At 65.6% G+C, this 115343-nt stretch carries 109 protein-coding genes, 1 tRNA gene, 1 other RNA gene and 1 riboswitch (2 of these 112 cut by a window edge); of the genes, 74 read left to right on the top strand and 37 right to left on the bottom strand.

The annotated features are described in order from the left end of the window. The 4 genes from J7I89_RS11870 to J7I89_RS11885 all read left to right on the top strand — a co-directional run. Positions 1–1184, top strand: partial view of a glycosyltransferase gene (locus J7I89_RS11870; RefSeq protein ID WP_214970361.1) — the 3' portion only. It extends 850 nt beyond the left edge of the window; only the last 1184 of its 2034 coding nucleotides appear in the window; its start codon lies beyond the left edge, outside the window; its stop codon occupies positions 1182–1184. Further along, complete coding sequence (locus J7I89_RS11875; protein WP_214970364.1) at positions 1181–2086, top strand: ABC transporter permease; 906 nt, start codon at positions 1181–1183, stop codon at positions 2084–2086. The genes J7I89_RS11870 and J7I89_RS11875 overlap by 4 nt, the downstream gene beginning before the upstream one ends. Then, positions 2086–2814, top strand: a complete 729-nt coding sequence (locus J7I89_RS11880; RefSeq protein ID WP_214970367.1) for an ABC transporter ATP-binding protein — start codon at positions 2086–2088, stop codon at positions 2812–2814. Before J7I89_RS11875 ends, J7I89_RS11880 begins: the two co-directional genes overlap by 1 nt. Before the next feature lie 81 nt (positions 2815–2895). Beyond that, positions 2896–4887: a DUF6541 family protein gene (locus tag J7I89_RS11885; protein WP_214970370.1), complete on the top strand. Its 1992-nt coding sequence runs from the start codon at positions 2896–2898 to the stop codon at positions 4885–4887. Positions 4888–5002: 115 nt separating this feature from the next. Here J7I89_RS11885 and wecB read toward each other — a convergent pair whose 3' ends face one another. Together wecB and J7I89_RS11895 are read right to left on the bottom strand one after the other, a co-directional pair. Then, positions 5003–6067, bottom strand: coding sequence for a non-hydrolyzing UDP-N-acetylglucosamine 2-epimerase (gene wecB / locus J7I89_RS11890; protein ID WP_214970373.1), 1065 nt, complete (start codon positions 6065–6067; stop codon positions 5003–5005). 111 nt (positions 6068–6178) lie between these two features. Next, the gene (locus J7I89_RS11895) at positions 6179–7309 is read right to left on the bottom strand and encodes a glycosyltransferase family A protein (RefSeq protein WP_214970376.1); all 1131 of its coding nucleotides are present in this window, start codon (positions 7307–7309) and stop codon (positions 6179–6181) included. Positions 7310–7363: 54 nt separating this feature from the next. Between J7I89_RS11895 and J7I89_RS11900 the strand changes: the two genes are divergently transcribed. The 3 genes from J7I89_RS11900 (at position 7364) to J7I89_RS11910 (ending at position 10745) form a co-directional block, all read left to right on the top strand. Further along, entirely contained in the window at positions 7364–8470 is a 1107-nt protein-coding gene (locus J7I89_RS11900; RefSeq protein WP_214970379.1) for a glycosyltransferase family 2 protein, read from the top strand. Positions 8471–8540: 70 nt separating this feature from the next. Then, positions 8541–9662, top strand: a complete 1122-nt coding sequence (locus tag J7I89_RS11905; RefSeq protein WP_214970381.1) for a glycosyltransferase — start codon at positions 8541–8543, stop codon at positions 9660–9662. A gap of 78 nt (positions 9663–9740) precedes the next feature. Continuing rightward, a complete protein-coding gene (locus J7I89_RS11910; protein WP_214970383.1) occupies positions 9741–10745 on the top strand; it encodes a glycosyltransferase in 1005 nt (334 codons plus the stop codon). On the opposite strand, the gene J7I89_RS11915 is transcribed toward J7I89_RS11910, so the two are convergent. Continuing rightward, positions 10742–12610, bottom strand: coding sequence for an ABC transporter ATP-binding protein (locus J7I89_RS11915; protein ID WP_214970385.1), 1869 nt, complete (start codon positions 12608–12610; stop codon positions 10742–10744). The two genes, J7I89_RS11910 and J7I89_RS11915, sit on opposite strands and share 4 nt — an antisense overlap. A 179-nt stretch (positions 12611–12789) precedes the next feature. On the opposite strand from J7I89_RS11915, the gene J7I89_RS11920 reads away from it, so the two are divergent. The 3 genes from J7I89_RS11920 (at position 12790) to J7I89_RS11930 (ending at position 15592) form a co-directional block, all read left to right on the top strand. After that, positions 12790–13758, top strand: coding sequence for a hypothetical protein (locus tag J7I89_RS11920; RefSeq protein WP_214970387.1), 969 nt, complete (start codon positions 12790–12792; stop codon positions 13756–13758). Between the two features lie 74 nt (positions 13759–13832). Next, complete coding sequence (locus J7I89_RS11925) at positions 13833–15101, top strand: glycosyltransferase (protein WP_214970389.1); 1269 nt, start codon at positions 13833–13835, stop codon at positions 15099–15101. Next, positions 15098–15592 carry a hypothetical protein gene (locus J7I89_RS11930; RefSeq protein ID WP_214970391.1) on the top strand — a complete coding sequence of 165 codons (495 nt, stop codon included), beginning with the start codon at positions 15098–15100 and terminating at the stop codon, positions 15590–15592. The genes J7I89_RS11925 and J7I89_RS11930 overlap by 4 nt, the downstream gene beginning before the upstream one ends. Positions 15593–15620: 28 nt before the next feature. Here J7I89_RS11930 and J7I89_RS11935 read toward each other — a convergent pair whose 3' ends face one another. Continuing rightward, a complete protein-coding gene (locus J7I89_RS11935) occupies positions 15621–17747 on the bottom strand; it encodes an acyltransferase family protein (RefSeq protein WP_308159885.1) in 2127 nt (708 codons plus the stop codon). A gap of 197 nt (positions 17748–17944) precedes the next feature. On the opposite strand from J7I89_RS11935, the gene J7I89_RS11940 reads away from it, so the two are divergent. The 4 genes from J7I89_RS11940 to J7I89_RS11955 all read left to right on the top strand — a co-directional run bounded on the left by J7I89_RS11940 (position 17945) and on the right by J7I89_RS11955 (position 21326). Then, positions 17945–18583, top strand: coding sequence for a glycosyltransferase family 2 protein (locus J7I89_RS11940; RefSeq protein ID WP_214970393.1), 639 nt, complete (start codon positions 17945–17947; stop codon positions 18581–18583). Beyond that, positions 18561–18998 carry a DUF2304 domain-containing protein gene (locus tag J7I89_RS11945; protein ID WP_251045219.1) on the top strand — a complete coding sequence of 146 codons (438 nt, stop codon included), beginning with the start codon at positions 18561–18563 and terminating at the stop codon, positions 18996–18998. The genes J7I89_RS11940 and J7I89_RS11945 overlap by 23 nt, the downstream gene beginning before the upstream one ends. Continuing rightward, a complete protein-coding gene (locus J7I89_RS11950) occupies positions 18995–20092 on the top strand; it encodes an acyltransferase (RefSeq protein ID WP_214970396.1) in 1098 nt (365 codons plus the stop codon). The genes J7I89_RS11945 and J7I89_RS11950 overlap by 4 nt, the downstream gene beginning before the upstream one ends. 91 nt (positions 20093–20183) lie before the next feature. After that, positions 20184–21326 (top strand): glycosyltransferase, encoded by a 1143-nt coding sequence (locus J7I89_RS11955; protein WP_214970398.1) that lies wholly within the window; start codon positions 20184–20186, stop codon positions 21324–21326. A 72-nt stretch (positions 21327–21398) separates the two neighbouring features. Here J7I89_RS11955 and J7I89_RS11960 read toward each other — a convergent pair whose 3' ends face one another. Then, positions 21399–24473, bottom strand: coding sequence for a GH25 family lysozyme (locus J7I89_RS11960; protein ID WP_251045220.1), 3075 nt, complete (start codon positions 24471–24473; stop codon positions 21399–21401). Positions 24474–25039: 566 nt separating this feature from the next. Between J7I89_RS11960 and galE the strand changes: the two genes are divergently transcribed. The 16 genes from galE (at position 25040) to J7I89_RS12035 (ending at position 38041) form a co-directional block, all read left to right on the top strand. Beyond that, complete coding sequence (gene galE / locus J7I89_RS11965; RefSeq protein ID WP_214970401.1) at positions 25040–26059, top strand: UDP-glucose 4-epimerase GalE; 1020 nt, start codon at positions 25040–25042, stop codon at positions 26057–26059. A 152-nt stretch (positions 26060–26211) separates the two neighbouring features. Next, the gene (locus tag J7I89_RS11970; protein ID WP_214970403.1) at positions 26212–27435 is read left to right on the top strand and encodes a CpaF family protein; all 1224 of its coding nucleotides are present in this window, start codon (positions 26212–26214) and stop codon (positions 27433–27435) included. After that, positions 27435–28289, top strand: a complete 855-nt coding sequence (locus J7I89_RS11975; protein ID WP_214970406.1) for a type II secretion system F family protein — start codon at positions 27435–27437, stop codon at positions 28287–28289. Before J7I89_RS11970 ends, J7I89_RS11975 begins: the two co-directional genes overlap by 1 nt. Then, positions 28286–29227, top strand: a complete 942-nt coding sequence (locus J7I89_RS11980; RefSeq protein WP_214970409.1) for a type II secretion system F family protein — start codon at positions 28286–28288, stop codon at positions 29225–29227. Before J7I89_RS11975 ends, J7I89_RS11980 begins: the two co-directional genes overlap by 4 nt. Before the next feature lie 129 nt (positions 29228–29356). After that, positions 29357–29560 carry a hypothetical protein gene (locus tag J7I89_RS25170; RefSeq protein ID WP_251045239.1) on the top strand — a complete coding sequence of 68 codons (204 nt, stop codon included), beginning with the start codon at positions 29357–29359 and terminating at the stop codon, positions 29558–29560. Positions 29561–29572: 12 nt separating this feature from the next. Then, positions 29573–29971 carry a TadE family protein gene (locus J7I89_RS11985; RefSeq protein ID WP_214970413.1) on the top strand — a complete coding sequence of 133 codons (399 nt, stop codon included), beginning with the start codon at positions 29573–29575 and terminating at the stop codon, positions 29969–29971. Positions 29972–30056: 85 nt separating this feature from the next. Then, complete coding sequence (locus tag J7I89_RS11990; RefSeq protein ID WP_251045221.1) at positions 30057–30560, top strand: hypothetical protein; 504 nt, start codon at positions 30057–30059, stop codon at positions 30558–30560. Between the two features lie 62 nt (positions 30561–30622). Continuing rightward, a complete protein-coding gene (locus J7I89_RS11995) occupies positions 30623–31036 on the top strand; it encodes a hypothetical protein (RefSeq protein WP_214970416.1) in 414 nt (137 codons plus the stop codon). A 106-nt stretch (positions 31037–31142) separates the two neighbouring features. Then, positions 31143–32258, top strand: coding sequence for a peptide chain release factor 2 (prfB, locus tag J7I89_RS12000; protein WP_214970419.1), 1116 nt, complete (start codon positions 31143–31145; stop codon positions 32256–32258). Positions 32259–32445: 187 nt separating this feature from the next. Continuing rightward, positions 32446–33246 carry a cell division ATP-binding protein FtsE gene (gene ftsE, locus J7I89_RS12005; protein ID WP_214970421.1) on the top strand — a complete coding sequence of 267 codons (801 nt, stop codon included), beginning with the start codon at positions 32446–32448 and terminating at the stop codon, positions 33244–33246. Next, positions 33243–34157, top strand: a complete 915-nt coding sequence (ftsX, locus tag J7I89_RS12010; protein ID WP_214970423.1) for a permease-like cell division protein FtsX — start codon at positions 33243–33245, stop codon at positions 34155–34157. The genes ftsE and ftsX overlap by 4 nt, the downstream gene beginning before the upstream one ends. Positions 34158–34161: 4 nt before the next feature. Next, the gene (locus J7I89_RS12015; protein ID WP_214970425.1) at positions 34162–34419 is read left to right on the top strand and encodes a hypothetical protein; all 258 of its coding nucleotides are present in this window, start codon (positions 34162–34164) and stop codon (positions 34417–34419) included. Continuing rightward, on the top strand, positions 34413–35801 hold the full coding sequence (locus tag J7I89_RS12020) for a M23 family metallopeptidase (protein WP_214970427.1): 1389 nt from the start codon (positions 34413–34415) through the stop codon (positions 35799–35801). The genes J7I89_RS12015 and J7I89_RS12020 overlap by 7 nt, the downstream gene beginning before the upstream one ends. Before the next feature lie 141 nt (positions 35802–35942). Further along, positions 35943–36413, top strand: a complete 471-nt coding sequence (gene smpB / locus J7I89_RS12025) for an SsrA-binding protein SmpB (protein WP_214970429.1) — start codon at positions 35943–35945, stop codon at positions 36411–36413. 92 nt (positions 36414–36505) lie between these two features. Beyond that, positions 36506–36874: a transfer-messenger RNA gene (ssrA, locus tag J7I89_RS12030) on the top strand. 183 nt (positions 36875–37057) lie between these two features. Further along, positions 37058–38041 (top strand): S1C family serine protease, encoded by a 984-nt coding sequence (locus J7I89_RS12035; RefSeq protein WP_214970431.1) that lies wholly within the window; start codon positions 37058–37060, stop codon positions 38039–38041. A gap of 63 nt (positions 38042–38104) precedes the next feature. Here the strand turns inward: J7I89_RS12035 and J7I89_RS25600 are convergent, their stop codons facing one another. The 11 genes from J7I89_RS25600 to J7I89_RS12085 form a co-directional block, all read right to left on the bottom strand. After that, complete coding sequence (locus tag J7I89_RS25600; RefSeq protein ID WP_258064271.1) at positions 38105–38239, bottom strand: hypothetical protein; 135 nt, start codon at positions 38237–38239, stop codon at positions 38105–38107. 100 nt (positions 38240–38339) lie between these two features. Beyond that, complete coding sequence (locus J7I89_RS12040) at positions 38340–38702, bottom strand: hypothetical protein (RefSeq protein WP_214970433.1); 363 nt, start codon at positions 38700–38702, stop codon at positions 38340–38342. A 128-nt stretch (positions 38703–38830) separates the two neighbouring features. Continuing rightward, positions 38831–39196 carry a CrcB family protein gene (locus J7I89_RS12045; protein WP_214970436.1) on the bottom strand — a complete coding sequence of 122 codons (366 nt, stop codon included), beginning with the start codon at positions 39194–39196 and terminating at the stop codon, positions 38831–38833. Next, entirely contained in the window at positions 39193–39663 is a 471-nt protein-coding gene (locus tag J7I89_RS12050; protein ID WP_214970440.1) for a CrcB family protein, read from the bottom strand. The genes J7I89_RS12045 and J7I89_RS12050 overlap by 4 nt, the downstream gene beginning before the upstream one ends. Positions 39664–39710: 47 nt before the next feature. Next, complete coding sequence (locus tag J7I89_RS12055) at positions 39711–40424, bottom strand: metal-dependent transcriptional regulator (RefSeq protein WP_214970442.1); 714 nt, start codon at positions 40422–40424, stop codon at positions 39711–39713. Positions 40425–40455: 31 nt separating this feature from the next. Further along, complete coding sequence (locus J7I89_RS12060; protein WP_214970445.1) at positions 40456–41214, bottom strand: class I SAM-dependent methyltransferase; 759 nt, start codon at positions 41212–41214, stop codon at positions 40456–40458. 76 nt (positions 41215–41290) lie between these two features. Next, positions 41291–42700: an aminotransferase class V-fold PLP-dependent enzyme gene (locus J7I89_RS12065; protein WP_214970448.1), complete on the bottom strand. Its 1410-nt coding sequence runs from the start codon at positions 42698–42700 to the stop codon at positions 41291–41293. Positions 42701–42734: 34 nt separating this feature from the next. Beyond that, positions 42735–42848: riboswitch (SAM riboswitch) on the bottom strand. Between the two features lie 171 nt (positions 42849–43019). Continuing rightward, entirely contained in the window at positions 43020–43832 is an 813-nt protein-coding gene (gene hisN / locus J7I89_RS12070) for a histidinol-phosphatase (protein ID WP_214970451.1), read from the bottom strand. A gap of 66 nt (positions 43833–43898) precedes the next feature. Continuing rightward, on the bottom strand, positions 43899–45014 hold the full coding sequence (locus J7I89_RS12075) for a ribosome small subunit-dependent GTPase A (RefSeq protein WP_214970454.1): 1116 nt from the start codon (positions 45012–45014) through the stop codon (positions 43899–43901). After that, positions 44998–46392, bottom strand: a complete 1395-nt coding sequence (gene aroA / locus J7I89_RS12080) for a 3-phosphoshikimate 1-carboxyvinyltransferase (protein ID WP_214970456.1) — start codon at positions 46390–46392, stop codon at positions 44998–45000. The genes J7I89_RS12075 and aroA overlap by 17 nt, the downstream gene beginning before the upstream one ends. Before the next feature lie 6 nt (positions 46393–46398). Next, entirely contained in the window at positions 46399–46947 is a 549-nt protein-coding gene (locus J7I89_RS12085; protein WP_214970458.1) for a DoxX family protein, read from the bottom strand. Positions 46948–47433: 486 nt separating this feature from the next. Between J7I89_RS12085 and J7I89_RS12090 the strand changes: the two genes are divergently transcribed. Next, positions 47434–48165 (top strand): sigma-70 family RNA polymerase sigma factor, encoded by a 732-nt coding sequence (locus J7I89_RS12090; protein ID WP_251045222.1) that lies wholly within the window; start codon positions 47434–47436, stop codon positions 48163–48165. After that, positions 48162–48422, top strand: a complete 261-nt coding sequence (gene rsrA / locus J7I89_RS12095; protein WP_214970460.1) for a mycothiol system anti-sigma-R factor — start codon at positions 48162–48164, stop codon at positions 48420–48422. Before J7I89_RS12090 ends, rsrA begins: the two co-directional genes overlap by 4 nt. 84 nt (positions 48423–48506) lie before the next feature. Here the strand turns inward: rsrA and J7I89_RS25930 are convergent, their stop codons facing one another. The 5 genes from J7I89_RS25930 to J7I89_RS12115 form a co-directional block, all read right to left on the bottom strand. Next, on the bottom strand, positions 48507–48581 hold the full coding sequence (locus J7I89_RS25930; RefSeq protein ID WP_369299106.1) for a 50S ribosomal protein bL37: 75 nt from the start codon (positions 48579–48581) through the stop codon (positions 48507–48509). Between the two features lie 192 nt (positions 48582–48773). Then, entirely contained in the window at positions 48774–49394 is a 621-nt protein-coding gene (locus tag J7I89_RS12100) for a PadR family transcriptional regulator (RefSeq protein WP_214970462.1), read from the bottom strand. Next, positions 49394–50221 (bottom strand): DUF4097 family beta strand repeat-containing protein, encoded by an 828-nt coding sequence (locus tag J7I89_RS12105; protein WP_214970464.1) that lies wholly within the window; start codon positions 50219–50221, stop codon positions 49394–49396. The genes J7I89_RS12100 and J7I89_RS12105 overlap by 1 nt, the downstream gene beginning before the upstream one ends. 89 nt (positions 50222–50310) lie before the next feature. Continuing rightward, positions 50311–50910: a GDSL-type esterase/lipase family protein gene (locus J7I89_RS12110; RefSeq protein ID WP_214970467.1), complete on the bottom strand. Its 600-nt coding sequence runs from the start codon at positions 50908–50910 to the stop codon at positions 50311–50313. A gap of 172 nt (positions 50911–51082) precedes the next feature. Next, positions 51083–54904: a multifunctional oxoglutarate decarboxylase/oxoglutarate dehydrogenase thiamine pyrophosphate-binding subunit/dihydrolipoyllysine-residue succinyltransferase subunit gene (locus J7I89_RS12115; protein WP_214970469.1), complete on the bottom strand. Its 3822-nt coding sequence runs from the start codon at positions 54902–54904 to the stop codon at positions 51083–51085. Between the two features lie 621 nt (positions 54905–55525). On the opposite strand from J7I89_RS12115, the gene J7I89_RS12120 reads away from it, so the two are divergent. The 5 genes from J7I89_RS12120 (at position 55526) to J7I89_RS12140 (ending at position 60889) form a co-directional block, all read left to right on the top strand. Next, the gene (locus J7I89_RS12120; RefSeq protein ID WP_251045223.1) at positions 55526–57025 is read left to right on the top strand and encodes a hemolysin family protein; all 1500 of its coding nucleotides are present in this window, start codon (positions 55526–55528) and stop codon (positions 57023–57025) included. After that, on the top strand, positions 57022–58092 hold the full coding sequence (locus J7I89_RS12125; protein ID WP_214970472.1) for a hemolysin family protein: 1071 nt from the start codon (positions 57022–57024) through the stop codon (positions 58090–58092). Before J7I89_RS12120 ends, J7I89_RS12125 begins: the two co-directional genes overlap by 4 nt. A gap of 141 nt (positions 58093–58233) precedes the next feature. Then, a complete protein-coding gene (locus J7I89_RS12130) occupies positions 58234–59202 on the top strand; it encodes a metal ABC transporter solute-binding protein, Zn/Mn family (protein WP_214970475.1) in 969 nt (322 codons plus the stop codon). Continuing rightward, a complete protein-coding gene (locus J7I89_RS12135; RefSeq protein WP_214970478.1) occupies positions 59199–60014 on the top strand; it encodes a metal ABC transporter ATP-binding protein in 816 nt (271 codons plus the stop codon). Before J7I89_RS12130 ends, J7I89_RS12135 begins: the two co-directional genes overlap by 4 nt. Then, complete coding sequence (locus J7I89_RS12140) at positions 60014–60889, top strand: metal ABC transporter permease (RefSeq protein WP_214970481.1); 876 nt, start codon at positions 60014–60016, stop codon at positions 60887–60889. Before J7I89_RS12135 ends, J7I89_RS12140 begins: the two co-directional genes overlap by 1 nt. Here the strand turns inward: J7I89_RS12140 and J7I89_RS12145 are convergent. Next, positions 60873–61385: a Fur family transcriptional regulator gene (locus tag J7I89_RS12145; RefSeq protein WP_214970484.1), complete on the bottom strand. Its 513-nt coding sequence runs from the start codon at positions 61383–61385 to the stop codon at positions 60873–60875. The two genes, J7I89_RS12140 and J7I89_RS12145, sit on opposite strands and share 17 nt — an antisense overlap. Positions 61386–61480: 95 nt before the next feature. Between J7I89_RS12145 and J7I89_RS12150 the strand changes: the two genes are divergently transcribed. Beyond that, entirely contained in the window at positions 61481–62137 is a 657-nt protein-coding gene (locus J7I89_RS12150; RefSeq protein WP_214970487.1) for an MBL fold metallo-hydrolase, read from the top strand. Here J7I89_RS12150 and J7I89_RS12155 read toward each other — a convergent pair. Next, positions 62134–63216 carry a PLP-dependent cysteine synthase family protein gene (locus J7I89_RS12155; RefSeq protein WP_214970489.1) on the bottom strand — a complete coding sequence of 361 codons (1083 nt, stop codon included), beginning with the start codon at positions 63214–63216 and terminating at the stop codon, positions 62134–62136. The genes J7I89_RS12150 and J7I89_RS12155 overlap by 4 nt on opposite strands. A gap of 162 nt (positions 63217–63378) precedes the next feature. Between J7I89_RS12155 and J7I89_RS12160 the strand changes: the two genes are divergently transcribed. From J7I89_RS12160 to J7I89_RS12170, 3 genes are all read left to right on the top strand, one after another. Further along, positions 63379–64218 carry a sulfurtransferase gene (locus J7I89_RS12160; RefSeq protein ID WP_214970491.1) on the top strand — a complete coding sequence of 280 codons (840 nt, stop codon included), beginning with the start codon at positions 63379–63381 and terminating at the stop codon, positions 64216–64218. An 85-nt stretch (positions 64219–64303) separates the two neighbouring features. Continuing rightward, a complete protein-coding gene (locus J7I89_RS12165) occupies positions 64304–65482 on the top strand; it encodes an NAD(P)-dependent alcohol dehydrogenase (protein ID WP_214970492.1) in 1179 nt (392 codons plus the stop codon). After that, on the top strand, positions 65479–65907 hold the full coding sequence (locus tag J7I89_RS12170) for an HIT family protein (protein WP_214970494.1): 429 nt from the start codon (positions 65479–65481) through the stop codon (positions 65905–65907). The genes J7I89_RS12165 and J7I89_RS12170 overlap by 4 nt, the downstream gene beginning before the upstream one ends. A 19-nt stretch (positions 65908–65926) precedes the next feature. Here the strand turns inward: J7I89_RS12170 and hrpA are convergent, their stop codons facing one another. Further along, positions 65927–69898 carry an ATP-dependent RNA helicase HrpA gene (hrpA, locus tag J7I89_RS12175; protein WP_214970496.1) on the bottom strand — a complete coding sequence of 1324 codons (3972 nt, stop codon included), beginning with the start codon at positions 69896–69898 and terminating at the stop codon, positions 65927–65929. Between the two features lie 159 nt (positions 69899–70057). After that, positions 70058–70225, bottom strand: a complete 168-nt coding sequence (locus J7I89_RS12180) for a hypothetical protein (protein ID WP_181038383.1) — start codon at positions 70223–70225, stop codon at positions 70058–70060. Positions 70226–70306: 81 nt separating this feature from the next. On the opposite strand from J7I89_RS12180, the gene J7I89_RS12185 reads away from it, so the two are divergent. Then, positions 70307–71275: a GlxA family transcriptional regulator gene (locus J7I89_RS12185; RefSeq protein ID WP_214970497.1), complete on the top strand. Its 969-nt coding sequence runs from the start codon at positions 70307–70309 to the stop codon at positions 71273–71275. Positions 71276–71305: 30 nt separating this feature from the next. Here J7I89_RS12185 and J7I89_RS12190 read toward each other — a convergent pair whose 3' ends face one another. From J7I89_RS12190 to J7I89_RS12215, 6 genes are all read right to left on the bottom strand, one after another. After that, positions 71306–71620, bottom strand: a complete 315-nt coding sequence (locus J7I89_RS12190; protein WP_214970499.1) for a protealysin inhibitor emfourin — start codon at positions 71618–71620, stop codon at positions 71306–71308. Positions 71621–71683: 63 nt separating this feature from the next. Then, the gene (locus J7I89_RS12195; protein WP_214970502.1) at positions 71684–72727 is read right to left on the bottom strand and encodes a M4 family metallopeptidase; all 1044 of its coding nucleotides are present in this window, start codon (positions 72725–72727) and stop codon (positions 71684–71686) included. Positions 72728–72872: 145 nt separating this feature from the next. Next, positions 72873–72945, bottom strand: a tRNA-Arg gene (locus J7I89_RS12200). 105 nt (positions 72946–73050) lie between these two features. After that, positions 73051–74610 carry a ferredoxin--NADP reductase gene (locus J7I89_RS12205; RefSeq protein ID WP_214970505.1) on the bottom strand — a complete coding sequence of 520 codons (1560 nt, stop codon included), beginning with the start codon at positions 74608–74610 and terminating at the stop codon, positions 73051–73053. Continuing rightward, positions 74607–75479: an FAD:protein FMN transferase gene (locus J7I89_RS12210; RefSeq protein ID WP_214970507.1), complete on the bottom strand. Its 873-nt coding sequence runs from the start codon at positions 75477–75479 to the stop codon at positions 74607–74609. The genes J7I89_RS12205 and J7I89_RS12210 overlap by 4 nt, the downstream gene beginning before the upstream one ends. 54 nt (positions 75480–75533) lie before the next feature. Continuing rightward, entirely contained in the window at positions 75534–76007 is a 474-nt protein-coding gene (locus tag J7I89_RS12215) for an FMN-binding protein (RefSeq protein ID WP_214970509.1), read from the bottom strand. Positions 76008–76179: 172 nt separating this feature from the next. On the opposite strand from J7I89_RS12215, the gene argS reads away from it, so the two are divergent. The 10 genes from argS (at position 76180) to J7I89_RS12265 (ending at position 89096) form a co-directional block, all read left to right on the top strand. After that, positions 76180–77829 carry an arginine--tRNA ligase gene (gene argS / locus J7I89_RS12220; protein WP_214970511.1) on the top strand — a complete coding sequence of 550 codons (1650 nt, stop codon included), beginning with the start codon at positions 76180–76182 and terminating at the stop codon, positions 77827–77829. A 5-nt stretch (positions 77830–77834) separates the two neighbouring features. Further along, positions 77835–79310 (top strand): diaminopimelate decarboxylase, encoded by a 1476-nt coding sequence (lysA, locus tag J7I89_RS12225; RefSeq protein ID WP_214970513.1) that lies wholly within the window; start codon positions 77835–77837, stop codon positions 79308–79310. After that, positions 79311–80627: a homoserine dehydrogenase gene (locus tag J7I89_RS12230; protein ID WP_214970515.1), complete on the top strand. Its 1317-nt coding sequence runs from the start codon at positions 79311–79313 to the stop codon at positions 80625–80627. Further along, positions 80628–81734, top strand: a complete 1107-nt coding sequence (gene thrC, locus J7I89_RS12235; RefSeq protein ID WP_104136235.1) for a threonine synthase — start codon at positions 80628–80630, stop codon at positions 81732–81734. An 11-nt stretch (positions 81735–81745) separates the two neighbouring features. Next, complete coding sequence (gene thrB / locus J7I89_RS12240; RefSeq protein WP_214970517.1) at positions 81746–82723, top strand: homoserine kinase; 978 nt, start codon at positions 81746–81748, stop codon at positions 82721–82723. A 401-nt stretch (positions 82724–83124) separates the two neighbouring features. Next, positions 83125–85242 (top strand): transcription termination factor Rho, encoded by a 2118-nt coding sequence (gene rho, locus J7I89_RS12245; protein ID WP_214970520.1) that lies wholly within the window; start codon positions 83125–83127, stop codon positions 85240–85242. A gap of 279 nt (positions 85243–85521) precedes the next feature. Beyond that, on the top strand, positions 85522–86595 hold the full coding sequence (gene prfA, locus J7I89_RS12250; RefSeq protein ID WP_214970522.1) for a peptide chain release factor 1: 1074 nt from the start codon (positions 85522–85524) through the stop codon (positions 86593–86595). Between the two features lie 36 nt (positions 86596–86631). Then, positions 86632–87516 (top strand): peptide chain release factor N(5)-glutamine methyltransferase, encoded by an 885-nt coding sequence (gene prmC, locus J7I89_RS12255; RefSeq protein WP_214970661.1) that lies wholly within the window; start codon positions 86632–86634, stop codon positions 87514–87516. Positions 87517–87531: 15 nt separating this feature from the next. After that, on the top strand, positions 87532–88341 hold the full coding sequence (locus J7I89_RS12260; protein ID WP_214970525.1) for an L-threonylcarbamoyladenylate synthase: 810 nt from the start codon (positions 87532–87534) through the stop codon (positions 88339–88341). Next, positions 88338–89096 carry a WecB/TagA/CpsF family glycosyltransferase gene (locus J7I89_RS12265; protein ID WP_214970527.1) on the top strand — a complete coding sequence of 253 codons (759 nt, stop codon included), beginning with the start codon at positions 88338–88340 and terminating at the stop codon, positions 89094–89096. The genes J7I89_RS12260 and J7I89_RS12265 overlap by 4 nt, the downstream gene beginning before the upstream one ends. A gap of 31 nt (positions 89097–89127) precedes the next feature. Here the strand turns inward: J7I89_RS12265 and J7I89_RS12270 are convergent, their stop codons facing one another. Beyond that, a complete protein-coding gene (locus tag J7I89_RS12270; RefSeq protein ID WP_214970529.1) occupies positions 89128–90024 on the bottom strand; it encodes a glycosyltransferase in 897 nt (298 codons plus the stop codon). 402 nt (positions 90025–90426) lie between these two features. Between J7I89_RS12270 and J7I89_RS12275 the strand changes: the two genes are divergently transcribed. From J7I89_RS12275 to J7I89_RS12325, 12 genes are all read left to right on the top strand, one after another. Further along, positions 90427–91539 carry an MraY family glycosyltransferase gene (locus J7I89_RS12275; RefSeq protein WP_214970531.1) on the top strand — a complete coding sequence of 371 codons (1113 nt, stop codon included), beginning with the start codon at positions 90427–90429 and terminating at the stop codon, positions 91537–91539. A gap of 94 nt (positions 91540–91633) precedes the next feature. Further along, positions 91634–92119 (top strand): hypothetical protein, encoded by a 486-nt coding sequence (locus J7I89_RS12280; protein WP_214970533.1) that lies wholly within the window; start codon positions 91634–91636, stop codon positions 92117–92119. Next, on the top strand, positions 92112–92450 hold the full coding sequence (locus J7I89_RS25175) for a hypothetical protein (protein ID WP_251045224.1): 339 nt from the start codon (positions 92112–92114) through the stop codon (positions 92448–92450). The genes J7I89_RS12280 and J7I89_RS25175 overlap by 8 nt, the downstream gene beginning before the upstream one ends. A gap of 81 nt (positions 92451–92531) precedes the next feature. Then, complete coding sequence (gene atpB / locus J7I89_RS12285; protein WP_214970535.1) at positions 92532–93332, top strand: F0F1 ATP synthase subunit A; 801 nt, start codon at positions 92532–92534, stop codon at positions 93330–93332. 78 nt (positions 93333–93410) lie between these two features. After that, on the top strand, positions 93411–93614 hold the full coding sequence (gene atpE, locus J7I89_RS12290; RefSeq protein ID WP_009356484.1) for an ATP synthase F0 subunit C: 204 nt from the start codon (positions 93411–93413) through the stop codon (positions 93612–93614). A 53-nt stretch (positions 93615–93667) separates the two neighbouring features. Then, on the top strand, positions 93668–94225 hold the full coding sequence (locus tag J7I89_RS12295; RefSeq protein WP_214970537.1) for a F0F1 ATP synthase subunit B: 558 nt from the start codon (positions 93668–93670) through the stop codon (positions 94223–94225). Beyond that, complete coding sequence (locus tag J7I89_RS12300) at positions 94225–95052, top strand: F0F1 ATP synthase subunit delta (RefSeq protein WP_214970539.1); 828 nt, start codon at positions 94225–94227, stop codon at positions 95050–95052. The genes J7I89_RS12295 and J7I89_RS12300 overlap by 1 nt, the downstream gene beginning before the upstream one ends. Before the next feature lie 83 nt (positions 95053–95135). Beyond that, the gene (gene atpA, locus J7I89_RS12305; RefSeq protein WP_214970663.1) at positions 95136–96773 is read left to right on the top strand and encodes a F0F1 ATP synthase subunit alpha; all 1638 of its coding nucleotides are present in this window, start codon (positions 95136–95138) and stop codon (positions 96771–96773) included. A gap of 76 nt (positions 96774–96849) precedes the next feature. Further along, the gene (locus J7I89_RS12310) at positions 96850–97740 is read left to right on the top strand and encodes a F0F1 ATP synthase subunit gamma (RefSeq protein WP_214970542.1); all 891 of its coding nucleotides are present in this window, start codon (positions 96850–96852) and stop codon (positions 97738–97740) included. Between the two features lie 83 nt (positions 97741–97823). Continuing rightward, positions 97824–99278 carry a F0F1 ATP synthase subunit beta gene (gene atpD / locus J7I89_RS12315; RefSeq protein WP_214970545.1) on the top strand — a complete coding sequence of 485 codons (1455 nt, stop codon included), beginning with the start codon at positions 97824–97826 and terminating at the stop codon, positions 99276–99278. A gap of 1 nt (position 99279) precedes the next feature. Then, a complete protein-coding gene (locus J7I89_RS12320; RefSeq protein WP_056633489.1) occupies positions 99280–99564 on the top strand; it encodes a F0F1 ATP synthase subunit epsilon in 285 nt (94 codons plus the stop codon). Between the two features lie 10 nt (positions 99565–99574). Next, positions 99575–100006, top strand: a complete 432-nt coding sequence (locus J7I89_RS12325) for a DUF2550 domain-containing protein (RefSeq protein ID WP_104136209.1) — start codon at positions 99575–99577, stop codon at positions 100004–100006. A gap of 118 nt (positions 100007–100124) precedes the next feature. On the opposite strand, the gene J7I89_RS12330 is transcribed toward J7I89_RS12325, so the two are convergent. Next, on the bottom strand, positions 100125–100328 hold the full coding sequence (locus tag J7I89_RS12330; protein WP_011692441.1) for a cold-shock protein: 204 nt from the start codon (positions 100326–100328) through the stop codon (positions 100125–100127). 280 nt (positions 100329–100608) lie between these two features. Continuing rightward, positions 100609–101304, bottom strand: a complete 696-nt coding sequence (nucS, locus tag J7I89_RS12335; RefSeq protein ID WP_214970547.1) for an endonuclease NucS — start codon at positions 101302–101304, stop codon at positions 100609–100611. 116 nt (positions 101305–101420) lie between these two features. On the opposite strand from nucS, the gene J7I89_RS12340 reads away from it, so the two are divergent. Beyond that, a complete protein-coding gene (locus J7I89_RS12340) occupies positions 101421–101777 on the top strand; it encodes an ATP/GTP-binding protein (RefSeq protein WP_214970549.1) in 357 nt (118 codons plus the stop codon). Positions 101778–101849: 72 nt separating this feature from the next. Then, positions 101850–102650, top strand: a complete 801-nt coding sequence (locus J7I89_RS12345) for an alpha/beta hydrolase (protein WP_214970551.1) — start codon at positions 101850–101852, stop codon at positions 102648–102650. 73 nt (positions 102651–102723) lie between these two features. On the opposite strand, the gene J7I89_RS12350 is transcribed toward J7I89_RS12345, so the two are convergent. Next, a complete protein-coding gene (locus J7I89_RS12350) occupies positions 102724–104028 on the bottom strand; it encodes an AI-2E family transporter (RefSeq protein ID WP_214970552.1) in 1305 nt (434 codons plus the stop codon). A 190-nt stretch (positions 104029–104218) separates the two neighbouring features. Here J7I89_RS12350 and J7I89_RS12355 point away from each other — a divergent pair, with 190 nt between their 5' ends. From J7I89_RS12355 to J7I89_RS12390, 8 genes are all read left to right on the top strand, one after another. Further along, positions 104219–105967: a hypothetical protein gene (locus J7I89_RS12355; RefSeq protein ID WP_214970554.1), complete on the top strand. Its 1749-nt coding sequence runs from the start codon at positions 104219–104221 to the stop codon at positions 105965–105967. Positions 105968–106108: 141 nt separating this feature from the next. Continuing rightward, positions 106109–107107 (top strand): tetratricopeptide repeat protein, encoded by a 999-nt coding sequence (locus J7I89_RS12360; protein WP_214970555.1) that lies wholly within the window; start codon positions 106109–106111, stop codon positions 107105–107107. Then, entirely contained in the window at positions 107107–108207 is a 1101-nt protein-coding gene (locus J7I89_RS12365; protein ID WP_214970556.1) for an NADH:flavin oxidoreductase/NADH oxidase, read from the top strand. Before J7I89_RS12360 ends, J7I89_RS12365 begins: the two co-directional genes overlap by 1 nt. A 90-nt stretch (positions 108208–108297) precedes the next feature. Then, positions 108298–109062: an ABC transporter ATP-binding protein gene (locus J7I89_RS12370; RefSeq protein ID WP_214970557.1), complete on the top strand. Its 765-nt coding sequence runs from the start codon at positions 108298–108300 to the stop codon at positions 109060–109062. After that, positions 109044–110615: a transporter gene (locus J7I89_RS12375; RefSeq protein ID WP_214970560.1), complete on the top strand. Its 1572-nt coding sequence runs from the start codon at positions 109044–109046 to the stop codon at positions 110613–110615. The genes J7I89_RS12370 and J7I89_RS12375 overlap by 19 nt, the downstream gene beginning before the upstream one ends. Positions 110616–110693: 78 nt before the next feature. Then, positions 110694–111476, top strand: a complete 783-nt coding sequence (gene nagB, locus J7I89_RS12380; protein WP_214970561.1) for a glucosamine-6-phosphate deaminase — start codon at positions 110694–110696, stop codon at positions 111474–111476. Positions 111477–111550: 74 nt separating this feature from the next. Beyond that, positions 111551–111892: a DUF3039 domain-containing protein gene (locus J7I89_RS12385; RefSeq protein WP_214970562.1), complete on the top strand. Its 342-nt coding sequence runs from the start codon at positions 111551–111553 to the stop codon at positions 111890–111892. Beyond that, entirely contained in the window at positions 111892–113670 is a 1779-nt protein-coding gene (locus tag J7I89_RS12390) for a DEAD/DEAH box helicase (RefSeq protein WP_214970563.1), read from the top strand. The genes J7I89_RS12385 and J7I89_RS12390 overlap by 1 nt, the downstream gene beginning before the upstream one ends. A 90-nt stretch (positions 113671–113760) precedes the next feature. Here J7I89_RS12390 and J7I89_RS12395 read toward each other — a convergent pair whose 3' ends face one another. Both J7I89_RS12395 and J7I89_RS12400 read right to left on the bottom strand, forming a co-directional pair. After that, on the bottom strand, positions 113761–114396 hold the full coding sequence (locus J7I89_RS12395; RefSeq protein WP_214970564.1) for an isochorismatase family protein: 636 nt from the start codon (positions 114394–114396) through the stop codon (positions 113761–113763). Next, positions 114396–115343 carry the 3' portion of a nicotinate phosphoribosyltransferase gene (locus J7I89_RS12400; protein WP_308159887.1) on the bottom strand. The gene runs 381 nt beyond the window's last position, so the window shows 948 of its 1329 coding nt (coding positions 382–1329); its start codon lies beyond the right edge, outside the window; its stop codon occupies positions 114396–114398. The genes J7I89_RS12395 and J7I89_RS12400 overlap by 1 nt, the downstream gene beginning before the upstream one ends.

The raw sequence follows: 115343 nt of genomic DNA on the forward strand, positions 1-115343 counted from the left end.
GCCAGAGCAAGTACGTCATGCTCCTGGACGACGACGTCGTGGTGGAAACGGAGGGTGTGCTCCGCGCAGTCAACTTCGCCGATTTCACCCGCGGCGCCACGATCGTGGGCGGACACATGTTCAATCTCTTTGAGCGTTCAGTGATCCACAACTTCGGCGAGTGCATCAACGAGTACCGGTTCCAGTATCAGCCGATCGGCGAGGGGCAGATCGCCCACGACTTCGCCTCCAGCAACCTTCGCACCACGCCGTGGATGCACCGGCGAATCGACGTCGACTACAACGGCTGGTGGATGTGCCTGATCCCGACGTCGATCATCAGGGAGATCGGCCTAGCACTGCCGGTCTTCATCAAGTGGGACGACGTCGAATACGGCATCCGGGCCAAGGCCAACGGGTACACCACCGTGAGCCTTCCCGGGGCGGCCGTATGGCACATGCCCTGGACCGAGAAGGACGACACCATTGACTGGCAGGCCTACTTCCACCAGCGCAACCGGTGGGTCGCGGCCATGCTCTACTCGCCGTACGAGAAGGGCGGCCGGCTGCCCATCGAGAGCTTCCTCCAGGACGTCCGGCATCTGCTCTCGCTGCAGTATTCGGCCGTGGAGTTGCGCAACAGTGCCCTCGAGGACCTGCTCGACGGCCCGTCCCACCTGCACCGGACCATTGGCGGCAAGCTCCCTGAGATCCGCCAGGTCCGCTCGGATTTCCCCGACGCCCAGGTCACCAATGACATCACGAAGTTTCCTCCGGTCAAGAGGCTGCACCTGCCAAAGTTCGGCATGGTTCCCTCGCGTCCCAAGAACTTCGCGCAGACCGTGTCCAGCGCGCTGTCCGGTGCGCTTCGCCAGCTGCGCAGCGTTAACCCCGCAGCGTCGCAGAACCCCGAGGCCGTTGTTCCTGCGGCGGATGCACGCTGGTGGCGGCTGTCCCACCTGGATTCGGCCATCGTCTCGGCGTCTGACGGAACGGGCGCATCCTGGTACCGCCGGGACAACGTCCGCTTCCGCAAGCAGTTGCTTCGCAGCCTGACCCTGCACGCCCGCGTGCTGGCGCGCTGGGACGAGCTGTCGGAGTCCTACAAGAACGAACTGCCCAACTTCACGTCTCCCGAGGCCTGGCGCAAGACGTTCGAGTCCATGACCGACTCGGGCCCAGATCAGCGGAAACCCAATCAGTGACTAGCGGACGTACCTCCCCGACGCACCAGGACGCCGAACGTGCCCTGGTGGCACCGGGAACCGGGAACGGGCTTGCTGATGTGTTCCGCTCCCGGTTCCTCCTGAAACTCCTGGTCCGCAAGGAACTCAGGATCAGGTACCGGGGGTCAGTGCTGGGCCTGCTCTGGACCTACGTCAAACCCGGTGTGCAGTTCGTTGCGTTCTATATTGCCCTCGGCGTCTTCCTAGGGCTGGAGCAGAGCCCGACCAACAGGGGAGGTTTGCCGAACTACGCGGTGTACCTGTTCTCCGGGATCATCCTGGTGAACTTCTTCACCGAGTCCTTGAGCACGGCGACGCGATCGATCGTCAACAACAGCGGCCTGATCAACAAGATCTACCTGCCCCGTGAGCTGTTCCCGGTTTCATCGGTGTGGGTGTCAGCGGTGCATTTCCTGCCGCAGATGTTCGTGCTGGTCGTCGCATGCCTGTTCAGCGGTTGGCGCCCGGGCCTGGTTGAGGCGTACACCGCCGTCGCGGGCTTCCTGATCATTGCGCTGCTCGCTACCGGGCTGGGACTCTTTTTCGGGGCAGTGAACGTCTATTTCCGGGACTCGGAGAATTTCGTGGACCTGCTGCTGATGGTGGCCACCTGGGTTTCGCCTGTGCTGTACTCCTGGCGGATGGTCCAGGCCAAGGCGGGGGACCTCTGGTTCTCCGTGTACCAGCTCAACCCCATCACGATCGCCGTCGAAGCGTTCCACCATGCGTTTTGGCTTCCCACCACAGCCGGTGCGGAAGGCAGCCCGCCGAACCTGGTCACGCTGTGGATCCCGGTGGGCCTGCTGGTGTCGCTGTTCATTTTGTTCCTGGGCCAGTGGACGTTCCGCAGGCTCGAAGGCCGTTTCGCGCAGGAGCTGTGATGACTACCGCCATAGAAATACGCAACATCAACAAGCAGTTTGTCCTGCGGCACACCAGGTCACTCAAGGAAGCCCTCGTGTGGCTGATCCGGGGCCGCAAGGGCGACCTCTCCAAGAAGTTCCACGCCCTTCGGGACCTTTCGATCGACGTCGAACACGGCGAGACCGTGGCGCTCCTGGGCCTCAACGGTTCCGGCAAATCGACGCTGCTCAAGCACATTTCCGGGGTCATGCTGCCCGATTCGGGAACGGTCCGCACCGGCGGCCGGGTGGCAGGGCTGATTGAGGTCGGTGCAGGCTTCCATCCTGACCTGTCAGGACGGGACAACGTCTACCTCAACGGCGCCATCCTCGGAATGACAGAAGCGCAGATCAAGGAAAAGTTCGACGCCATTGTCGAGTTTGCCGAGATCGGCGAGTTCATCGATACCGAAGTGAAGTTCTATTCCTCCGGGATGTACCTCCGGCTGGCGTTTTCCGTCGCTGTCCATACGGACCCCGACGTGTTCCTGGTCGACGAGATCCTGGCCGTGGGCGATGAGCCATTCCAGAAGAAGTGCCTTGCAAAAATCAAGGAACTGGCAGCAGCGGGAAAGACGCTGATCGTCGTAAGCCATGACCTTGACCTGGTCGCCCATGTCTGCGAACGCGGAGTGCTGCTTGAACATGGCGCGGTTGTCATGGACGGTCCCGTGGGCGAAGTCATCAGCCGGTTGCGGAACCGCTAAGGCAACTGCGTCACTCACGAACCACCCCCTTGGGGCGTGCCGGCAACCGGCGCCGCCTCTGTTGAATCCCTTGGAGGAAATGTGTCCTGGCTGTCCACACTGCCGGCTGTGCTCGTCGCTGTGGCTGTGGTGCTGCTCCCCGGCGCTGCAGTGGCCTGGTCCCTGGGCTTCCGGCGTTCGAGCCTGCTCGGGTTCGCACCGGTCTTCTCGCTGTCCATCACGGGCGTCGCTGGCGTCGTCGCGCCGTTTCTGGGAATCGGCTGGAACATCTGGGTGGTCCTGGCAGCAACCTTGTTGGCGTCGGCCGCGGCTTACGCAATCACCCGCTCCGCCTGGGTGCGCAGGCAGGTCGCGGCAACCGAACCCCGCGACAACTGGGCCGTCCTTGCGGCGACTGCCGCTGGCATCGCCTTGGGCGGTCTCCTAACGGCCCGCCGCGTTATCCAGCTGATCGGTGCTCCGGACAACATTTCCCAGCGGTACGACAACGTCTTTCACCTGAACGCGGTCCGCTACGTCCTGGACACCGGCAACGCATCTTCCCTGAATCTCGGCAGCATGGCCGGCGGAACCGGGGGACTGTCCTCGGTGTATCCGGCCGCCTGGCATTCATTGGCCGCGCTTGTTTCCCAGCTCACCGGCGCATCCGTGCCGGTCTCGGTCAACGTAGTCAACCTGGTCGCCGCAGCGGTGATCTGGCCGATATCTGTCGTCTTCCTGACCCGCGTGATCATCGGGCCGCGACCCGTTGGCCTTCTGGCGGCCGGAGTGATGTCAGCGGGTTTCCTCGCTTTCCCGTACCTTCTGCTGGTTTGGGGACCGCTGTTCCCCAACCTACTCTCGGTCAGTGCCTTGCCAGCCGGCATTGCCGCAGTGATCTTCGTCTGCCGGCTCTCCCCATCGCTGACAGAACCCCGTCCCCGGTCCTGGATTGCCCTGTTGGTGGCCATCCCCGGGCTGGCGCTGTCTCACATGAGCGCCGTCAACGCCCTTCTTGCGTTCAGTGTTCCCATCGTCCTTTGGCGGCTGATCCTGCACATCCGCGCGATGATCCGGGCCAAGGCGTCGCCGGCGAAATTCGCAGTGACCGGTGCGGCGACGGTCGTGGCGGCTGTGGCTGTGCTGTTGGCCTGGCAGACGCTCCGCCCGAGCCCGTACAGCGGCTGGACGCCGCACCAGACTGTCGCCGGAGCAATCGGCGAGGTCTTGGCGAACGCGCCGATGAAAACGGACGTCACTCTTGTGATTTCCGTCCTGGCCCTGGTGGGCATGGGCAGGATTATCCGCCGCCGGTCCCAAATCTGGCTGGTTGGCTGCTATTCCGTCGCCGGGTTCCTGTACGTCGTGGACGCCGGCTTTGCGGCAGGCTGGGTGCGGACGTTCTTCACAGGCACTTGGTACCAGGACACGTACCGCCTTGCCGCCTACCTGCCAATCTTCAGTGTGGTGTTGGCGGCCCTTGGCGTGCTGGTTGCGGCGGACGTGGCTAAGGCGGCCCTCCGCGGCCTCACGGCCAAACTTCATGCACGTGACTGGCGGGGTTTCCGGCTGGCCCCTGTTCCCGGGCTCATCGGCATACTGGGAGTCTGTCTGGTTCTGGCTTGGGCAACGCAGACGGGTCCTGTGCGCGGGTACGTCGCGTCGAGCCAGTACTTCTTTGAGCGAGACACGAAGGACTCGATCATCTCGTCGGACGAGTACGCGCTGTTGGCCCGTCTGGGATCGGAAGTGCCAAAGGACGCTGTGATCGCCGTAAACCCCTGGAACGGCGGGGCACTGGCGTACGCCTTTGCGGACCGGCAGGTGCTGGAATTCCACATGGGCCAGCGGGAGACTCCGAGCATGCGCGTGGTGGCAGAGTCCCTCGCGGAGGCAGGCACATCGCCCGCGGTGTGCGATGCCGTGCGGGAGACAAAGGTCTCCTACGTACTGGATTTCGGCACCCAGTACCTGTTGAACCATCCTGAGAGCAAGCTCTACCCGGGTCTGCAGAACCTGGAGTCATCCAAGGCCGTTCAACTCGTGGACAGGCAGGGAGACGCCAAGCTGTTCAAGGTAGTGGCCTGCAGCTAAGTCCCGGACCAAGGAAAAGACCAAGGAAAAGACCTCCGGCCCGGCAGCTTAACGGCTGCCGGGCCGGAGGTCTTTTTCCCGGGCGTTGGCCAATGCGGTCAAAGCCCGGGCAGGATCACTTGCCGAATGCCTGAAGCAAGGCAGCCACTGTCCGCTCAGCGGCGTGGCCGTCACCGTAGGGGGTAGCGTCCGTGGCGGCCGGGGCGGGACGCCTTACCGTGTCGGCGAGGATGCTGAGGTCCTTGCTCACGAGCACGTTCCAGCCCAGTTCGACGGTCTCCACCCATTCGGTTTCGGGGCGGATGGTGGTGCAGGGCGTGCGGAGCAGGAAGGCTTCCTTCTGGAGTCCGCCGGAGTCGGTGATGACGCCTGCGCTGTTCCTCACGGCATGGACCAGCTGCGGGTAGGCCAGCGGCGCCGCGACGCGGACCGATCCCTGCTCCAGATCGAGGCCGTGCTTGGCAGCCAGGCTCACGAGCCGCGGGTGGGCCAGCAGGAACACCGGCTTCTCCAGGCTGGCCAGGGATCCGATGACGGCGGCCAGGCGCTCCGGGGAGTCGGTGTTGTCGGGCCGGTGAATGGTGCAGACGTAGTATTCGCCCGGTGCCGCATCCACCGGGAGGGGCTGATGGTTGGCGTCGAGCATGTCGCGGACTTTGAACAGCACGTCCGTCATGACATCGCCCACAAGAACGGTCCGTTCCGCGAGGCCCTCGGTGGCCAGGTGCTTGACGGCCACCTCGGTGGGCGCGAGCAGGAGGTCGGCGCTGTGGTCGGTCAGGACGCGGTTGTGCTCTTCCGGCATGCGGCGGTTGAAGGAGCGGAGTCCGGCTTCCAGGTGTGCGACGGGGATGTGCATCTTGATGGCCGCGATGGCAGCGGCCAGGGTGGAGTTCGTGTCGCCGTAAACGAGGACGCAGTCCGGAGCGGACTCTTCCAGGATTCCCTCAAGTCCGTGCAGCATCGCACCGGTCTGTGCGCCGTGCTTGCCGGAACCGACCCCGAGGTTGAAGTCGGGTGCGGGGATGCCAAGATCCCGGAAGAACACATCGCTCATGAGTTCGTCATAGTGCTGGCCGGTGTGGGCGATCAGGTGTTCGGCCTGGCCCTCCATGGCCGCCGCGATGGGCGCAAGTTTTACAAACTGGGGACGTGCGCCAACGACGCTGAGAATACGCATGGGTTCAAGTTTAGAGGCAGGTCGCCCATATTTCCGCCCGGGCAGGACCTCTCGGCTGTGCGGGCCCGGACCGCCAGGCCTGCCGGCGCGGCCGGGGGGCGGACTCCGCGATCAGGAAACCGTGAACACTCCCGCTTTCGCACGTCGCCGTTCCGCCGCATAGTGCCTCAGCACTGAGTCGCGCGACAGGACGGCCAGCGGGTTGACGGTGAGAAGGTCACCCAATCTACCGGAATTCCTGTGACGTTCGACGGCGGCGCGCAGCGCCGGTACATCCTTCGCCGCTGATGCGGCGCGGGCCAGTTCAGCATCCCGGCGGCTCAGCGCGGGCAGTGAGCCGCCGGCAAAGGCGAAGAGGCGGCCGGAGACGTCCGCCCAATATCGGCGTTCAGTGTCGTCCCACAGAGCCTTCCCGTCGTCATTCGCCGCGCCCGCACCTCTCCGGACCAGAGCACCGATGCCGTGGACCCGCAGGATCTTCAGCGCCACGGTTCGGCGTTCGGCGGGCGTTGCCTCCTGGAGCCAGCCAGTGACGAGCAACCTCTCAAGCCAGCGGAATTCCTCCGCCAGCGGGTTGATTGAGCTGGTAACGCGGCCTGATCCGGAATCATCCGTCTGGTGATAAGCGGGGGAGCCATAGGGGTAGCAGACAGCGCCTGAGCGGAACCAGAGCTTGAGGGTCGTTTCGATGTCTTCACCTGTGCGCAGGCCTTCGGCATACCGGAATCCGATCCTTGAGAGGGCGGAGCGGCGAAGCAGGCCGTAGGGAACACTCCGGTACGCCAGGCCGTCCTTTAGCGGATCCAATATTTGCGGCTTGGACGGCCGGATGCGGGGAGCAGGAAGGATGGCACCCTCAGGGGTGCGCAACGGCGCAATGACGGCGGACGCGCTGGTGGACTGCGCAGCTTTCCACCAGGCGGCCAGCGATCCGGGCTCCAGATAGTCATCGGAGTCAAGGAAGCTGAGGTACGTTGCCGTGCTGTGTTCCAGGGCGAGGTTGCGCGGGCCCGCCGGAGACCTGACGCCGTCGTCGCATCTTAGCCAGGTGACGCCGTCGGAACCGGAACCGGACTGCCTCGGGACGTCGGCGTCGCCGAGGTTGTGGAGCACGACGGTCACGCCAAGGCCCACGCCAAGGTCTGCCAGCTCACGCTCCTGGTCGAGCACGGACCTGACCGCGCGCATGAATGGCCGCTCCAGGTCATGGACCGGAATGACTACTTCGATGCTCTGGCTCATGGGGTGTGCGTGCTCCTCGGCAAGGTTTCATGGGTCCCGCGATAACCTTACTGGGTGGACAACGAATTACAGGACCCTGTGCTGCTCGACCTGGTGATCGCCGTGCACACCCCGGACAGGCCGGTGGAGCGCGCGGTGGCATCGCTGATCGACGGCGGATTGCCCACAGCTCCCGGCGCGAAGCGGCGCCTGCGGATCAACGTGGTTTGCCATAACACTGATGTCGATCCGATCCGTGAGCGGGTGGCACCCGAACACCGCAGCCTGGTCCGTTTTCTGCATTATGCGGACGGCATCAAGAGCCCGGCCGGCCCTTTCAATCACGGCATAGCCCAGTCAACAGGCACATGGGTGGCCATCATGGGCAGCGATGATTCCGTGGAGCCCGGGGCGCTTGCGCAGTGGGTGGACGCTGCGGAGCGCGACCAGGCCGACGTGCTGATAGCGCCCATGGGGCACGCAGGCGGCGGCCCCATCCGCACCCCGGTGGTCAGGCGTGCACACCGCAGCCGGCTTGATCCGGTAGCCGACCGCCTGACCTACCGGACAGCGCCGCTGGGTCTGCTGCGGCTGTCGCTCGTGCGGCAACTCGGGCTCTCCTTTCCGACCCGCTACGCCACCGGCGAGGACCAGTCCTTTTCCGCGAGGCTGTGGTTTTCGGGCGCGAAGATCAGCTACGGCCGCGGCCTGCCGCGGTATCTGGTGCACGCCGACGCTGCCGTCCGCGTGACCCATACCGCGCGTCCGGTCCGGGAGGATTTGGCCTTCGCAACCGATATGGTCACCTCCGAGTGGTTCGCGGGACTGCCGCAGGCCGCCAGGGAGGCGATCGTCACGAAGATCATTCGGGTTCATGTCTTCGGGCATGTCCTGCTTCGGGCTGACGCCGGAACTTGGAATTCTGAGGATGCCGCCCAAATGGCACAGGAGCTGCGGAAACTGCTGTTCAGGGCACCGCACGCTGCCCGCCCGCTTTCGCTGGCGGACCGAAGACTGCTCGACGCCGTTGCGCGCCAGGAAGCGGACGTTGCGGTCATGAAGAGGCTGGCTTTGGCCCGGCGGCGGTTTACCAGCCCGCAGACCTGGGTGCCGCGCAGTTTCTCCCACGCCCTGCATCCCGAGGCGCCGCTGAGGTTCATGAGTGCCTCGGCCCTGGTCTAGCGCCTCGGGAAGAACCCGGCCGCCCGGCGCCAACGCGTTCCGTAAAGTCTCCGATCCGTCAAAGGAACACATGAAGATCCTTGTAGTCGCAACGTGGTACCCCCATGAAGAAAACCCCACCGAGGCGCCCTTCAACGCCGAGCACGTGGAAGCCGTTCGGGGCCGGGGGCATGACGTTCGCGTGGTCCACGTGCGTCTCGGCACCACGCTCGCCATGCCGCGGCCGGCGTCGGGCTTGTGGGAAGGCACTCCGGTGCGCCGCGTGGCGGCCGACCCGAAGCGACCGGCCAGCGTGCTGGCTGCATCCCGGACCCTGGCCAAGGAAATGGCCTGGGCGGACGTGGTCCACACAATGGCGTTTTCCTCGATCCTTGTCACGATGTTCCCCTGGGCTGTACGCACGCTGACGGGCCGGAGCGCGGCCTGGGTGCACACCGAGCACTGGAACGGCGTGGTGAACCCGTCGAGTGTTTCACCCGCCTGGGAGAAGCTGTCCCGGGTGCGCGCTGTCCTGCGCCTGCCCCACGTTGTCACCGGCGTCACCGGGCAGCTCACCCGGGAGATGCAGCGATTCGCGCGGCCGCACGCCGCGATGGTGGTGCCGTGCGTGGTCAAGGCGCGCGGCGCCGTCGTCCCCGCTCCGTTCGGTACGCCGCTCCGGCTCGCTGCCGTCGGCGGACTCATTGGCCGGAAGCGCCCGCTGGAAGCGGTCCGGACCATTGGCTGGTTGCGCGACCACGGCACGAAGGCGCACCTGACCTGGGTGGGTGAAGGTCCGCTGCGCACCGAGTGTGAAGCGCTGATCGCCGAACTCGGGCTTGAAAATCAGGTCACGTTGACCGGCTCGGTGCGGCCCGCGGATGTTGCCGGCCACCTGTCACGGGCTGATCTGTTCTTTCTGCCGACTGCCCAGGAAAACTTCTTCACCTCGGCTGCCGAGGCGCTGGCGGCAGGACGTGCCGTGGTGGCCACGCGTGTCGGCGGCTTCAGTGACTATGCCAACGCCACGAACAGCCGGCTGGTTGACGAGGTAACCCCGGAGTCGCTGGGCAGGGCTGTGCTTGATGCACGGGACGCGTTCAAGGACGTGCCCGCCGAAGACATCGCGGGCCCCGTCCTCGAACGGTTTTCGCCGGAAGCCGTTGGCGAGCTTTTCGACCGCGCGTATACGACGGCCCTTGCCCGTGCCTGAAGTCAGGACACCTGAGGTCAGGGCCCCGTTGGTCGGGGCACCTTTGCGAACAATTGCAGGCTCTCTCGGAGGGGAACAGTGAAGTCCGAACCCAAGGTTCTTCAGTTCAATGACTGCGCCTTCGTAGCGCGGAACATGGTCCGCGCCGCAGCCAGGGCGGGCATCGGCTGGGACTACATGCCGCCGGAGCAGGTGCGTCCGATGACGCCCGCGCCGAAGAACCCGCTGCGGGCCAAGGCCCGGTTCATCCCGTACGTGGCGCGGAGGGCGGTGAAACTCCGGATGGCCGAGGTCGTCCATGTGCACTACGCGACCAGTGCGCGCCTCCTCCGGGAGCGTGGCATGCCCCGGCGCCCGTATGCCCTGACTCTTCACGGAACGGACATCCGGAAGCAATGGGCGGACCCCCAGCTCCACGGCGAAATCCAGCGGGCCGTTGACGGGGCAGCCCACGTGTTCTTCGCAAATAATGACACCGCTGAGAACGCCCGCCGGGCCCGCCCGGACGCAGAATTCCTCCCGGCACTCGTTGATGCTGCAGCGCTTCCCGCATGGAACCCCGGAAGCCAGGCGACCATACTCTTCGTGTCACGGTGGGACGACGACAAGGGAGTGGAGCAGCAACTCGGGCTGGCACGCAGGCTGAGTTCCGCCGTCGGAAACCGGGCGAAGATACTCGGCCTGAACTGGGGGCCCGGAGCCGAACTGGCAAGGCAGGCGGGTGTGACCCTGCTTGAGCGGATGCCGCAGGACGATTTCCACCGGATTATGGCCCAGGCACATGTGGCGGTGGGCCAAGCCACCAACAACTTCGCCACAAGCGAGTTCGAAGCATTGTGCATGGGCGCCCCGCTGGCAGCGCTGGGGAGCAGGCTTCCGCGGCCCGACGACGGGACGACGCCGCCGGTCCTCGAGGGAAGCGAGGACGACGTGATCGAACAGGTCCTTGCCGCGCTGGAAGATCCCATGGCCACATCGGCCCGGCTGGGGGGAGCGGCCTGGTCGCTGCCCAGGTACGACGCAGCGGCGTTCGTGCAGCGGCTGGATTCGCTGTACAAACAGATCGCGGCCGGCAGGGTCTAGCTGGAGCCCGCTACGGTTCCGTCAGTGTCCCGGCCCGCCGTCGCCGGTCCGGCCGAAACCGAGGCGAGAGGCTCAGAACGCTCGGGCGTGTGGAGCCCCGCGAGGGCTGCCTGCTGCGCGAAATCAGGGTTGACCGCGACGACTTCGTCGAAGGTGCCCTGCGACACGATGGTGCCTTCCTTCATGAAGCAGATCTGGTCGTTGTTGCGGATGGTCGAGAGCCGGTGGGCGACCGAGATGACCGTGATCTCGCCGTGGAGTTCGCTGATGGCCTTCGCCACCGCAGCTTCGGTGGATGTGTCCAAGGCGCTGGTGGCTTCGTCGAGGACGAGCACCAAGGGGTCCGTGTACAGGGCGCGGGCGATGCCGAGGCGCTGGCGCTGGCCGCCGGACAGGGCGAGGCCGCGTTCGCCGACGCGTCCGTGGATGCCGCCCTTGCGGGCTTCGATGGTTTCCAGGAGCTGGGCCCGCTGAAGAGCCGTCCTGACCCGGTCTTCGTCGATGTCGCCGCCCCAGGTGAGTGCGACGTTCTGGGCCACCGATCCGTCAAAGATCGCAACTTCCTGGGGGACGTAGCCAACCCGCTTGCGCCAATCCGAAAGAACGTCCTCAAGAGGGACGCCATCGAGTGTCATCGTGCCTTTGGAAGGGGTCAGGAGCCCAAGGAAGATGTCGATCAGCGTAGACTTGCCGGCGCCCGACTGCCCGACCACTCCCACGGAGGAACCAATTGGCAGGCGCAGGTTGATGTCCCGGACGGCGGGAACGCCCGCGCCGGGATACGTGAACTCAACGTCTTTCAGCTCCAGCATCCGCGGCGCGCCCTTGATGGGCGTCTTGCCCAGCTTTTCGGCGTACTTGCGGAATTCCGCGGCATCGCGGATGTCGCGCATGACCGTCTCCGTATAGGGGAGCGTGGACTGCACCAAAGTCAGCTGGGACTGCATTGCGGTGAGGGCAGGAACCATCTTGAATCCGGCCAGGCCGAAGATGGCCACCGAGGACATCGCAGCCTCAATACCGCCGATCAAATATCCGACCGTGCCGATGAGGAGGAAGCCGCCGATCAGTGCCATGTCGATCACGAACTTGGGCACCGAGCCCATGAAGCGGATGTTCGACCTCGACCGGGCCGCACGTTCACGGCTGTGCATGACGATAGCGCCCACTTCGTCCGCCTTGTCGCGGAGGGTGATTTCCTTAAGCGCACCCAGCATTTCAGCCACCAGCGTGGACATGCGCATTGCGGCGTCACGGTTAACCTTGCCGGCCTCATAGGACTTCTTGGAAAGCCAGAGGTAGAGGAACGCCGCAATGCCGCCGAGATAGATGACGGTAGCGAGCGCCGTCTGCCAGGAAGCGCCGATCAGGACCACCAGCACCGAGACGAAGGTCAGGGCCATGGCCGGCAGGGTCACGGCCGGGAAGAGTACGCCCGAGACGGTGTTGGCTATTCCCACGTCGATCATCCGAACCAGTTCCGCGGTAGAGCGCTTCATGCGTTCGGTCCAGGGGGCACGGATGTAGCTCTGGAACAGGATGGTGCCGATTTCGAGTTCGTAGTCCGCGAACTTGCGGGTTGAGACCCACTGCAGCCAGATGTTCAGCACAGACTTGAGGATCATGACCAGTGCGGAGGCGACCAGCAGGAGCAACCCGAAGTCCTGGCTCACGGATCCGAACACCGGGAGGTTCATGCTTCCGCCCTTGAGGATCTGGTTCAGCACGAGCGCGAAGACACCGAGTGCTCCGGCATCGAGAAGTGCCAGAACAGCCGACAGGACGCCGAAGAGCAGCAGGAACCTTCGTGCATTCGGCGGCAGAAGGGGCAGCAGTTCGCGCAGGGTGCGGCGCAGGTGTCTCAAGAATTACTCCAGAACAGCAAGGGACAGAATCCCTTCCAATACTACGCGTCGCCCTCTGTTGCACTGGCCGCCGCTGGCCAGTGCACGGGCAGGCACGGCCCGTGCACTGGCCGAGGCGCACTGCGCGGGTCAGCGGTCGCCGCGAAACTGACGCGTGTCGTGGATGAGATGATGTTGGAATGAGTCAGGGAATTCGGGTGACGCAGCTTTTCGATTGTGCGGATGTCGGCAAGGTCTTTGTGCGGGAAGGCCGCCGGCAGGGAATGCCGTGGAAAATTATCCAGGGCCCCTGGACCCGTGGCGGAACCAAGGCTGCGTATTACCGGTTCCGGCTTGAGCAGGCCCTGGCCTACCCCCGCACCCAGGTCTGGCACGTGAACATGGGCGGCCGCGCCAAGTGGGCGAGGGGATCTTTTGCCCGCCCCTATGCGCTGACGCTTCATGGAACTGATATCCGCGAGAATTACTGGCAGGACCAGCACCATGCAGTCATGAAGGAAGACATCGATGGCGCGGGCCACGTCTGGTACACGACTCCCGATCTGCGGGAGAAGGCGGAGCGCGCCAGGCCGGACGCGGAGTATCTTCCGGCCCCCGTGGACATGGCTGAGCTTCCGGCATGGGCTCCGGCACCGAAGCCGCGGGTGTTCTTCCCGTCACGGTGGGATGCCTCCAAAGGCGGAGATGCCCTGCTGCAAACAGCGGCAGAGGTGGTTGCTGCGGTCGGTTCCGGCGGCGGCGTGGATGTCGTCGGGCTGAACTGGGGAGACCGCGCGGACGAAGCCGCCCGGCTGGGAATCAGGCTCCTTCCGCAAATGCCAAAGGAGGCGTTCCTCAGGGAGCTGTCCACAGCCCACGTCGCTGTCGGGCAAATCACCGGCGTGCTGGGACTAAGTGAGCTTCAGGCCATGGCTATCGGAGTCCCAACGGTCTTCGCGGATCACATTGAGGGCTACCCGGCGGACCTGGCGATTATTGACGTGGCACGTTCCGAGGTTGGGCAGGCTGTCAGGGAAGCGCTGGTTGATCCTCGGGCTATGTCCTCCCGGCTTGGAGGCCCGGCCTATGTCCGGAACAATCATGGTGCGGCGGCCCTTCTGCCGCGGCTGGAAGCCGGATACGCCAAAGCGCTAGGAACCGCAGCATGACAAAACCCCACCTTCTATACATAGCATTTGCCTTTCCTCCCAGCACGGCGTCATCTGTATACCGGTGCACGGCCGTGGCCAACGCCTTTGCCAAAGACGGCTGGGACGTGACCGTCATTACCGTGGACCCCGAAGTCTGGTCGCAGATCTCCGGGGTGGACGAGAAACTTGCCGCATCAATCGACCCCGGCATCCGCGTCGTCGCCGTTGACGACGGAGGTGCGGAGGAGCCAGCCAAGGGCGACCTGCGTCGGTACTCACGGTTCAGGATCGAGGCCCCGTACTTGTGGAAGGAAGCACGCCGCCGCCGAAGCCGCCGAAACTTTCCGGAAGACTTTCACGGCAGCTGGCTGGAGCCCGCTGCTGCGGCCTCCCGGCAGGTGCATGCCGACAAGCCGGTCGACTTGGTCATGGCCTCCGCCAGCCCTTACGTTGCCTTTGGCGTCGCCCGGGCCCTCGACGGAGTCCCGTACGTCATGGACTACCGGGATGCCTGGGCCTTTAACACCATCAGCGGTGCGGAAGATTTCAGCCCGGACAGTTCCTTGGGTCGGCTCGAAGCGCGATACCTCGCGGATGCCGCCCAGATCTGGTTCGTCAACAGTCAGATCAGGGACGAATACGCCCGGCGGTACCCCGAATCTGCCGACAACATGCGTGTCGTAGCTAACGGGTTCGATCCCCAGCCTGGCCACGCCAAGCCGACGGTTGGCGGCACAGACCACCCCCGCTTTGGCTACCTCGGCACCCTTCAATACGTGAATATGCCCCTGCAGGAATTCCTGGACGGCTGGAGCAGCGCCTTCGAACCCGGGGCGTCGTCGGCGGACGCGGTCTTCCGTGGAAAACTGAGTGCATCCGGAGCCGCCGGTGCGGACATTCTGCAAATCTTCGGGGCGGCCCGCCAAAATGGCCTCCGGTACGATGGCCCGATCTCCAAACGGGACGTCGCCGGGTTCTACGGCACGCTGGATGCCCTGGTCCTTCTGCTTTCGACCGGCCAGTACGTCACAGGCGGCAAGACCACGGAGTACCTTGCCACGGGTCTGCCGATCGTTTCGGTCCATGACATGGAAAATGCCGCAACTGACCTGCTACGTGACTACCCGCTGTGGTTTCCGGCGAAGGAGCTCACTCCCGAAGGCATCGCGAATGCGCTTCGGGAGTGTGCCGAAGAACTGAAGGATCCCGACGTCGAACGCTGGGATGCCGCCTGGGCCTACGGTCAGCAATTTCTCCGCAGCACCCTACTTGAGCCCGTGATTTCAGAACTCCGCGGGATCGCAGGACTCCCGGCGGCGCAGGCGCTGCCCGCCGCCGACAGCGAAAGGGCTCAGGCATGACGCGCGAGAACTCGCTTCACATCAGCATCCTCGTCGGCCGCAGCGCCCACCCGCAGGCGGTCATCGATGACCTGTGGAATCGTGCCGCTGCCGCCGTGGGGGAAGCCGGCGGCCACATCAGGGGGACCGCGGTGTACACGCACGACGGCGAGCCTACAGTCATGGCTGCCGATGACCGTGTGAGTGTGGTTGCCCTTCAGAAACCCCGCGCCGGCCGCCTCGCCTCGATCGTGTCCGCCTTGGCGTCAAAACCCGGCCCGGTGGGAGTTGTGGCGCGGCTGGTGCGGGACAACCTGGAGTCCCGCCGGCTGGCCCGGACAGTGGCCGGACGGACCGATTTGGTGGGCAGCTTCAGCGCGTCCGATGTCGTGGTTGCCGCTGACATCACCGCTGACCGTTCCGTATGGCAGCTGCGGCACAGCACAGGGGCCGGGCTGGTGCACGGTCCCGTTGCGATGCTGCACGCGCTCAGAAACGCCGCCGGGAGCTGACGGCTGCCCGTTTTTCCGACCGGCTGCCTCAGGACAGTTGCCGGTCAACGAACGGCGCTAGTGCCCGCGAATACTCGGCGCTAATGTGCGAGTAGTCCCGGTAGACAATGACAGCGCCGAGCTGCGGATAGCAGAGCTTCGCATCGCAGAATTCGTTGCGGAGCGGAATGCGGGTGAATCCCGGAGCTTTCAAGTCCGCCGCTGCATGCGTTATCGCCGTTCCCTTGGGGATGGCCTTATCCACGGTGGTGGCACAGGCGAGCGGATCCCCGCTGTTGGTCGCGAGACAGGTTGGAACGTACTGGCCGTTGGTGCGCGGAACGTCGTCGAAAGCGACCACCCGCTTGCCTGAAGCGAGCAATCCCTTCCAAACCGCGGTGAAGCCCTCCACTGCGGGGTCCCTGAGTTCTACGCCGGGCGCCGATTTGTAGGTGTAGGCCGTCGAATAGGCCGCCGTGAAGATCGTCTTGACCTTCTTATCCGCCGCCAGTTTTTCCTGGAGTTTCTTTCCCCACGACCAGCAGTCGGCCTGGTTTCGGTCAGTCGCTTCCGAGGGCAGGACGCGCAACGCCGCCGTGAGCGGACACGACCCCTTGGTATACGTCTTAACGTGCCATTTGTGCCGCTCGGCGAGCACCTCGATGGCCGGCAGCCAGGCTGTTGCATGGGAATCACCCACGAGGGCCACGGTGGCTGTGGCTTGGCTTTCCTCCACGCCAAAGTCGCAGGAGACCAGATCCGTGCCGGAGAAGTCGCCTTGGCAGCCCTTGTACAGGGGTTCCGTATTTTGGCGGGCAACCACCGCCGGAGCTGGATCCGGAACCCCGGCCCCGGTCACGGGATCACAGTTGTTGGCGGGGTTGAGCGCCCCCGGGCCATAACAGGGGCTGTTCACCTGCGCAGACTCGCCGTCGCTGCCGGCGAAGGCAAATGACGTCAGGGCAACGGAGAGCACCAGGGTCATGGCCATCCCGGATGCGGCGAACGAATACGCGCGGCGTGGCGTTGACAGGAAACCGCCAGTGCGCAGCGGGTCTTCCACCGTGATTTTCGTGAGCCAGGACAGCAGCACCACCAGGGCCAGGAGCAGGCACTTGTCCAGCAGCCCCAATGGCCGTCCCATGACGTAGGGTGCGACGATCAGGACCGGCCAGTGCCACAGGTAGAGGGAGTAGGAGATGCCGCCCACGAACGTCATTCCCCGGGATGACAGCCACCACCGCGTGCCGGCCGGTGTCCCTGTGCCGGACACCATGAGGATCAGCACCGTTCCGCCGACGGGAATGACGGCGGTCCAGCCGGGAAACGGAGTCTCTGCCGTGAACATGAAGGCCGAACCAGCGATCAGGCCGATGCCGGCCCAGCCCAGGACGGTGGCGACCCGGCCATCAAGAGTGCGCTCCAGGAAAACCAGGGCCACGAGCGCGCCGGCCGCAAACTCCCAGACACGGGCCGGGGTGACGAAGTACGCCATGGACGGAGCGAGCGCCGTGACCGCCATTGAATAGGCCAGGGAGGCTGCCCCGATGACCGCCAGACCGCCGATGAGGATCGACCGCGGGGAAGGCGCCGCGGAAGCCGGGCCTTTTGAACCGGCCAGCTTCGGCAGGAAGTAAAGCAGACCGAGCACCAGCAACGGCCAAACGACGTAAAACTGCTCCTCCACGGAAAGGGACCAGTAATGCTGGGCGACGGTCGCGTCATTGTGCTGCGCGGAGTAGTCGACAGAGTCGTTGGCCAACACCCAGTTTTGAACATAGAACGCGCTGGCCGCCAGCTGCCGCGCCGAGACTTCCCACACCGTTGACGGGACCCACAGGAAGACGCCGACCAGCGACGCGAACAGGACAAGGAAGGAAGCCGGCAGCAGCCGCCTCACCCGCCTGGCCCAGAACTTCAGCAGGTCGATCGAGGATGTCCGTACGATCTCCCGGTACATGTGGGACGTGATGAGGTATCCCGAGATGACGAAGAAAATGTCCACGCCCACATACCCGCCGCTTAGCTGCTTTGGCCAGAAGTGGTACAGCACGACGGCTGCCACTGCGATGGCGCGCAAGCCTTGGATCTCCGGGCGGAAGAGGGCCTGAACGGGCCGATGCTTTGCCTCACGGAGTCCTGGAGCCGGGTCATTCACGAGATTAGTTAAGGACACAACAGGCAATTTTACCGTTGAATGCGCCAGGGGCCGGGGCGGTGCCCAGGGAGCGCCGGTCGTGCGGCCGCCTCCGGCTGCGCTCCACGGTCCAAGCTCCACCGTCCAAAACGTCCGCGCGCCCGGCTCCGGGTACCCGACGCCTGCATGCCCTATGGAATACTTGACGGGTGAGTCGAACCTGGATAGTCATACCCATGTACAACGAAGCGTCTGTCGTCGGTACCGTCATTGAGGGGCTGAGGAAAGAATTCCCCAACGTTGTGTGTGTCGACGACGGCAGCACCGACGGCTCCCAGGACGTCGCCAGGGAAGCAGGCGCCGTCGTCGTTCAGCATCCGGTTAATCTGGGGCAGGGTGCCGCGCTCCAGACGGGCATCGAGTATTCGCTGCAGGACCCGGAACTGGATTGCATCATCACTTTTGACGCCGACGGCCAGCACCGCGTCGTGGACGCCCGCGCCATGGCGGACCGCATCCTGTCGGGCGAAGCCGACGTCGTTCTCGGATCCCGCTTCCTCGATGACCGGACCAAGCTGTCCCCGATGAAACGGCTGGTACTCCGTACGGCCGCCGTGCAGTCGCGCCTTGCCACCGGCATGGCCCTGACGGACGCGCACAACGGACTCCGGGCCTTCAGCCCCGGGGTTGCCAAGGGCATCAACCTGCAGCAGAACCGGATGGCGCACGCCTCCGAACTCATTCACCAGCTTGCGGAAATGAATCCCCGCTGGGTCGAGCAGCCGGTCGAAATCGTCTACACCGACTATTCCAAGTCCAAAGGCCAGTCCCTGCTGAACTCGGTCAATATCGTTGCTGATCTCTTTTTTAGGTGAAATTGTGCAAATTATTGTCCAGATAGTTCTCGTCCTGGCCGTCGTCATTATGTCGCTGGCGCTGATGCGCGGCGGTTCCAATGCGCGGCATCTTGCCATCCGGCGCATCATGCTGGTCCTGTTCGCCTGCGTGGCCGCGTTTTCGATCTTCTTCCCCGAACTTCTGACCCGTGTGGCCCATCTCATGGGCATCGGCAGAGGGACGGATTTGGTTCTCTACGGCCTCGTGGTGAGCTTCCTGGTGTTCATGGCGACGACGTACCAGCGCTTCCGCCACATGGAAGCGACATTGACCAAGCTGTCCCGGAGGATCGCCCTTGACGAGGTGGCACTGCCGGGCCGCCGGGAGGAACCGCAGGGCGGCGAGCCACAGCTCGAACGGCGGCTGACCCCGCCGGCCCATGGCGGGCAATGACGGCTGTTCAGGGCGCGGCGCCGCAGGCAGACGTCCGCCATACTGAACGCCCCCGGCAACGGGACTTCGGCCTGGACATCCTCCGGATTGTCAGCATCTGTGGAGTCGTAGCCATCCACGTTTTCGGACATCTGGTGGGACGGGCGCCCCGGGACAGCCGGACGTGGTGGATCGCCGTGACGTTCGACATCGCCTGGATCTGGGTGGTGCCGGTCTTCGTGATGATTTCCGGGGCGCTCATCCTTGGCTCCCGGCAACTCGCCGACCCCGGGCTGTTCTACCGCCGGCGGGCCGTCAGGCTCGTTCCTGCGCTGATCGCCTGGAACCTCATCTACCTGATCGGGGTGAGACTGTGGATGCGCGGCGAGGACCTCACCGTGACGCGTGTCCTGCAGCTGCTCGTGGACGGATCGGTGTTCACCCAGCTCTATTTCCTGTGGCTGATCGCCGGGCTGTACGCCGTGGCACCAGTGCTGGCCGCATTCCTGCGCGGCGGAAGCAGGCGCAGGGCCGTTGCCGCTGCCGCAACGTTTCTGGCAGCAGCACTGATCGTCTACATGATCCCGGGAATCCTCAGCCTCTTTGGCGTCTCCCGTCCCATTCAGCTCAACGTTTTTACCCAGTGGATGCCGTATGTGGGGTACTTCCTCGCGGGCTACGCCCTGAAGAATGTTCGGCTGGCCGGCTGGAAATTGCTGCTCACAGGTGCCGCGACTGTCGGCCTCCTGGCAGCCGCCATCTGGCGATACGGGCACAGGGGATTGGTGCCGCTGCTGGATGCTGCTTTTCCGGTCTCCTACCTGGGGTTGCAGGTTGCGCTGGCCGCCATCGGCGTCTTCGTGGTGACGCTCTCCCTGTGTGACGGCCTCAAGCTGGAACGGGCGGGCAAAGCGACCATTGCATTGTCCAACGCGACCTTCGGTGTCTTCCTGGTCCACCTCGTCATTTTTGAAGCAATCCGGCTGACTGTTCCGGCTGTGTCTGCCGGAACTTCGCTGGTCGCCGTCGCCGGTGCCTATGCCGTGACGCTGGCCGGCAGTTTTGCGGTTTCGCTGGCGGCCAACCGCGTTCCGCTGCTGAGGAACATTTTCTAGCCGGATCAACACGCGGTTGGCGCCGTCGGGGCGTCGCGGGGTGGCGTGTGCCGGACGGAACGCGAGGTGGGCGTCTGGGATAATGGGTCATATGACTGAGCTCCCCTCGTTGCTGATCCTGACCTTTTCGCCCATACGTTCGGATCCAAGGGTCCTCAAGCAGGTTGAGCTGTTCAAAGGCAAGTACCGCGTTACCACGTGTGGCTATGGTGAAGCCCCTGAGGGGGTCGATGGCCACTTTGCACTGCCCGGCGACTCCCGCGGCTGGCCCTCGGACAAGCTGGGACTTGTCGCCCGGCGCTATCCCCGCGTCTACAACGGGCTGACAGCCGTTCAGGCAGCGCGGAAGGTGCTGCCGCGCGGCGAATTCGACGTCATCCTGGCGAACGACCTGAACACGCTGCCGCTTGCATTTGAACTTCAGCCGAGGCTCGGCGTCCATGCGGACCTCCACGAATTTGCGCCCCGCGAGAAAGAGGACGACCTCAAGTGGCGGCTGTTCGTTGCGCCGTTCATGCGCTGGCTCTGCCGCCGCTACCTGCCTTTGGCTGAATCGGTCACCACTGTGTCCCAGGGCATCGCGGAGGAATACACCAAGGATTACGGCGTTGCCGCGGGCGTTGTCACCAACGCGGCACCCTACTCCGAACGGGACGTGCGTCCGGTCGGCACGCCGGTACGGCTGATCCACAGCGCAGCCGGGCAACGCTACCGGAAGCTGGAAAACTTCATCGAAGCAATGCGGGACGCGCCGGACTGGCTCACGCTGGACATGATCGTCATGCCGAACGAGCCCGATTACGTGGCTGAACTGAAGGAGAAGGCGGCATCCGTACCGGCCATCCGGTTCCGCGATCCGGTTCCGTACGCCCGGCTGGTGGCAACCCTGAGCGAATACGACGTCTCGCTGGTGTTCCTTCCGCCGACCAACTTCAACCTGAAGAATGCCCTGCCCAATAAGTTCTTCGAGGCCGTCCAGGCCCGGATCGGCCTCATCGTAGGCCCGTCGCCGGCGATGGTTTCACTTGTTGAGCAGTATGGATTGGGCGCCGTGACGCCCGATTTCTCCGCTGACTCGCTGCGGGCGACGCTGCACGGCCTTACGGCCGACAAGATTGCGGAGTGGAAAAAGGCGGCAGACGCTGCAGCCAGGCCGCTCTCTGCCGAATCCCAGGTGCTGGCCTGGCAGAAGGCCGTGGATGACATTGCGGGTCCCCGGCACGCACGAGCCTAGAACGGCACGCTGGCCGGCCTGACAAGAAGGCGGCTCCCCATGGGGGAGCCGCCTTCTTTGTGCCTCAGGCGCCTAGCCCGCAGCGGACGAGAACGAAACGAGCGGCGCGGAACCGACGGTGCCCGCCGTCGAAACCGGGCCCCACTTGCTTCCGGCAGCGATGGGGTAGTAGCGCAACTGCCCCGTGGTCTGCAGGGCCAGCACACCCTTGCTGGCGGCGCCGGCGAATCCTGCGGTGGCGGAGAACTGCCGGAAGGACTGCCACCCGCTGCCGACAATCTTCCTTGCTTCCGGGACAAAGCTGCCTGTCCCGGTGGAGCGGTAGAGCTTCATCGAGCCCGAGGAGGCAACGGCCAGGAGGTCCTGGTTTCCGTCAGTATCGAAGTCCACCATGGCCAGCTTCAGTCCGCCCCAGCCGCTGCCGATCCGCACCGGCCCGCTGAGCGCGGCCCCGGACGCGTTGGCCCAGAAGTTGAGCACTCCGTCGCTGCCATAGGCCACCAAGCCGGGGTACCTGCTGCCGGTGACCCATTTGCCGGCGATCACTGTGGACTGGGAGAAGCCCGCCGTGGCGGCAGTCACCGGTCCCGTGAACCCGCCCGACGCCGATCCCAGGTATGCGGATATCGCGCCGGTGGCCTTTTGGGCGAGGACGTCAGGGACACCGTCGCTGTTCCAGTCCACAACGCTCAGGGACTTCATCCCGGACCAGCCGACACCGATCTGGTACGCGCCGGTGATCACGGAGGAACCGGCCGGATGGTTCCAGAGCCTTCCGGAGGCGTCAACGGAAAGCACGTCCGCAGTGCTGGTGACCGGCCGCTCGGACACAAGGCGGGCGCTTCCGGAGATCAGGGTGTTGGCCCATCCCGGCGTCAGCACCGACTTCTGGCCAAAGGCGCCCTGATTCAGCGGGTAGTAGCTCAGCGTTCCTGCGCTGTCGCGCGCCAATATTCCGTTCGAGGACGGTGCCGCGAATCCCTTGGCCGGACTGATGCTGGTCATCGCGTTCCATCCGTTGCCGATGACCTTCCGGGGTTCCGCGATGAAGGTTCCCGTGCCGTTGGAGCGGAAGAGCGTCATGTGTCCGAGGTAGTCAACGGCGGCCACGTCCTGGTTGCCGTCTCCGTCCGCGTCCGTCATGGAGACGTGCATCCGGGTGAATCCCGACCCGATGCCGGCGGCAGGGCCAAGGGCGCCTCCGGAGGTGTTCGCGTGGAACTGGAGCGAGCCGTCTGCCCGGCGGACTACGAGGCCCGGATATTTGGAGGCCTTCAGCCAGGGGCCGAAGGTGATGTCGGCCCCCGAGAGTCCGGAGGCGAGAACGCTGGGTGCGGCGAAGCCGCCGGCTGACAGTCCGGACCGGATGCTGAGGGCCCCCGTGGTGCTGAGGGTCGCCAGATCCTGGATGCCGTCAGCGTTCCAGTCGGTAACGTGAACGGAAGCGACGCCGGTATAGCCGTCGCCGATCTTGGTTGCGGCTCCGAGGGAGCCCGCGCCCGTGGAGTGGCGGAAGAGGCCGCCGGCGGCATCGATGGTCACGACGTCCGAGGCTGCCGTGATCGAAGGAGTCGGCTGGGTGGGCGGGGGAGCAACGGTGACGTTGATGGTCTCGCCGCCGGCGATGAGGTAGCCGTTCCAGCCGACGCCGATCGGGGCTGCCGCGCCGAATGTCGAGTTGCCGGGCACCGGGTAATACGTCAGCTGCCCGTCGCCCTTGCGTGCCATGAGGCCGCCTGTTCCTGGCCCCTTGAAGTTGGTCGTGACGGTCACGCTGGTCATCACGTTCCAGCCGCTTCCTACCGTCGGCCGCCCCTCGGAAACGAATGACCCGCTGCCGCCGGAACGGTAGAGCCGGAGCGCCCCGGCGGGGTCCTGGGCGAGGATGTCCTGGTGGCCGTCGCCGTCAAAGTCGATCATGGTCAGGTTCAGCCCGGCCCAGCCGTTGCCTATGGCCGTCCCCGAGCTAACCCCTGAACCGGAAGTATTGCGCCACAGCCGGAGCGCGCCGGAATCGTCACGCGTGATGATCTGCGGGAAATAGCTGCTGCTGAGCCAGTAGCCGACCGTGAGCTGGTAGTTGGCCCAACCCGCCGCTGCCAGCACGGGGCCGGCGGAAAATCCCCCGGCCGAGATACCGAGATACACGTTGACGCGGCCCGAGGTCCATTGGGCGACGAGGTCCAGGACGCCGTCGGCGTTCCAGTCGATGGCGTTGATGGAACGCAGTCCGGTCCAGCCCTGTCCGATCTGGCGCCGCGTACCGAACGTCCCGGAACCGGTCGCAGGATAGTCCCAGAGGATGCCGGAAGCGTCGGCCGCCACCACGTCACCCAGGGACCTTATCGATGGTGTGGGGATGGCACCGTCGGCCTGGGACGCAAACTTCCACAGGGTGTCCAGGGTCCCGTTCCAGGCGTTCGAGTCGCCGGCGAAGGGGCCGGTGCTGCTGTACTGCCACACGCTGTATGTTCCCCAGCCGTTGGGCATGGACCCCACGTAACGCGAATATGAGGCCAGGTGCAGGGGCTGCCGGCTGAAGGCGCCGGAGTTTCCGGTGCACTGGGTCCACCAGTCGGTGGTTGTGTAGATCATGGGAAGGCGGCCGGTCCTGGCCAGGACGCGGTTGGAGAAGGCCGCGATCCAGTTGACCATCGCCGCCTGGCTCATGTTGTAGCACGTGTTACCCAGTGACGGGTAGGGGTTGTACTCAATGTCCAGAAGCGGGGGCATGGTCTTCCCGTCGCCGGTCCACCCGCCGCCGTTGTTGACGAAGTAATCGGCTTGGACTGACGCCGCCGAAACGTTCGGGAGGGCGAAGTGGTACGCCCCGCGAATCATGCCCACGCCTTCCGCGCCGCCGTACTGGGATCCGAAGAGCGGGTTTCGGTACGTCGTTCCCTCCGTAGCCTTCACGTAGGCAAACCTGGCGCCCATGTTGTACTGCGTCGTCCAGTTGACCGCGGACTGGTGGCTGCTGACGTCCAGCCCCTGGATGCCGGGCGCCATCCACGTGTTGGCGGCCTCTGTGGAGATGGCATTCAGGGACGATGCCTCCGACTGCTTGGCGAACGTCGTGGCGCGATCCTTCGCGCCCTGGCCCATGTACGCGCCGTCTTTTCCGATTTCGGCGCGAAGTGCCTCCATGTCGATCTGCCCGGTGGGCTCTTGCCCGGGGGCCGCAGTCCGAGTCGCCGCGCCCGTCGTCTCCGGGCCCGGTGCGTTCGGGGACGGGGCGGGTTCCGATGTCGGGGCAGGGGCGGTTGAAGGAGCGGGGCTCGCCGGGGGAGCAGGGGCGTCAGGGGTTCCGGAGCCAGCGGGGGCCGTCGCGGTTGCGTGGGCGGGAAGGCCGCCGCCCACACACAGCATCGTGGACAGGATTGCGGAAGCCCCCACAAGGCCCAGCCGTCTTATGCTCAACGCCGTGACTGCGGAGCGACTGCTATTCGAGGAACGTTCCATGTAGTACTCCGTAGCCTTGAGCTGCTGGCATAAAACGGCCTCATGGCTGACTTTCCTCGCCGTATTGAGACCCGCATCAAACCTGCGGCGATGTAGCGGGCTCATCCTAACACCGGACGAATTGATGTGACTAATGTGGCTCCTGTGACCAGCGGGGGCATTGAGCTTCCCGGTTGGGTTTGCATAGACCTCTTCGCAACAACCGGGCGGGCAGGCATTGGCGGCCCTCGTCTGGACCTAGACTTGTGGCCATGAAGGTTTTGGTCACCGGGGGCGCCGGCTACATCGGATCACACACTGCGCTTTGTCTTCTTGAGGACGGGCATGAGGTTGTTGTACTGGACAACCTCATGAATTCGAGCGTCGAGGCGGTGCGTCGGGTTGAGGAGCTCACCGGCAAGAAAGTGGATTTCCGGGAGGGGGACCTGCTGGACGCGGACGCCGTCGACCAGGTGTTCGCCGAAGGCGGTTTCGACGCCGTCATCCACTTTGCCGGCCTCAAGGCGGTGGGGGAGTCGGTCGAAAAGCCCCTGTGGTACTACAAGAACAACGTCGTCGGCACGCTGAACCTGTTGGAGAGCATGGAGAAGGCGGCCGTGCGCCGGCTGGTATTCAGTTCGTCCGCCACGGTTTACGGTGTGTCGGAGCATGTTCCCCTGATCGAAAAGTCGCCCCTGGACGCGACCAATCCCTACGGGCGGACCAAGGAGCAGATCGAGGACATCCTCTCTGACCTGAGCGCCGCCGATCCCCGGTGGAGCATCGCGTTGCTGCGGTACTTCAATCCGGTGGGTGCGCACGAATCCGGCCGCATCGGTGAAGACCCCCGCGGCATACCCAACAACCTGCTGCCGTTCGTGGCCCAGGTGGCCGTGGGCCGCCGGGAGAAGGTCAGGGTCTTCGGCAACGACTATCCCACGCCCGACGGCACCGGGGTGCGGGACTACATCCACGTCATGGACCTCGCGGCTGGCCACCTGGCCGCGCTGCGGTACCTGGCGACCAAGACCGGCGCCTTCCGCTGGAACCTCGGCACCGGGCGCGGCTCGTCCGTGCTGGAAGTCATCGATGCCTTCGGCGCCGCTGCGGGCCACCCGATTCCGTACGAGTTCGCGCCGCGGCGGCCCGGCGATGCGGCCGTGAGCTACGCCGATGCCTCGGCCGCCCTGGCCGAACTGGGCTGGTCGGCGCGCCGGAACCTGGCACAGATGTGCGAGGACCACTGGCGCTGGCAGAGCTCTAACCCCTTCGGCTACTCAGAACAAGGCTGACTGCGGGACCTGCGGGTCCACCGACGCAACTCCGCCCGGGGCCCCACTTATCCACAACTTGTCCGGCATGACTATGCCCATGGGGTGCCATCCCTTAGCTTTAACCCAATTGCACTGCCTCCGCCGGGGGCGGCAGTCGTATTGGGGAATACATGGATGCTGTACGGATAGTCGAGGATGAAGTCCGTGAGCTAATTCGTCGCCGGGGTCTTGATCCGCTGCGGCAGGCCGGCGAGGTCAGGCGGCTCGTGGACGCGGCCGTGAGTGACTATGACGAGCGCGCCCTCATGGGGCCGCTTCCCCCTATCGGTCCGCTGGAACCTGCCCGCAGGTTCGTCTTCGACGCCGTGGCCGGCTTCGGCGCCCTCCAGCCGTTTTTGGACGATCCGGATATCGAGGAAATCTGGATCAACGCTCCCACGGAAATCTACGTGGCCCGGAGCGGCGAATCCGAGTTGACGTCCCTCAGCCTCACCGACCAGCAGATCCGGGATTTGGTTGAGCGCATGCTGAAAAGTTCCGGCCGGCGCCTGGACATGTCCTCGCCCTTCGTGGATGCCGCCCTGCCGGACGGGTCACGGCTCCATGTGGTCATACCGGACGTCACCAGGCGCCATTGGGCCATCAACATCCGCAAGTTCGTCGTCAAGGCCAGCCGCCTGGAGCACCTCGTTGAACTGGGCACCCTGACTCCCCAGTCGGCACGGTTTCTCGGAGCCGCGGTGGCCAGCGGGCTCAACATCCTTGTATCCGGAGCCACCCAGGCGGGTAAGACCACAATGCTCAACTGCCTGGCGGCCAGCATCGGCAGCCGCGAGCGCGTGATCACGGTCGAGGAAATCTTTGAGCTCCAGTTTCCGTTGCGCGACGTCGTCGGGCTGCAGTGCAGGCAGCCCAACCTGGAGGGGGAGGGTGAAATCCCGCTGCGGCGGTTGGTCAAGGAAGCCCTCCGGATGCGGCCCGACCGCCTCGTAGTGGGAGAAGTACGGGAGGCCGAGAGCCTCGACATGCTCATCGCCCTGAATTCCGGCCTTCCGGGCATGTGCACGGTGCATGCCAATTCCGCGCATGACGCCGTGACCAAGATCTGCACTCTTCCCCTGCTCGCCGGAGACAACATATCGAGCGCTTTTGTTGTCCCGACCGTGGCCTCGTGCATTGACCTCGTGGTCCACTGCAGCCGCCAGGCCAATGGCCGCCGGCAAGTGACAGAGATCCTGTCGCTGGGCAGAAGGGTCGAGAACGGCATTATCGAGTCGTCCATGATCTTCTCGATGATCGACGGCCAGCTGCAGCTGAAAGCCAACTCGATGCCCGCGGCGGAGAAATTCGCGAAGGCGGGTTACGACGTCGCCGCCCTCCTGGAGCCGCGCTGATGGCGCCGCTGCTGGGTGTGCTGGCGGGGGCCGGGCTCTTCCTGATCTGGTGGTCGGCATGGGAAGAGCCTGATCGCGTGAAGAAGCAGCCCGGTACCGGCCGCCTGCAGGACCTGCTCCTTGCCGCCGGCGTCGAGAAGGTTACCGGGGCCGGCCTCGTCGGGAGCTGCCTTGGCCTTGGCGCCTTTGCCATGCTCGTGTTTTTCGCCGTGAGCAAGTCCTGGCCGATTTCGTTCTGTTTCGGACTGTTTGGAGCGTGGCTGCCGGTTGTGGTCGTGAAATGGAGGGCCAAGAGGCGCACTTCCGTTCTTCGGCGGCTCTGGCCTGACGTCGTTGATCACCTCAGGTCCGCCATCAGGGCCGGGTTGTCGCTCCCGGAGGCACTTATTCAGCTGGGTGACAAGGGGCCGGAGGAACTGCGCCACGTGTTTCGGGACTTCGGCTCCGACTATCGCTCGGGCGGGCAGTTCGACGCATCCCTCAACAGGCTCAAGGAGCGCCTTGCCGACCCGGTCGCCGACCGGATTATCGAGGCACTGAGACTCACCAGGGAAGTGGGAGGCTCTGATCTCGGCAAGCTCCTCGGAACGCTGGCGGAATTCCTCAGGGAGAGTGCCCGGACCCGGAGCGAACTGGAGGCAAGGCAGTCGTGGACCGTCAACGCGGCCCGCCTCGCTGTTGCCGCCCCTTGGCTCGTCATGGTGCTGCTGGCGAGCCGGCCGGAAGCTGTCACTGCCTACAACACGCCCATGGGGGCCGCGGTGCTGCTCGGAGGGCTTGTGGTTTCCTTGGTCTGCTACTCCGTCATGCTTCGGATAGGGGCCCTGCCTGAAGAAGAGAGAGTGCTGCGATGACAACGGTCCCGGCAGCTGCGATCGTGTGCGGCATCGTGCTCGGGGCCGGACTCTGGCTCCTCGTCGTCCGGCTCCCATTCATGCGGTCCATAAGCTTTGCAGAACGGATTGAACCGCAGCTGCGATCCCAGAACATCGAATCCAGGCTCCTTCGGACACTGGACCACACCATCACGCCGTTTGGTCCGCTCGAACGCATTCTCCGCCCGCTCATCAAAGACGCCACCGCTAAGCTGGGCAAATTCAACCTCGGCTCGTCAGCGCTTACCCGCCGGCTCGCGCAGGCGGGCATCAGCAGGCCACCCGTGAACTTCCGGGCAGAGCAGCTACTCTGGGCCGTTTCAGGCTTCGTCGCCACGGTGGGGCTTATCGTTCTGGGCGCCCTTGCCGGGAGGTTCAGTCCGGTCCTGGCGGTCATTGCTGCGGCCGGAAGCGCAGTGGGCGGTTTCCTCTTCCGGGACTACTGGCTCGGTGTGCAGATCCGGAAGCGGCAGGAACGGATGATGGCGGAGTTTCCGAGCCTCGCCGAGATGATGGCGCTCGCCGTGAGTGCCGGGGAAAGCGCCACCGGCGCCCTGGACCGGGTGTGCAGGAGCGCACGCGGTGAGCTGTCAAAAGAATTCGGTGCGGTCCTCGCCGAAACGAGGGCAGGCAAGCCCCTCGTGGAAGCGTTGCAGGAGTTCTCGGCCCGGACCGACCTGGGACCGCTCGTCCGGTTCGTCGACGGCATCATTGTGGCAGTGGAGCGGGGCACGCCCCTCGCGGAGGTCCTGAGGGCGCAGGCCCAGGACGTCCGAGACAGTGCGAAACGCGACCTGATGGAGTCAGCCGGAAAGAAGGAAATCGCGATGATGGTCCCCCTCGTATTCGGTGTCCTGCCGCTGACGGTTGTCTTCGCCGTGTTCCCTGGGCTGGCGGCCCTCAGCCTGAATCTTTGACCTTCTGCCTCGCCTCGGCCAAGCCTCTACACCAGACCGGAATTCCGGTGACCAGCAATCAGTCCTCAGAGAAAAGGGAAGTACATGAGATTCATGGCCAGGCACGGAATAGCAATCGCCAACGTCCTTATGGCGCTCACCCGGAGCCCCTCGGCGCCGACTCGGCCGGCGCATCCCAAAGTTACGGGTCCTGATCACCCGGAGCGGGGCGACGTTCCAGGTTGGGTCATGATCACCCTCATGTCTGCCGTGCTTGTTGCTGCATTGCTGGCGCTCGCGGGCCCGGCGCTTGAGGCCATGTTCAACCAGGCAATGGACACGGTCGGAAAATAGGCGGTGACAGGGATGGCCGGGGACCCGTCCGCGGACGCTTCCGAGGGCGAGCGCGGTTCTGCCGTGGTCGACTTTGTACTCGTGGGCGGGCTGCTCACGATGTTCTTCCTCGCCATCATCCAGCTTGCCCTCGTACTGCACATCCGGAACACCCTGATCGATGCCGCAGCCTCGGGCGCGCGGTACGGGACGCTGGCTGACCGCAGTGCCGAGGATGCGCGCCGGCGGACGGGCGAACTGATCGGAACAGCCCTCAGCACCGACTTCGCGCGGGACATCCAGACACGCGAAGTCACCTTCCAAGGCCTCCGGACGTTGGAAGTGACCGTCAGGGCCCCGATGCCGGTGATCGGCCTCATCGGCCCCCGCGACATGCTGGAGGTCAAAGGCCATGCAGCCCTCAGCGATTAAGCCCTCCCGGCCGGGGACAAGGCGCAAGGTCGCCGGCGATCAGCCGTGGCCATGGCACGTGGCCCTTTTGCTCACACATCGCTTCATGGAAGCGCTGTGTCTTGACGGCCGGGAACCAAACCGCGACGGAAACGCAACCGGGAACTGGGCTGGCGGACCCTCCCTGCCGGCCGCCTCCCGCCAGCGGGGGAGCGCTGTCGTGGAGTTCACCTTCCTGGGGCTGCTCCTGATGGTTCCGGTGGTGTACTTCATCATCACCATCGGCCAGATCCAGGGCGGCTCGTTCGCCGTCGTCGGCGCAGCGGACCAGGCCGCGAAGGTTTTTGTGGCCCAGCGCGACGAACCGTCGGGCCGCGCAGCAGCAGAACAGGCCGCCATCCTGGCCGTGGCCGACCACGGGCATCCTGCCGAAAACGCCCGCGTTGACGTCAGCTGTGACCCCGGCGACTGCATGGCGGCGGGCTCCGCGGTCACCGTGACCGTTCATCTGAGTGTGCCGCTTCCCTTCGTGCCCTTCAGCGACGCCTTTCGCCTCAACGCCAGCCAGCTGAACGCCTCAGCGACCCAGATGGTGGGCAAGTTCCGGTGACCTTCGACCTGACGCGCCGGGCGCCCGGCGGAGGAGACGCAACCGGAGGCGAGGACGGGCAGATGGCTGTGCTCATTATCGGATACGTCATGCTGGCCCTCTTGGTCAGCACGGTGGTGATGGCGGCATCCAGCCTGTACATCGAGCACAAGAAACTCCTGTCCCTGGCCGACGGCGCGTCCGTGGCTGCCGCCGACAGCTACACACTGGGACAGGTGGAGACAAAGGGCGGAACGCCTTCGGCCGTCCTGAGCGGGGAACGCATCAGGAGCGTCGCAGGCGATTACCTCACCCGGAACGGGGCGTTCGGGCGTTTTGAGGGGCTGGCCGTCACTGCCGCAACCGGAACACCTGACGGGTCCACCGCCGTCGTGGTTCTCAGCGCCGCTGTCCACCCGCCGGTGGTGAACTTCCTCGTGCCGGACGGCATTCGGATCGAGGCGGCGTCCACCGCCAGGTCGCGGCTGACACGCTAGACCAGCCGCCGCCCGCGCCAAGGCTCCAGCCCATGCCGCCCGCCCGTGATGCCGCCCATCCCGCCCGTGCGGCGGGAGGAGGCAGATAGCGTAGGCTTTAATAACCATGGCCCAAATAGATTTTTCCGCAGAAATCCGCGCATTGCGCGCCACCTACACCTCCATTGAGAACGTGACCAATGTCGAGGCGCTGAAGGAAGACATCGCAGAACTGAGCGAGCGCGCCGGCGAGCCGAACCTGTGGGACGACCCCGCAGCTGCCCAGGTGATCACCTCCCGCCTGTCCCACCGGCAGTCCGAGCTTGAACGGCTGAACACGATCGTGTCCCGCATCGACGACCTCGAGGTGCTCGTTGAACTTGGCCAGGACGAGGACGACGCCGACTCCATGGGCGAGGCCGCAGCCGAACTCGAATCGATCCGAAAGTCGCTCAAGGAACTCGAGGTCGTCACGCTTCTTGCCGGCGAATACGACGAGCGGGAAGCCGTAGTCACCATCCGATCGGGTGCCGGCGGCGTCGACGCTGCCGACTTCGCGGAAATGCTCCTGCGCATGTACCTGCGCTGGGCCGAGCGCCACGGATACGCCACAACCGTCATGGACACGTCGTACGCGGAGGAGGCCGGGCTCAAGTCCGCCACCTTCGAAGTCAACGCGCCCTACGCCTTCGGCACGCTGAGCGTCGAGGCCGGAACGCACCGGCTGGTGAGGATCAGCCCCTTTGACAACCAGGGCCGCAGGCAGACCTCTTTCGCCGCCGTCGAAGTCATTCCGCTCATCGAACAGACGGACTCCATCGACATCCCGGACAACGAAATCCGGGTGGACGTCTTCAGGTCCTCGGGCCCCGGCGGCCAGTCGGTCAACACCACGGACTCCGCTGTCCGGCTGACCCACATCCCCACGGGCACGGTGGTGTCCATGCAGAACGAAAAGTCTCAGCTGCAGAACCGCGCCGCCGCCATGCGCGTGCTGCAGTCCCGCCTGCTGCTCCTCAAGAAGGAGCAGGAGGACGCCGAGAAGAAGGCCTTCGCCGGTGATGTCAAAGCGTCCTGGGGCGACCAGATGCGCTCCTACGTCCTGAACCCCTACCAGATGGTCAAGGACCTCCGCACCGAGCACGAAGTGGGCAACACGTCCGCGGTGTTCGACGGCGCGATCGACGACTTCATCGAAGCCGGCATCCGCTGGCGCACGGATAACCGCAACGCCGAGAAGTAGGAACCTGCGGCGCTGATCGGCCAGGCTTTGGGCTCCAATCATGCGACACGCCCCGCTGACTCCCCGGTGAGGGCCGCCGCCCGTGCGTATAGTCGAGGGGCCGGAGCTCTCCTTCCCCCAAGAGAAAGCCCCCGCACCGGTTGCAGACCCTGCCCACAAAGCCGCGTCCTGCAGGGTATATAGGGTCATGATCCGTTTCGAAAATGTCACCAAGGTCTACGACCAGAACGCCCGGCCTGCGCTGGACTCGGTCAGCCTTGAAATCGACCGTGGTGAATTCGCCTTCCTCGTCGGCGCGTCAGGCTCAGGCAAGTCAACGTTTCTGCGCCTGGTGCTCAAGGAAGACCGCGCCACCTCCGGCATTGTCTACGTCGCGGGCCAAAACGTCGCCAATATCTCCAGCTGGCGGGTGCCGAGGCTCCGCCGGGGGATCGGCGTCGTGTTCCAGGACTTCCGCCTGCTTCCGCAGAAGAACGTCTTCGCGAACGTCGCGTTCGCCATGCAGGTCATCGGCAAGAGCCGCAGCGTCATTCGGGACACCGTCCCCGAAGTCCTCAAGACCGTTGGCCTCGAAGGCAAGGAGCGGCGCATGCCGCACGAACTTTCCGGCGGCGAGCAGCAGCGCGTGGCCATCGCCCGCGCAGTGGTCAACCGGCCCGGCATCCTGCTCGCGGACGAGCCCACCGGCAACCTGGACCCCACCACCTCCATGGGCATCATGGGCGTCCTGGACAAGATCAACCAGAACGGCACCACGGTGGTCATGGCCACCCACGACGACGACATCGTGAACGAAATGCGCAAACGCGTGGTGGAACTCAAGAACGGTAAGGTCATCCGCGACGAAGCCCGGGCCCTGTACACGTCGATGATTCCCGTCGTGGGACAGTCTCGAAGACTCAAGGATGCCAGCGGACGGGACGACGCCGCGGATACCAACCCGCCCCAGCCGGACCGCTCCCCGCGTTCAGGGGAGGACCAGCTGTGAGGCTCCAGTTCATCCTCGGCGAGATCGGCAGCGGCCTGCGCCGGAACCTCTCCATGGTGGTTTCCGTCATCCTGGTCACCTTCGTTTCACTGACCTTCGTGGGCGCCGCCGGAATGCTCCAGCTGCAGATCAACCAAATGAAGGGCTACTGGTACGACAAAGTCCAGGTGGCCATCTTCCTCTGCGGTGACGGCTCGACGGCGGCCGGCTGCGCCACGGGACCAGTCACGCCGGAGCAGCAGGAGAACCTGCGGACCCTGCTCGAATCACCGGCGGTTTCCCAATACATCAACGACTTCCAGTTCGAATCCAAGGAAGATGCGTACAAGCACTTCAAGGAGCAGTTCTCGAACTCGCCCATCGTCGACTCCGTCACCCCCGACCAGCTTCCCGCGTCGTTCCGGATCAACATGAAGGACCCGGAAAAGTACCAGATCATCAGCGAGACGTTCGCCTCGCAGCCCGGCGTGGAGACGGTCATTGATCAGCGGCAGGTCCTGGAGCGGCTGTTTTCCGTAATGAACGCGGCGTCGCTGGTGGCGGTGAGTATCGCCGGAGTGATGACGGTCTGCGCCATCCTGCTCATCGCCACCACCATCCGGCTCTCGGCGTTCAGCAGACGGCGCGAGACGGGAATCATGAGGCTCGTGGGCGCCTCAAAGATCGTGATCCAGCTGCCGTTCATCCTTGAAGGCGTGATTGCCGCCGTGATCGGGGCAGCCTTGGCGTCGGGGACACTGTGGGCCGTGGCCCATTTCTTCCTCGGCGAATTCATGTCCAAGCAGTATCCGGATACGGCCTTTATTTCTCCCGCGCAGACGCTGCTCCTGGCTCCCGCCCTTATCGGCCTGGGTGTTGTCCTGGCGGGTACTTCATCTCTTCTGACACTCCGCCGATACTTGAGGGTGTAAGTCCATGCACGAACAAATGCTCGAAAACTGGGCAAAACCTGCGCATGTACAGGGGGCAAGCCGGTCAGAATTGGCTGAAAAGCTCGGCATGAGCAAACAGTCAGCCTTGGGAGAAATTCAAATGACAAATTCAGGGGACCAGATACCGGCCGCCAGAGGGAATTTCCTCGCCCGAAGCAGCTTCATTGCCATCGCCCCCGCGGCATTGCTCTGGAGCCTCCTCGCGGTGCTCACTGTCGAACCGAAGGAATGCCCATGCTGACGAAGACCGCCCGGCCCCCGCGAACCGGCCCGGTGGGACGCCAAAGCAGGATCATCAGTGCCGCCCTCGCAATGATGTTGGCGGCTAGCCTGGGCGCCTCGGCTCCGGCAGCCTTCGCTGACGATCTCGAAGACCAGCAGGCCGCGCTCAAGGCTGAGGCGGCTCGCGTCCAGCAGTCGCTGGAATTCGTGGACGCAAGAATCTCCAAGGTAGCCGCGGACCTGGTTGTCTTCCGCGGCCAGCTCCCGGCTGCGCAGCAGGCATTGCTTGAGGCGCAGGGCCGCGTGGCCAGCGCCGTGAAAGAGGTGGAAGCACTCGCCGCCCGGGTTGATCTTGCCCAGCAGAGCAAGGCCAAGATCACCCAGCAGCTGGATACGGACAAGCAGAAGATCGCCAGCACCAAGAAGCTCATTGGCCAGATTGCCACGCAGGCCTACAAGTCCGGCGGAGTGCCGTCGAATCTGACGCTCTTCTTCGGCTCCAACAACACGGGCAGTCTCACGGACACCATGGACCTGGCAGACCAGGCCATGCGCAGCCAGAACTCGGCGATGGATAAGCTGTCGCAGCAGAACGCCACCAACGTGAACTCGCAGGCCCGCCTCGAGGCGGTCGAAGCGGAGATCAAGGACCTCAAGGCCAAGGCCGATGCCGCGCTGGCCAAGGAGAAGGCGGCCCGGGACGAGGCAGCTGCCAAGAAGGCCAAGGTGGACAAGCTGATCGCCGATACCGCCCGGCTCAACAGGGAACTGGAAGCCGCAAGGCCGGGAATCCAGAAGAAGCTCGCGACGGTCAAGGCCCGGCAGGACGCCGTCGCGGCCGACATCGTCGAACGCGACCGGAAGCTGCGTGAAGCCTGGGAGGCGGAGCAGCGCCGTCTGGCGGCCATTGCCGCGGCAGCGGCCAAGGCAAAGGGCGAGGCTCCGAAGCCCTACGCTCCGGTGACCGGTCCGCCGTCGGCCTTCGGACTCCGCCACCCGTTCTCCGACGGCGTGCCCATCACGTCCGGATTCGGCTGGCGGGCAACACCGCCGGGAACCGTCGACTTCTACGGCTCCGGCGGGTACATGCACACCGGCATTGACTTTGGCGCCGCCTGCGGCACGCCGGTCTATGCGCCGGCAGCGGGCACCGTCTTCTCGGCCGGCTGGGCGGACGACGGCGGCGGCAATAACGTCAAGATCTCCCACGGCGTGGTCCAGGGGAACTCGCTGACCACGATCTTCTACCACAACAGCAGCGTCACCGTCTCGCCGGGCCAGCACGTCAGCCAGGGCCAGCTCATCGCCTACTCCGGCACCACCGGAAACTCCACGGGCTGCCACTCGCACTTCGAGACCTGGCTCAACGGAGAAGCGGTGGACCCGATGCGCTTGCTGTGAGGCGCGCGTCAGCTGTGAATGAAGTGTCCGCGGCGCAGAGATGCAGGCGCATCCGTGCCCTGCATCTACTGCCGTAGACTTGTATGACCTTGTTCCGAAGCCTTCGGAACAGCCAAATTTTGAGATCTGAGGAGTTCCACCGTGCCCAAAGAAAGTGGCCGTAAGGTAGTGGCCACCAACCGGAAGGCCCGGCACGACTACCATGTCCTGGACACGTACGAGGCCGGCATCGCCCTCATGGGCACCGAGGTGAAATCCCTCCGCGAGGGGCACGCCTCCATGGTTGATGGCTTCTGCACGTTCTACAACGACGAACTCTGGATGGAAGGGATCCACATTCCCGAGTACAACCAGGGAAGCTGGACCAACCATGCCGCACGGCGGCGCCGCAAACTGCTGCTGCACCGCGAGGAGCTCATCAAGATCTCCCATAAGATCCGCGAGTCCGGCTTTACGATTGTGCCCCTGCAGCTGTACTTCCTGGACGGCCGGGCCAAGGTGGAGATCGGGGTTGCCCGGGGCAAGAAGGAGTACGACAAGCGCCAGACGCTCCGGGAACAGCAGGACAAGCGCGAGGCGCTCCGGGTCATGCGGGAACGCAACCGCCGCTAGGAATGATTCGCCCTGCGGATGCGTTATGATAGGTAGTCCGGCAGGGATCTGGTACTTGTACCGCTGGCCCTACCGGCTTGGTAACAAAATACGGGGATGATCGGTTTCGACGATGTTAGTCGCGACAGGTGAAGCGGGCCGAGGATGCAGAATTATCTCGTAAACGCTGTCTGCAAACCAATAAGTGCCGAATCTAAGCGCACTGACTTCGCTCTTGCTGCCTAAGCAGTAAGACAGTCCGTCAGCCCGAGGTTGCTATCGCCCCGGATCCTGGCGTCATTTAGATAGCCACTGCTGTTTGCCCCCGTCATCGGGGCAACCGGGACTCTTAGATGACTGGGCCCGGATCAGCCGCCTGTTTGCAGGACGGCTGGGGCCGAGAAACTCCGACGCAAACTGCGCCCGGAGAAGCCCTGACAACACGACATCGGACGGGGGTTCAATTCCCCCCATCTCCACGGTTACTACCAAGAGGCTAGCGCCCGGACCCAGGTCCGGGCGCTAGCTGTTTAACTGCACTAGTTGTTTAATTGGCCCCTGTTCACCTACGGCGTAGCGCACACGGGACTAGCGCGGGCGCCGCCGGAGTTGTTTCAGATAGCACTCAATCCTCAGCACGTATTTCAGGCCAAGGGAGGCGCGCCATGTCCACGGCGCCTGCAAGCTCATCCGATCCAGTCGGCGACGACGGACCGCTGGATGCCTACTCGGAGACGGTGATCAGGGTGGCCCGGACGGTCACACCGCACGTCGCAGCCATCGAGATGACCGGAAACCGGCGGAACGGCAGATTCCGCGTCGGTGCCGGGTCTGCCGTGCTCTTCACGGAGGACGGATACCTGCTCACCAACGCGCATGTGGTGGCCGGGACGCAGAAGGGCCGGGCGGTCTTTGCCGACGGCTCCGGAACGGACCTTGAAGTGGTGGGAGCGGATCCGTTGTCGGACCTTGCCGTGATCCGGGGCCGGGCGCCGCATGTGCCTCCGGCGGAATTCGGTGATGCGGAATCCCTCCGCGTGGGTCAGCTGGTCATCGCGGTCGGCAATCCCCTCGGACTCGCCGGCTCGGTGACGGCCGGCGTCGTCAGCGGACTGGGCCGGGCCATTCCCGTGTGGGCAGGCCGCAACCGCAGGGTGATCGAGGACGTCATCCAGACGGACGCGGCCCTGAACGCCGGAAGTTCGGGAGGTGCGCTGGCCGATGCCCGCAGCCGGATCGTGGGGATCAACACCGCAGTGGCCGGAGCAGGCTTGGGACTGGCCGTGCCCATCAACACCACTTCCCGGCGCATCATCTCCGCTCTCCTGGCTGACGGCCGCGTGCGGCGGGCCTATCTGGGTGTGGTCAGCACGCCCATCCGGCTGGGTGCAAGCGTCGTGGTCCGCACCGGGCAGCGCGAAGGGCTGCGCGTCGTTGAAGTCCTGTCGGGTTCACCCGCAGAGCAGGCAGGCCTGCGGGCCGGCGACGTGTTGCTCCGGGCAGGCTCCCGGCCGGTCAGCAACGCCGAAAGCCTGCAGAAACTCCTCTTCGCGGAGGCTATCGGGGTGCCCATGACCATTGCGATACTCCGTGACGGGCGCGAACAGGAAATTGTGGCCGTGCCCGGAGAAATGGCGGATGGCAGCTAGCGTCCACAAGAAAGCGGGGCCGGATTCCGGCCCCGCTTTCCTATTTTCGACCTGATCCTGCAGTCAGCGCTTCTTCAGATGGGCGACCGGGTCCGGGGCGCCTTCGATGGGTCCCTTGGCCTTCTTGTCCGCCCGTTTTTGCTTGATGGTTTTGCCCGCTTTTTTCTGCTGCTGCTGGTGCGGTGTCTTGTCCGGCATGGCGCGCTCCCTCGTATGGAGGGGTACGAGAGTGCCCCTCCATACGTAAATTACGCCTGTTTCAGGCCAAATGTAACTGCGGGGTGGGGGAGCTTCCGACTCATGCGGAGACGTCGGCGATGCCCACGAAACGGGTGCCCACGCCGTCGAACTCGCTCCGTACGAACCCCGGCGCCGGGGGCGGGATCTCGGCCGGGCTGTGATGCGCGCAGCTGACATAGGTGAAGTCAGGCCACCATTTCTTGGGCCTGGCCGCCTCCGAATAGCCGCAGACGTCGCACGTCAAATGCACCCAGACGGGCCGCTTGCCCGTCCGGTTGGCGCGGGACTGCAGCAGCCACTGCGGCGGGTTGTCCAGGAATTCGCCCAGCTCGGCCTCCGACAGCCACTTGGGTATGCCGTGGCGCTGGGCCATTTCCAGGGGTACATCAAGGGCAATTGCCGCATCGCGTCTGCTAATCATCACAGTCCACGATACGGTAAGGCTCGGCCGCTGCCGGCCGGAGTGCCGTCCCGCCGGCGGGGTTAGGGCAGCGGACGTACGACGGCGGTGCTACCGCCGCCTCGGAAGGCGGCCACGGTTCCGGCGGCCTACCCGCCGCTAAGCGCGATCCCGGCAGCCGCAGCCGCCACGCCGGTCAGGAGATTGGCACAGATGTTGAGCACGGCGGCCAGATAGCGCTGCTCGCTGACAAGGCGCACGGTGGCCGTGGTCCAGGAACTGAAGGTGGTCAGGCCGCCTGCTAGCCCGGTGGCCAGCGCTGCATGCCATTCCGGCCCGAACCGGCTGCTGAGGCCGATGGACAGCCCGATGACCAGGCATCCGGCGACATTGACCAGCAAGGTGGCCCAGGGCCAGTGGCGCCGCGGAGTCGAGCGGCCGGCCAACAGAGCGTCCACCCCAAACCGGATGAGGGCTCCGGCCATGCCGAACAGGCCCACCAGGACCGCGGTCACGGGCGGCCCCCAGGCAGACCGTCCAGCACCTTGCCGAGCCGCCAGCCGGCTGCGGCGGCGCCCAGGCCGAGCACGACGGAGAGGCACAGGTACGCAACCCACACGCCGTGGAATCCCTCCCTGGCCAGCCGGTCCACGGAAAGGACGAGTGCCGAGAAGGTGGTGAACGATCCGAGCACGCCGGGGCCGATGGCGGCACGGAGCCAGAATGCGGTGTGGGGCCGAGCGATCCAGATGGTGGTGAGCGCGCCCAGGACGAAGCTACCGGCAACGTTGATGCCCAGCGTGGTCCACGGCACGGACCCCTCTGGCTCGGGGAACAGCAGGACCAGCGCGTACCGCAGCTCCGTCCCCACCAGCCCGCCCGCGGCCACCGCCGCCCAGACCCGCCACCCGTGGCCGGCGGCTGTTTTCCGGGCGGATGCGCCGTCACCGGCGGCGCGCTTTAGCCGGGGGCTGGATTTCACCGGCAAACCGCCGTCGCGCGGAGACCATTCACTGAGAGGCCGTTCACTCAGAGCCCGGCCATCCGGCAGCCGGCATGCGCGGAGTCGCTGTGCACCCACAGGGCGGACGCGACCTCGTCCGCGAGGTCGAACTCCCGGCTCGCCCCGGCGGAACTGATGCGCACCACGAGGGCGCCGCCGAACGGCTTGCGGCCCCTGACCTCAACGGCGGCGTCCAGGTCGATCCTTTCGGCGGAAAGGTAGCGGAGCAGTTCCGGATTTTCATCGCTGATCCGGGTGATCCTGCCGGTGTGCCCGTCGTCGAGTTCACTCATGCGGTGGGCAGAGGGCATTTGCACCGTGCCGTCCGCGGAGGGAATGGGATCACCATGCGGGTCCCTGGTCGGGTTTCCCAGCCGGGCCGCCATCCGTTCGATGAAGGTGTCCGAGACCGCGTGCTCCAGCTGCTCGGCTTCATCGTGGACTTCATCCCAGCTGTAGCCGAGGTCCTGGACGAGGTAGGTTTCAATGAGGCGATGCCGGCGGACCATGGACAGGGCAAGCCGGACGCCCTGCGCCGTCAGGGTGATGGCGCTGTACGGCTTGTGCAGGACCAGGCCCTGGTCCTTGAGCTTGCGCACCATCTCGGAGACCGAGGAGTTGGCCACGCCAAGGCGCTGTGCCAGTTGGGTGGACGTAATGGGCTTGTCCTGCCACTCCGTGAAGGAATAGATGACCTTGACGTAGTCCTCGATCGAGGAGGATGGCGTGCTGGTCTTCACGGATCCAAGCCTACCCGGTGCGGGTGCGGCATCATGCCTTCGCTGCCCGCCATGTCTGGGTGAGGTAGGGCAGGAGCAGCAGCTCGCCGTCTGCATGTCCCAGGTGTTCGTGGAGGTACCAGTCGAGATTGCCGGTGACCTTGGCGCGGGTGGCTTCGTTGGCCCCGAGGTAGTAGCTGCGCGACTTGACCAGCTCGAGGATGTCGCCCGGGGTGACGGGATCTTCCCAGCGGGTCAGGTGGCCTTCCAGCCCCGTGAATTCCGGGCCTATCCGGGGGCGGAAGTCGGGCTTGTGGACATCCCCTGCGTGCATGATGCGGGAGAGCCGGTGGACCCATGGCACGGAGGTGTCCAGCTGGTTCCAGATCAGGCCGAGCACGCCGCGCGGTTTCAGGATCCGCGCGATCTCGGCGCTGGCCAGCAGGGGATCGCACCAGTGCCACGCCTGCGCCACTGTGACGACGTCGAAGGCCGCGGCGGGCAGCCCGGTGTCCTCCGCGGTACCTTCCAGCGCCTCCACCATCGGGTAGGCGATGCGGAGCTGATCAAGCATGTCCGGCGAGGGGTCCACGGCGCTGACAGCGAGGCCGCGTTCCACGAGGAGAGCGGTGTACTTGCCGGTGCCGGCGCCCAGATCCGCGGCCGTGCCGGCGCCGGCGGGGATGAGCCAGCCCGCGGAATCAGCGGGGTAGCCGGGACGGACCCGGTGGTAGTGCTCGCCGCCGTCCTGGAAGCTTTCCCCGAGCTCCTGCCGCCGCCCGTGATCGAGTTTGGGACCACCCCGTGCCACGCGCAGTCTCCTTAGGCCATGCCGAAAATTTACCCTTCGAATTTACCGCATGGAGCTGGCCGCCGCATTGCCGTCGTCAGTCCTGGGCGCACGGGGCCGCACCAGCGGTGCCCGGCGTATTGGGCGCCCAGTCAGGGTAGGTGCGGGTGTCGTTGGCCGGAACCCAGCGTCCGGAATCCACCACGTAGTCCCAGCCGAGGCCGGTCCGGCGGAGCTCCTCGATGCCGGCCAGCAGGCGCTGGGCATCCTCGAGCCTGGAACCCACGCCGAAGCTTGCGCGCAGGGACCCGGACGGGAGGCCGAGGCGCTTGAGGAGCGGGTGGGCACAGAAGCGGCCGTCACGGAGTCCCACGCCGTGCTCGGCCGACAGATAGGCCGCCACCAGGCCGGCGTCGTAACCGGCCACGGAGAAGTTGACGACGCCGATCGTGTCCGTGTCCGGGTTGGTGTCGGAGAAAATCTGGTGGACGGTGACGCCGTCGATCCTCTGCAGCCCCTCGACGAGGAAGGACCGGATGGCGGCCTCATGCGCGTGCCAGCGCTCCTGGTCCAGCGCCGCAACCACCTGGGTTGCCCGGGCGAGCGTGGCCGCGCCCAGGACGTTGGGGGAGCCGCCCTCATGGCGGGCGGGGCCGGTGGCCCAGCTGACGCCGTCGAGCCTGGCCTCGCTGACGGCGCCGCCGCCCGCGAGGTGGGGCGTGCCGGCGTCGAGCCAGTCCGGCCGCCCGATCAGCACGCCGGCGCCGAACGGCGCGTAGAGCTTGTGGCCCGAGAAGGCGAGGTAGTCGACGTCGTCCGCGGCGATGTTGATCCGGCGGTGCGGCGCGAGCTGCGCGGCATCCACAGCGATCCTGGCACCGAATTCGTGGGCCAGCGCGGCGAGGCGGCGGATGGGCAGGATTTCACCGGTGACGTTGGACGCGCCGGTGACGGCGAGGAGGCTGACGTCGCCGTGCTCCAGCTCGGCGCGCAGGGTTGCGATGGTGCCTTCAATCGTTTCAGAGGCCACGACGCTGCGGTGCGGCACGCCCTGCCACGGCAGCAGGTTGGCGTGGTGCTCGATGTCGAGGTACAGGACCTCGCCGGTGTGGTGGTGGTCCACCACGGGCAGGCAGCCGGCCAGCAGGTTCAGGGAATCGGTGGTGTTCCGGGTGAAGATCACCGAGTCATCCGCGCGGCCGCCGACGAATTCCCGGACGATGTTCCTGGCATTCTCGTAGACGGAGGTGCTGATCTGCGAGGCGTAGCCGGCGCCGCGGTGCACGCTGGCGTAGTAGGGCAGGATCTCGTTGAGATAGGCCGACACAACAGACAGCGCCGGTGCGGACGCTCCGTAGTCAAGGTTGGCGTAGCGGACGTGTCCGCCCTGGATCAGCGGCGCCTGGATCTCGGCGCCGGTGACCGCAGCCAGGGGACGGCCGGCAGCGGCCACGCGGTCGTCAAGCAGTCCGGTGCCGGCGGTGGAAGGGAAGATTGCAGTCGTCATGGGACCTCGCTCTGAAAGGACCCCTTCTGACGGGGATCCGCGCTTGCCGGGTCCGTTCCGGACCGGCCTGGTCGTCACCCGGGGCACCCCACCGCGAATGGAGGGTTGCCGGCCAGCAAACCGGGGTTTAGCGCTGGCACTCGTGACCTGTTACGAGCCTAGGACATCCCGGCGGGGGATGAAAAAGGCGGACGCGAATATTAAGCCGTTTGTTACGGGGGAGTTGAATCGCCCGGATTGCCGAATAAACGACGGCGGACGCCTCCTGAGGGGGGCGCCCGCCGTCGTAATATTTTTTGGGAAAGGATCGGGAAGTGGCCTAGAGCAAATCATCCAGCTGCGGATTGAGGCGCTTGAGGACCTCCGAATGCAGGATGGAGTTCGTGGCCAGGGCGTTGCCGCCGAACGGGCCGTCGGTTCCCTCCAGCGAGGTGAAGCGGCCGCCCGCCTCCGTGACGATCGGGACCAAGGCAGCCATGTCGTAGAGGTTCAGTTCCGGCTCGCAGGCGATGTCGACTGCGCCTTCGGCCACCAGGCAGTAGGACCAGAAATCACCGAAGGCCCGGGTCCGCCACACATCCTCGGTAAGGCCCAGGAACTCGTCCAGGTTTCCCCGCTCCTTCCAGCCGCCGAGGCTGGAATAGGACAGCGAGGCATCCGACAGCTTGGAGACGTTAGAGACCTTGAGCCGGGTGGCGGCGGCAAGCGAACGGCCCATGTAGGCGCCCGCTCCCTTGGCAGCCCACCAGCGCTTGCCGAGTGCCGGCGCGCTGACCAGGCCCACTACGGGCTCGCCCTCATCGACGAGGGCGATCAGCGTGGCCCAGACGGGAACCCCTCGGACGAAGTTCTTGGTCCCGTCGATCGGGTCGATGATCCAGCGCCGGGAGCCGTGGCCGGAACTGCCGAACTCCTCGCCGAGGACGGCATCGCGGGGGCGGGAACGGGACAGTTGGCCGCGGATGGACTCCTCGGCGGCCTTGTCGGCATCCGTGACCGGCGTCAGATCTGGCTTGGTTTCGATCTGAAGGTCAAGCGCCTTGAACCGGCTCATGGTCTGGTCATCCACGGAATCCGCCAGCACATGGGCAAGTCTCAGGTCATCGTTGTAGCTCGAAGCGGGTTGGGTCATGGTTCCAAACTACCGTCAAAGGCCCGGCCGGGCGGGGATGTCTGCCCGCGTGAGGCGCCGCGAAGCCTAGCTGACGCTGCCCAGTTCCTTTGTTTCCTGGGCTTCCATGCGGGGATCGGTGCCCAGCAGGCGGCGCAGCGACGCGAGCCGGGCGGCTCCGGAGGGGCCAGCGTGGCCGCCCGCAACCCACGCGTCCACGCCGCAGTTGACGGCGGTGGCATCGTGTTTGCAGCCGCGTTCGCAGGCCTCGGTGCCAGGCGCCAGGTCGGGGAACGAATGGAGGATCCGGTCCGGGTCAACGTGTGCCAGGCCGAAGGAGCGGATGCCGGGGGTGTCGATGATCCAGCTTCCTGAGGGGGCATCGGCCAGCTTGAGTGCCAGGGCAGACGACGACGTGTGCCGGCCGCGCCCCGTGACGGCGTTAACGCCGCCGGTGGCCCGTTCTGCCCCGGTCAGGGCGTTGACCATGGTGGACTTGCCGACGCCGGAGTGGCCCAGCATCACCGTGACTTTGCCGTCCAGGTGGGCGCGGAGCTGCGAGACCGCCTCAAGATCGAGCCGGGCGGACAGGCCGTCGTCGGACCGGGCATCGATGCCCGACGCCGCCGAGTCGGCCGTGCGGCTAATGATGACGGGAAAGTCGAGGTGCCGGTAGTTGTCGAGCAGCTCTGCAGGGTCCTTGACGTCCGCCTTGGTGACGAGCAGCAGCGGCTCGATGCCGGCGTCGTACGCCGCCACGAGGGCGCGGTCAATGAAGCCGGTGCGCGGTTCCGGGTTGGCGGCAGCCACGACCACCACGAGCTGGTCCGCGTTGGCCACCACCGCGCGTTCGATCGGGTCGGTGTCGTCGGCGCTGCGGCGCAGGAGCGTTTTCCGGTCCTGGATCTTCACGAGGCGGGCGAGCGTGTCCGGCTCGCCGGACACGTCGCCCACGAGGGACACGAAGTCGCCGGCCACCACAGGGTTGCGGCGGAGTTCGCGGGCCCGGGCGGCGATGACCGTCCGTTCATCGCCGGAGTCCTCGCCCACCACGGCCGTGTAGCGCCCGCGGTCAACGGTGATGATGCGCCCGGTGACGGCGTCCTCATAGGCGGGCCGGTCCTTGGTGCGGGGCCGCGTCCCCTTCTTGTTGGGGCGGATCCGAACATCGGACTCGTCCCAGGAGTCAGTGCTGCGTGCCACCGGGGATCCCTGCGCCGTTCCTATGGGCAGGGGCGCTGCCCTGCGCGAGCATGTCCGCCCACAGCTGCGGGAAGTCCGGCATGGTCTTTGCCGTCGTGGCAATGTCCTGCACTTCGATGCCGTGCACGGCCAGGCCCAGGATCGCACCCGCCGTGGCCATCCGGTGGTCCGCGTAGCTGTACACGACCCCGGCATGGAGGGGTGCGGGCCGGATGATGAGTCCGTCGGGTGTTTCTTCGGCGTCGCCGCCGAGCCGGTTGATTTCAGTGACCAGCGCTGCGAGCCTGTCCGTTTCGTGACCGCGCAGGTGGGCGATGCCGCTCAGGCGCGAGGGCCCGGTGGCCAGCGCGCAGAGCGCGGCGACGGTGGGAGCGAGCTCGCTGGTTTCCGCGAAGTCGGCGCCCTTGATCTCACTGCCGCCGGTGACCGTGAGCGTTCCGGCCTCCAGCGTCACAGTTGCCCCCATGTCGCTGAGAATGCTCCGCCAGAGATCGCCCACCTGGGTGGTGTGTTCGGGCCAGTCCGGTATCCGGACGGTACCGCGCGACGCGAGGGCGGCGGCCAGGAAGGGCCCGGCGTTGGAGAGATCCTGCTCAATCCTCTGATCGAAGGCGCGGATTGCCCCCGGGCTGACTATCCAGTGGTTCGGCGTGGAGTCGTCCACGGAGACGCCGACTCCGCGCAGCACGGCCACAGTCATGTTGATGTGGTCCAGGCTCGGCACGGCGCTTCCGGCATGCTCGAGGTGCAGGCCATCCGTGAACCGTGCCCCGACGAGCAGCAGGGCCGAGACGAACTGGGAGGACGCGCTTGCATCAATGACGAGGTGTCCGCCGCGGACCTCTCCCGTGCCGGCAACCCGGAACGGCAGGGAGGCCGGCATTCCGCCGGATTCACCGCTGACGGCGACGCCGAGCGCAACCAGGGCTTCGATGATGGTTCCCATCGGCCGTGCCCGGGCGTGGGGATCGCCGTCGAAAACGGTGGTACCGCTCCGCAGGGCCGCCAGCGGCGGGACGAAGCGCATGACCGTGCCGGCCAGTCCGCAGTCGATTGCCGCTTCCTGACCGCCCGAATGCGGCGGGATGGGTGTTACCTCGAGGTCCGGGCCGAAAGCACCGTCGCCCGGCACCTCGCGGACTTCTGCGCCGAGTTGGCGCAGCGCTCCGATCATCAGGGCGGAATCACGGGAATGCAGCGGCGCCCGCAGGCGGCACGGGCCGTCGGCCAGGGCAGCGAGCACGAGATACCTGTTGGTCAGGGATTTCGAACCGGGAACGCGGACAGTCGCGTCCACGGGGTGGTCCGCAAACGGCGCGGGCCAATTCGGCGTGGCGCCGGTGTTTTCGACGGGCACGCCCGTGATGGATCCTGTCATTCCTGCTTATGCCCCCACTGCGTGGTCAACGGCCTTGCGGACTGCCTTATCCGCCTTGTGGAGCTTCTTGCCCGTGGTCTTGCGGACATCCGCCGTCAGGTGGCTTGCCGTCTTCCGGGCGTCGGCGGCGAGATGCTCCGCGCGCCAAGCCAGGCTAGGCTTGCCGGCCGTGTCCACCGAGGCCAACAGCACGCCGCCGGTCAGCGTGACGTTCTTCAGCAGCTGGGTGCGGCGGGCGTCCCTGCCTTCCTTGCTGCTGATGTCGGCGCTGCGCCATTCCACGTAAGCGTTCAGCGCCGAGATGACGGCCAGGAGGGTCGCCGAAAACCGAGCGAACTTGCCGCAGGCGAAGAGGACGCCCGCTCCCACCTGTGTTCCGCCGATGAGCCGGGCCAGGACCTTCTCGTCGGCCTGAAAGGGGAGGGTCTCAGCGGCGCGGCGCAGGAGGGGGGACAACTGCTCCACAGTGTCGTCCGCATTCCTGAGCTTGTCCACGCCGGCTAGGACGAAACTTGAGGCCAGCATCGGCCGGGCGAGAAAACGGACAAAGGACATGAATTTCCTCCTGGATGGACGAGCCACGGTTTCTGCGGCGGAGTCGGTTCTAGTCTTGCACTTTTGCGGAATATTTGCCTGCCGCACGTCGTTGTCGAGTACAGGCCCGGAACAGCCTTTCGGGCATTGTCCGGGGTGGTTGCCGGGATTGAATCGTGACCGGGGCGTTGCCCGGGCCGGCCTATCGCAGTTCCATGCAGGCGGCTGGCCCGCGCGGGCAGCGCCGTGCCGGACACACGAATGCTTGATACGAGCTTGATACGCGGGAACAGTCCTGCTGCGCGGGACTAGTGGAGTGGAGATGGAGCTTTGACTTTGGTGAAAGATGCTGTGGGGCTGCGAAGTCCTTCCTGGATGGGCCCCTTTGAGGCGGCGGAGATCAAAGTGCCGGCGTTTGACGTGCTGCGGGCAGTATCCGCCGGAGCGGCGTCTGGCGCCGGAGGCGACTCAGTGCCGGTTCCGCGGATCACAGTAGACTTGAACGCAATGAGCACCGTGGATCCGGCCCTAGAGGCCACACAGGAGGACGGCGCCGGAGACGGCGTCCAGGTCATCAGTACGTCGCAGGCCCCCGAGGCGGTCGAGGAAATCGACGTCGCATCCGAGAGCCCTGAAGCCCGGCGGATCCGTTTTGAGCGCGACGCGATGCAATACGTTGACCAGCTGTATTCGGCGGCCATGCGGATGGCCAGGAACCCTGCGGACGCCGAGGACCTGGTCCAGGAGGCCTACACCAAGGCGTTTTCGGCGTTTCACCAGTACAAGCCGGGTACAAATCTGAAGGCCTGGCTGTACAGGATCCTGACAAATACGTACATCAACCTCTACCGGAAGCGGCAGCGCGAGCCGCTGCAGTCGAATTCGGACACCATCGAGGACTGGCAGCTCGCCCGGGCTGAATCGCACACCTCCAGCGGGCTCCGCTCAGCTGAGGCGGAGGCGCTGGACCACCTGCCTGATTCGGACGTCAAGCGGGCGCTGCAGGCCATCCCGGAGGAGTTCCGGCTCGCTGTCTACTTCGCCGACGTCGAGGGCTTTGCGTACAAAGAAATTTCAGACATCATGAACACCCCCATCGGCACTGTCATGTCCCGGTTGCACCGGGGCCGAAAGATGCTGCGGGACATGTTGGCGGATTACGCCGCCGAACGGGGATTCAAAGCTGCTCCGGACACGAAGGCAGCAGCGGAAAGCAACAATCAGGAGAACAGGAAATGAGCGACTGCCAGGGATTGGGCGATTGCGACGACGCCCGGATGCAACGCATCTACGAGTATCTAGACGGAGCGCTGACCCGCAGTGACCTTGCGGAAATCAAGCATCACCTGGACGAGTGTCCGGAATGCACCGAACAGTACGATCTCGAGTGCGTCATCCGGAACATGGTGAAGCGGTCCTGCACCGAAGCCGCGCCGGAGAACCTGAAGAACGCGATCCTAGACAGGATCCACAACATCAGGCCCGTGGACGCCTGAGGCCAGGCTGAAGCTTAAACGAAAGGCCCCCGCAACCAACAGGTTCCGGGGGCCTTTCGTTTAAGCTTCGGTTCTAGCCGTGGCTTAGGTGTTGGGGCGCTTCCCGTGGTTAGCGCCGCCACGCTTACGGTCACGGCGTTTACGTGCACGCTTGCTCATAGCTGGCCTCCTTAATATCGGTACTCGAAAGAGCTGCCCTCAAGTCTCCCACATCGGTGGACGGGCCGCGAACCGGCTTCCGGTGCGCGGAACTGCCGGCGGATGTTCCCGCCGGCGTACCCGTTGACGGGGTGGTGGGCACCGGGGTTGGGTGATCGGCGGGGGCTGGTCCGTAGGAGACCCAGATGACGTTCACGGCTCCGCCTTCAAGGAATTCCTGATCGAAATGCGTGCCTGGTCAAGCACCGTCCGCACGGTTTCCAGCGTGACGGGCGTAAGGGGGCGCGTGCTGGCCTGCGCCCGAAGTTCCACCCGCAGGTCATCCCGGAATGCCTGGAGCAGCATCTCCGCCTCCTTGAGCACGCGGTGTCCCTCCGGGGACGACCGGGCAGCGGAGCCGGTGAAGTCAGCTGACCTGGCAGCGGAGCGGGCAGCTTCTGCGGTGGCGGCCAGATCGGCGCGCAGGCCCCGCATGTTGCTGCGGATGTCGGCCCGCAACGCGTCTGCCAGCCGCCGGACGGACGCGGCGATGTCGTTCTCCACGCTCGCGAGTTCATCACGCCGGCTGTTCAGCTCGGCCAGGCCTGCCGCCGTGATGCGGTAGTTGGTGCGCCGGCCCTCCGCTTCCGTGGCAACGAGCCCCTCTTCCTCCAGTTTCCCGAGCCTCGGATAGATCGTGCCGGCGCTGGGGGAGTAGGTGCCGCCGAACCTTTCGCTCAGGGCCTTGATGAGTTCGTACCCGTGCTTGGGCCCGGATTCCAGGAGTGCGAGGAGGTACAGGCGCAGTGCGCCGTGGGCAAAGACCGGGGGCATCAGAGCGACGTTTCTGCGTCGGCGGTAGCCTGGCCGTGGAAGATGGAGGTCTTGCCGGACACCGAGTTGGTCCGCACTAGCATCAGCTTGGCATCCGGGCCTGCAATTGTCTGCAGCTTGCCGCCTGGCTGCATGTACTTCTGGTCATCGATCACCACGGCACCGCTGGCGGATTTGGCCACGATGTCCACGCCCACGTCGTGGGGGAGCCTGATGGTCAGGTCGCCGGACACCGAGTTGGCCCCGAAATCGTGGGTGAAGTCCTGAAGGTCGAAGCTCATGTCGCCGCTGACGGTGTTGGCGCGGATGTTGCTGAAGCGGCCCGACGCCGTGACTTCGCCGGAGACGCTTTTCGCCGTCAGGACCCCCCGGTGGTTCCGGGCGATCACTTCTCCGCTGACGGTGTTCACATGGAGGTCACCTGACGTGCCGTCCGACATGACGGAGCCGGACACGGTGTTGAGTTTGGTGTGGCCGCTGATGCCGGACACAAGTCCGTCGCCGCTGACGGTGCCGGCTTCAACCTCGACGCCGGCTGGCACCGCGATGCTGATGACCACGGAATTGTTGCTGTTGTTGTTGACGGACCCCATCAGGTTCTTGAACCAGCCCTGCGGGCCGTGCAGCTGGTGCCGGACCTCAAGGCGTCCATCGGCGACAGTAACAGCCAGGGGGTCACCGTGGACCTCGGAGACCTCGATGCGCGCCACGTCCTCGTCGTGGGTGACGATGTCAAAGCGGCCGCGGACGATGCCGAGCTTCAGCGACGAGACGCCGTCGACGTCGATGGTTTGGGGGCCGGTGACGGTCCACGAGTTCTCTGCCATGATTCCTCCGCTTGCGATATATCGTGACTGTTGAGATCACGATATATCGCAAGCCGCGGAAGATCAAGATATATCGCGAGTAGTTTCGCCTACTCGGGTGTGTCCATCCCCAGCCACTGGAACCAGCCGCGGTGCAGGACGAGCCACGCCATGAGTCCGTAGCCCGCCTGGCCCGGCGTGCCGCCGTTGGCCGCAAGGTCCTGGCGCCATTGCTCATGGCTGACCAGCGGCGAAAAGGTGTCCACATAGAGGTGCTTGCGCCGCGTGGTGACGTCGGCGAAGGCCGTGTTCAGTTCCTCCAGCCGGCGGTTCTGCACCGGGTCCAGGGTGGGCGGCGGCCCTACGACGAAGACTTCGAGCCGCCTCTGGGTGGCGGAGTCGAGGATGTTGGCCAGATTGAGCCTGCTCCGGGCCGTGGACAGCCCGAACTCAATGTCCCGCCCTGACAGCCCGATGACCAGGCGGTTCTCGTAATTGTCGCTGAACCGCCGGCCCGTTTCCTCAAGCCACCGCGCTGCGAGGCCCTCGGTGCCTTCCTGGGGGCAGGGAAGGGCGTAGCTTTCAACCGTCATGCCGTCCTGCGGAGTGCGGGCCAGCACGCGGCCCAGCCAGCCCAGGGCCCGGGGGTCCCCGAGTCCGGCCAGCAGCTCATCTCCAACAGCTGCAATGCGCAGCTTCCTGTCTTCCACTACTACCTCTTCACCTATTTGGAGGGCGCGACCCGCATACGGACCAATTCCGCACGGCGGCGCAAATCCGCAGCCTGCGCCGGCACCATGCCTGTGTCCATTAACTCACGCCGATTAAACAGAACTGCCCGGCTGGAACGGTATGTCACCGTCCGGCCGGGCAGCTGCACTGCTACTTACGCGCGAATGCCTGCTTCAGAAGTGCATCCTGCTCGGCAGCGTGGCGCTTCATGGAGCCGGCAGCGGTTGATGCCGACGCCGGGCGGGAGACCAGGCGAACGTGGCGGTCCAGCGCCGCCGGGAGGTTCAGGCCCATGAACGGCCACGGACCCTGGTTCGCGGGCTCGTCCTGCGCCCACACCACTTCGGCGTTGGGGTACTTGGCCAGCTCGGCTGTGATGTCCTCCTGGGGCAGCGGGTACAGCTGCTCCACGCGGACGATCGCCGTCGTCTTGTCGCCCGTCTTCTGCCGCGTGGACAGAAGGTCGTAGTACAGGCGTCCCGAAACCAGGAGAACGCGTTCGACGGCGTCCGCCGGCAGCTGCTCATGGTCGCCGATGACGGGCCTGAAGCCGCCGGTGGTGAAGTCCTCCACGGACGAAGCGGCGGCCTTGAGGCGCAGCAGCTGCTTCGGCGTGAAGATGATCAGCGGCTTGCGCGGACGGCTGTAAGCCTGGCGGCGCAGGAGGTGGAAGTGCGATGCCGCCGTGGTGGGGTTGGCCACGACCATGTTTTCCTCGGCACACAGCTGCAGGAAGCGTTCGATGCGGGCCGAGGAGTGGTCGGGTCCCTGGCCCTCGTAGCCGTGCGGCAGCATCAGCACGAGAGACGAACGCTGGCCCCACTTCTGCTCCGCGGACGAGATGAACTCATCGATGATGGTCTGCGCGCCGTTGACGAAGTCGCCGAACTGCGCCTCCCACAGCACGAGGGCATCCGGACGCTCCACCGAGTAGCCGTATTCGAAGCCCATGGCCGCGTATTCGGACAGCAGGGAGTCGTAGATCCACAGCTTGGCCTGGTCTTCGGAGAGGTGGGCCAGGGGGGTCCACTCATTGCCCGTGGCGCGGTCGTGGAAGACTGCGTGGCGCTGCACGAACGTGCCGCGGCGGGAGTCCTGGCCGGCGAGCCGGACGGGGACGCCCTCCATAACGAGCGAGCCGAAGGCCGCAAGTTCGCCGAAGCCCCAGTCGATGCCGCCCTCGCGGGACATCTGTTCACGCTTCTCCAGCAGCTGCTTGAGCTTGGCGTGCACGGTGAAGCCCTCCGGAATGTCCAGATGGGCCTTGCCGAGGCGGGCCAGGGTGTCCGTCGAAATTGCGGTGGACGCCGGAGCGTTCGTGCCGGAATCCGACTGCTGTGCCTGGGGCCGCTCGATGTCGGAGACAGCCGCAGAGTCGGCGGTGATGATCGGGATGGGCGAGGTCTGTGCCGCATGCGTTTCGGCGAAGACCCGCTCGAGGCGTTCCTGGTAGTCGCGGAGCAGCTGCTCTGCTTCTTCCTCGGTGATGTCGCCGCGGCCGATCAGCGATTCGGTGTAGAGCTTGCGGACGGAGCGCTTGGCCTCGATGAGGTTGTACATGAGCGGCTGCGTCATCGAGGGGTCATCACCCTCGTTGTGGCCGCGGCGCCGGTAGCAGACCATGTCGATGACGACGTCCTTGTGGAACTTCTGCCGGAACTCGTAGGCGAGCTGGCCGATGCGGACCACTGCTTCCGGATCGTCGCCGTTCACGTGGAACACCGGAGCCTGGATCATCTTGGCGACGTCCGTGGAGTAGGTGGACGAACGCGAAGAGGACGGGGCCGTGGTGAACCCGACCTGGTTGTTGACCACGACGTGGATGGTTCCGCCCGTGCGGTAGCCCCGCAACTGGGAAAGGTTAAGCGTTTCGGCCACCACACCCTGGCCGGCGAACGCTGCGTCACCGTGCACCATGATGGGCAGCACGGGGAAGGCCTCGCCCTGGTCCAGGCGGTCCTGTTTGGCACGCACGATGCCCTCCAGCACGGAGTCCACGGCCTCAAGGTGCGACGGGTTGGCAGCCAGGTAGACCTTGGTCTCCTTGCCGCTGTCCGACGTGAACGTGCCCTCGGTTCCCAGGTGGTACTTGACGTCGCCGGAACCCTGCACCGAGCGGGGATCCTGGGTGCCCTCGAACTCGCGGAAGACCTGCGCATAGGTCTTGCCGGCGATGTTGGTGAGGACGTTGAGCCGGCCGCGGTGGGCCATGCCGATGGCAACCTCGTCCAGTCCGTCGTCGGCCGCATCGGAGATGATGGCGTCAAGCAGCGGAATCAGGGACTCGCCGCCCTCAAGGGAGAAGCGCTTCTGGCCGACGAACTTGGTCTGCAGGAACGTCTCGAAGGCCTCTGCGGCGTTGAGCTTGGAGACGATGCGCAGCTGCTCTTCACGGCTCGGCTTGGAGTACGGGTGCTCCAGCTGGTCCTGGAACCACTTGCGCTCGGAAGGCTCCTGGATGTGCATGTACTCGATGCCCGTGGTGCGGCAGTAGGCGTCGCGGAGCACGCCGAGGATGTCGCGGAATGCCAGCTGCGATTTGCCGCCGAAGCCGCCCGTGGGCCATTCACGGTCCAGGTCCCACAGCGTGAGGCCGTAGGTCAGGACGTCGAGGTCGGGGTGCTTGCGCTGGACGTACTCGAGCGGATCGGTGTCCGCCATGAGGTGGCCGCGGACGCGGTAGGAGTGGATCAGCTGCTGGATCCGGGCAACCTTGTTGATCTGGTCGGACGGGTCCACCTGGAGGTCCGGGCTCCAGCGCACCGGCTCGTAGGGGATGCGCAGGGATTCGAAGATCTCGTCGTAGAAGTCCTGGGCGCCCAGCAGGAGCTGGTGGACCAGCTTGAGGAACTCGCCGCTGCCTGCACCCTGGATGACGCGGTGGTCATACGTGGACGTCAGCGTCAGCACCTTGCTGATGGCGTTGTGCGCGATGATCTTCTCGCTGGCACCCTGGAATTCCGCGGGGTAGTCCAGTGCGCCGACGCCGATGATGGCAGCCTGGCCCTTGGACAGGCGGGGAACAGAGTGGACCGTGCCGATGCCGCCCGGGTTGGTCAGGGACACGGTGGTGCCGGCGTGGTCGTCCGCCGTCAGCTTGCCGGAGCGGGCCCGCTTGATGAGGTCCTCGTAGGTGTGCCAGAACTCGGAGAAGTTGAGCGTTTCCGCTTTCTTGATGTTCGGGACCATGAGCAGGCGCGTGCCATCCGGCTTCGGCATGTCGATTGCGATGCCGAAATTGACGTGGGCGGGCTGGACGGCGACAGGTTTGCCGTCCACCTCGTCGTAGTACACGTTCATGGACGGGAACTGGGACAGTGCCCGGATGACGGCGTAGCCGATCAGGTGGGTGAACGAGACCTTGCCGCCGCGTGCACGGGCGAGGTTGGAGTTGATGACAACGCGGTTGTCGATCAGGAGCTTCGCCGGAATGGCCCGGACGCTTGTGGCGGTCGGCACCTCGAGGCTGGTGACCATGTTCGAGGCGATGGCCTTGGCCGGTCCGCGGAGGACGGAGACAACATCTTCCTCGGGGGCGGTGGGCGCCTTGACGTTCTTCGGAAGCTGGGCCGGAATGGGCTGGGCGCCGGTGCCCGCCTCGGTCTTCTTCGCGCCGTCGCGGGCCACCGTTGCGGGGGCCTTCTTGGCGGGAGCGGCAGGTGCGGCGGCCGGCGACGTTGCCGGCGGTGCCGCAGGTGCCTGGCCCGCGGGAGGAGCAGCAGCCGGGGCCTTGGCAGGCACCGGCGGAGTAACGACGGGCATCTCGCGCGTGGCCGGATTGGCCGTCACGGACGTCACACTCGGAACCCCGTTGGAAGTTGGGCCGCTACCACTGTCAAAAGATTCGAACAGGGGCCACCATTTGGCATCGACCGTATTCTTGTCCTGCTGGTAACGCTCGTACAGTTCGTCAACGAGCCACTCGTTTCCGCCAAATTCCTCTGGTAGACGGTGGCTAGGCTGCTCTGGCACTTGAAATACGCCTCTTCCATGAGTTTGAATTCCCTCTGGTCGCCAAGGTGCCACGGCACAACAATCGAACCAGTTTCTGTGTCCTATGAACCCAGACCTCTGCCAGTCTAGTGACCGTTCCGGCTTAACTGCCAATAAGGGTGACTCAAATCATGTACTGGCCGAATTGTGGCTTGAGAGTGGCCTAAATCCGGGGGCCGCAGGACTTTTCCGATAGCCATGAACGCGGCTTCGGGCGCGCTGTCAATGACCTCTGGCACCGGGCTGCGGGTCTGGGAGGGCGGGGTGTTTCAGCAGCCGCCCCAACGATGCCAGGGGCGGGGGTGTCCGGGGCGCAAGGCGCACCACCGGGGGGCACCGCTGCTCCTGTAGACTGCAATTCTTATGGACAGTAAATCTAGGTGCCGGCCTGGGGGCTGTCAGCCGAGCAGAATCAGCGCCGCACAGCCCACCCGCAGAGCCGGCAATCCCCGTTCACGTTCCCGCCAATGTCCGCCGCTTCACCTCGCCGGGACCTCCCGGGACACTGTCCAGGCCCCGGCCGACCATCCTCCGCCTGGCAGTTTCACCGGCATTGTCTCTCTCGCCAGCGGGCCCCGCACTACATCGGCAGGCCGCTAAATGGAGTGGCTTCTTCTCGCCGCCGGGTTCCTGCTGATCTTCGGCACCGGCTTTTTTGTCGCCGTCGAATTCTCCCTTATAGCGCTCGACCAGCCCACAGTGCAGCGCGCCGTGGATGACGGCGACACCGCCGCAGTTCCGCTGCTCAAGTGCCTCAAATCCCTCTCCACCCAGCTCTCCAGCTGCCAGCTCGGCATCACCATGACAACCCTGCTGACCGGCTATGTCATGGAACCGTCGGTGGGGGCGCTGCTGGAGGCGCCACTGGCCCTGATCGGCCTCCCGGAGGCGATGGCCGGATCTGTCTCCCTGGTGCTCGCCATGGTGATCGCCACCCTGCTCTCCATGCTCCTCGGCGAGCTGGTTCCCAAGAACATGGCGATCGCCCTGTCGTTCCGCATCGGCCGCGCCGTGGCGCGGCCGCAGCTGATGTTCACCGCCGTCTTCAAGCCGGCCATCATCCTGCTCAATGGTTTTTCGAACAAGGTGCTCAATGTCTTCGGGCTCGAAGCAAAGGAAGAGATCTCCGGAGCGCGGACGCCCGCCGAGCTTGCGTCCTTGGTGCGCAGGTCAGCAGCCATGGGAACCCTGGACCCGGGAACCGCAAACTTCATCGCCCGGACCCTGAACTTCTCGGGCCGCACGGCTGCCGATGTGATGACCCCCCGCATCCGGGTCGAGACCATCGACGCAGACCAGCCTGTGTCCGACATCCTCGACGCCGCCCGACGCACCGGATACTCCCGTTTCCCCGTGATCGGCGACTCCACTGACGACATCCGCGGGCTGGTGCACGTGAAGAAGGCCATTGCCGTGCCATCGAAGCGGCGGTCCAAGCTGGAGGCGGGCGCCATCATGACCGATGTCCTCCGGGTGCCGGAAACCATCCACCTCGATGCCCTGCTGGCCGAACTTCGGGAAGGCAACATGCAGCTCGCCGTGGTGCTGGACGAATACGGCGGAACCGCCGGGATCGCCACGCTCGAGGACCTCGTCGAGGAAATCGTGGGCGAAGTGGCCGACGAACACGACAAGGTCCGGCCCGGCCTGCTGCAGAGTGCCTCGGGCGACTGGTATTTCCCGGGCTTGCTGCGGCCGGATGAACTGTCCGAACAGATTCCGGGACTCAGCGTCCCGGACGAAGCGGCCTACGAAACGGTGGGCGGCTACGTCATGAGCGAGCTTGGGCGCATCGCGTCCGTGGGGGACACCGTCATGGTTGGCGGCGGAACCCTGAGCGTCACCAGGATGGACGGACGCCGCATCGACCGGATCTGCTTCAAGCCGGACCGCGAACCCGGCGACGGCTCCGCAGGGGAGTCCCCCGCAGAGAAGTCCTCTGCCAGGAACGGCTCTGCCAGCAATGACTCCGCTAGCAATGGCTCTGCCAGGAACGGCTCCGCCAAGACCGGTTCCTCCCGGAAGGGGTCCGCACGGAAGGGTCCGTCCAGGAACGCTTCGTCCAGGAACACTTCGGCCACGAACGGCGGCACGGCATGAGTGACTGGGTTGGACTTCTCTGGCTGGTGCTGCTGCTGGTCGGCAACGCCTTCTTCGTCGCCGCCGAGTTCGCGGTCATGTCCGCACGTCGAAGCCAGATCGAGCCGCTGGCTGACGCCGGCTCCCTGCGCGCCCAAACCACCCTGCGGGCCATGGAGAACGTGTCGTTGATGCTGGCCTGCGCACAGCTGGGCATCACGGTCTGCTCCCTGTTGATCCTGCTGGTGGCGGAACCGGCAATCCACCACCTGCTGGCCGTTCCCCTGGCTGCACTCGGAGTGCCCATGGAAATTGCCGACGTCGCCGCGTTCGGCGTTGCGCTGATGGTGGTCACGTTCCTTCACGTGACTTTCGGGGAGATGGTGCCGAAGAATATTTCCGTTTCGGTCGCGGACAAGGCCGCCCTGCTCCTGGCTCCGCCCCTGATGTTCGTCGCGCGCATCGTGAACCCGGTGATCGGTGCGCTGAACTGGTCGGCAAACCACATCCTCAAGCTGATGCGGATCGAGCCGAAGGCTGAGGTCAACTCCTCTTTCACCCTGGAGGAAGTCCAGTCCATCGTGCAAGAATCCACCCGGCACGGCCTGGTGGATGATGATGCGGGGCTCATCACGGGCGCGCTCGAGTTCTCGGAACACACGGCCGCCGATGTCATGGTCCCGCTGGACAAGCTGGTCATGATGAAGCCCTCCACCACGCCGCTGGAGTTTGAAAAGGCCGTGAGCCGTACCGGGTTCTCCCGGTTCCCGATGGTGGACGACGACGGCATGCTCGCCGGCTACCTGCACATCAAGGACGTGCTGTCGATTCCCGAATCGGGCTATCAGCATCCGATTGCCGAAAGCCGGATCCGGTCGCTGGCCAACCTTTCGCGCGGCGACGAGATAGAGAATGCGATGTCCGTCATGCAGCGTACCGGTTCCCACCTGGCGCGCGTGATCGGACCCCATGGCCAGACAGAGGGCGTGCTGTTCCTTGAGGACGTGATCGAGCAGCTGGTGGGCGAGATCCGCGACGCAACGCAGGCCAAGGGGATACGCCGGCTGGGCGAGCCCGACGGCGACTAGCAGGGCGCGCTGACGCGGCGGCCGGGGGACAGGCGTCCCCGGCCGCTGCCAATTTCTAAATAGGAATCATTCCTATTTAGCGGTACACTCGGTAGGGTTGTTGATCCCGAAAATGCCATTCCCAGAACTGAGGTTTCCTCCGTGCGCATCACCGTCCGTACTTCCATCACCGCCGCCCTTGCGGGTCTCGGCCTACTGCTCACGGCCTGCGGAACGACGTCGGAAGCCTCCGCACCGACTGCAAGCAACCGCATCCCCGTGGTCACCTCGACCAATGTGTACGGCGAAATCGTTGAGTCCATCGGCGGCAACAAGGTCAATGTCACCGCCATCATTTCCCGGACCAGCCAGGACCCCCACTCCTATGAGGCCACCGCCCAGGACAGGCTGGCCATTTCCAAGGCCAAGCTGGTGCTCGAAAACGGCGGCGGCTACGACGACTTCATCCACACGATGGCCGACGACAACAACATCCCGCATGACAGCATCATCAGCGCCGTGGAAGTATCAGGGCTGGACCCCGCAGCTGACAGCACACCTTCCGCGACGGCGGAAAGCGGCCATGACCATGACCACGGCGCATTCAACGAACACGTCTGGTACAGCCCGCAGGCCATGTCCCGCCTTGCCGACGCCGTGGCCGTGAAACTGGGAACGATCGACCCCGGTTCGGCTGCTGAGTTCACGGCAAATGCCGCTTCCTTCAAGTCGGGACTGACGGAACTCGAAGGAAAGCTCGCCGCCATCAAAAAGGCCCGTGGCGGGTCCCGCGTCGCCGTAACTGAACCCGTGCCGCTCTACCTGCTCGAAGCTGCCGGCCTCGAGAACCGCACCCCGGCCGCGTACACCGCCGCCATCGAAGAGGGCACCGACGTTTCGCCGGCTGTCCTGAAGGCTGCCACGGCGCTGGCAGCCTCGCCGGACACCAAATTGCTGGCCTACAACGAGCAGACGGACGGCCCGCAGACCGAGGCGCTCAAGAATGCGGCCACTGCCGCGGGTACCCCCGTCGTGAATTTCAGCGAGACTTTGCCTGACGGCAAGACGTACCTGCAGTGGATGGCGGACAATGTGGGGAACATCAGCAAAGCCCTGGAGGGCAAGAATTGACCCCAGTCATTAGCCTCCGCAAAGCATCCCTCAAGTTTGGCAAGCGGGCGCTCTGGGAAGACCTGGACCTGGACATTAAGCCCGGGGAATTCTTTGCGGTCCTTGGGCCCAATGGCAGCGGCAAGACCAGCTTCCTCAAGGTGCTTTTGGGCCTGCAGGAACTGCACTCCGGAAACGCAACCCTCGGGGGCCACCCCGTGGAACGGGGCAGCCGGATGATCGGCTACATCCCCCAGCAGAAGCCCTTCCTCCCGGATACCCCCATGCGGGCCCGGGACCTTGTGGGGCTCGGCGTTGACGGCCACCGCTGGGGCGTCCGGGTGCGGAACGCAAAGGCCAACCGCAGGATTGACGAGCTGCTGGACCTTGTAGGGGCAAGTGACTATGCCAAGGTGCCCGTAGGGCAGCTGTCGGGCGGGGAGCAGCAAAGGCTGCGCATCGCACAGGCGCTGGCGACGGACCCCCAGGTGCTGCTCTGTGACGAGCCGCTGCTGTCGCTGGACCTGCACCACCAGCAGGCGGTCAGCGCCCTCATCAACAAGCAATGCCACGAGCAAAAGAGCGCCGTGGTCTTCGTGACCCATGAAATCAATCCGATTATCGACTACGTGGACAGGGTCCTCTACCTGGCCGGAGGCCGGTTCAGCGTGGGCACCCCGCACGAGGTCATGACCACCGACGTCCTGTCCGAGCTTTACGACAGCCACGTGGAAGTGATCCACGCGAACGGCAGGATCGTCGTCGTCGGACTCCCTGACGCCACCACCCACCATCACGACGAGGCGCATGCTGCCGCGGGGGAGGGTCTCTGATGGACCCGGAAGGCATCCTGCAGTCGGTGTTCAACTTTGAAAACTACGGTGAACTGCTGGTCCTGGTGCAGAACTCGCTCTGGGCCGGAGCCGTGCTCGGCCTGCTCGGCGGCCTGGTGGGGACGTTCGTGATGAAGCGCGACCTGGCCTTTGCCGTCCACGGCATCTCCGAACTTTCGTTTGCCGGGGCGGCCTTCGCGCTCCTCATCGGGGCCGACGTCGTGTTCGGTTCGCTGATCGGTTCTGTGGCCGCCGCGCTCCTGCTGGGCCTCATGGGAGTGCGGGCCAGGGACAAGAACTCCATCATCGGCGTGATCATGCCGTTCGGCCTGGGCCTCGGCATCCTGTTCCTGTCACTCTATGAAGGCCGCGCGGCCAACAAGTTCGGCCTGCTGACCGGGCAGATCGTCTCGGTGGACACGGTCCAGCTGCAGGTTCTGGCCGGCACCGCCGTGGTGGTCATGGCTGCGCTTTGCGCCATCTGGCGGCCGCTGAGCTTCGCAAGCGTCGATCCCGAACTCGCCGAGGCGCGCGGCGTCCCGGTGCGGTCGCTGGCGCTGGCCTTCATGGTGCTTCTGGGCGTCAGCGTGGCCCTGTCGATCCAGATTGTCGGCGCGCTGCTTGTCCTTGCCCTGCTGATCACCCCTGCCGCGGCCGCCCTGAGGGTGACGTCGTCGCCCCGCCTGGTGGTGCTCCTGAGCGTGGTGTTCGCCGTGGCCGCAACAGTGGGCGGCATTCTCCTGGCGCTCGGCGGGCGCATCCCCATCAGCCCCTACGTAACCACGCTGTCCTTCCTGATCTACGTGGCGTGCAGGGTGATCGGAAGCATCCGTGCGAAGCGCGGACTCAACGGCAGGGTTATGCGGACTGCTTAGTGCCCGACTGAGTGCTGCCTGACGGCGCGCCGGACGCTGTGCCCGCCTTACGCGCCGAGCAGTCGGGGCACAGGCCGTAAATCTCCACGGTATGCGCCACTTCGGTGAAGCCGTGCTCCTGCGCGGTCCGCGCGGCCCAGGTTTCGACGGCGGGGGCTTCCACCTCCACCGCCTTGCCGCAGTTCCGGCACAGCAGGTGGTGATGGTGCACCGTCACCGCGCACCGGCGGTAGACGGCCTCGCCTTCGCCGTTCCGCAGCACGTCCACCAGCCCCTCATCAGCCAGTGACTGCAGGATCCGGTAGGCCGTAGCCAGGGAGACAGACACTCCTTTGTTTTGGAGTATCCGGTACAGCTCCTGGGTGCTGACGAAGTCATCAAGGTCGTCAAGTGCGGCGCTCACGGCCAGCCGCTGCTTGGTGACACGCTGCTCTTTGCCGCCAGCTGCCGCCGAAGGGGTCAGCTGCCTGCCGTCAGCGCTGGCGCCGTGTGGCATGAATGGACTCGCTTCGCTAAGGGATATTGGCAATGTACAAGATTACCAGCCGGAGCTCCGTGGACACTGCTCGGGGGGATCCCTAGGCTGGCGACATGAAGCTGACAAAATTCACGCACGCGTGCGTCCGGCTGGAACAGGACGGGCGGGTCCTGGTGCTGGATCCCGGGACGTTCTCCGAGTCCGCCGAAGCGCTCGACGGTGCGCACGCAGTCCTCATCACGCACGAGCACCCGGACCACATCGATGTGGCGGCCGTGGCGTCGGCGCTGGAAGGCAATGCGGAGCTGCAGCTCTTCGCGCCGGAGGGCGTGGCGCAGAACCTGCGCACGGAAGCGCCCGGCGCCGAGTCCCGGGTGCATGCCGTGAAGCCGGGAACGTCCTTCGACGCCGCCGGTTTCTCCATCCGGAGCTTCGGCGGCCAGCACGCACTGATCCACCCCCAAGTCCCGGTGGTGGCCAACATCGGCTACCTCGTGGACGAAAACGTGTACCACCCCGGCGACTCGTTCATCATTCCTGACGGCATCAGCGTGCGTACCCTGCTGGTGCCGGTCCACGCGCCCTGGAACAAGGTGAGCGAGGTGGTGGACTTTGTCATCGGGGTCCGCGCGCCGCGGGCATTCCCTATCCACGACGGACTGCTCAACGGTACGGGCCTGGACCTGGTGGAGGGCCACGTCAAGAGGTTGGGTGCCAGGTACGGCACCGAGTTCGTCCACCTCTCCAGCCGTGAATCCGTGGACGTCTAAGTGTTCCAGGCGCCGGTCTTGAAGAACGCGCTGATGGTGTCCTCATGCGGCTCAGGATCCAGTCCCTGCGCGGCCAGCCACGCAGGGTTGTAGTAGCTGCCCGCGTAGCGGTCGCCGCCGTCGCACATCAGTGATACGACGCTGCCCCGCTGCCCGTCGGCGACCATCTGCGCAATCAGCTGCCAGACGCCCCAGAGGTTGGTGCCCGTGGACGGCCCGGCATGAAGGTCCGCCAGGGAGTGGAGGTGCCGCATCGCGGCGACGGAGGCGGCATCCGGCACCTGGATCATGTGGTCGATCACGGCGGGCACGAAGCTGGGCTCCATGCGCGGCCGGCCAATTCCCTCGATCCGGGAGGGAAGGCCGGTGCTGAAGCCGGCCGAACCGCTGCGCCAGCCCGGATAGAAAGCTGAATTCTCCGGATCCACCACGGCCAGCGATGTGTCATGGCGGTGATAGCGGAGGTACCGTCCGATCGTGGCGCTCGTCCCGCCGGTCCCCGCGCCCACCACGATCCACCGCGGAACCGGGTGCTCCTCGAGCGCCAGCTGCTGGAAGATGGACTCGGCGATGTTGTTGTTTCCGCGCCAGTCCGTGGCGCGCTCGGCGTAGGTGAACTGGTCCATGTAGTGGCCGTTGCTCGTGGCTGCCACTTCCGCGGCGGCCGCGTAGACCTCCGAAGCGTGGTCCACGAGCAGGCAGGCGCCGCCGAACTGTTCGATCAGCGCAATCTTTTCCGGGCTGGTGGTGCGCGTCATCACCGCGATGAACGGCAGGCCCAGCAGCTGCGCGAAGTAGGCCTCGGACACCGCCGTGCTGCCGCTGGACGCCTCCACGATCGTGGTGCCCTCCGTGATCCAGCCGTTCACCAGGCCAAACAGGAACAGGGAGCGGGCCAGCCGGTGCTTCAGGCTTCCCGAGCGGTGCGTGGATTCGTCCTTGAGGTAGAGCTGGACGCCCCAGTGCTCCGGCAGCGGCACGGAATACAGGTGGGTGTCAGCCGAACGGTTGTTTTCCGCATTGATCTTCCGGACGGCGTCGTCGGCCCATGCCCGGTTCCTGTTGCCTGCACTGTTCACCGAATCAGCCTACCGGTGCAGGGGCCCCGGAATTGGACTTGCCCCGAGTCAAGGTGCCCGGCGCTAGAGGTGCCCCCGCGCTAGAGTTGGAAGGAGCCAGAGCCGCCCGCAGCCAGAGTTGGACGGGCCGGCGGCGGTCTATCCAAGCCAAAGGAGATTTTGATGGGTACCCTCATGGACGTGTCCGCGCTCAACGCCCGGATGGCCTCCGGACAGCGCACCGTTCTGCTGGATGTCCGCTGGGCGCTGGGAGACCCCGACGGCCGCGCCCACTACCTCAGGGAACACATTCCGGGAGCGGTGTACGTGGACCTTCCCACCGAGCTGGCGGAACCTGCGGAGCCTGCCCGGGGGAGGCATCCGTTGCCGCCGGCCGAAAAGCTGCAGGGGGCCGCACGGCGCTGGGGCGTCTGCGAGGGCGACACCGTGGTCGCCTACGACGATGCCGGCAGCACGTCGGCCGCCCGCCTGTGGTGGATGCTCCGGAACGCCGGCTTCGGCACTGCGTACCTGCTCGACGGCGGCCTGCCCGCCTGGCGCCGGGCCGGGTTCCCGCTCAGGGGCGGCCTCGAGCAGGCGGCCCCGGGCGACGTGACGCTCACCGGGGGAGGCATGCCGGTGATCGACGCCGCGGAAGCCGCCGGATGGGCGGCACGCGGTGTGCTGCTGGACGCGCGGGCCGGCGAGCGGTACCGCGGCGAGATAGAGCCGGTTGACCCGCGGGCCGGCCACATCCCCGGGGCTGTCAGCGCTCCCACCACCGGGAACCTTGACGACGTCGGCCGCTTCCTGCCGACCGAGGAACTCCGGGTCCGCTTCGCTCGCCTTGGAGTCGACGCAGCGACGCCGACGGCGGTGTACTGCGGCAGCGGCGTTACGGCCGCCCATGAGATCGCGGCACTGGAAATCGCCGGCTTCTCCGCGGCGCTCTTCCCTGGATCCTTCTCCGAGTGGTCCAACGATGCGTCCCGGCCGGTGGCGACGGGTCCGGAACCCGGGTGACTCGTGCGGCAACGCCACTTCGGGAACGTTCCGGCCGGCATGGCCCGGCTGGCCCTGATCCGGCTGCGCGGGGTAGCGTCGACGTATGACTCCTGGACGCCCCGTACCGCCGCCGCTTGCCCTGAAGATCTCCCTGGATGAAGGCGCTGCCGAACAGGCGGCCGCAGAAACCGCAGGCCCGAGGGAGGGGCTCCTGGCTGCCGCCCGCGGGGCGGTCTCCAGCACGGGCGGCCTGGTGCCGCTGACAGTGGCCCGGCGGGCGCCCAAGGCCGATGACGTTGAAATTGCCATTGAGTTCTGCGGCCTGTGCCACTCGGACGTGCATGCCACCCGGGGGGAGTGGGGCTCCCAGAACTACCCGCTGGTGCCGGGACACGAGATCGTTGGCCGGGTCAGCCGGGTGGGGTCCGACGTCGGCGATTTTTCGCCGGGGGACCTGGTGGGCGTGGGGTGCCTCGTGGACTCGTGCCGCGAGTGCGAGAGCTGCCTGGACGGTATGGAGCAGTACTGCGAGCGAGGCATGACGGGAACCTACGGCGCGAAGGACGCCCGCAACGGCGATTCCATCACCCAGGGCGGCTACGCGACGTCCGTCGTGGTGGACCGCCGCTATGTGCTGCGCGTGCCGGAAAACCTGGACCCCGCGGCGGCCGCTCCGCTGCTCTGCGCGGGCATCACCACGTTCTCGCCGCTCCGCCACTTCGGCGTTGAGGAAGGCGACGTGGTCGGCGTCGTCGGACTTGGCGGGCTGGGCCACATGGCCGTCAAGCTGGCCAAGGCCATGGGTGCGAGGGTGGTGGTCTTCACCACCTCGGAGTCCAAGGTTTCAGCCGCGCTGGAACTGGGGGCCGACGACGTCGTCCTCTCCCGCGACGACGCCGCGATGGCGGCGGCGAACCGCAGCATCGACCTGATCATCGACACCGTGGCGGCCCCGCACGACCTCAACCCGTTCTTCCGGACGCTGCGCCGGGACGGGGCGCTGTTCCAGCTGGGGCTGCCCTCCGACGCCATGCCGCCGGTCAACCCCGGTGCGCTGATCCGGCGGCGCATCGCGTACGCAGGTTCCCTGATCGGCGGCATCGCGGAGACCCAGGAGATGCTGGACTTCTGCGCCGAGCACGGCGTGGTGTCGGAGATCGAGATTGTCGGAGCGGAGCAGCTGAACGACGCGTATGACCGGATGGTCGCCGGCGACGTCAAGTATCGTTTCGTCCTGGACGTATCCACCCTGCAGGCACCGGCGGAAAGGGCAGACGCATGAGCACGCTGTTCACCAAGATTCTCAACGGGGACATCCCCGGCCGGTTCGTCTGGCGCGAGCCGGACGTTTCCGCGTTCCTGACCATGGGGCCGCTGGCCGACGGTCACACGCTCGTGGTGCCCACCGAGGAAGTGGACCGGTGGACGGACGCCGCGCCGGAAACGCTGGCCCGGGTCATGGAAGTGGCGCGCCGCATCGGCGCCGTGCAGGTGGACGTTTTCGGTGCCGCCCGGGCAGGCCTCATCGTGGCCGGGTACGAGATCAACCACATGCACGTCCACGTGTGGCCCTCCAACAGCATGGCCGATTTCGACTTCGCGTCCGCGGAGCACAACCCGGACCCGGCACTGCTGGACGCGAACGCCGAAAAGCTCCGCGCCGGACTCCGCGGCGCCGGCTACGGGGAATTCGTGCCCGAGGCGTAGGCGCTGGCGGCCTGAGGGGCTAGGCCGCCAGCGCCTTGTTCAGCACGGCACGGATCCGTTTCTCGGAGACGGAGTAGGCGGTGCCCAGTTCGACGGCGAACAGGCTCACCCTCAGTTCTTCGATCATCCACCGGACCTGGGTGAGTTCCGCCCCGGCGCGGCGCCCGGGAAGCAGGGCTGACACGGCGTCGTCGTATTCATCTTCCAGCCGCTGCACAGCGGCCATATGGAGCGCATCGCGCTGGACGTTTCCGGGCAGCTTTTCGAGCCTCTTCTCAATGGCGGCGAGGTAGCGGGGCAGCTGGCTCAGCTGCGCATAACCGGTCCGGGCGACAAATCCGGGGAACACGAGCTGCTCGAGCTCGCTGCGGACGTCGTTGAGCGCGCTGATGAGCGCCAGGCTGGTGGTGCCCTTCAGCTGCTTTTCGATCCGCCGGGTGCTGGCCAGGATGCGTTCCACCACCGCGGTGACACTGAAGACGGTGTCGATCAGCTCGGCGCGGACCTGCTCGTACAGGGCGTCGAAGGATGCCCTGTCCCACGGGAGTTCCTGGGGCGTGAGCTTATCCACTGCCGCGAGGGCGCAGTCGGCAATCAGGGCCGACACCGATCCGTGCGGGTTCTGGCTGAAGGTCAGTTTCTCCGTGTTGTTCAGGTGCTCCAGGACGTAGCGGTCCGGCGACGGCACCCGCAAGGCGAGGAGGCGGATGACGCCGCCGCGCATGGCCTCCTGCTGCTCGGACGCGGACTGGAAGACCCGCAGGGCCACGGTCTTCCCTTCGTCCACGAGTCCGGGGTAGCCGGTTACTGTGTGGCCCTTGACCGTGACGCTGACTTCGCGCTGCACTGTGCCGAATGACCACTCGGCCAGGCCGGACTGTTCGGCGAATCCGGTCGGTGCAGGCGGCCGCCCGTCCTGCCCGGCGGCCTGCGGCGAGCCCTTCTTCGAGGCCCGCGGCGCGGCAGTGGCGGGCGTGGCTCCCAGGGATTCCGCGATGGCACGCCGCGTGGCAGGTGCAAGTCTTTCCTGGAGGGTGTCCAGGTCCTTGCCTTCGTCCAGCACCTTGCCGCGGCTGTCAACCACCTTGAAACTGACGCGGAGGTGGGGCGGAATCGCGTCCCAGTTCCAGGAACCGGGCGGAACGATGTGCCCGCGGATCCGCCGCAGCACCAGCTCGAGGGACGGCTCAAGGTCATCCTCGGCCGGATCGAAATCGGCCTCCAGCGCAGCCACCGCCTGCCTGGCGACGTCCGGGGCCGGCACGAAGTTCTTGCGGATCTGCTTCGGCAGCGACTTGATGAGCGCGGTGACCAGCTCCACCCGCTGGCCGGGGATCAGCCAGCGGAACGCGGCGTCATCGAGCTGGTTGAGGAACAGGACGGGCACCTCGGCAGTGACGCCGTCCGAGGGGTTCGGCGGCGATCCCGGTGCCACAGGGTGGAACTCGTAGGTCAGGGGCAGCTCGAAGCCCTTGTGCAGCCAGGTTTTCGGATAGGCGGATTCGTCGAGGGCGTCGGCGTCGTCGCTCAAAAGCAGCGACTGGTCGAAGTCCAGCAGCGCCGGGTCCTGCTGCCGGGCTTCCTTCCACCACTTGTCGAAGTGCCGCTCCGAAACGACGTCCTTGCCCACCCTGGCGTCGTAGAACTCGAAGAGGGTTTCGTCGTCCACGAGCAGGTCGCGCCGGCGCATCCTCGCTTCGAGTTCCTCCACTTCGTGCAGGAGCGCACGGTTGCGGTGGAAGAATTTGTGGTGGGTTTTCCAGTCGCCTCCGACCAGCGCATGCCGGATGAAGAGCTCCCGGGCCAGGACGGGATCGACTCTGCCGTAATTAATGCGCCGCTGCGCGATGATGGGCACGCCGTAGAGCGTGACCTTCTCATAGGCCATGACCGAGCCCATTTTGGTGGACCAGTGCGGTTCACTGTAGCTGCGCTTGACGAGGTGCGGTGCCACCTGTTCCGCCCAGGCCGGCTCGAACTTCGCGGCAACCCGGGCCCACAGCCGGCTGGTCTCCACGAGTTCCGCGGCCATGACGAACGTGGGCGACTTCTTGAACAGCGCCGAGCCGGGGAAGACGGCGAAGCGGGTGCCGCGGGCTCCGGCGTATTCCCGCTTGCGTTCGTCGAGGATGCCGATGTGGCTCAGGAGCCCGGACAAAAGGCTGATGTGGACGCCCTCGTGGTTGCCCACCGGGTCCGCCTGCCGCTTGTTGTCCAGGCTGATGCCGAGCGGGCGGGCAAGCTGCCGGAGCTGCGCGAACAGGTCCTGCCATTCGCGGACCCTGAGGTAATTGATGAACTCGTTCCGGCAGAGCCTGCGGAACTGCGTGGACGAGAGTTCCTGCTGCTTTTCCTGGATGTAGTTCCAGAGGTTCAGGAAGCCGGTGAAGTCCGAGTTCTCATCGCGGAAGCGGGCGTGCTTTTCGGCGGCCAGCTGCTGCTTGCCTGAGCCGTCCCCCTGGGGGCGCTCGCGCGGGTCCTGTATGGTGAGCGCCGCGGCCAGGATCATGACTTCCCGGACGCAGCCGCGTTTTCCGGCTTCGACAATCATGCGGCCCAGCCGCGGGTCGACCGGAAGCTGCGCCAGTTTCTGCCCGACGGCGGTGAGCCCGCCGGCGTTGCGGCCTGGGCTGTCGCCTCCGGTATCGGCAGTGCCGTCGCCTGCGCGCGCGGCGGACAAGGCGCCGAGCTCCCGGAGCAGGGTGACGCCGTCGTTGATGGCGCGGGAGTCGGGCGGCTCCACGAACGGGAAGTTTTCGATGTCCTTGGGGCCGCGCGCCACGCCCATGGCTGTCATCTGCAGGATGACGGCGGCCAAGTTGGTGCGCAGGATCTCCGGGTCCGTGTAAAAGGGCCGGGATTCGAAGTCCTCTTCGGAATAGAGCCGGATGGCGATGCCGTCCGAAACACGGCCGCAGCGGCCGGAGCGCTGGTTGGCCGAAGCCTGCGAAACCCGCTCGATCGGCAGCCGCTGCACCTTCGTGCGGTGCGAGTAGCGCGAGATGCGGGCAGTTCCCGTGTCAATGACGTACTTGATGCCGGGCACGGTGAGGGAGGTCTCGGCAACGTTGGTGGCCAGGACAATCCGCCGTTTGCTGCCCGGGTTGAAGACGCGGTGCTGTTCCTGCAGGCTTAGGCGGGCAAAGAGCGGAAGCACCTCGGTGCCGGCGAGGCGCCGGTTGGACTGGATCCTGGCGTTCAGGGCTTCCGCGGCGTCGCGGATTTCGCGTTCGCCGGAGAAGAAGATGAGGATGTCGCCGGGCGCCTCCAGGGCCAGCTCGTCGACGGCGTCGCATACCGCGTCCAGCGGGTCCCGGTCCTCCTCGAGTTCGTCGTCGGAGGAGATGTCCTCATCATCACCGGAAGCCGCGCCCCGCGCCGGCTGGGACAGCGGCCGGTAGCGGATCTCCACCGGGAACGTGCGCCCGGAGACTTCAACGATGGGGGCGGGCTCGTCCTCGGAGCTGAAGTGCTTCGCGAAGCGCTCGGGGTCGATGGTGGCCGAGGTAATGATGACTTTCAGGTCCGGGCGCTGCGGCAGGATCCGCTTGAGGTACCCGAGGATGAAGTCGATATTGAGGCTGCGCTCGTGGGCTTCATCGATGATGATGGCGTTGTATTTGCGCAGCAGCTTGTCGCGCTGGATCTCCGCCAGCAGGATGCCGTCGGTCATCAGTTTGACCTTGGTGGACCGGCTGACCTCGCCCGTGAACCGGACCTGGAAGCCCACTTCCTGGCCGATCTCGACGCCGAGTTCGAAGGCAATGCGCTCTGCCACCGTGCGGGCGGCCAGGCGCCGCGGCTGGGTGTGGCCGATCAGGCCGTTCTCGCCCAGCCCCAGCTCAAGGCACATCTTCGGAATCTGGGTTGTCTTACCCGAACCGGTCTCACCGGCGATGATGGTCACCTGGTTGGCCGCTATGGCGGCCATCAGGTCCTCGCGGCGCTCGGAAACCGGCAGCTCGGCGGGGTAGGCGATATGAAAAGTCATGGCTGGAACCAGTCTACTTGGAACTGGTAGCACGCCACGGCAGCCGAAATGGGCCGGATCGCAACAGGTCGCAACAGAACGAGGGACCCGGCTCGGATGGAGCCGGGTCCCTCTTGGCTGTTGTGGGTGGGTGGACGGTTGTGTTCTATCCGCGCTCAACTAGATGATGCGGGTGGTGTAACTGCTGCTGGGAAGGTCGAGTGCTGACCAGTCCCGTATCGAATACTCGGGCGGGGTGTGGCCGCGTCCGTCCCGCAGGACGGCGGTGAACGTTGCGGCTACTGAGATGAGGACCAGGACTACGAGGGCGATTCCGAAGATTTCCATACCTCTATGGTTCTCTTAGGGAAGATCAGAAAGAAGTGGCAGAAATGCCTAAAAAGAGATAATTTCTGCCACAATGGATACATGCTTAAGTCAGTAGCCTTGATCACGGTTCCGCACTTCTCGATCTTCGAGTTCGGCACTGCTTTTGAAGTGTTCGGCATTGACAGGTCGGACCGGGGGACCGGTGTGCCGCAGTTTGATTTCCGGGTCTGTGCTCCCGTCCCGGGCGATATCCCGCTCAAGTCAGGCCTCACCATGAGCGTCACCCGCGGCCTTGAAGCTGCGGCGGACGCCGATCTCGTCATCATGACGCCCTACGGCCGGGAGGACGACGTTCCCGAGGAGGTGCTCGATGCCCTTCGGTCGGCCCACGAGCGCGGCGCCTGGGTGATGTCCATCTGCTCCGGCGCGTTTGCGCTGGCGCGCGCCGGGCTCCTCGACGGACGCCGCTGCACCACGCACTGGCACTACTCGGGTGAACTTGCAGCGCAGTTTCCGAAGGCGCTGGTGGACGAGAACGTCCTGTATGTCCAGGACGACCGGATCATCACGAGCGCCGGAACGGCCGCCGGCATCGATGCCTGCCTGCACCTCGTCCGGGTCGAGTTCGGCGCGGCAGTGGCGGCCGCAATAGCCAGGGACATGGTGGTTCCTCCGCACCGCGACGGCGGGCAGGCCCAGTTCATCGACCGCCCCATGCCTGAATGCGGCTCGCAGCCCATGGAGGAATTGCTGCGGTGGATGGTCCAGAACCTGGATGACGAACATCCCGTCCATGAACTCGCGGCCCGCGTGCACATGTCGCCGAGGACATTTGCCCGCCGGTTCCGTGCCGAGACGGGCGCCACTCCGGCGGCATGGCTCAATTCCCAGCGTGTGCTGCGGGCTCAGGAGCTTCTCGAGTCCACGGAACTGAACATCGATGAAGTGGCGAGGCAGTCCGGATTCGGCCACCCGGTGCTGCTCCGGCACCATTTCGCCAAGGTGCTGGACACCAGCCCGCAGTCCTACCGCAGGGCGTTCCGCGGTCAGCTGGCGCCGGCGGGCTAGGGTCGGAAACAGGCCAGGAGAGCAAGCCGGCTAGGAGTGGAATCCGCCCCGCGCGCGTCCGGCGGGCGATGCCTCCGCTGCGGCCCTGGTGGTGTCCACCAGCACCCGCCACGGCCCGGTCACGGCCCGCTCCGGGAGGGTGGCACGGTGTTCCCCGGCGCGGATGGAATACATGAACCGGTCGGGCTGTCCGTCCTGAATCTGCCGGGAGTCGGGCACGGCATCCCACGGGCAGGCTTCGACGATGGGCTGCCAGTGGTTCTTGTCGCTGGACGTATTGGCTAGGACTGTCCACGTACGGGTCAGCGCGGCAATCCCTCCGCTGCGCTCGACTGTGATCTTCATGGCAAGCTTCCTGGGTTTCCGCGGCTGCCGGGAGGGAGACTGGCCCGCCCTCCCGGCGGTCAGCTAGAGCTTTACCTTCACAGTTTCCCACGCCTTGCGCACGGCGTCATGCTCCGCGGACTCGGTACCGAACAGTTCCCGGGCCGATGCCGCCGTCGCCTTGGCAAAGACGGTGAACGTGGCCGTCGGAGGCAGGGAGCCGCCCGTCAGAGTGTCGTACCAGATCTGCCCCGGCGCCTCCCACGCATTGCCGCCCAATGCCAGCGCAACGAGGCAGAATGCCCGGTTGGGGATGCCGGAGTTGATGTGGACGCCGCCGTTGTCCGCGCTCGTGCGGACATAGGAGTCCATGGAGTCAGGCTGCGGGTCCTTCCCCAGGACGTCGTCGTCGTACGCGGTCCCGGGCGCCTTCATGGATCGCAGGGCCGAGCCTTCGACCTGGGGCGTGAAGAGGCCTTCGCCGATCAGCCAGCTGGCATCTGCGGTGGACTGCTTCCGGACATACTGCTCAACCAGGGCACCGAAGACGTCGGACAGGGACTCGTTGATGGCGCCGGCCTGGTTCCGGTAGGCGAGCCCGGCCGAAAACTGGGTCACACCGTGGGCCAGCTCATGGCCGATCACACTGAGGGAACGTGTGAAGCGTTCGAAGATTTCGCCGTCGCCGTCGCCGAAGACCATTTGCTGGCCGTCCCAGAACGCGTTGTCATAAAGCTTGCCGAAGTGGACCGTGGCGTTAAGGGGCATTCCCCGGTCGTCGATGGAATTCCGCCCGAAGACGTCGGCGTACAGGCTGTGCGTATGGCCCAGGCCGTCGTAGGCCTCGTCAGCGGCAGGATCGCCGGTGGCTGCCTCGCCTTCCTTGCGGACGAGAAGGCCAGGGAGCGACTCCCCGGACTTGGCGTCGAAGACGGACCTGTTGACGGGGCCCGGCCGCAGCTGCCGGATGCCCGGGGGAGCCTCGGCCGCGGTGGCAGCGCGGGCCGCCTGGACGGCCCTGACGTGCCTCAGGGCTTCCTTGGCGGCCCTGGCAACAGCAGAGAACCGGGGCGAATCCTGGGCGGCGAGGCGTCGCAGCATGTAAGGCGGAACGATTGAGCAGAACATGCAGATCAGCCTACGAGCGGCCACGGACAATTCTCTTCAGGCGCACTGACGGCAATGCGCCCACAAGACAAAGCGCCCTCAAGAGACGGAAAGCCCCGGGAGACAGGAAACCCCGCCACTTGCTGGAAGCGGCGGGGTTCATTTGTGCCCTCGATAGGATTCGAACCTACGACCTTCTGCTCCGGAGGCAGACGCTCTATCCCCTGAGCTACGAGGGCAGTCAGGGATCCTGCCGTTCCCGGCCGGACGTCCTAGAGCTTAGCAGGAAGGTGGGCCTGAATGGAAAACCGGCCCCGGTCCGCGGTCCGTGTCAGCCCCGGCCGTCAGTAACCTGCGAACGAGTCCACCTGGATCCGCCGGGCACCGGCCTGCCGCGCTGCCCGGCGCAGGGAGCCCACACTGGCCGGTGAACCCGATATGTAAACCCTGCGACGCGCAATGTCGGGGACCAGATGCTGCAGCGCCGGGCCGTCCAGCCTGGCTCCCGTCTCCGCAACTGCGCCTGCGTCCTCGATGAAGTCCGGTGGAGTGGATCCGTCGGCAAGCCGGGCAATGATGCGCGCTCCGGAGTTCTTCAGTTCGGCCGCATAGGCGAGCTCGGAGGCGTTGCGGGCGAGGTAGAGCAGGACGACGTCCCGCTCCGGGGCCGAGCCGTCGGAGAGGTGCGCAAGGTACGGTGTGATCCCAATTCCCGCTGCGATCAGCAGGACGGGGTCTTTGGATCGCCGCGGGAGGACAAAATCCCCGGCCACTGTGGTGGCGGTGAGTTCATCTCCGGGCTTGAGCGCCAGGAGCTTCTGCTTGGCGGCGGAGACGGGTTCGGCAGTGCCCACGCCGATCTTCACGTGCGGCGCATCGGGGGGACTTGTCAGGCTGAAGACCCGGCGCCGGCCCCTTCCGTCCGGCTTCGCATGCGGCAGGTCCAGCTCCAGGTACTGGCCGGGGGCGTGGCGGAGGGGGCGCCGCGGCTCGAAGACAAATTCCGTCGTCGTCGGTGTGAGCCGGCGCGAGTGCCTGAACAGCAGCCGGACGCTTCCCCGCTGACCGGCCAGGAACGCCAGCAGGTTGCCGACCAGCAGTGCCAGCTCGGGGGAGTTCGCGACGAAGCCGAAGTTGAAGGGCGTTGCAAAGAGGATTCCGACGACGGCGGCCAGCACCAGCTGCTGCCACCGCCGCGGCGGCAGCGTCAGCGGTTCAGTGAGCATGAACCCGACGAAGAAAATTACGGGGCTCTGCGCCAGGGGCTGCCACACGGCACCGCCCGGGTCCACCCCTGACTGCAGGAGCCCGGCCGCCACAATGGACGTGGCCACCACGGTGAAGACCGCGGCCATGAGCATTTTCCGGGTCCGGTAGAGAACCAGCAGGACACCGGGAACCAGCAGCCAAAGCATCGCCGGGGTCCCCGCCCACCAGGTGGCAATATTCAGCCCGGTCAGGCCCGTGATGAACGCGCCCGCAGCTGCGGGATTGAAAATATGCCGTCCGCGCCACGCGAGCGCATATTTTGAGGCGGACGCAAGCACGCAGGCCAGTGCCACTCCGGCGAGATCCACGGCGGCGAACGTCGGACCGAACAGGGTGGGCCAGAACAGGAAATAGAGCAGCAGCCCGGTGATCAGCGATGACTCCGAGTGCGGGCGGACACGGAACAGGGCAGCCAGTGCCCGGTTGGACGCATAGGTCAGCCCCACGCACAGGGCCAGGTGGGCGAGGAGGTGGGGAATCCCGAACGTCAGCCAGCCAAGGGCGTCGAGGACAAGGCTGTAGACGGCCAGGGCGGCAAGAACCAGCAGCACCAGCCGGTACATGGTGAAGCGGCCCAGGAAGGCATCCAGCGCCGTGACTGGCGAGGTCCGCGGCCGGGAGGTTATGGAACTCATGTGAACAGCGCCCCTTCGAATTCCGCGGAGTATTCCGCACTGCCGTTGGAAAAGACCTTAAGCCAGGAAAACCGGAAATGGCGCTCCAGCACCTCGCCGGGGACAAAGAACAGGGCCGTGGCAAGGGCATCGGCCTCCATCGCGGTTCCGGCCATGGCCCAGGTGGCCACGACCGTCCGCACCGGGGCGCCGGTAGTGCCGTCCAGTACATGGTGGAGGCCGTCACCCCAGGCCCGGCGGTTCGAAGCCGAGGCGCACAGGGCGCCGGTGCCGAGGGGGACCGTGCCGATCGCCTTGCTGGAGTCGTACGGATGCTCGAGCGCCACTGTCACCGACGGGCTTCCGCTGTTCAGGAGGTCGCCGCTCGCGTCGATGAAGAACTCGGTGACGCCGTGGCCACGCAGCACTTCGGCCAGGAGGTCCACCAGCTGGCCTTTTCCGGCCGCGCCGATGTCCAGCACGACGGGAGCCTTGGCCGTCACTGAGGTGCCGCGCCATTCCAGGACGTCATCCCAGGCGGGCGGCGCTGTGGCGGCGCCGTGTGGCCGGAGGGAATAGCCGGGTCCGTACCCCAGCTGTTCCAGGCTGCCACCGATGAGCGGGGTCATGGCGCCGTTGCTCAGCGCATACAGGATCCGATACACCGAGGCCAGCGCCGTGGCTTCGGCCGGAAACTCGAAATGGCCGGGCCGGGCGGACATGCGGGACACGAGGGAATCGCCGCGGAACCGCGACCACGTGGAGTCGTATCGCTCCACCTCGGCGAGCACATGACTGCGAGGTGCCGGCCCCAGCGGTTCGGGAGTGGAAATCTCCCAGCTGGTCCCTATTCCTTCAAAGTTGAAGTTGTGCCAGCCCGGGTGCGGCATGGGTCTCCTTTGCCTGCGGTTCAAGTCCACTCTCCCATGCCGCCCCGCAGCCGGTTACAGTGCCTGGGTCTTGATCTCTTCGACGGCCTGGTTGAAGCCGCCGCTGGTCAGGGATGAACCCGCCACCTTGGAGACCTTGATCTCGTCGAGGCTCTTGCCCACCACCTGGTCCGCGATTCCGCTCGCGAACTGTCCTTGGAACTTGCGCGTGTTCGGGTTGGACGGGTGCTCGGTGATCTCGACGGCGGACACCGTTCCGTTGGCCACCGTGAGCTGCACACCCACGGTTTCCGTGCCGTTCGGCGATTTGTAGGTGCCGTCGGCACTGTAGGTGCCGTCTTTGTAGCCTGCGCCGGACGTCGCCAATGCGCTGGAGGACGAGCTCGGTGCCGCCGTGGCCGACGATTCGGAGGTCTGGGTTTCCTGGGCGGCGGGCTGCTGGGCCGAAGGCGCGCAGCCGGCCACCGTGCCGGCGAGGGACAGGCCGGCTATGCCGGCGAAGACGCTTTTGCGGACGGAAGGCTTCACGGGTGTCTCGTTTCGTTTGTACGGGCACTACCGGGTGGATGACGCTCACAATAGGTTAAAGGTTCAAACTGTGAATTTCCCTAGCATTGGCTGTGACGGCGAGGGGGCCGTCGAGGGGGCCTGGGCCCCTCTGGATTCCGCCACATGGCGGGGCCCCCGGTAGGCTAGGAGTGTGACTCCCGAAGAACTCTCCCTCGCCATATCCTCCTGCCTGAAGGACGCCGTTGCAGCCGGCGACATCGCCCTTTCCGAGTCGGCGGTTCCCGACGCCGTCCTGGTGGAGCGACCCAAGAACAGGGAGCACGGCGACTGGGCAACGAACATCGCCCTGCAGTTGGCCAAGAAGGCGGGTACCAACCCGCGGGAGTTCGCCACCATCCTCAGTACGCGGCTCAAGGAGATCTACGGCGTCACGGCCGTAGACATAGCCGGTCCGGGCTTCCTTAACATCACCGTGGACGCGGCAGCAGCCGGGACGCTCGCCAAAGCCATCGTGGAGGCCGGCCCGGAGTACGGCACCAACTCCGCGCTCGCAGGCCACACGGTCAACATGGAGTTCGTCTCCGCCAACCCCACCGGGCCCTTGCACATCGGGCACACCCGCTGGGCGGCTCTGGGTGATTCGATCGCCCGCGTGCTGCGCGCCTCCGGTGCGCAGGTCACGGCCGAGTACTACATCAACGACGCCGGCACCCAGATGAACGTGTTCGCCAACTCCGTCCTGGCGCGCCTCCACGGCCGGGACGTGCCCGAGGGCGGCTACCCGGGCGAGTACATCCGCGACCTCGGCCATGAGGTACTGACCCGGCACCCGGACATCCGTGAACTGACGGACGTTGCGGCCCTCCCGGTTATCCGGGCGGCGGCCTACCAGGCCCAGCTGAAGGACATCCAGGACACCTTGGCGGACTTCGGCGTTTCCTTCGACGTGTTCTTCTCCGAGCAGGAACTGCACGACGCCGGCGCAATCGAGAGCGCCGTCGCCCGCCTGCGCGAGCAGGGCCACGTGTTCGACGACGGCGGTGCCGTCTGGCTGCGCACCACGGACTTCGGCGATGACAAGGACCGCGTGATGATCCGCGCGAACGGCGAACCCACCTACTTCGCCGCGGACGCCGCCTACTACCTGTCCAAGAAGGACCGGGGCTACACCGAAAAGATCTACCTGCTGGGTGCCGACCACCACGGCTACATCCACCGGCTCAAGGCCATCGCCGCCGCCGCGGGGGATGACCCCGAGGTCAACATCGAGGTGCTGATCGGCCAGCTCGTTTCGGTGAACGGCGCCAAGCTTTCCAAGCGCGCTGGCAACATCATCGAGCTCAAGGACCTGATCTCCTGGCTGGGCAAGGACGCCGTGCGCTACTCCCTGGCCCGCTTCCCGGCCGATTCGCCCCTCACCCTGGACCCGGAGCTGCTCAAGAAGCACTCAAACGAGAACCCGGTCTTCTACGTGCAGTACGCCCACGCCCGCTCCCGCGGCACCGCCCGCAACGCCGTGGCCGCCGGCGTGGACCGCAGCGCCTTCGACGCCTCGCTCCTGCACCACCCGACGGAAAATGAGCTGCTGTCCTACCTCGGCAGCTACCCGTCCATCGTGGCCAAGGCCGCGGAACTCCGCGAACCCCACCGGGTGGCCCGCCACCTTGAGGTCATCGCCGGGGCCTACCACCGGTGGTACGACGCCTGCCGCGTTGCCCCGCTGGGCGACGAGGCCGTCACCGACCTCAACCGCACCCGCCTGTGGCTCAACGACGCCACGAGCCAGGTGCTCGCCAACGGCCTGGACCTGCTTGGCGTTTCCGCGCCGGAACGGATGTGAACTGAATGACCGCGCATGCATTGAACCAGTCCTCGCCGCTCGCCCCGGACTGGCTCGCGGTGCCGGCTGACCTGAACGCCCTGCACCCGCCCATGTGGGCTGCCGGAGTGGAGCGGAACGACGACGGCGAACTGGCCCTCGACGGCATTCCGGTCAGCGCGCTGAAGGAACAGTTCGGCACGCCGCTGTTCGTCATGAGCGAGTCCGACTTCCGGGCCCGCGCACGCTCCTTCAAGGATGCCTTCGACGAGGCCTTTGCCGACATCTGCGGGGGAGTGGACGTCTACTACGCCGGCAAATCCTTCCTCTGCACGGCCGTGGCCACGTGGGTGGCTGAGGAAGGCCTGCGGCTCGACACCTGTTCCGGCGGTGAACTGGCCGTGGCTGCCCGCGCCGGCATCGACGGCGCCAACCTCGGCCTGCACGGCAACAACAAGTCCGATGCCGAGATCTCCCGGGCCCTGGACATGAGGCTCGGCCGCATCGTGGTGGACAGCCTGGACGAGCTGGAACGTGTGGCCAAAATCGCCTCCGGCCGGGGCGAGACCGCCAAGGTCATGCTGCGGCTGACTCCCGGAGTGCACGCCCACACCCACGAGTTCATCGCCACCGCCCATGAAGACCAGAAGTTCGGCCTGTCCATGGCAGAGGACTCCACGGAGCAGTCAGGGCTGTCGGCGGCCGAGGAGGCTGTGGCCGCGGCCACGAGCTATCCCGGCATCGAACTGCTGGGACTGCACTGCCACATCGGCTCGCAGATCTTCGAACCCGACGGCTTTGCCCTTGCGGCCGAGAAACTCCTGGGCTTCCTCGCCGAGATGCAGGTGAAGTACTCGATCCAGCTCCCAGAGCTCGATCTCGGCGGCGGCTACGGCATCGCCTACACTCCGGTGGACACGCCCCGCCCGGCAGCCGAAATCGCGCAGGCGATGGCCGCCGTCGTCCGCTCAAAATGCGCTGAGCTGGGCATTTCCGCACCGCGGATCTCCATCGAACCGGGCCGGGCGATCGTGGGCACCAGCACCTTCACGCTGTACGAGGTGGGCACCCTGAAGACCGTCCGCGTCGACGCTCCCGCCAACGGTGACGCGGAATCCGCGGGGGAAAACGTTACGCACCCGCGCCGCTATGTGTCGGTGGACGGGGGCATGAGCGACAACGCCCGTCCGGTGCTGTACGACGCGGATTATTCTGCGATTCTGGCCTCAAGGACCTCCGCAGCGGCTCCGCAGCTGTCCCGCGTAGTGGGCAAACATTGCGAGAGCGGCGACATAGTTGTTAGAGATGTATATCTGCCCGAGGACGTGGCAGCCGGTGATCTGCTCGCTGTACCGGGTACCGGCGCCTACTGCTGGGCCCTGTCAAGCAACTACAACTATCTGGCCCGGCCGGGCGTTGTCGCTGTGCGCGATGGATCCGTCCGGCTGATTGTCCGCGGGGAAACCGAAGAAGATTTGCTGAACCGCGACATGGGAGTCTGAATGACTGAATTGCGAACCCTGAAAGTAGCCCTGCTGGGCTGTGGCAACGTTGGGGCCCAGGTCGCGCGGATTCTCATTGACGACGCTGAGAACCTGGCGCCCCGGACCGGCGCCCACCTGCAGCTCACCGGCATCGCCGTGCGCAACCTGGACACCAAACGTGACGTGGAGCTCCCGCGCGAGCTGTTCACCACCGATGCCGAAACCCTGGTCAAGGACGCCGACCTGGTCATCGAGTTGATGGGCGGCATCGAACCTGCCCGCACCCTGATCCTCGCCGCCATCCGGAACGGCGCCAGCGTGGTCACCGGGAACAAGGCCCTGCTGGCCCAGGACGGCCCCACGCTCTACGAAGCGGCGGACAAAGCGGGCGTACAGCTGTCCTACGAAGCAGCCGTGGCCGGCGCCATCCCCATCCTGCGGCCCATCCGCGACAGCCTGTCCGGCGACCGCATCACCCGCGTGCTCGGCATCGTCAACGGCACCACCAACTTCATCCTGGACCAGATGGACACCACGGGCGCCCAGTTCGCCGATGCCCTCGCGGAGGCCCAGCGGCTCGGCTATGCCGAAGCTGACCCCACGGCCGACGTCGGCGGCCTTGACGCCGCCGCCAAGGCCGCCATCCTCGCGTCGCTTTCCTTCCACACCCGGTTCGACCTCGAGAACGTCCACTGCGAAGGCATCACGGGAGTCAGCGCCGCAGACATCGCCGCCGCCAAGGACGCCGGGTTCGTCATCAAGCTGCTGGCCATCGCAGAGAAACTGACCGCTGCCGACGGAAGCGACGGTGTCTCCGTCCGCGTGCACCCAACCCTGCTGCCGCGCGAGCACCCGCTGGCCGCCGTGCACGGCGCGTTCAACGCCGTCTTCGTCGAAGCCGAGAACGCCGGAGAGCTGATGTTCTACGGCCAGGGAGCCGGCGGCACTCCGACGGCGTCGGCCGTGGTGGGCGACCTTGTCTCCGCCGCCCGCCGGATTGTCCTCGGCGGACCGGCGCAGGTCGAAACGACCAATGGCCAGGTTCCCGCGCTGCCGATCGACGCCGTCAACACGAGCTACTACATCGGCCTGGACGTCGCCGACCAGCCCGGTGTCCTGGCAAAGATCGCCCAGCTCTTCGCGGAGCACGGCGTGTCCATCGAGATCATGCGCCAGACCATCCACCGTGACGCCGACTCCAACGTGGAATCGGCCGAACTGCGGATCGTCACGCACCGCGCAACCGAAGCTGCACTGGCAGCAACCGTCGAGGCCGTCAAGGGCCTTGACGTCATCAATTCCGTTACATCCGTACTGCGGGTAGAAGGAGTCTAAGTGGCTCACCAATGGCGCGGTGTCATCCGCGAATACGCTGATCGTTTGCCCGTAACGGAATCCACCAAGGTCATCACCCTCGGTGAGGGCGGCACGCCGCTGGTCCACGCGCAGAAGCTGTCCGAGCTGACCGGCTCAGAGGTGTACCTCAAGGTGGAGGGCATGAACCCCACCGGATCCTTCAAGGACCGCGGCATGACCATGGCCATGACCGCCGCAGTGGCGTCAGGTGCCAAGGCCGTGGTGTGCGCCTCCACCGGAAACACCTCGGCCTCGGCCGCGGCCTACGCCACCGCAGCCGGCCTGAAGTGCGCCGTGCTGGTGCCAGAGGGCAAGATCTCCATGGGCAAGCTCAGCCAGGCGATCGCGCACGGAGCCACCCTGCTGCAGGTGGACGGCAACTTCGACAACTGCCTGGACATCGCCCGCAAGCTGGGAGAGTCCTACCCGGTCTTCCTGGTGAACTCCGTCAACCCGGCCCGCATCCAGGGCCAGAAGACGGGCGCCTTCGAAATCGTGGACGCCCTTGGCGACGCCCCGGACATCCACGTGCTGCCCGTGGGCAACGCAGGAAACATCACGGCGTACTGGAAGGGCTACAAGGAGTACTCCGCGCCGTTCGAGTCGGAGACTGCCGGTACCCTTCCCGCTGTTTCCACCAGGACCCCCCAGATGTGGGGATTCCAGGCCGCCGGTGCCGCACCGTTTGTGGCCGGCCACCCCATCACCGAGCCGGACACCATCGCCACGGCCATCCGAATCGGCAATCCTGCGTCGTGGGACGGCGCCATCGCGGCCCGCGATGAATCCGGCGGCTTTATCGATGCCGTGACGGACGACGAGATCCTTGCCGCGCACCGCTGGCTGTCCGCCAAGGAGGGCGTCTTCGTGGAGCCCGGCTCCGCCGCCGGCGTGGCGGGCCTGCTGAAGAAGCACGCTGCGGGCGAGGTGCCCTCCGGCAAGACCATTGTCATCACCGTCACCGGCCACGGGCTGAAGGACCCCCAGTGGGCGCTGCGGACCGAAGACGGCAGTGACGTGCAGCCGGTCAAGGTGTCCAACGACGTCGTCACGGTTGCCGCCGAACTGGGACTGGAAGACAAATAGCCTTGGAAACCATGCTCACAGTCCCGGCCGAGTCTGCCGCCGACGCGCCGGCAGTCCCGGCCGGGCAGCTGGTGACCGTACAGGTTCCGGCCACCAGCGCCAACCTGGGCCCCGGGTACGACAGCCTGGGACTGGCCCTGTCGCTGCACGACACCCTTACGGTGGAAACGCTGGCCGGCGGCCAGCTTGAGTTCGAACTCAGCGGCGAAGGCGCGGAAACGCTGCCCCGCGACGCGAGCCACCTTGTGGTCAAGGCCATCACCGAGGCCCTGCATCGCCTGGGGTACCGGCATGACGGCCTCAGGATCACTGCAGACAACGTCAACCCGCACGGCCGCGGCCTGGGTTCCTCGGCGTCTGCCGTCGTAGCAGCGGTCACCGCAGCGAATGCGTTGGTTCCGGAGCAGTCGCGCCGCGGCAAGGACTGGATCCTGCAACTCACCAGTGAGATGGAGGGCCACCCGGACAACGTCGCTCCCGCCATCTACGGCGGCCTGGCACTGTCCTGGCAGGACAGTGACCAGTACAGCAGCACGTGCGCCACGGTGGACGAAGCAGTCATTCCGATCGTCGCCGTTCCGGACTATGAACTGTCCACGGAAGCAGCGCGCGCGTTGCTTCCGGCGTCGATCGGTCACCACGCCGCCGCCATGAATGCCGGCCGGGCGGCGCTGCTGATTCATGCGCTGACGCAAAAGCCGGAATTCCTGCTCGCCGGCACCGAAGATTACCTCCACCAGAGCTACCGCGCGGAGGCCATGCGGCCCAGTGCTGCCCTGATCAAGGCCCTGCGCGGGGCAGGGCACGCAGCCGTTGTTTCCGGGGCGGGACCCACCGTCCTGGCCCTGGCGAACGGCGAAGCGGAGGCCGCGGCCGTCCTGGAGTTCATCGCCGCGTTTACCGCCGCGAACACGCCGGACATCAACTGGCGTGTGATGAAGCTGGCAGTGGACGTTGAAGGTGCTAAAGTGGGAGTGCACCGGCGGTAACCCCGCAGTCAGTCAACGCAGTTTATGCAGTTAGACGGCGACTCTGTAGTCGAGAGGCCCTGCAGTCAAGAGACCGTGCAGTCAAAGACCCTGAAATTGGCCATGTTGCCTATCTGGTCCGCAACTGTTTCGATCTGCTGTTGCTTCGATCTCTTATTGCGCAATATTTTCGGTGCCGCCTGCTTGGCCTGACGCAGGAACTTACAGAAACCTTCTGTTCCCTGAATGGTCAGTCCGCCGCTCCTCCATTATTCGGAGCGTTGAAGGTGATCAGTATCCGGCCCTGCCGCGAATTCCATCCGGCAAGGCCGAAATCACGGCTGCAGATCTGAACTGCAGCCCAGATCAAATCATCGCGTCCAGCTCCTAGTCTGGACGCCGTCGAGGGGGAAGGATCCTTCGTGACCGAAACCACTGAGCTGTCGCCAGCTGTGGACACATCAACTTCTGCTTCCGGATCGTTGACGGAAGCACCCGCCAAGAGCAGTGGCCTCGCCGGCCTCAAGCTCGCCCAGCTGCAGGCTCTTGCCAGCCAGCTCGGAATTTCCGGCGGTTCCCGCATGCGCAAGGGAGACCTGGTCTCGGCTATCTCCGCGCACCGCGCGGGCTCTACGGCCAGCAAGGCTCCGGCCCGGGCTGCCGAGAAGGCGACTGACAACAGCGTGGCCGCGGCAAGCCCGGAGGCTCCGGCTGCCGGCGCCACCGAAGCCCCCGCCCAGGAGGGGACCCGGGCACGTGGCCGCGGCCGCAGCCGCCGTGCGGTCAGTGACGGCGTGGTTTCCACCACCGTCGCGGAACCCGCAGCCGAGCCTGCCGCCGAGGCCGCGGCCGCTCCGGCACCTGCCGAGGCAGCAGAGCCGTCCGCTGCAGAAGGCGCCGAGCGCCGCCAGCCGCGTACCCGCAACCGCCGCCGCGGCGAGGCCGCCGCAACGGCTCCGCAGGCAGCTGAGGCCGCAGAAGCTCCGGCCGAAGCCGCTGCACCTGAGGCGCGGGCAACTGAGACACGCACCGCCGAGACCCGCGGTGCCGAGACCCGCGAACAGGGCGGCGAAGCCGGCGACGGCGGCCAGCGCACTGACCGCCGTGACAGCCGCACCCGCGGTGGCCGCGACGCAGCGGAAGCCCCCGCCGGCCGCGACACCCGCCGTGAGGACACCCGGGACGGCGATGACGCCGAGGGCGGCAGCCGCCGCAACCGCCGCAACCGCCGCGACCGGAACGATCGCAACGAACGGTCCGACAGCAGGGACAGCCGTGACGGCAACGCCCGCAACGACCGCTTCCGCGACCGCAACGACCGCCGTCGGGGACGCAGCCAGGGACCTGACGTCGACGACGTCGAGGTCACCGAGGACGACGTCCTGCTGCCCGTCGCGGGAATCCTGGACGTCCTGGAGAACTACGCCTTCATCCGGACCTCCGGCTACCTGCCCGGTCCCAACGACGTCTATGTATCCCTCGCCCAGGTCAAGAAGTACAACCTGCGCAAGGGCGACGCCGTCGTCGGCGCCATCCGCGCCCCCCGCGACGGCGAGGACCGCAGCCAGCAGTCGGCCCGCCAGAAGTTCAACGCCCTGGTCCGCGTGACGTCAGTCAACGGCAAGACCTCCGAAGAGCTCAAGGACCGCGTCGAGTTCGCCAAGCTGGTTCCGCTCTACCCGTCCGAGCGCCTGCGCCTCGAGACCGACCCCAAGAAGATCGGCCCCCGCGTCATCGACCTGGTTGCCCCGATCGGCAAGGGCCAGCGCGGCCTGATCGTTTCGCCCCCGAAGGCCGGCAAGACGCTCATCCTGCAGTCCATCGCCAACGCCATCACCACCAACAATCCTGAGGTCCACCTCATGATGGTGCTCGTTGACGAACGTCCTGAAGAAGTCACGGACATGCAGCGCACCGTCAAGGGTGAGGTCATTGCCTCCACCTTCGACCGTCCCGCGGATGACCACACCACCGTTGCCGAGCTTTCCATCGAACGCGCCAAGCGCCTCGTGGAAATGGGCATGGACGTTGTGGTGCTCCTCGACTCCATGACCCGCCTGGGCCGCGCCTACAACCTGGCAGCACCGGCCTCCGGCCGCATCCTGTCCGGTGGTGTCGACTCTGCCGCGCTGTACCCGCCGAAGCGCTTCTTCGGTGCAGCCCGCAACATCGAAAACGGCGGCTCGCTCACCATCCTGGCCACGGCCCTCGTAGAGACCGGTTCCAAGATGGACGAGGTCATCTTCGAAGAGTTCAAGGGCACCGGCAACATGGAGCTCCGCCTGTCCCGCCAGCTGGCTGACAAGCGCATCTTCCCGGCCGTGGATGTCAACGCGTCCGGTACCCGCCGCGAAGAGAACCTGCTTTCCCCCGAGGAAGTCAAGATCATGTGGAAGCTGCGCCGCGTCCTCTCCGGACTCGAAACGCAGCAGAGCCTTGAGCTGCTGACCAACAAGATCCGGGAGACCCAGAGCAACGTTGAGTTCCTCATGCAGGTCCAGAAGACGACGCTTGGTGCTAAGTCGGATAACGACAAATAGCGTTGCGTAACCGCTAGTTCAAGGCGGTTCCGCGCGCTGCCGCCGCACGGATTTTTCCGCCCCCGCCCCTCCGCCGGGTGGCTTCCGATCTACGATCGCAAGCCACCCGGCTCCGGCAGGCCCGATGCCACTCCCAGGGCGGAAAAAATCCGTGCGGCTCTGTTCGTTAACTCGCCTTTGGCGGTTTGGGCCGGCAAAAATACCCGACGGCGGTCGCCCCGTCACCTACCGCTGTGAGCATCACTAAACTTATACACACAGCGTTGAAAGGTTTTGAAAATGTTTGAGTCCGTACAGGGCCTGCTTGATGAGCATGATGCTATCCAGGCGCAGCTTGGGGATCCGGCTGTTTATGCTGACCAGCGGCTGGCGCGCAAGCTGGGGCGGCGGTCTGCCCAGCTGAACGGCATCGTGGAGGCGTACCACAAGTGGCACGGCATTCAGGATGATCTCGCTGCAGCGAAGGAGATGGCTGGCGAGGATCCCGAGTTCGCTGCCGAGGTGCCGGAGCTTGAGGCTGCCCTGGAGACGGCGGCTGCCAAGCTGCGCCGGCTGCTCATTCCGCGGGACCCTGACGATGCTCGCAACGTGATCCTTGAAGTCAAGGGCGGTGAAGGCGGCGATGAAGCTGCCCTGTTCGCCGGTGATCTCCTCCGCATGTACACCCGCTATGCGGAATCACGCGGGTGGAAGACCGAGCTCATCTCCGCCACGGAATCCGATCTGGGCGGCTACAAGGACGTCCAGGTGGCCGTCAAGGGAAGCTCGAACGATCCCGCCGAAGGCGTCTATGCGCGGCTGAAGTTCGAAGGCGGCGTGCACCGTGTCCAGCGCGTTCCCGTCACCGAATCGCAGGGGCGCATCCACACCTCGGCCGCCGGCGTTCTCGTGCTGCCCGAGGTGGACGAGCCCGAAGAGCTCGAAATCAACCAGAACGATCTCAAGATCGACGTCTACCGGTCCTCGGGCCCGGGCGGCCAGTCGGTGAACACGACTGACTCCGCCGTGCGCATCACCCACCTTCCCACCGGCATCGTGGTGGCCATGCAGAACGAGAAGTCGCAGCTGCAGAACCGCGAAGCCGGCATGCGCGTTCTCCGTGCCCGCATCCTGGCCCACCAGCAGGAACAGATCGACGCCGAGAACTCCGCCCAGCGGAAGTCGCAGATCCGCACCATGGACCGTTCCGAGCGGATCCGCACCTACAACTACCCGGAAAACCGGATCGCGGACCACCGCACCGGGTACAAGGCGTACAACCTGGACCAGGTCATGAACGGCGACCTCGAGCCGGTCATCCAGTCGGCCATCGAGATGGACGAGCAGGCACGCCTGGACGCCATCGGCGACTAGCCGGGAACCGCTGAAAACTCCATGACGTCCGAGTACATGACGGCCGGCACCGGCCAGTCCCTGGCCGATGCCGTCAGCGAGGCCACCGCGATTCTTGCCGATGCCGGCGTTCCCAGCCCGAGGGTCGACGCCGAACTGCTGGCCGACCATCTCATGGGCGTAGGGCTCGGGCGGCTGCGCGCCATGCTGCTGGGCGATGCCCCTGCGCCGGCAGGCTATGCGGAACTGGTGGCCGAACGGGCCCGCCGCATTCCGCTGCAGCACATCACCGGCGTCGCGCATTTCCGCTATCTTCAGCTCGCGGTGGGCCCCGGCGTCTTCATTCCCCGCCCGGAAACAGAGTCCGTGGTCCAGCTGGTCATCGACCGGCTCCGGGAACTCCTCCGCGCCGGCGTGGCCCGGCCCAGGGTAGTGGATCTCGGCACGGGATCCGGGGCCATCGCAGGGTCCGTGGCGCACGAGGTGCCCGAAGCCGTGGTCCATGCGGTGGAGTACAGCGAATTTGCGCATGCCTGGGCCGCGAAAAACCTCGAACCACTGGGCGTCACCCTCGTCCGGGGCGACCTACGGGACGCACTGCAGGAGCTTAACGGAACATTCGACGTCGTCGTGTCCAACCCGCCGTACATCCCCGCCGAGGCAATTCCGAACGAACCCGAAGTGGCGCTGCACGATCCACCTGAGGCCCTGTACGGCGGCGGAGCCGACGGCATGGACCTTCCGACGGCGGCTGCGGCTTCTGCTGCCAGGCTTCTGGTTCCCGGCGGCTACTTCGTGATGGAACACGCCGAAGTCCAGGCCGCCTGGATTTCCGCCATGCTGGCCGGCACAGGACTGTGGTCTGAAGTGACCACGCACGTTGACCTTAACGGCAAGGAACGGGCAACCAGCGCCGTCCTTGCCTCACCGCCCGCGCAGTAATGAAAGAATGAGGCAGTGACCACTACGTATAACTGCACAGCCGATGACGAGCGCACCGCAGGACTGGCCCACGCACGGCGTGCCATCCTCGAGAAGAAGTGCGTGGTCTTCCCCACGGATACCGTCTACGGGATAGCAGCCGACGCATTCTCGCCCCAGGCCGTCACCATGCTGCTGGTTTCCAAGGGCCGCGGCCGGAACATGCCCCCGCCAGTGCTGATTCCGCGCCTCAACGCCCTTGATGGCCTGGCGACTGACGTTTCTGCCGAAGCACGCCAGCTGGCCGAAGCCTTCTGGCCCGGGGGCCTGACGCTGATTTTCCACGCCCAGCCTTCCCTTGACTGGGATCTCGGAGAGACGAAGGGCACCGTGGCCCTCCGGATTCCGGCGGATGAAGTGGCTCAGGACCTCCTAACCCTGACCGGGCCGCTGGCTGTGTCGTCAGCCAACAGGACCGGTCAGGCTCCGGCCCAGACCGCGTTCGAGGCCCGCTCCCAGCTGGCAGAATCCGTCGAGGTCTACCTCGAAGGCGGCTTCCGCCCGGTGGAGGGAACCGGCGCCCTGCCGTCCACGATTGTGGATGCGACGTCACTGCCGCTGCGCGTGGTCCGCGAGGGAGCCGTGAGCCTGGAACGGCTCCGGGAAGTGGTCCCTGGGGTGCTCGATATCCAGGGCAACGCTCCCGAGCCGTCCGCCACTGCCGATGCTGAGGGCGCCGCAGAAACAGAAGGCGCTGCAGAAACGGAAGGCACTGCAGAATCAGAACGTGCTGCAGAATCTGAAGGCGCTCCCGGGGCCGGCGACAAAGCGTCCGGCACGGAATGACGCTGCAGCGGCAACCCATCCCGGTCCTCGGCGTGGACGCCACTCCGCTGGACGTCGCAGGACTCACGGAAGTCCTCGACAGGTTCGTGGCTGACGGAACCACCCGGACCGTCGTCGGACACAACCTCCACAGCGTGACGCTCTTCCATTCCGAACCGGAATTCCGGACGTTTTACGAGAACAGCGACGTCGTGCTGATCGACGGCGCCCCCGTCCTGTGGCTCTGGGGGAGGGGACGGAAGCGTTCCGGACCCGTCATGGACTACCGGCTGGGCTCCACTGACTGGATCCCTGCGCTGGGCCAGGTCAGCAGCCTGAAAAGCATCGCCGTCGTCGGGGCCGGCCCCGTGGCCAACGCCAGGGCCGTGGCCAGGCTGCAGGCCATTGCACCCGAGGCGTCAGTCTCCGGTATGCCGGGGGAGGGCTGGGACGAGGAACTCGAAGAAGAGGTGACCGCCTGGCTGGCCGAGCAGCGTCCGCAGCTCGTGCTCATCGGACTGGGGATGCCTCTGCAGGAAAAGGTGCTGCGGCGCCGCCTCGGCTCTCTTCCGCCCGCGGTCTATTGCGCTGTCGGAGGCGCCATCGAGCAGATTGCGGGAATCCAGAAGCTGGCGCCGCGCTGGCTGGGCCGCCTTGGCCTGGAATGGGCGTGGCGGCTCCTGCTGCATCCGCGGCGGGTGGCCTACCGCGTGTTCGGCGAGCCTTGGGTGCTGCTCGGGCTCCTGGTCCGGCGCCGGCTTCGCAGGCAGGGCTAGCTGCGAAGCCTGCCGGGCGCAGGTGCCAACGCTAGAACTTCTGGTCTTTCAGGGGACCAAATCCCTTGCCGCGGAGTCCTGCCGAGAATGCGCTGAACCAGTCGGACAGACCGCGGAAATCGCCGCGGCGCAGGAAATAGCCGAGGTAGCCGCCGACGTCGGCAATCAATGACTTGACGCGGAAATGGCGCCGGATCAGATAGCCGCGGTTGCGGTAGTAGTAATAGCGCTTGAACGCGGTCTCGGGGACGATGACGTGCCACCGGGCGCCAAAGACGTGCTTGGTTTCGGAGAACGCGTGCGGATGCGTGATGGCTGCCGTGGTGACCGTGCCGAAGCGGACGCCCGCCTTGCGCAGCCTGAGGGTGAAGTCCACCTCGTCGCCCCGGATGAAGAGGCGCATGTCAGGCAGGCCAACCTTGAAGAAAACATCGGAGCGGATCAGCGCGCCGTTGAAGAAGTGGCCGTCGTTCGGAAGGAACCCCACCTTCTCCAGTGCGCCCCGGTCGTGGGTCACTTTGCCGTCCAGGCGGAAGAAAAAGGAGAGCCTGTCAGGGTGGCCGGGCGCCAGCACGAGCGGCACCACCGCCTCCAGGTCCCGCGCTTCCGCCTCTCGGATCAGGGTGGCGAGGCATTCGGGGTCGGCCGGCTCGGCGTCGTCGTCCATCATCCAGATCCAGTCAGCGCCGCTTGCCACCGCCTTAAGGACGGCCAGGGAAAATCCGCCCGCGCCGCCGAGGTTGGCTTCCGAGCGGATGTAGTCCACATTTTCGTGCTGTCCTGCAACGTCCGACGCCGGCGCGGTGCCGCTGTCAACAAGGCAAATGGACGCCACGGGCGCCGTCTGGGCATTGATCGCTTTCAGGAGGACGGCGAGCTCGCGGGGACGGTCAAACGTTACGGCAGCAACTGCGACCGACACTGGCATTGCGGGTTCCTTTCAGCACAGCCGCCGGCAAGTTTCCCGCCGGCATGAGGCCTTGTGACGCGAAGCCATGTAGCCGTTGGCGTTAGTATCTTGACTAGAGTCCACTGTAATACAGCCCCGTCAGGCACTATGCACTGCCTGTCTGTGCGCATGGCGACGGAGAAGTTTCATTTATTGCACGTCAGATCCACAGCTATTGAGCCCCCACAGTCCCCCCAACACCAGCGCGAATCTGCATCGGCCTGAAGCCCGGTGCCATGCCGCCCCACGGCGGGCCTCTTCGCGCGTCTTCGCGTCACACAGTGACGGAGGACAGAACACCGGAGAACAGAACGCCAACGAACAGAACGCCGGAGCACAGCGTGGCGGAGAACTGCGGGTCAGCGGAGCGAGGGACACGCCGTGATCATGTACCTGCTCATGATGCTGACCGCAGCCGTTGTCGCGTATGCGGCAACCTGGGGCGCACGCCTGGTCGGCAACAGGCTCGAGCTGTTCACCCCGATCCGCAGCCGTGACATGCACTCGAGCCCGGTGTCGCGGCTCGGCGGCCTGGGGATATTCGCGGGCGTGCTGGTGGCACTGGTCGTCGCGAACCAGTCGTTTTTCGTCAAGGACATCTTCCGTGGCAATTCAGCCCCCTGGGGCGTGCTGGCGGGGGCAGCCGTCATTGTGGTCGTTGGCGTTGCGGACGATCTCCTGGATCTGCGCTGGTGGGTCAAACTCATCGGGCAGAGCGTCGCGGCCCTCGTAGTGGCTGTGTGGGGCGTCCGGATGACCATCATTCCGTTCGTTCCCGAGCCCATCCGCTTCGACTCGGACCCTGTCAACGTCCTCGTCACCGCCGGCCTTATTGTGACCACGATGAATGCCTTCAACTTCATCGACGGACTTGACGGGTTGGCTGCCGGAGTGGCAATCATCGGCGGCTCTGCCTTCTTCCTGACCGCGTACTGGGTGCACCGGAACGCGCCGCTGCTTGACCGCTCAGATCTTGCGACGCTCCTGACGGCGGTGCTCGTGGGCAGCTGTCTGGGGTTCCTGCCGCACAACTGGTTTCCCTCGAAGATCTTCATGGGGGATTCCGGTGCGATGCTGATCGGCCTGCTGATGGCATCGGCGGGTGTGGTGTCGACGGGCCAAATCAGCTCGGGACTCTATGACCGTGTGAACGGTATCCCCACGATCATCCCCATCCTGCTGCCTTTCGCAGTGCTCTTCCTCCCGCTGCTGGACCTCGGCCTGGCGGTGGTCCGGCGCACTGCTGTCGGCCGCTCGCCCTGGTCCGCCGACCGCGGCCACCTGCACCACAAGCTGATGGACATCGGGTACTCCCACCGCACGGCCGTGATGCTGATGTACCTGTGGACGGCAGTACTTTCGTTCGGCGGACTCGCCTTCGCTGTCTACCCCTGGCAGGTGGTTCTGGCGGTGGACATCGCGGCCACCCTGGTGATGGGGCTCATCACGGCATGGCCTTATCTCAGCCGCCGGGGCGCAGAAACACCGCAATAGCAGCCGCTTTCCCGAATATTTCTATCTCGTGTAGAATTCAGGGGCAGGTCTTTCCTGCGCCACTCCACCCCCTTGCCCCAAAGATTGGGTTCGCATGACCTCCAACGCCGAGCCCGGACCAGCGTCCGGCAAAGGACCCGTTGGCGTCTCCGGCCCCACCCGGTCATTGTGGCTCGGCCTGTTGGGAATCAGCTCCGCCGTCTCTGCTGCCGCCCTTGTCCTTGCGGGCATTGTGGCAGTAACCCTGAATGGCTGGGCCGGACTGCTTTCGAGCAGCTTCGGCGGGCTGCTTGTCATGGCTTTCTTTGGCATCAGCCTCTTGATCGGCCACTTCGTCGGCCGGAACAACCCGTCCGGTGCCATCGGCCTGTTCGTGGCAACCTACTTCGTCAAGGTCATCGGTTTCGCGGTGGTTCTTTTTGCGGTTGGTGCGCCCGAGTGGCTGCATGGGCGCTGGTTCCTTATCGGAGCGGTCGTCGCTGTGGTGACCTGGCAGGCGGCTGAAATCTACGGTTTCAGCAAGGCCCGGCTGCAGATCTACAACGACCCCGAACCAGACAAGGGCAACACCGATGTCTAAGCGAAACCACCCCGGCAAAAGCTCCTCCGGCGACCCCGGCAAAAGGCCCGGCGCTCCGGGCGTCTCGGCCGAAAATGGTGACGGCGGTTACAACGCTGGAATTGCCGTCTTTAGCTACATTATTGGCGGAATCATCGTCTGGAGTTTGATAGGGTGGGGACTGGATTATCTGTGGGGAACCCGCTGGATTGTGCTCCTAGGCGCTCTGCTTGGAGCCGCGGGAGGGTTCTATCTGTCCCATATGCACGGCCTCACCAGTTCAAGGAATACAGCTGGCGGGAACAGTGCAGCCAGCGGCCCGTCTGAGGATGGGAACAGTAATGCCAAATAATTTTAAGAGGGGGAGGGCAAGCATGAAGCACGCCGGACCCCGACCAACGCCCAACGATGGACACTGCAGAGAGGAAACGCGTTGATCGCGCTTGCGCTCCCGGCCCAAAATTCAGGAGTCTTCACGCCTCCCGGAATTGAAGAAATGCACCTGCCGGCAATCCTGCCGTGGGGTGCGGCAGACGGATTCTCCAAGCAGATGCTGCTGGTTATCCTGTCCGTTGTCATTATCGCAACATTCTTTCTGCTAGCTGCGCGGAAGCAGCAGCTGGTTCCTGGCAAGCTGCAGTTCGCAGGCGAAATGGCCTATGGCTTCGTCCGCAACAGCATCGCCAAGGACATCATCGGCGGCAGAGACTTCATGAAGTACGTGCCCCTGTTGTTCAGCCTGTTCTTCTTCATCCTGGTGAACAACATCTACGGCGCCATCCCCGTTTTCCAGCTGCCGAGCTTCTCGCACGTCGGCGGAGCGTACGTCCTTGCCGCCATCGTGTACGTCACCTGGATCGGCATCGGCATCAAGAAGAACGGCCTGAAGTACTTCAAGCTGGCAACGGTGCCGTCCGGAGTTCCGTTCTACATCCTTCCGATCGTTATCCCGATCGAGATCATCTCCAACTTCCTGGTCCGTCCGGTCACGCACAGCCTCCGTCTGTTCGCCACCATGCTGGCCGGTCACCTGATCGTGATGATCGCCGGTTCAGGAATTGAATACCTCATCATGCAGGAGAACATCCTGCTCAAGGGCACCTCTGTTCTGGTCCTCGCCGGCGCGATCGCCATGTACATGCTCGAAGCCCTGATCATGGCGCTTCAGGCCTACGTGTTCACGCTGCTGACGGCGATCTACATCGAAGGTGCCCTGCACGCGGACAGCCACTAGGCTCCCACAAACTTCCCCTTGGGGGGATGAAGCAAACCAAACAACCTGCCACAAAGATGGCATCTTGAAAGGAATAAAATGGAAGGCAATCTCAACCTCGTAGGTTACGGTCTGTCCGCAATCGGCGGTGGTATCGGTGTTGGTCTCGTGTTCGCCGCTTACATCAACGGCGTAGCACGTCAGCCGGAAGCACAGCGTGTGCTGCAGCCGATCGCATTCCTCGGCCTTGCGCTGACTGAAGCCCTCGCCATCCTGGGTCTGGTCTTCGCCTTCGTTCTCTAGGCCTTCAGAACCTAGCGAACATTCAGAACCGAGTAGATAAGGACGGGTGAAATATGAATCAGCTGATCATCTCAGCCGCCACCGAAGGCGCCGCGGCGGCTAACCCGCTCGTTCCCAACGCCTGGGAAATGGGCGTCGTCCTCGCCGGCTTTGCTGTCCTCTTTTTCATCGTGGTCAAGTTTGTTGTCCCGATGTTCGAGAAGACGTTCGCAGAGCGTGCCGAGGCCATCGAAGGCGGCATCGCCAAGGCCGAGCAGGCGCAGGCTGAAGCTTCCGCCGCACTCGAAGAGTACAAGCAGCAACTCACCGAGGCCCGTGCCGAAGCCAACCGCATCCGCGAGGAAGCCCGTGCCGAAGGCGCCCAGATCCTTGCGGAGCTGAAGGAGAAGGCTGCCGCCGAGTCTGCGCGCATCACTGCGCAGGCACACGTGCAGATCGAATCCGAGCGCCAGGCCGCAGTCGTGGCCCTGCGTTCAGAGGTGGGCTCCCTGGCCACCACGCTGGCTGGCCGCATCGTTGGCGAGTCCCTTGAGGACGACGCGCGCGCGGCACGTGTTGTTGACCGCTTCCTGGCCGATCTGGAGAACCAGAACGCAGGTGTAGCAAAGTAATGGCAGGTGTATCGAGCGAATCGCTGACCAAAGCGCTGACCGAACTGGAGGCCAAGCTTCCATTTGCATCGCTGCAGTTGGCAAAGGAACTCTTCGGAATCCTGGGAGCGATAGACAGCTCGGCTGGCTTGCGCCGCGCCCTGACTGACCCGTCCCGCAGCGGTGACGAAAAGTCGGCGCTGATCAGGAAACTGTTCGGCGGAAAGGTCTCCGCGGAGGCTGCGGACACCGCGGCCGGGCTGGCCAGTTCACGCTGGGCATCGGCGCGAGACATCGGCGATGCACTCGAGACGCTTGCCGCGACGGTAGTAATTGCCGTCGCTGAAAACAAGTCGGCCGTTTCTGCCTCCGGAATCACGGGGCTGGAAGAACTCGAGAACGATCTGTTCTCCTTCAACCAGGCCGTGGCGTCCAGCCACGAGGTGCAGCGTGCTCTGTCTGAACCGCAGGCCAGCGCCGCAGCAAAGATTGCCCTGGCGGAGAGGCTGGTTCCCGGCGCAAGCGAGGAAGCCAAAGTCCTCATCGGCCAGGCAGTGTCGCAGCCACGCGGCTTGAAGTCCACCAAGCTGGTCGGCCGTTTCGCCGAGCTTGCTGCCAAGCGCCAGCGGCGGTGGATCGCAACGGTCAGCGTCACGCGTCCCATTACGGAGACGCAGGCCAGCCGTCTGCAGGCGGGGCTCAACTCCGTCTACGGGCGAGACCTGAAGATCAACACCACTGTTGATCCGACGCTGATCGGTGGAATCCGCGTGCAGGTCGGTGACGAAGTGCTCGACGCTTCCGTCATCACCCGCCTGATGGAGCTTCGCCGCCAACTGGCCGGCTAGCCGGACAAGCACAACTTAACTGATAGAAACCCCGGTCATCGTGAGCAACGATGATCACGAAAACAGGAGAGCAGGGACTGCAGATGGCCGAATTGACCATCAACGCCGACGACGTCCGTAATGCGTTGAACGAGTTCGCGGCGTCCTACGAACCCGGAAACGCAGAGCGCGTAGAGGTCGGCCGTGTGACCACCGCAGGTGACGGCATCGCCCGTGTTGAGGGCCTTCCCTCGGTCATGGCGAACGAGCTGCTTCGCTTCGAAGACGGCACGCTGGGCCTCGCCCAGAACCTCGACGTCCGCGAGATCGGTGTCATCATCCTCGGTGACTTCGCGGGCATCGAAGAAGGCCAGGAAGTGCACCGCACCGGACAGGTTCTGTCCGTGCCGGTCGGCGACGCGTTCCTCGGACGTGTGGTTGACCCGCTGGGCGTGCCCATCGATGACCTCGGCGAGATCAAGGCCGAGACCACCCGTGCACTGGAGCTCCAGGCGCCGGGCGTGACCCAGCGCAAGTCTGTGCACGAGCCCATGCAGACCGGTCTGAAGGCAATCGACGCCATGATCCCGATCGGCCGTGGCCAGCGCCAGCTGATCATTGGTGACCGCCAGACGGGCAAGTCCGCAATTGCCATCGACACCATCATCAACCAGAAGGCCAACTGGGCTTCCGGTGACGTGACCAAGCAGGTTCGCTGCGTTTACGTGGCAATCGGCCAGAAGGCGTCGACCATTGCCGCCATCCGCCAGACCCTCGAGGACAACGGCGCGCTGGAATACACCACGATCGTCGCCTCCCCGGCTTCGGACCCGGCCGGCTTCAAGTACCTGGCACCCTACGCAGGTTCGGCCATCGGCCAGCACTGGATGTACGGCGGCAAGCACGTCCTCATCGTGTTCGATGACCTCTCCAAGCAGGCCGAGGCCTACCGTGCAGTGTCCCTGCTGCTCCGCCGTCCGCCGGGACGCGAAGCCTACCCGGGTGACGTCTTCTACTTGCACTCCCGCCTCCTGGAGCGTTGCGCGAAGCTCTCCGACGAGCTCGGCGCGGGCTCGATGACCGGCCTGCCGCTCATCGAAACCAAGGCAAATGACGTCTCCGCGTACATCCCGACCAACGTGATCTCCATCACCGATGGCCAGATCTTCCTGCAGTCGGACCTCTTCAACGCCAACCAGCGTCCTGCTGTTGACGTTGGTGTGTCGGTGTCCCGAGTTGGCGGCGCCGCACAGGTGAAGTCGATGAAGAAGGTCTCCGGTACCTTGAAGCTGGACCTTGCACAGTACCGCGACATGCAGGCATTCGCGATGTTCGCATCGGACCTCGATGCCGCATCCCGCCAGCAGCTGACCCGTGGTGCACGCCTGATGGAACTGCTCAAGCAGGGCCAGTACTCGCCGTTCCCGGTCGAGAACCAGGTTGTGTCCATCTGGGCAGGAACGCAGGGCCACCTGGATGATGTCCCGGTCGAGGACATCCGCCGCTTCGAGTCCGAGTTCCTCGAGCACCTGAAGCGCAAGTCCTCCATCCTCACCACGCTGGCGCAGACCAACGTTCTGGACGATGACACCGCAGAAGCACTGAAGACCGCCATCGTGGACTTCAAGAAGGGCTTCTTCGGCGAGGGAGACAACCATCTGGTAGGCGCCGGCCACGAGGAGCATGATGCTATCTCCGAGGGCCAGGTCGACCAGGAAAAAATCGTCAGGCAGAAGCGCTAGTTTCGCTGGCAGGGACTGCCGGAACCGCACAAGGTCCCGGCAGTCCCGGCCATCGGGATCTTAGGAAAGGATAAGTATGGGAGCCCAGATTCGGGTCTACCGCCAGAAGATCGCCTCGACGACGTCGATGCGCAAGATCTTCAAGGCGATGGAACTGATCGCTACCTCGCGCATCGGCAAGGCCCGCGCACGCGTAGCAGCTTCACTGCCTTACGCGAACGCAATCACCCGCGCCGTTTCTGCTGTCGCAAGCCAGAGCGAAATCGACCACCCTTTGACCACCGAGCCGGAGAAGATCCGCCGCGCCGCAGTCCTGGTAATCACCTCGGACCGTGGCCTGGCAGGTTCCTACTCCGCAAGCGTGCTGAAGCAGGCGGAAGGCTTGAACGAGCTGCTCCGCGCCGAAGGCAAGGAAGTCAAGACATACCTGGTTGGCCGCAAGGCGCAGGCGTACTTCGACTTCCGGAGCCGCCCCTACGGGCGGGTCTGGACCGGTAACACCGATGCGCCGGAGTTTGCCACGGCGCAGGAGGTCGGCACGGCATTGCTGGAGGACTTCGCAACGGACTTTGAGGAGGGCGGTGTGGATGAGATCCACGTCGTATACACCCGCTTCAAGTCCATGGTGACGCAGGAGCCGACCGTCATCCGTCTTCTTCCGCTAGAAGTTGTGGAAGAGCAGGCCGCCTCCGAATCGGAGCTTCTGCCCTTGTACGAATTCGAGCCGGAGCCGGAGCAGGTTCTCGATGCCCTGCTGCCCCGGTACATCGAAGCGCGGATTTTCGCGGCGATGCTGCAGGCAGCGGCTTCCGAGCTCGCGGCGCGCCAGCGGGCCATGAAGTCTGCCGGCGACAACGCCACGGACCTCATCAAGAAGTACACGCGTCTGCGCAACACTGCCCGCCAGGCTGAGATTACGCAGGAGCTTTCCGAAATCGTGGCCGGCGCCGACGCTCTCGCGTCGTAGCCGGACGGATCTCGGATCCAGCCGTACCTGCACCAAAGAACATAAACTTAACCCCACGCCATCTACTGAGTGAAGTGAGAGAGATGACTGCCACCGCTACCGAACACGTAGCCGCAACGTCCGGTGCAACCGGCCGTATTGCACGTGTGATTGGCCCGGTTGTCGACGTCGAATTCCCGGCTGACGCAATCCCCTCGATTTACCACGCACTCACCACCGAGATCACTCTCAACGGTGAGACCAAGACCATCACGTTCGAGACGTCCCAGCACCTGGGTGACAACCTCGTCCGCGCTATCGCCCTGCAGGCCACCGACGGACTCGTCCGCGGCACGGCTGTCATCAACACCGGTGCTCCGATTTCCGTGCCCGTCGGCGACGGCGTCAAGGGCCACATCTTCAACGTCCTCGGCAAGCCGCTTGACGTTGCGGAATCTGAAATCCAGGCATCGGACTACTGGCCGATCCACCGCAAGGCACCGTCTTTCGCCTCGCTTGAAGGCCAGACCGAAATGCTGGAAACCGGCATCAAGGTCATCGACCTTCTCACCCCGTACATCAAGGGTGGAAAGATCGGCCTGTTCGGCGGCGCCGGTGTGGGCAAGACCGTGCTGATCCAGGAAATGATCACCCGTGTTGCCCGCAACTTCGGTGGCACCTCGGTGTTCGCCGGCGTCGGCGAGCGTACGCGTGAAGGAAACGACCTCTGGGTCGAGATGGAAGAGGCCGGCGTCCTCAAGGACACCGCCCTTGTGTTCGGCCAGATGGACGAACCGCCGGGAACGCGTCTGCGCGTTGCACTGTCTGCCCTGACCATGGCGGAGTACTTCCGCGATGTCCAGAAGCAGGACGTGCTGCTCTTCATCGACAACATCTTCCGCTTCACCCAGGCAGGCTCCGAGGTTTCCACCCTCCTTGGCCGCATGCCGTCGGCTGTGGGCTACCAGCCCAACCTGGCAGACGAGATGGGCCTCCTCCAGGAGCGCATCACGTCCACCAAGGGCCACTCCATCACCTCGATGCAGGCCATCTACGTTCCGGCAGATGACTACACCGACCCGGCACCGGCCACCACGTTCGCACACCTCGACGCAACCACGGAACTTTCCCGTGAAATTGCTTCCCGTGGTCTGTACCCCGCAGTGGACCCGCTGACGTCGACGTCCCGAATCCTGGACCCGCAGTACATCGGCAAGGACCACTACAACACGGCTGTCCGTGTGAAGCAGATCCTGCAGAAGAACAAGGAACTCCAGGACATCATCGCCATCCTTGGTGTTGACGAACTGTCTGAAGAGGACAAGATCGTCGTGTCGCGTGCACGCCGTATCCAGCAGTTCCTCTCCCAGAACACCTACACCGCCAAGCAGTTCACCGGCGTCGAAGGCTCAACGGTTTCCATCAAGGACACCATTGAGGGCTTCACGGCCATCTGCGATGGCGACCTCGACCACATTGCAGAGCAGGCGTTCTTCAACGTCGGCGGCCTGGATGACGTTGAGCGCCAGTGGGCCAAGATCCAGGAACAGACCAAGTAATATGGCTGAGCTTGAGGTTGAGATTGTCGCGGCGGACCACTTTGTGTGGTCCGGAGCGGCCAAGATGGTCAAGGCCCGCACCAGCGATGGTGAAATCGGAATCCTGCCCGGCCACTCGCCCGTACTGGCGATTTTGGCCGAGGGTGAAATGGCAATCGAGCCTGTTTCCGGTGACCGCATTGCTGTAGTTGTTGACGGCGGATTCTTCTCCGTGGATAACAACCGCGTGGTTATTGTTGCTGACAACGCCCAGCTGGGTGACGCGGCCACTGCGGGGATCCGCTAGCACGACCTTGATGGACGTTACTGGTTTTCCGTTCATCGCAATAGCAACCGTCTTTGCGTTGCTGATATTTACGCTGTGCCTTTTCGGGGTGCGCCGCTTCAATCTGCGGCGCGCCCTGGGCACGGTGGACGCCTCCATTTGCACAGCTGGTAAGAGCTGGCAGATGGGGGTTTGTCGTTATCAGGACAACGAGCTGGAGTGGTTCAAGCTGCTCTCACTCAGCGTCCGTCCCCGGCACCGCTTCAAGCGCAGTTCCCTTGAGCTCCTGGGGCGCCGGCAGCCCACTGAGGCTGAGCTGGTCAAGGTCCAGCCGGACGTAGTCATCGTTGAGCTGCGTTACGAGGGCCAGGACGTCTTCCTGGCAATGAAGTTTGACGCCTACACCGGATTGTCCTCCTGGCTCGAGGCTGGCCCGGTCATCGGGGTCGGCACCTGGCGCTGAAGCCAATGAATTTTTCCGGTCCTGAAAATATCTATGACACATAAAAATGATCCCCGGCACGAATGCCGAGGATCATTTGTTTCAAGGGCAAATTCCCATCAGGGAAGTCCTCGATAAATTAGACCAGCGTTACGCCGGTAGCCTGCGGGCCCTTGGCGCCCTGACCGATTTCGAACTGAACACGCTGGTTCTCGTCGAGGGTCTTGAAGCCACCCGTCTGGATCTCGGAGTAGTGAACGAAGACATCGCCATCGGAGTCGTCCGGGGTGATGAAGCCGAAGCCCTTTTCAGCGTTGAACCACTTGACGGTTCCCTGTGCCATTTATTTCTCCTCATTATGGAACTAAATTAAGGCCAGCACACTTCGTACTGGTCTTGGTCACTCCGCGAGAAGAATCCTGGCCTGCAGCCCCGGTAAGACCGGAAATGCGTTGCAGGAGCTTCGCGCTCGCAACATGTCTTGCGAGCATGAAAAACACCTACACAAAGACTGATACAAGAATTTCATGACAGCACGGTCTGGTCAACGGGCAAAACGCGGAATCGCATAAATTTTGGGCAAATCCAAAGTAAATGCGTGTATTGCCTTGCCTGCGGGAGCCTCAGAACAGCCGGGACTCGATATCGTCCACGCCCCGCATGGCGTCATAGTCCAGGGTGATGCAGTCAATCCCGCGGTCCGTTGCGAGCACGCGGGCCTGCGGCTTGATCTGCTGCGCGGCGAAGATCCCGCGGACAGGTGCCAGCAAGGGATCCCGGTTAAGCAGCTCCAGGTACCTCGTCAGCTGCTCCACGCCGTCGATGTCGCCGCGGCGTTTGAGCTCAATGGCCACGGTGGAGCCGTCCGCGTCCCTGGCGAGGATATCCACCGGGCCGATGGCCGTGAAGTACTCGCGCCGGATGAGTGAAAAGCCCGTGCCGAGCCTTTCGATCTGATCGGCCAGGAGGCGCTGCAGGTCGGCCTCCACGCCGTCCTTGATCAGGCCGGGATCCTGGCCCAGTTCATGGGAGGTGTCATGGAGCTGTTCATGGATGTTGATGATCAGCCTGTCGTCCGTCTTGGCGGACTGGACGGTCCACTGCTCGACGACACCGACTTCAACGTCAGTGTCATCAGGGGAGGACACCCGCAGCGTGGCGGGAGGGCTCATCCAGTTCAGCGGCTTGTAGGAGCCGCCGTCGGAGTGAACCAGCACCGACCCATCAGCCTTCACCAGCAGGAGCCTGGTGGCGAGGGGGAGATGGGCTTTGAGCCGGCCTACATAATCAACGGAACAACGGGCTATGACTAGACGCACGCCGTACACACTACCGCGTCGGCAGCGGGCACCGCGCACTGGGCCGCGTGCGTAACTCAGGGCGCGGGCGACCGGCTGCGGCAATAGAGCCGTTCCGGCTGGGGCAGAATGGAGGCATGCCCCGCTCGAACCGTCCCCGCCGTGCAAAGACGGGGCGTGCAACCCCTGGTAACGCTGCAGGCGGTGGAAAGCACGGTTCAGGGCCGGTGCCGGAACTTGACCTGGAGCGGGCCCGGGCCGGGATTGCCCGCCGCGAGAGCGCCCCGGACGGCGTCTGGATGGTGCGGACCATGACCGCGCGCAAGGCGGAGAAGGCCTACATCTGCCCCGGCTGTTCCACGGCCGTGCTGCCGGGAATCGCCCATCTTGTGGTGTGGGCCGACGACCACCTCTTCGGCGAGGCGGCCGGCTTGGCGGAGCGCCGGCACTGGCACACGAACTGCTGGACGTCGCGCAATTTCCGATACCGCTAACCGCGATTGGCGGCTGGCCGCGCGGTCCGGCAGGGACGTAACGCGGCCAGCGCGGCAGATAAGCTGGTAGGCATGACTTTTGACCCGACGTCGTACGTGTTCAGCCAGCCGTCCGAAACGACCGCCATCCGCGCGTCCACGGTTCTGCCGGCCCGGCGCGAAAACATCGAGATGCGCACCGAGGACGGCCGCACGCTGGTGGGCGAGCTGGCTCTGCCGGAGTCCGGCCGGGTCACGGCCACGCTGATAACACTGCACCCGCTGCCCACGCACGGCGGCTTCATGGACTCGCACGTCTACCGCAAGGCCTCCTACCGGCTGCCGGCGCTGGCCGGGGTGGCGGTGCTGCGGTTCAACACCAGGGGAACGTCGTCGCCCAGGGGAACCAGCGACGGCGGGTTTGAAGAGGGCATCGGGGAGCGGTATGACGTTGAGGCGGCGGTGCGGTTCGCCGTCGAGCGGGGGCTGCCCAACCGCTGGCTGGTGGGCTGGTCGTTCGGGACCGAGCTGGCCCTGATGTACGGCGCCGTGGAACCGGTGGCGTCGCAGGTGGAAGGCGCCGTGCTGCTGTCACCGCCGCTGCACCGCGCCACGGACGCCCACCTGCAGCAGTGGGCGGCAGCGGGCAAGCCGCTGACAGTGCTCGTGCCGGAACACGACGACTACCTCCGCCCTGCCGAGGCTGCCAAGCGCTTCAGCCTGGTGCCCCAGGCACGGGTGGTGGGGGTCGACGGCGCCAAGCACCTTTGGGTGGGCGAGAAGCAGGCGGCGAGGGTGCTGAACGAAATCGTGGACGACGTCACGAGCAACGCTTCAGGCGCCGCCGGGCTGCCGCAGGAGTGGGCAGGGCCGGTGGCCACGGCCACCGCCTGAGCCGTGCCCTGAGGCCGCCCGCCTGAGGCCGCTTCCCGGGTGCCCCGTGTACGCCGTTCCTGCGGCTTTCCCGCTAGTGCTTGTCCTGGCGGACGATATAGATTTCCTTGACGAGGAGCAGGATCGCGGCCGCGGTGGGGATGGCGATCAGCGCTCCCAGCACTCCGAGGAGGCTGCCGCCGGCGATCACCGAGATGACCGCCACGGCACCGGGGACGGCCACGGCCTTTTGCATGATGCGCGGCGAGATGAAGTACGCCTCGAACTGGAGGTAGGCGAAGTAGCAGATGGCGTAGGCGACGGCCTGCTGCCAGCCCAGGGTCAGGGTGATCAGGATGACCACCACGCCGGCGATCAGGCCGCCGACCAGGGGAATGAACGCGAGCAGCGCCACCACGAAGGTAAGAAGCACCGCGAAGGGCACGCCGATGATGGACATCACGATGAACGCGAACGTGGCATTCAGCAGGGCGACGAGAGCCTGCCCGGTCACATAGTTCCCCACCGAACGGGTGATGGCCTCGGACAGCGCCTCCACCCGGGGCCGCCTGGACCGCGGGGCAAGCCGGTATCCCCACTTTTTCATGGCAGGCAGGGCGGCGAGGAAGTACAGGCTGAGCACCAGCACAATCAGTGTCCCGAAGAGGCCGTTCGCGACGGTGGAGCCGAAGCCCACCACGCCGCCGAAGATTCCGCCCATGGCCTCGGGGTTCTTGACGAACTTGTCCAGCTCCTCGGTGATGCGGTCGCGGACCCCGAACTGGCTGTCGAGCGTCCGGAAGAACTCCGAGTTGATGAAGTCGCGGACCCAGATCGGCGCCTGCTGGACGAGTTCCGTCACCTGCTCGACGATTGTGGGAATGAGGGTGGCAAAAAAGCCCACCACCGCAATGATCAGCACCGATACGGAGAGCAGGATGCCGGCGGGCCTCGGGATCTTTCGGGTTTCGAGCCAGCCCACCACCGGGTCAAGGCCCAGGGCAATGAAGAGCGCCGCCACAATCCACAGGAGAAGCTGGGTGGTGTTGGAACCGATCCAGTAGACCAGCAGGGCGAGGCCGACGCCGACGGTGCCCATGAAGCCGACGTACACGGGATGCTGCGCAGAAAGGCGGGGTCCGGGGGCGCCGAAGCGGGCGGTGTCGCTGGCAGCGGCCCCGGGCTCGAGGTTGTCCAGTTGCTCGGGGGGCATCTCAAAGCGGAGCCGCGGCTGCGCCCCGGGGATAGGCTGGCGAAGCCGGCGCAGCACGGAGACGAGCGCAGCAGGGCGGGCCCGGGCTGCGGGCACCTTCGCCTGCGGCGCCGAAGGATTCTCTGGGGGGCCGGCGTCGGGCAGGTTTTCCGGGCCGTGTGTGGACGGATCCGTCTGTTCAGTCACTGCTTTCGATGCCTTTTCCGTCCATGGCGCCGCGACTGCGGGCCGGATGTGATGATCATCGCAAACACTATCAGCCGCCTTGTCAATAGACGGATGGAGGCTGATTCGGGAGGTGGCCGGAGGCGTCTGTGAAGGGCCGAACTGACTGATTGGTAACAAAACGGTTACTATTGAAAGCAAACCCCCGCTGATGATAGGTATACCTTTGCGTTTCAAGACTGCAGTTGCACTTGTGCTGCTCGGCCTCCTGACACTGCTGGCCGGAATCGGGCAGAAGACGATCTGGGCCCCGGCCGAGAGCGTCACGGCCACGGCTCCCGCTGATTCGAAAGCCGCGCCGCTGACCGTTATTGACCACAAACTGCGCACCCTCGAAGGGGGCACAGTCACCATCAAGGTCAAAGGCGAGGGCAGTTTCTTGCTCGCCGCCGGCCGCCCTGACGATGTCAACGCGTGGGTGGGCAAGACCGCCCACAACACGGTCACCGGACTCTCGGAAGACAAGAATGCCCTGCAGGTGGTACGCACCGATGGTGAAGCCAAGGCGCCTACTCCGGCAGGATCGGATCTCTGGGTCTCCACGGAAAGCGCCAGCGGCGAGCTGGACTACACGTGGACCGCGCCGGCGGACGGCGATTGGTCGCTGCTGCTGGCCAGCGACGGCACCAAGCCCGCGCCGTCGTCGATTTCCATGACATTCCCCAATGACACGTCCACGCCGTGGGCTGTGCCGCTGATGGTCCTCGGCGGGCTCCTGATGATTGCCGGCGCTGCGCTGCTCGTCCTGAAGCCCAAGGGCGGGACGCCCGGGCAGGGCGGTTCCCTTCGCAGCCTGGGAAGCCAGTTTGCCAAGCGGGCCCGTGCCAAGGCCACCGCGAGGGCTTCCGCCAAGGCCGGCACCGGGTCCGGCACGCGGCTCGGCATGCTGGTCGCACTGTCCACGGCCGCGGTTCTCGCCGGTACCGGCGCAGCAGCCCAGGCCAGCCAGACGCCGGAGCCGGCCGCCTCCAGCGCGGCTCCTTCCGGGTCCGCTTCAGCGGCACCGGCCGCCGGTGATTCGCCTGTGCTCCTTGACGCCCAGTTCCGCCGCATCCTGGAACAGGTTGCGAGCGCCGCCGATGCCGGCGATGCCGCGAAGGATGCCAAGAAACTGACAGCCCGCGTCGCCGGAACGGAACTCGAGGTCCGGACGAACAATTACAAGATCCGCTCGCGGGTGGCTTCCTACGATGCGCGCATGCCCGTGCGCCCCACGAAGCTCCTGACCACCGTCGTGACGAGCAAGCGCTCCTGGCCGCGGTCCGTCCTGGCGGTCACCCAGGGCGAAGGCAACGTGGTGCCGCAGCTTCTCACCCTCGTGCAGAGCTCCCCGCGGGAGAACTACAAACTCATTGGCACCACTCCGCTGCAGCCGGGCACCACCTTCCCGTCGATCGAACGCGGCGGCACCGAGACCCTGGCCAAGGACGACAAGGCGGGGCTGCTGTACAGCGGCGAGGAAGCCCTCGCCGGTCTGGCGGACCGCCTGACCAAGGCCAACTCGACCTTCAAGGACAAGCTCGTGGAAGGGGAGTCCTCGCCGTACATCGCGGACACCCTTTCGTACCAGGCTGACGTGGTGAAGGAAGGCGTGAACGGCAAGTTCTCCTTTAGCCACAAGGTGGTCCCCGGAAGCACAGTGGTCTTCCGGACGGCGGACGGCGGCGCACTGGTTCTTGGCCGCCTCACGTTCAACTTCGACGGCACGCCGAAGTCCGAGGGCGACAAGCTGTCCATCGGAAGCGACGCGGCGGTTCTAGCCGGTGGCAAGGAAACCACAACCGGAATGGTGCTGAACTTCGCGGAGTCCATGGCCGTCTACGTGCCGCCGGCCGGTTCGAAGGACCCGATGAAGCTCGTGGCTGCCACCCGGGGACTCGTCGGAGCCAGCTTCAAGTAGACCCGGCCTCACGTAAGCGCGGCCCGGCGTAACCCGGGTTCAGGCAGACCCGGGCAGGAGGCCCCGGCCCGGTGACCCGGGCCGGGGCCTCCTGCGTCCGCCGTGCTTCCCGCGGCCGCAGGAGTGGCTAGAGTGGAAGCTATGAGTTCGCCAGCATCCCGTCCTGTCCCTCCAGCCGCCGCCAGCCAGCTCAACCTCCGCGGCGCCGTCGATCTTTCCTCGCTCAAGCAGCGGCCCGCGCCGCCGGCGGCTGCGGCCGGAAACGGCCCCGGAAATGTTCCGGCAGGCACTCCGGCGTCCGGGCAACCCGGCGCTGAGGGCCCCGCACTCCGGGTAGAGGTCACGGAAGCAAACTTCCAGGACCTCGTTGAGTTGTCGGCGCAGGTGCCGGTCGTGTTCGCCCTTTGGGCAGCGTATTCGCCGGAATCCGCAGGCGTGCTGGACGCGCTGGAACGGATCGTCCAGAGCTATGCCGGACGGCTGGTCCTTGGCGCCGCCGACATCGACGCTTTCCCCCAACTGGCCCAGGCCTTCCAGGTGCAGGCCGTGCCCACCGCCGTGGCCGTGCTGAAGGGCCAGCCCGTGCCCCTGTTCCAGGGCGGAGCGGACGAACAGCAGATCCGCGCCCTCCTTGACGAACTGCTCAAGGTGGCTGCCGCAAACGGCGTGTCCGGCAACGTGGGCGGCGCGGCGCAGGGCGAGCCCGCCCCCGCGCCCCTGCCGCCGCTGCACCAGAAGGCATTCGATGCCATCGAGGCAGGGGATTTCGCCGCTGCCGCCGCGGCCTACCGGCAGGCCCTCATCGAGATGCCGGCTGACGCCGAGGCGAAGGCCGGACTCGCGCAGGTTGAGCTCATGGACCGCCTCCAGAAACTGTCCGGACCTGACGGCGATGCCCTCCGCCAGCTCGCGGCGGACGAACCCGACAACCTCACGGCCCAGCTGGGCGTTGCCGACCTGGACATCGCCGGCGGCCACGTGGAGGATGCCCTGAACCGGGTGGTCGGCTTCATCGGCAGGAATTTCGGTCCGGAACGTGAGACCGCCCGGATCCGCCTCCTGGAGCTCTTCGACGTCGTCGGAGCCACCGACGAGCGCGTCGCGAAGGCCCGCCAGGCTTTGGCCCGGGTGCTGTTTTAGTGGCAACGCCTGCGCTGTTCAGGCCCCTGGCCCTGCGGTCACTGGAACTGCAGCACCGCGGCTGGGTCTCACCCATGTGCCAGTACAGCTGCGACCCCGCCGCGCCCGGAGTGCCCAACGACTGGCACCTGATGCATCTGGGGTCGTTTGCTGCCGGGGGAGCCGCCCTCATCCTGACGGAGGCCGCGGCCGTCAACGCCGCCGGGCGCATCAGCCCGCGGGACGCCGGCCTCTACAACGATGAGCAGGCGGCGGGCTGGGAACGCATCGTCAGCTTTGTGCACCGCCACGGCGTGGCGGACACCAAAATCGGTGCCCAGCTCGCCCACGCAGGGCGCAAGGCGTCCACCTACTGGCCGTTTTCCGGTGAAAGAGGCTCCGTGCACGTTTCCGACGGCGGCTGGGGCACCGTCGGGCCGGGCACCGCCGCCTTTGACGGCTATGCGCCGCCGGCGGCCATGACCGAAGCGGACATCCAGGGCGTCATCGCGGACTTTGCGGCCTCCGCCGCAAGGGCCGTTGACGCTGGCTTCGACACTATTGAAGTGCACGGAGCCCACGGCTACCTCCTCCACCAGTTCCAGAGCCCGCTCGTGAACGACCGCACCGATGCCTGGGGCGGAAACGCGGACGGGCGGAACAGGCTGACGCTGGCTGTTGTCGACGCCATTCGGAACGTGATCCCCGATTCCATGCCGCTGCTGCTGAGGATCTCCGCCACTGACTGGGCCGAGGGGGGAATCGGCATCGAGGACTCGGTGCACTTGGCCTCGCAGGCCGCCGGACACGGCGTTGACCTCATCGACGTTTCGAGCGGCGGAGCCGTCGCGCACCAGCGGATCCAGCCAGGGCCGGGGTACCAAACGGGATTCGCCGCACGCATCCGGCGCGAAACAGGCATCGCCACCGGGACCGTCGGGTTGCTGACATCGCCCGGCCAGGCAGAACATGTGGTTGCCACCGGCCAGGCCGACGGCGTCTTCATCGCCCGGGCCGCCCTCCGGGACCCGCACTGGTGGCTCCGGGCTGCCTTCGAACTCGGTCACGACCTGCGGTGGGCTCCCCAGTACGAGCGGGCAGTTCCGCGCCGCGCGTTCTGAAGGGCCCGGCGTTCTGACCGCCCGCGGTCATCCCGGTTCTACTCCTTCCGGAGGATCCACATTGGAGGGCGCGCGGCTTAGGGTAAGTTCATGACCCTTCCCGTTACAGCCCTGTCAATCAGGGGCCTCGCCAAGCGCTTCGGCAGCAAGATCGCCGTGGACGGAATCAGCCTGGAGGTCCCGGCAGGTTCGTTCTTCGGAATCGTCGGCCCCAACGGTGCCGGCAAAACCACCACGCTGTCCATGGCCACGGGGCTTCTCCGGCCGGATTTCGGCACGGCGGTGGTGCATGGCGTGGACGTCTGGGCCCAGCCGCTGGAAGCCAAGAGACTGATGGGGATCCTGCCCGACGGCGTGCGCCTCTTCGACAGGCTTAGCGGCGAACAACTTGTCACCTACGCGGGGCTGCTCCGCGGCATGGACAAGGACGTTGTGGCTTCCCGGGTGGGGGAACTGCTGGCCGCGCTTGACCTTAGCCAGGATGCCGGCACGCTCGTGGTGGACTATTCCGCCGGCATGACGAAGAAGATCGCACTCGCGTCTGCGCTGATTCATGCCCCGAAAGTCCTGGTCCTGGATGAGCCCTTCGAATCCGTGGATCCCGTCTCCGCCGCCAACATCCGGGACATCCTGGACAGATATGTGGCCACCGGCGGCACGGTGATCGTGTCGAGCCATGTCATGGACCTGGTGCAGCGGATGTGCGACCACGTGGCGGTGGTTGCGGCCGGGCGGCTCCTCGCTGCCGGGACGGTGGACCAGGTCCGTGCCGGGGCGAGCCTGGAGGAGCGCTTCGTCGAGCTGGTGGGCGGCCGGAGCCAGACAGAGGGGCTGGAATGGTTGCGCACCTTCTAAGGCTGAAGCTGACGCTGCTGAGGAACGGCCTGCGGCGGAGTCCCTGGCAGCTGGTGGGTCTGGCAATCGGCGGGCTCTATGCGCTGGGGATCGTCGGCCTGTGTGTCACGGCGCTGCTCTTACTCCGGCAGCAGGATGCCGGCCTGGCCCAGACCGTCGTGGTGCTTAGCGGTTCCGCAGCCGTGCTCGGTTGGGGGATTGTGCCGGTGGTTGCCTCCGCAGCGGACATGACGCTGGACCCGGCCCGGTTCACCACGGCGGCCGTCCCCATGCCGCAGCTCCTGGCCGGACTGGCCCTGGGCGGCCTCATCGGAATTCCCGGGCTGGCCACCGTCATTGTGGCGCTGGCAACAGTAGGCACCTGGTCACGCGGCATCCTTCCCGCCGCCGGCGCCCTGGTGGGGGCCGTCCTGGGCGTGCTGAGCTGCGTCGTGCTGTCCAAGGTGGTCACCACCGCCACGGCGAGCCTGGCGGCCTCCCGGCGCTTCAAGGATGTCAGCGGAACGGCGTTCATGGTGCCGCTCGTCCTGCTCGGCCCGATTATGGCAGGAATCTTCCAGGGCGCGTCCGGTTCGGGCGCCTTTCTGACCGACCTTGCCCGGAGCCTGTCCTGGACGCCCTTGGGCGCGGCATGGTCGCTGGGCGGCGACCTCGCGTCGGGGTATGCGGGCCACGCGGTGCTCAAGCTGCTCATCGCCGCCGTCACGCTGGCCGGCCTGGCCTGGTGCTGGAAGCTTCTGCTCGAGAGGGCCCTGGTGACTCCGCCCTACGCGGGAAGCAGCCGCAGGAAGGGCGGGCGGATGGGACTTTTCTCGCTGTTGCCGGCCACTCCGGTCGGTGCCATCACGGCCCGTTCCCTGACCTACTGGTTCCGCGATCCCCGGTACTCCGGATCGCTCGTCGTCATTCCGCTGCTGCCGGTGGTGCTCGCGTTCCAGGGCAGCCAGACGAACGACTTTGGCGTCCTGCTGATCGTCGGGCCCCTGACCGCCTTTCTGCTGGCGTGGTCCATTTCGTCCGATGTGTCCTACGACAACACGGCATTTGCACTGCACCTGGCCGCCGGGGTGCGCGGCGTCCACGACCGGCTCGGGCGGGCCCTGGCGTGCCTGGCCTTCGCATTGCCCGCCGTGCTGATCCTGGCGACCGTGCCGTTCTTCATCACCGGGGACTGGGACAAGCTGCCCGGCATACTGGGGCTGTCGGTCGGAGTCCTGCTCACGGGGCTGGGACTGGCATCCGTGGTGTCCGCCCGTTACACCGTGGCCGTCCCGCTTCCCGGTGACAGCCCGTTCAAGAAGCCGCCCGGCAACGTCGCGCAGACCCTGGCCGTCCAGTTCGGCGGAATGGGGGTCCTCATGGTGCTTATCCTTCCCGAGTCCGCACTGCTGATCGCCCAGCTCCTGACGGGGGAACAGGCGTTTGGCTGGATCAATCTCGCGCTCGGTCCGCTGCTTGGATCCGTGCTCTTCCTGGCCGGAGTGAGGGTCGGCGGGCGCTGGCTGGACGCCCGCGGACCGGAACTCCTGGCACAGCTGACCGTGAACCGGTAAGAGTCCCTGCCAGGGCGGTCCGGACCGTGATTGACTAGGCACGTACCGCGCAACAGGGACAAGGAAAGGCCGTGAACCATGGAGGTCGTCATCCTTCCGGGCATCCGCCAGATCGCCTCCCTGGCGGCGGATGCGGTTGAAAGCCTGCTGCGGAACAAGCCCGGTGCCGTGCTGGGACTCGCCACGGGATCGTCGCCCCTTCCCGTCTACGAGGAACTGGTCCGGCGCCACGAACGGGCCGGCCTGGATTTCAGCAGGGCGTACGGATTTACCCTGGACGAGTACGTAGGGCTGGAGCCTGGCCACCCCGAGTCATACCGCGAGGTTATCCGCCGCGACTTCACGAGCCGCGTCAACTTTGACCCGGAAAACATCCTCGGACCCGACGGCAATGCCGAGGACATTCCCGCCGCCTGCCGGGCGTACGAGGAAGCCATCCGGGCGCGCGGCGGTGTGGACCTGCAGCTTCTGGGCCTCGGCACGGACGGGCACATCGGCTTCAACGAGCCTGGGTCCTCCCTCGCGTCGCGCACGCGCATCAAGTCGCTCATCGAACAGACACGCCGGGACAACGCGCGTTTTTTCCGCAGCCTCGATGAGGTGCCCCATCATGTGGTGACGCAGGGGCTGGGCACCATCCTGGACTCGCGCCATGCGGTCCTCGTGGCCACCGGCGCCCAAAAGGCGCAGGCTGTCCATGATCTTGTGGAGGGGCCCCTGGCCGCGATTTGCCCGGCATCGGTCCTTCAGCTTCATCCCCATGCCAGCATCCTCGTGGACGAAGCCGCGGCGTCGTCACTGAAGCTCGCCGATTACTACCGCCACACGTATGACCACAAGCCGGGCTGGCAGGGCCTGTAGCGCCCAGGGCCGCGGCCGGACGAGCCACTCCGACCCGTCCCGGCGTCCGGTGCCCGCCGCCCGGAACAGCTAAGATGGATGGCATGACTAGCATGACGGATCCTCTCGACAACGACCCCATGCGTGAGCTTTCCGGAGCCGGATCGTCCACCGCAACCATTGAGCGCGAGGAACTGCGCCAGGAAGTGGAGCCCGGGGACCGCGATCGCTTTTCGCACTACGTCCGCAAGGAAAAGATCATGGAGTCCGCACTCTCCGGCGAGCCGGTCATTGCGCTGTGCGGCAAGGTCTGGACACCGGGGCGGGATCCCCAGAAGTTCCCCGTTTGCCCCATGTGCAAAGAGGTCTATGACGGCCTGCGGCCCGGAAATGACGGCGGCAAGGGGTCCGGCGGGGACTCAGGCAACAACAAGTAGTGACGGAGACACTCTTCGGCGGACCCACCCTGCCTCCGGCTTATCCGGAACGTGCAGCCTGGGGAACCGCCCCGAAGCTGCGCGCCTGGCAGCAGGAGGCCCTGGACCGTTACTTCAGCACCGGGCCACGCGACTTCATGGCCGTCGCGACGCCCGGCGCCGGCAAGACCACCTTTGCGCTGCGGGTGGCGTCCATGCTCATCGAGGCCGGCACGGTCAACCGGGTGACGATCGTCGCCCCGACCGACCACCTCAAGCGGCAATGGGCGGACGCCGCGGCGCGTGTGGGCATCGCCATTGATCCGAACTTCAAGAATTCCGACGGCCAGCACGGGCGCGGGTTCATCGGCGTCGCGGTGACGTATGCGCAGGTGGCCAGCAAGCCGATGCTGCACCGGGCCAAGACCGAAGCCGCACGCACGCTGGTGATTCTCGATGAAATCCACCACGGCGGCGAGGCGTTGTCGTGGGGCGACGGACTCCGCGAGGCATTCGATCCGGCTGCCCGGCGGCTGTCCCTGACGGGTACGCCGTTCCGCTCTGACACCTCGCCCATCCCGTTCGTGGAGTACGCGGAGGACAGGGACGGCATCAGGCGTTCCAAGGCGGATTACACGTACGGCTACGGCAGCGCCCTGCGGGACCATGTGGTGCGGCCCGTCATGTTCATGGCGTATTCGGGGCAGATGCGCTGGCGCACCAGCGGCGGCGAGGAGATGGCCGCTTCCCTCGGTGAGGCGGCAGTCACCAAGGACGTCACCTCCCAGGCGTGGCGGACAGCCCTGAACCCCACGGGCGAATGGATTCCCGCGGTGCTGGCCGGTGCGGACAAACGCCTCAGCGAAGTCCGGCGCTCCGTTCCCGACGCCGGAGGCCTGGTGATCGCAACGGACCACGACGACGCCAGGGCGTACGCGGGGCAGCTGAAGAGGATCACCGGTGAGTCACCCACGCTGATCCTTTCCGATGATGCCAAGGCCTCAAGCAAGATCGAGGAATTCACGGCCAGCGACAAGCGCTGGATGGTAGCCGTCCGCATGGTGTCCGAAGGCGTGGACGTTCCGCGGCTGTCCGTCGGTGTGTACGCGACGTCGACGTCCACGCCGCTGTTCTTCGCCCAGGCCGTGGGGCGCTTTGTGCGTGCCCGGAAGCGGGGCGAGACGGCGTCGGTGTTCCTGCCCTCGGTTCCCCAGCTGATGGCGCTGGCCAACTCCATGGAAGCCGAGCGCGACCACGCGCTGGACCGGCCGGAGAACGAGGACGGAGACGGCCTCTTCAATCCGGAAGACTCGCTGATGGACGAAGCCAACCGGGAGGACAAGGCCTCGGACAGCCTGACCAAGGGCAAGTTCGAGGCGTTGGATTCCCAGGCGTCCTTCGACCGTGTGCTGTTCGACGGCGGCGAGTTCGGCACCGGCGGTGACATCGGTTCGGAGGACGAACTGGACTTCCTCGGCATTCCGGGCCTCCTGGACGCGGAGCAGGTGGGCACCCTGCTGCGGCAGCGCCAGCACGAGCAGCAGAGCCGCAAGAAACGCCTGGCACCGGCGGCTGCGCCTGCTGCCCCGGCAGTCCCGGACCACCGGATGCTGATGGACCTGCGCAACGAGCTGGCCAAGAACGTGGCCGCATGGTCGGCGCGCACGGGGACGCCGCACGGCGTGGTGCACACGAAACTGCGGACCGTCTGCGGCGGGCCCCCGGTGGCGCAGGCGAACGAAGAGCAGCTCCAGTCCCGGCTGAAGAAGCTCCAGGACTGGTTCGTCGGCCGGAAGTAGGCCGGAAGAGATTTCAGGACAGGAAAGGCGGGGCCGCCTCAGACGGCCCCGCCTTTCCTGCTGCCTGCGTTCCCGCTGCCAGGGGGGCGGCTACTCGAGGTCGACGCCGCCCAGTTCCATTTCGGCATACGTGTCGTCAAGGTTTTCGGCTATGCCGGCCGTCAGCCGCTTGATCACGGTGACGGAGTAGCCGGCCTGCACAGCGTCCAGGGACGTTGCCATGACGCAGTGGTCGGTAGCGAGCCCGACCACCACGACGTCCTCCACGTCATGGCTCTGGAGCCAGTCATCCAGCCCGATGGAGTCTTCATCGGGAGCGTACTCCGGGTCTACGGCCGAGGGCAGGGCACCGGGCTTCCGGTCCCCGGTGGGGACGGCGTCGTCGGGGGCCAGCAGTCCTTCGAATCCGGAGTAGGCGGCGGTGTGGAGGCCCTTGTGGAAGTAGGCCTGGATGTGCTCGGTGTCGAGGTCCGGATGCAGCTCGGCCCCCTGCGACCCGGCGACGCAGTGCGGCGGCCAGCTGTCCTTGAAGTCCGGAGTCTCCGAGAAGTGGGCGCCGGGATCGATGTGCCAGTCCTGGGTGGCCACGATGTGGTCGAACTGCCCGTGGTGCGCCTCGACGTACTCGCTGATTGCGCCCGCCACCGCCGCACCGCCCTCGACCGGCAGCGCGCCGCCTTCGCAGAAGTCGTTCTGGACGTCGACAATGATCAGTGCACGTGACATCAGCTCTCCTCGTAGATGGTGGGGATGGCCGGTTCACCGCGATGCAGGCGGTGGACCACCGCCGGCAGCTCGGCCATTGAATCGGCATGGCGCTGGCGGGCGCGAAGCACGCCTTCGTGGCCCGTCCAGCCCGGCAGCAGCTCTCCGTTCTTGATGAACTGCTGGAGCAGGGGACGGTCATCGCCGTCGTCAAACGGACGGTGGCCGACGCCGACGATTTCGTGGGTTGCCGTCCCGTGCTCGTTGAGCCTGCGCAGGGCGTATTTCCGCCCGCCCTTGCTCACCTTGTTCTTGGCCGTCTTGGCCACGGACACGAATTCCCCGGAATCGTCCGTGCGGGCGACCAGCTTATAGACCATGCTCGCGGTGGGGGCGCCGGAGCCGGTCACGAGCGAGGTGCCCACGCCGTAGGCATCGACGGGCGCGGACTGGAGCGCCGCGATGGCGAACTCGTCCAGATCCGAGGTGACCATGATCCGGGTGTTCTCGTTGCCCAGCTCGTCCAGCAGGCGCCGCACCCACTGGGCCTGTTCCACGAGGTCACCCGAGTCCAGCCGGACGGCACCCAACTTGTCCCCGGCGATGTCCACGGCCGTACGGACGGCCGTTTCGACGTCGTACGTGTCCACGAGCAGCGAGGTGCCGGCGCCCAGGGAGGCGACCTGCGCCTCAAAGGCGTCGCGTTCCGTGTCGTGGAGGAGCGTGAAGGAATGGGCCGCGGTGCCGACGGTCTTGATCCCGTAGCGGAGGCCGGCCTCGAGGTTGGAGGTACTGGCGAATCCTGCGATGACGGCGGCCCGGGCCGCTGCCGTGGCCGATTCCTCCTGGGTCCGCCGCGAGCCCATTTCGATGCAGGGCCGGCTGCCGGCGGCGGTGATCATCCGGGACGCCGCCGAGGCGATGGCGCTGTCGTGATTGAGCACGGACAGCACGTAGGTCTCCAGGAT

Origin of the sequence: Arthrobacter sp. ISL-5, assembly GCF_018613835.1 — a bacterium.
GTDB lineage: Bacteria > Actinomycetota > Actinomycetes > Actinomycetales > Micrococcaceae > Arthrobacter.

Coding starts and splice junctions, on each gene's coding strand:
- J7I89_RS11880 (WP_214970367.1), top strand. CDS start 2,086: ATGACTACCGCCATAGAAATACGCAACATCAACAAGCAGTTTGTCCTG.
- wecB (WP_214970373.1), bottom strand. CDS start 6,067: ATGCGTATTCTCAGCGTCGTTGGCGCACGTCCCCAGTTTGTAAAACTT.
- J7I89_RS11895 (WP_214970376.1), bottom strand. CDS start 7,309: ATGAGCCAGAGCATCGAAGTAGTCATTCCGGTCCATGACCTGGAGCGG.
- J7I89_RS11905 (WP_214970381.1), top strand. CDS start 8,541: ATGAAGATCCTTGTAGTCGCAACGTGGTACCCCCATGAAGAAAACCCC.
- J7I89_RS11920 (WP_214970387.1), top strand. CDS start 12,790: ATGAGTCAGGGAATTCGGGTGACGCAGCTTTTCGATTGTGCGGATGTC.
- J7I89_RS11930 (WP_214970391.1), top strand. CDS start 15,098: ATGACGCGCGAGAACTCGCTTCACATCAGCATCCTCGTCGGCCGCAGC.
- J7I89_RS11940 (WP_214970393.1), top strand. CDS start 17,945: ATGTACAACGAAGCGTCTGTCGTCGGTACCGTCATTGAGGGGCTGAGG.
- J7I89_RS11950 (WP_214970396.1), top strand. CDS start 18,995: ATGACGGCTGTTCAGGGCGCGGCGCCGCAGGCAGACGTCCGCCATACT.
- J7I89_RS11955 (WP_214970398.1), top strand. CDS start 20,184: ATGACTGAGCTCCCCTCGTTGCTGATCCTGACCTTTTCGCCCATACGT.
- J7I89_RS11960 (WP_251045220.1), bottom strand. CDS start 24,473: ATGGAGGCACTTCGCGCCGAAATCGGAAAAGACGGCGCGTACATGGGC.
- galE (WP_214970401.1), top strand. CDS start 25,040: ATGAAGGTTTTGGTCACCGGGGGCGCCGGCTACATCGGATCACACACT.
- J7I89_RS11970 (WP_214970403.1), top strand. CDS start 26,212: ATGGATGCTGTACGGATAGTCGAGGATGAAGTCCGTGAGCTAATTCGT.
- J7I89_RS11975 (WP_214970406.1), top strand. CDS start 27,435: ATGGCGCCGCTGCTGGGTGTGCTGGCGGGGGCCGGGCTCTTCCTGATC.
- J7I89_RS11980 (WP_214970409.1), top strand. CDS start 28,286: ATGACAACGGTCCCGGCAGCTGCGATCGTGTGCGGCATCGTGCTCGGG.
- J7I89_RS25170 (WP_251045239.1), top strand. CDS start 29,357: ATGGCGCTCACCCGGAGCCCCTCGGCGCCGACTCGGCCGGCGCATCCC.
- J7I89_RS11985 (WP_214970413.1), top strand. CDS start 29,573: ATGGCCGGGGACCCGTCCGCGGACGCTTCCGAGGGCGAGCGCGGTTCT.
- J7I89_RS11990 (WP_251045221.1), top strand. CDS start 30,057: ATGGAAGCGCTGTGTCTTGACGGCCGGGAACCAAACCGCGACGGAAAC.
- J7I89_RS11995 (WP_214970416.1), top strand. CDS start 30,623: ATGGCTGTGCTCATTATCGGATACGTCATGCTGGCCCTCTTGGTCAGC.
- prfB (WP_214970419.1), top strand. CDS start 31,143: ATGGCCCAAATAGATTTTTCCGCAGAAATCCGCGCATTGCGCGCCACC.
- ftsE (WP_214970421.1), top strand. CDS start 32,446: ATGATCCGTTTCGAAAATGTCACCAAGGTCTACGACCAGAACGCCCGG.
- J7I89_RS12015 (WP_214970425.1), top strand. CDS start 34,162: ATGCACGAACAAATGCTCGAAAACTGGGCAAAACCTGCGCATGTACAG.
- J7I89_RS12020 (WP_214970427.1), top strand. CDS start 34,413: ATGCTGACGAAGACCGCCCGGCCCCCGCGAACCGGCCCGGTGGGACGC.
- J7I89_RS12035 (WP_214970431.1), top strand. CDS start 37,058: ATGTCCACGGCGCCTGCAAGCTCATCCGATCCAGTCGGCGACGACGGA.
- J7I89_RS25600 (WP_258064271.1), bottom strand. CDS start 38,239: ATGCCGGACAAGACACCGCACCAGCAGCAGCAGAAAAAAGCGGGCAAA.
- J7I89_RS12040 (WP_214970433.1), bottom strand. CDS start 38,702: ATGATTAGCAGACGCGATGCGGCAATTGCCCTTGATGTACCCCTGGAA.
- J7I89_RS12065 (WP_214970448.1), bottom strand. CDS start 42,700: ATGACGACTGCAATCTTCCCTTCCACCGCCGGCACCGGACTGCTTGAC.
- hisN (WP_214970451.1), bottom strand. CDS start 43,832: ATGACCCAACCCGCTTCGAGCTACAACGATGACCTGAGACTTGCCCAT.
- aroA (WP_214970456.1), bottom strand. CDS start 46,392: ATGACAGGATCCATCACGGGCGTGCCCGTCGAAAACACCGGCGCCACG.
- J7I89_RS12085 (WP_214970458.1), bottom strand. CDS start 46,947: ATGTCCTTTGTCCGTTTTCTCGCCCGGCCGATGCTGGCCTCAAGTTTC.
- J7I89_RS12090 (WP_251045222.1), top strand. CDS start 47,434: ATGAGCACCGTGGATCCGGCCCTAGAGGCCACACAGGAGGACGGCGCC.
- rsrA (WP_214970460.1), top strand. CDS start 48,162: ATGAGCGACTGCCAGGGATTGGGCGATTGCGACGACGCCCGGATGCAA.
- J7I89_RS12100 (WP_214970462.1), bottom strand. CDS start 49,394: ATGCCCCCGGTCTTTGCCCACGGCGCACTGCGCCTGTACCTCCTCGCA.
- J7I89_RS12105 (WP_214970464.1), bottom strand. CDS start 50,221: ATGGCAGAGAACTCGTGGACCGTCACCGGCCCCCAAACCATCGACGTC.
- J7I89_RS12120 (WP_251045223.1), top strand. CDS start 55,526: ATGGAGTGGCTTCTTCTCGCCGCCGGGTTCCTGCTGATCTTCGGCACC.
- J7I89_RS12125 (WP_214970472.1), top strand. CDS start 57,022: ATGAGTGACTGGGTTGGACTTCTCTGGCTGGTGCTGCTGCTGGTCGGC.
- J7I89_RS12140 (WP_214970481.1), top strand. CDS start 60,014: ATGGACCCGGAAGGCATCCTGCAGTCGGTGTTCAACTTTGAAAACTAC.
- J7I89_RS12145 (WP_214970484.1), bottom strand. CDS start 61,385: ATGCCACACGGCGCCAGCGCTGACGGCAGGCAGCTGACCCCTTCGGCG.
- J7I89_RS12150 (WP_214970487.1), top strand. CDS start 61,481: ATGAAGCTGACAAAATTCACGCACGCGTGCGTCCGGCTGGAACAGGAC.
- J7I89_RS12160 (WP_214970491.1), top strand. CDS start 63,379: ATGGGTACCCTCATGGACGTGTCCGCGCTCAACGCCCGGATGGCCTCC.
- J7I89_RS12165 (WP_214970492.1), top strand. CDS start 64,304: ATGACTCCTGGACGCCCCGTACCGCCGCCGCTTGCCCTGAAGATCTCC.
- J7I89_RS12170 (WP_214970494.1), top strand. CDS start 65,479: ATGAGCACGCTGTTCACCAAGATTCTCAACGGGGACATCCCCGGCCGG.
- hrpA (WP_214970496.1), bottom strand. CDS start 69,898: ATGACTTTTCATATCGCCTACCCCGCCGAGCTGCCGGTTTCCGAGCGC.
- J7I89_RS12180 (WP_181038383.1), bottom strand. CDS start 70,225: ATGGAAATCTTCGGAATCGCCCTCGTAGTCCTGGTCCTCATCTCAGTA.
- J7I89_RS12185 (WP_214970497.1), top strand. CDS start 70,307: ATGCTTAAGTCAGTAGCCTTGATCACGGTTCCGCACTTCTCGATCTTC.
- J7I89_RS12190 (WP_214970499.1), bottom strand. CDS start 71,620: ATGAAGATCACAGTCGAGCGCAGCGGAGGGATTGCCGCGCTGACCCGT.
- J7I89_RS12195 (WP_214970502.1), bottom strand. CDS start 72,727: ATGTTCTGCTCAATCGTTCCGCCTTACATGCTGCGACGCCTCGCCGCC.
- J7I89_RS12205 (WP_214970505.1), bottom strand. CDS start 74,610: ATGAGTTCCATAACCTCCCGGCCGCGGACCTCGCCAGTCACGGCGCTG.
- J7I89_RS12210 (WP_214970507.1), bottom strand. CDS start 75,479: ATGCCGCACCCGGGCTGGCACAACTTCAACTTTGAAGGAATAGGGACC.
- lysA (WP_214970513.1), top strand. CDS start 77,835: ATGACCGCGCATGCATTGAACCAGTCCTCGCCGCTCGCCCCGGACTGG.
- J7I89_RS12230 (WP_214970515.1), top strand. CDS start 79,311: ATGACTGAATTGCGAACCCTGAAAGTAGCCCTGCTGGGCTGTGGCAAC.
- thrB (WP_214970517.1), top strand. CDS start 81,746: ATGCTCACAGTCCCGGCCGAGTCTGCCGCCGACGCGCCGGCAGTCCCG.
- prfA (WP_214970522.1), top strand. CDS start 85,522: ATGTTTGAGTCCGTACAGGGCCTGCTTGATGAGCATGATGCTATCCAG.
- prmC (WP_214970661.1), top strand. CDS start 86,632: ATGACGGCCGGCACCGGCCAGTCCCTGGCCGATGCCGTCAGCGAGGCC.
- J7I89_RS12265 (WP_214970527.1), top strand. CDS start 88,338: ATGACGCTGCAGCGGCAACCCATCCCGGTCCTCGGCGTGGACGCCACT.
- J7I89_RS12270 (WP_214970529.1), bottom strand. CDS start 90,024: ATGCCAGTGTCGGTCGCAGTTGCTGCCGTAACGTTTGACCGTCCCCGC.
- J7I89_RS12280 (WP_214970533.1), top strand. CDS start 91,634: ATGACCTCCAACGCCGAGCCCGGACCAGCGTCCGGCAAAGGACCCGTT.
- J7I89_RS25175 (WP_251045224.1), top strand. CDS start 92,112: ATGTCTAAGCGAAACCACCCCGGCAAAAGCTCCTCCGGCGACCCCGGC.
- atpE (WP_009356484.1), top strand. CDS start 93,411: ATGGAAGGCAATCTCAACCTCGTAGGTTACGGTCTGTCCGCAATCGGC.
- J7I89_RS12295 (WP_214970537.1), top strand. CDS start 93,668: ATGAATCAGCTGATCATCTCAGCCGCCACCGAAGGCGCCGCGGCGGCT.
- J7I89_RS12300 (WP_214970539.1), top strand. CDS start 94,225: ATGGCAGGTGTATCGAGCGAATCGCTGACCAAAGCGCTGACCGAACTG.
- atpA (WP_214970663.1), top strand. CDS start 95,136: ATGGCCGAATTGACCATCAACGCCGACGACGTCCGTAATGCGTTGAAC.
- J7I89_RS12310 (WP_214970542.1), top strand. CDS start 96,850: ATGGGAGCCCAGATTCGGGTCTACCGCCAGAAGATCGCCTCGACGACG.
- atpD (WP_214970545.1), top strand. CDS start 97,824: ATGACTGCCACCGCTACCGAACACGTAGCCGCAACGTCCGGTGCAACC.
- J7I89_RS12320 (WP_056633489.1), top strand. CDS start 99,280: ATGGCTGAGCTTGAGGTTGAGATTGTCGCGGCGGACCACTTTGTGTGG.
- J7I89_RS12325 (WP_104136209.1), top strand. CDS start 99,575: ATGGACGTTACTGGTTTTCCGTTCATCGCAATAGCAACCGTCTTTGCG.
- J7I89_RS12330 (WP_011692441.1), bottom strand. CDS start 100,328: ATGGCACAGGGAACCGTCAAGTGGTTCAACGCTGAAAAGGGCTTCGGC.
- J7I89_RS12340 (WP_214970549.1), top strand. CDS start 101,421: ATGCCCCGCTCGAACCGTCCCCGCCGTGCAAAGACGGGGCGTGCAACC.
- J7I89_RS12345 (WP_214970551.1), top strand. CDS start 101,850: ATGACTTTTGACCCGACGTCGTACGTGTTCAGCCAGCCGTCCGAAACG.
- J7I89_RS12355 (WP_214970554.1), top strand. CDS start 104,219: ATGATAGGTATACCTTTGCGTTTCAAGACTGCAGTTGCACTTGTGCTG.
- J7I89_RS12360 (WP_214970555.1), top strand. CDS start 106,109: ATGAGTTCGCCAGCATCCCGTCCTGTCCCTCCAGCCGCCGCCAGCCAG.
- J7I89_RS12370 (WP_214970557.1), top strand. CDS start 108,298: ATGACCCTTCCCGTTACAGCCCTGTCAATCAGGGGCCTCGCCAAGCGC.
- J7I89_RS12375 (WP_214970560.1), top strand. CDS start 109,044: ATGGTTGCGCACCTTCTAAGGCTGAAGCTGACGCTGCTGAGGAACGGC.
- nagB (WP_214970561.1), top strand. CDS start 110,694: ATGGAGGTCGTCATCCTTCCGGGCATCCGCCAGATCGCCTCCCTGGCG.
- J7I89_RS12385 (WP_214970562.1), top strand. CDS start 111,551: ATGGATGGCATGACTAGCATGACGGATCCTCTCGACAACGACCCCATG.
- J7I89_RS12395 (WP_214970564.1), bottom strand. CDS start 114,396: ATGTCACGTGCACTGATCATTGTCGACGTCCAGAACGACTTCTGCGAA.